The sequence below is a fragment of the Streptomyces sp. Xyl84 genome, from assembly GCF_059731885.1.
Map to the genome: position 1 here is coordinate 2172467 of NZ_AP029182.1, position 114640 is coordinate 2287106.

The following is a 114640-nucleotide window of genomic DNA, read 5'->3' on the forward strand; positions in this document are numbered from 1 at the left end:
AGAGCTTCTCGATGGCGGAGCCGCGGTACTCCAGGATGTAGCCCTGGCCGCCGCCGGTGCCGATCTTCGCGATGATCGCCAGGATCAGGTCCTTGGCGGTGACGCCCTCGGGCAGTTCGCCGTCGACGGTGATCGCCATGGTCTTCGGTCGGGCCAGCGGCAGCGTCTGGGTGGCCAGCACGTGCTCCACCTGGGACGTTCCGATGCCGAACGCCAGCGCGCCGAACGCGCCGTGCGTGGAGGTGTGCGAGTCGCCGCAGACGACGGTGGTGCCGGGCTGGGTCAGGCCCAGCTGGGGGCCGACCACGTGCACGACGCCCTGCTCGACGTCGCCCAGCGGGTGCAGGCGGACACCGAAGTCGGCGCAGTTCTTGCGCAGGGTCTCCAGCTGGGCGCGGGAGACCGGGTCCGCGATGGGCTTGTCGATGTCGAGGGTGGGGGTGTTGTGGTCCTCGGTGGCGATGGTCAGGTCGAGCCGGCGCACACCGCGCCCGCTCTTGCGGAGGCCGTCGAAGGCCTGGGGGCTGGTCACCTCGTGCAGCAGGTGCAGATCGATGAAGAGGAGGTCGGGCTCGCCCTCGGCGCGCCGGACGACGTGGTCGTCCCAGACCTTCTCCGCGAGTGTCCTACCCATCGCTTTCCCTCCGGCCGGACGCACGGGGCGCCGGCCCAACTAGATCTTGGGGTGGCGGCACCCGCGTCCCCCCTCAAGGGCAGCCGCCGCCGGGCCCGCCGGTCCACGGGCCGCTGTGTCTTCCAGGGTGGCGCGTTCCACGGAAAATTGAACTTGCGTTTCACAGAGTGAGACGCGAGTATCGTTTCATGGACAACAGTAGCGGCGTCGGCGTCCTGGACAAGGCAGCCCTTGTCCTGAGCGCCCTGGAGTCCGGTCCGGCCACCCTCGCGGGTCTGGTCGCGGCGACCGGACTGGCACGACCCACGGCCCACCGGCTGGCCGTGGCCCTGGAGCACCACCGCATGGTCGCGCGCGACATGCAGGGCCGTTTCATTCTCGGCCCCCGCCTCGCGGAACTGGCCGCCGCGGCCGGTGAGGACCGTCTCCTCGCCACGGCCGGTCCGGTGCTCACCCACCTCCGTGACGTCACGGGCGAGAGCGCGCAGCTCTACCGCCGCCAGGGCGACATGCGCATCTGCGTGGCGGCGGCGGAGCGGCTGTCCGGCCTGCGGGACACGGTCCCGGTCGGTTCGACGCTGACCATGAAGGCGGGTTCGTCAGCCCAGGTGCTGATGGCCTGGGAGGAGCCGGAGCGGCTGCACCGCGGTCTGCAGGGAGCCCGCTTCACGGCGACGGCCCTGTCGGGCGTGCGGCGCCGGGGCTGGGCCCAGTCGATCGGCGAGCGCGAGCCGGGCGTCGCGTCCGTCTCCGCGCCGGTGCGCGGCCCGTCGAACCGCGTGGTGGCCGCCGTGTCCGTCTCCGGCCCCATCGAGCGCCTGTCGCGCCACCCCGGCCGGATGCACGCCCAGGCCGTCATCGACGCCGCCGCCCGCCTCTCCGAGGCGCTGCGCCGCTCCGGCTGACCCTGTCCTCCCCGCGTCCGCGCGCAAGGACCGGCCCCAACGCCGCGGCAGGCCCTTCTGCGGACGCCGTACACCCCCTGTCCCCTGCACCCCGCACGCCCGCCCCGCACGCCGTCCGCCGCGACGGACGGGGCGGGCGTGACTGCTGCGACCGCCGCGCCCTCCTGCCGGCTGTCCCCACCCTCCTCCGCCCGCTCTCGGGCGATCCAACCAGCGCCTCGGCACGGCCGTGTCGGCCCTGCCGTACCGCCCGGCGCCCGACGAGAGCGGCCCGGCCACCGGGGCGGAACCGCGGGCGAACTCCTGCGGCGGATGGGCTGGTCGTCGTACGGCGGGACGGACGGAGTCGCGCCGCCGGTTCGACGGCAGGTGATCCGGGTCCGGACACACCGAAGGGCCCTCCCGAGGGAGGGCCCTTCTTGTGTGTTGTACCCCCGACCGGATTCGAACCGGCGCTACCGCCTTGAGAGGGCGGCGTGCTAGGCCGCTACACAACGGGGGCGTGGACGCTGCGTTTCCGCAGGTCCGAGCTGGTCTACCTGGACTCGAACCAAGACTAACTGAACCAGAATCAGTCGTGCTGCCAATTACACCATAGACCAATGATGGTTTAGACCAGTCAGTACCCCCGACCGGATTCGAACCGGCGCTACCGCCTTGAGAGGGCGGCGTGCTAGGCCGCTACACAACGGGGGCCCTAGCGATCCCCACCCGGCCGCGGCCGGATGTTCTCACCGTGAGTCCGGCGGGAGCTACCCTGACCGTCCTCTCGGGATGGATCTGTACCCCCGACCGGATTCGAACCGGCGCTACTGCCTTGAGAGGGCAGCGTGCTAGGCCGCTACACAACGGGGGCTTTGCGGATGAGATCCGCTGGTGCAGACTGAAGCGTCTGCGAGCTGGCCTACCTGGACTCGAACCAAGACTAACTGAACCAGAATCAGTCGTGCTGCCAATTACACCATAGGCCACTGGAACGCAAGCCCCTAGGGGGTTCTTGTTCTAGTACTGCGTCCTCGGGTTTCCGGCCTTCCGGCCCGCTCCCCGCGGCGCAGGAAGAACATTACCTGAAGGTGGACGGGGCTCCAAAACGAGTATCGGCGCCGAGCAGCGCGGGCAGTTCGGAGAGGGACGCGATGCGGCGCGGTCCTGCGGGCGGGTCGAGCGTCACGCGGGCCCCGCCGCGGTCGATCCACACCGACAGCAACCCGGCCTCCGCGGCGCCGCGTCCGTCGATCTCCGGGTGGTCACCGACGTACGCCACCTCGTGCGGAGGCAGGCGCAGGGCGTCGCAGGCCGCGAGGAAGGCGCCGGCCTCCGGCTTGGAGACACCCAGCTCGGCGGCGCACAGGACGGCCTCGAAACGGTCGCGCACGCCGAGGACGCGCAGTTTGCGGTCCTGGACGACGAGGCTGGAGTTGGACAGCACCGCGTGCCGGTGGCTCGCGGCCAGGGCGTCGAGGACGGGCAGCACGTCCGGGAAGAGCGTCCAGGCGGCCTCGTAGTGCGCCAGGTAGCGGTCGAACCAGGCGTCGGCCTCGGCGTCGGTGAGGTCCAGGTCCAGGAAGACGCGGGTGCGGTCGCGCCGCTGTGTGACGAAGTCGACCTCGCCGGCCGCGAAGCGGGCCCACTGCCGGTCGGTGATCTCCCGCCAGCGCACCAGGGCCTCCTCCGCGGAGCCGTACCCGGCGAGCAGTCCCTCGGCCGCCAGGTGGGCGTGCATGCCCGCGCGGTCCGCGCTCGTGTAGTCGAAGAGGGTGTCGTCCACGTCCCAGACCACCGCGCGAATGCTCATGATCCGACGGTAACGCCGGGGGGCCGCCCGCGTCCGCCGGAACAGGGAAGGCCGGCGCGCCCGCGTCCGCCGGGACGGCGGAGGGGCGGCACCCGGAGTCCGGGTGCCGCCCCTCCTTCCTGGCCCGCTAGGCCGCCAGCCTCGTCAGGGCCGCGTCGATCCTGGCCAGGGTCTTCTCCCGGCCCAGGACCTCCAGGGACTCGAAGAGCGGCAGGCCGACCGTGCGGCCGGTGACGGCGACACGGACCGGGGCCTGCGCCTTGCCGAGCTTGAGGCCGTGCGCCTCGCCGGCGGCCAGGACGGCCTCCTTCAGGGAGTCCGGGGACGTCCAGTCGGCCGCCTGGAGCTTCTCGCGGGCCGTGCGCAGGAGCGCGTCGCTGCCCTCCTTCATCGCCTTCGTCCAGCTCGCCTCGTCGAAGACGGGCTCGGGCAGGAAGAGGAAGTCGACGTTGTCGGTGATCTCGGAGAGCACCTTCAGGCGGGTCTGCGCGTGCGGGGCGATGGCCTGCCACTTGGCCTGGTCGAAGTCCTCGGGCGCCCAGGGGGCGAAGGGGGCCCTCAGCCAGGGCGCGCAGCGCTCGGTGAAGTCCTTCACGTCGAGCAGGCGGATGTGGTCGGCGTTGATCGCCTCGCACTTCTTGAGGTCGAAGCGGGCCGGGTTGGGGTTGACGTCCTTGATGTCGAAGGCCGCGACCATCTCCTCGACCGAGAAGACGTCCTGGTCGGCGGAGAGCGACCAGCCCAGCAGGGAGAGGTAGTTGAGCAGGCCCTCGGGCAGGAAGCCGCGCTCGCGGTAGAGGTTGAGCGAGGACTGCGGGTCGCGCTTGGAGAGCTTCTTGTTGCCCTCGCCCATGACGTAGGGCAGGTGGCCGAAGGCGGGGATCTCCTTGGCGACGCCCAGCTCGATCAGCGCCTTGTACAGGGCGATCTGGCGCGGGGTGGAGGAGAGCAGGTCCTCGCCGCGCAGGACGTGGGTGATCTCCATGAGGGCGTCGTCGACCGGGTTGACGAGCGTGTACAGCGGGGCGCCGTTGGCGCGGACGATGCCGTAGTCCGGGACGTTCTCGGGGAGGTAGGTGATCTCTCCGCGCACCAGGTCGTCGAAGGTGATCGTCTCGTCGGGCATGCGGAAGCGGACGATCGGGGCGCGGCCCTCGGCCTCGTACTGCCTGACCTGCTCGGCGCTCAGCTCACGGCAGTGGCCGTCGTAGCCGGAGGGCTTGCCGGCGGCGCGGGCGGCCTCGCGGCGGCTGTCCAGCTCCTCCTGGGAGCAGTAGCAGCGGTAGGCGTGGCCGGCGTCCAGGAGCTTCTGGGCGACGTCCTTGTAGAGGTCCATGCGCTGCGACTGGCGGTACGGCGCGTGCGGGCCGCCGACCTCGGGGCCCTCGTCCCAGTCGAAGCCCAGCCAGCGCATCGAGTCCAGCAGCTGCTGGTACGACTCCTCGGAGTCGCGGGCCGCGTCGGTGTCCTCGATGCGGAAGACCAGGGTGCCCTGGTGGTGGCGCGCGAAGGCCCAGTTGAACAGGGCGGTGCGGACCAGGCCCACGTGGGGGTTACCGGTGGGCGAGGGGCAGAAACGGACGCGGGGGGGTACCCCCTGCTCGAGCGGAGCCGAGAGCTTGGGGGAGGGTGCGCTAGCCACGCTTGACAACCTTGTTGGTGAGAGTGCCGATGCCTTCGATGGTGACGGCGACCTCGTCGCCGACGCTGAGGGGGCCGACCCCTGCCGGGGTGCCCGTGAGGATCACGTCGCCGGGGAGCAGCGTCATGGCCTCGGAGATGTTGACGATCAGATCCTCGATGGGGTGGATCATCTCGCTGGTGCGGCCCAGTTGCCGCTGCTCGCCGTTGACGGTGAGCTGGATGGTCAGGTCGGCCGCGGCGGCGAGGTCGAGGTCCGTCTCCACCCAGGGGCCGAGCGGGCAGGAGCTGTCGAAGCCCTTGGCCCGGGCCCACTGCTTCTCGCGCCGCTGGACGTCGCGGGCGGTGATGTCGTTGGCGCAGGTGTAGCCGAGGATCACGTCCTTGACGCGGTCGCGCGGGACCTCGCGGCACATGCGGCCGATGACGACGGCCAGCTCGGCCTCGTGGTGCAGTTCCTCGGTGAAGGAGGGGTACTGGACGGGGTCGCCGGGGCCGATCACCGAGGTGGAGGGCTTGAAGAAGGCGAACGGGGCGTCGGGCACCTCGTTGCCGAGTTCGCGGGCGTGCTCGGCGTAGTTGCGGCCGAAGGCGACGACCTTGTTGGGCAGCACCGGCGGCAGCAGCCGCACCTTGCTCAGCGGCACCTTGGTGCCGGAGAGCTCGAAGTCCGCGAACGGGATGCCCTTGATGATGTCGAGGACGAGCTGGTCCGGCTGGTCGCCCTCGACCGCGCCGAAGGCGACGTTCCCGTCGATGGAGAACCTGGCGATGCGCACGGGTTGCTTGGCCCCTTGACTGAGCTGGCTGGAGTCTGACGCTCCAGGCTAACGCGGCGGGCGGCCCGCGCCTCGCGCATCGCGGTGCGGCACGGCAGGTGCGCACATGACGAAGGGGCACCCCTTCGTGAGGGGGCGCCCCTGTCCCGCGGTGGCTCTCCGGCGGCGGCGCCGCTTCGCCCGGCGGCCGCCCCGGGGGCGGTCCGCCCGGCGGCCGTGACCACGGCCGGCCGTTCCGCTGCCGTGACCGGCTATTCCGCGGCCGTGGCCGCGACCGGGATCTCCATGAGGACGGTGCGCCGGGGGTTGGCGGTCTGGGCGGGCAGGGAGACGGGGTGTTCCGGCAGCTGGGGCGTCTCCAGCGCTTCGGCGTCCTCCAGGTGCGCCAGCGTGGTGCGCCGGGGGTTGGCTATGGTGCGGAACATCATCGTCGTCTTCACGGTGGTAGCAGACCTTGTCGTGTACAGGCGCCTGGAGGGCCTCGGGACCCCCGCGCGGGCGCGGGTGGGCAGTTGCACGCCTTATGTAAAGCGTCAGGCTAAACGTGCAATTCCCGGCCGAAGGCGTGAAGAGACCGTGATCTCCATGTGAGTTTGCTCACGGCACCCTCGACAATCCGGACAATTCCTGGTCGAGGTTCGCCCCGGTAAAACGGACATTAACCACCTGAAGCCGTCATTCCGCTCCCGATCATGGCGACTGGGACACCTGTGACGGCTCATCGGCTCGTAGAGATATGTCCGGTATGGGGGAGGTCACTTTCCACATCTCGTAACCCGCTCCTCACGCGCTGTCACAGAGGTCACAGGCTGGCCCACATGCCTTGTTGGAGATCCTGCACTGTGCTGGAATGCCACGGACCGCCGCGGGATCGAGCCGGCGCGCAGGGGGCGCAACGCAGCGCCGAGTGGGCGGCGAGATAGGGGGAACCAGCGCCGGTCACTCACGACCACCGGGGAGCGTTTTCAGGGCGCTTCCCACGACGCCGACACCGCCTTTCCGCTCACGTGGAAAGGCGCCTGGTCCAGAGGTTGCGACGCTAGTGCAGGGACGTTTCAAGAGGGATGGCAGCGCTTCGGCGGAGCCGGAGCCGCACGGCGGGACTGGCCCCAAGGCCGTCAGTTCCTCGCCCCAGCACGCCCAGAACCAGGGCCCCGCCCCGTCCGGCGACGGCGCCGCGCGCTCCGGCGGTGCAGCACCCTCGGCCTCGGCGAAGCCGGAAGCAGCCCCGGCGGCCAAGCCCGCCAAGAGCCCGGCCCCCGTCGGCCCCGGCTCCCGCGTGGCCCTGCGCAACTGGCGCATCTCCACCCGCCTGGTGTCGCTGCTCGCGCTCCCCGTGATCGCGGCCACCACCCTCGGTGCGCTGCGCATCAACCAGAACCTGGACGACATCCAGCAGCTCGACAACATGAAGCTGCTGACGGACATGACCAAGCAGGCCACCGAGCTGGCCGCCGCGCTCCAGGAGGAGCGCGACCAGTCCGCCGGTCCGCTGTCGCACCCCTCCAGCGCGAGCGCGATCACCGTCAAGGGCTTCCGGGACAAGACCGACCGGGCCACGGAGAACTTCCTCGCCGCCTCCGAGGAGATCGACAGCGCCAGCAAGGGCGGCAACCTCCAGGGTGTCCGCGAGACGCTCGTCGGCCTCGCCAGCGAGCTGAACCACCTCGGCAGCATCCGCAAGACGGCGTACGCGCACGAGAAGAACTCGACCCAGACCGTCGAGGCCTACCACCGGCTCATCACCGAGCTGCTCAGCCTCTCCCAGGACATGGCCGAGGCGACCAGCAACCCGGAGATGATCCAGCGCACCCGCGCGCTGTCCGCGTTCTCCTCCGCCAAGGAGTACGCCTCCATCCAGCGTGCCGTCATCGCCGCCGCGCTGCCCGCCAACAACACCTCCGCGGCCAACCTCTCCGAGAACGACCGGCTGTACGCGCAGTCGGCGCTCGACAGCCAGACCTCCGAGATCAACAGCTTCCGCAACATCTACGGCGACGGTGCGGAAGAGCTGATCAAGCCCATGGAGGAGGGCAACCCGACCATCCAGTCGGCGGACACCTACGCCAAGCGCGCCCTGGACAGCAGCACCGGTCTTGACCAGCAGACCAAGCGCTCCTACCGCGACTGGGTGGACGACAGCTCGACGAAGATCGAGCAGATGAAGAAGATCGAGCACACGCTGCTCGAGGAGATGGAACAGAAGGCCCGTGAGCTGCGCAGCGCCACCGAGCGCGACGCCATCATCTCCGGTGCGCTGATCCTCCTCGTCCTCGGTGTGTCGCTGGTCGGCGCCTTCGTCGTGGCCCGCTCCATGATCCGCTCGCTGCGCCGGCTCCAGGACACCGCGACCAAGGTCGCCCAGGACCGTCTGCCCGAGCTGGTCAAGCAGCTGTCCGAGTCCGACCCGCAGGACGTCGACACGTCCGTGGAGTCGGTCGGTGTGCACTCCCGGGACGAGATCGGCCAGGTGGCCGCGGCCTTCGACGAGGTGCACCGCGAGGCGGTCCGCCTCGCCGCCGAGCAGGCCCTGCTGCGGGGCAACGTCAATGCGATGTTCACCAACCTCTCGCGCCGCTCCCAGGGTCTGATCCAGCGCCAGCTCTCGCTCATCTCCGAGCTGGAGTCCCGCGAGGCCGACCCGGACCAGCTGTCCTCGCTGTTCAAGCTCGACCACCTCGCCACCCGTATGCGCCGTAACGGCGAGAACCTCCTCGTCCTCGCGGGCGAGGAGCCGGGCCGGCGCTGGACCCGTCCGGTCCCGCTGGTCGACGTGCTGCGCGCCGCCGCCTCCGAGGTGGAGCAGTACGAGCGCATCGAGCTGGCCTCCGTACCGACCACCGAGGTCGCCGGCCGCGTCGTCAACGACCTCGTGCACCTGCTCGCCGAGCTGCTGGAGAACGCGACCTCGTTCTCCTCGCCGCAGACCAAGGTCAAAGTCACCGGTCACGCGCTGCCCGACGGCCGCGTCCTGATCGAGATCCACGACACCGGCATCGGCCTCTCCCCCGAGGATCTCGCCGCGATCAACGAGCGGCTCGCCTCGCCGCCCACCGTGGACGTCTCCGTCTCCCGCCGCATGGGCCTCTTCGTGGTCGGCCGGCTCTCCCAGCGGCACGGCATCCGCATCCAGCTGCGTCCGTCGGACTCCGGCGGTACGACGGCGCTGGTCATGCTGCCGGTGGACGTCGCCCAGGGCGGCAAGAAGCCGGCCCCCGGCAAGCCCGGCGGCCCGTCCGCGGGCGGCCCGGCGGCAGCGGCCGCCGCGGCGGGCGCGGCGGCGGCGCGGCGCCAGAACGGCCAGCAGGGCGGTCCGGCGGGCGGCGCGGGCCGGCTCGGCCCCGGTGCCCAGCGCGGCCAGGTCGGTGCCGGCCAGGGTCCGCGGGCCGCGCTGCCCGGTACGGGCGGCCGTCAGGGCGGCCCCGCCGGTCCGGGCGGAGCGCGCGGGCCGCAGGGTCCTGGCCTGCCGCAGCAAGGCCGGCCCCAGCAGGGCCGTCCGGAACCGGCGGGTGCCGGGTCCGGCTTCGGCGGCCGCGCGCCGGGCGGGCCGCAGGGTCTGCAGGCGGGCCCCGGTGCCCCCCAGGGCTTCGGTGACGGACGGCAGGCCTTCGGTGAGGGTCAGCAACCGGGCGGCGGCCGTGCGGGCGCCGGCGGCCCCCAGGGCTTCGGCGACGGACGGCAGGGCGAGGGGCGTCCCGGTTCCGGCGACGGCCGGCGCACCGGTGAGCAGCAGGGCTTCGCCGACGGCGGCCGGACGGACGTCTTCGGCGGCGGACGCGGCGGGCTGCCCCCGCGGCGGGCCGAGGGCGGCGAGCAGGGCAGGCAGCCGCAGCTGCCGTCGCGCGGTGGTCCGCGCGCGGAGCTGCCGGGCGGCAACCCGCAGCCGAGAACGCCGAGTTGGGGCAACGAGAACGCGGCAGGACCGGCCGCCCTCGACGCCCCCCGCGGCCACGACGAGGCGGAGCAGGCGCAGACCTCGCGCATGCCGCGCATCGAGGACCACCAGGGTCCGGGCGCCACGGCCGAGATGCCGGTGCTCCCCGGGCCGGAGAGCCGTCAGGCCCCCGGCGCGGCGGCGGACCCGGCGGGCTTCGCCCGGCCCGGTTTCGACGCGCGGCGTCCGCAGGCGAACGACCCGCAGTCCACCGGGCAGTTCCCGGCACCGGCGGGGGACGCCGGGCAGAACACGGGTTCGTTCGTCCGCTCGGACATCTTCGGCCAGGCGGCGCCGGCCCCGCAGAACCCGGGGCAGCACAACGCGCCGGGTGCGGCACCGGGCAACCCGTCGGACACGGGCCAGTTCGCCGCCCCGCAGGGTTACGACAACGGCTCCACGGGCCAGTTCCCCGCCGTGCAGGGCTACGACAACGGCTCCACCGGGCAGTTCCCGGCGGCACAGGGCTACGACAACGGTTCCACGGGCCAGTTCGCCGCCCCGCAGGGCTACGACGCCGGCTCCACGGGCCAGTTCCCCGCCGTGCAGGGCTACGACAACGGCTCCACCGGGCAGTTCCCGGCGGCACAGGGCTACGACAACGGCTCCACGGGCCAGTTCCCGCAGGCGGGTCAGGACGGTGCGGGCCGGCCGTCGCTGCCGGGCCGTCAGGACCCGTCGGCCACGGGCCAGTTCGAGCGTCCCCAGCCGTCCGGCCCGGCCGACTTCGGCGCTCCGCGTCCGCAGGCCCCGCAGCAGCGGCCCGACGAGCAGCGCGGTCAGGGCGACGGGTGGGCGCTGCCGCCGGCCGCGGGCCCGGGCGACGGCCGCACGCCGCTGTACGACACCCTGGAGACCAACTGGTTCCGCGGTGAACAGCAGCAGGCGGGCGCCCAGCCCCCGCAGCCGCAGGCCCCGCAGGCGCCCGCGGCCCCCCAGGAGCCTTCCGCCCCCCAGCGTCCCGCAACCTCCGCCTGGCGCAGCTCGCCGAACGACGAACTCGTCCGGCAGGCAGAACGCGTACGGCAGCCGGCCGCGGGCGGCGTCACCACCTCCGGCCTGCCGCGCCGGGTGCCCAGGGCGAACCTCGTCCCGGGCACGGCTCAGCAGCAACAGCACCAGAACGGTCCGCAGGTCTCGCGTTCGCCCGACGAGGTACGCGGCCGGCTGACCAATCTCCGTCGGGGCATCGCACAGGGTCGTCAGGCCGGTACCGGCCAGACGGGCAGCTTCCCGAGCCCCACTCACCAGCAGGAGCGTTAGTTGAGCCCGATGAGCCAGGCGGCACAGAACCTCAACTGGTTGATCACCAACTTCGTGGACAACACCCCGGGGGTGTCCCACACCGTCGTGGTGTCCGCGGACGGACTCCTTCTGGCGATGTCCGAAGGCTTCCCGCGCGACCGTGCCGACCAGCTCGCCGCCGTCGCGTCCGGCCTCACCTCGCTGACCGCCGGGGCATCCCGGATCTTCGAGGGTGGCAACGTGGCGCAGACGGTCGTGGAGATGGAGCGCGGCTTTCTGTTCCTGATGTCCATCTCGGACGGGTCGTCCCTCGCGGTACTGGCCCACCCGGAGTGCGACATCGGCCTCGTCGGCTACGAGATGGCGCTGCTCGTCGACCGCGCGGGGGCAGTCCTCACGCCTGACCTGCGCGCCGAACTACAGGGCAGTCTGCTCCACTGACCGGCCCCGGCACCACCCGCGTCACCAAATCACCGTCCGGCCGCCACAATCCCCCCACCGGCCCCGTCCGACGGCTTGCCCGACCGACTTGCTGTCCCGCCCGGAGGATTCATGACCCCGCCCACCGCCCATCATGATCCGTACGCCGAGCCGTACGGGGACGAGGGCGACCAGCCGCTGGTTCGTCCGTACGCGATGACCGGCGGCCGGACCCGGCCGCGCTACCAGCTCGCCATCGAGGCGCTGATCAGCACCACGGCCGACCCGGCAGCGCTGATGGGACTGCTCCCGGAGCACCAGCGGATCTGCCATCTGTGCCGCGAGGTGAAATCCGTCGCCGAGGTGTCGGCGCTCCTGGCGATGCCGCTGGGTGTGGCGCGGATCCTCGTCGCGGACCTGGCCGAGGCCGGTCTGGTGGCCATCCACCAGCCGGGCGGCGACGAGAACAACGGCGGCGCACCGGATGTGACGCTGCTCGAAAGGGTGCTCAGTGGACTTCGCAAGCTCTGACGGGGGCCGGGCCACCACCTCCGCGAAGATCGTGGTGGCGGGTGGTTTCGGCGTCGGCAAGACGACCTTCGTCGGTGCCGTCTCGGAGATCAACCCGCTGCGCACCGAGGCCGTGATGACGTCCGCCTCGGCGGGCATCGACGACCTCACGCACACCGGGGACAAGACCACCACGACGGTGGCCATGGACTTCGGCCGCATCACGCTCGACCAGGACCTGATCCTGTACCTGTTCGGCACCCCCGGCCAGGACCGGTTCTGGTTCATGTGGGACGACCTGGTGCGGGGTGCGATCGGCGCGGTGGTGCTCGTGGACACCCGGCGCCTGGCCGACTGCTTCCCCGCGGTCGACTACTTCGAGAACAGCGGGCTGCCGTTCGTCATCGCCCTCAACGGCTTCGACGGCCAGCAGCCGTACACGCCGGACGAGGTCCGCGAGGCGCTGCAGATCGGGCCCGACGCACCGATCATCACGACCGACGCCCGGCACCGCACGGACGCCAAGTCGGCGCTGATCACGCTGGTCGAGCACGCGCTCATGGCCAGGCTGAGGTAACACCGGGACACATTTCGCATAGCGCCCAAGTCGGCAGGGCTGTACGGCAGTTGCCGTAGACGCACCGGAGCCGGCTGTGTCCTTGGACACGGCCGGCCCCGGTGTTCATAACGTTTCGGCAGAGGAATCGGGTGGCACCGCCACGCGTCGCACACATGTGGTCTCGCTGCGCACATGAGCATCCCGCCATTTGACGCGGCTCGCTCTTTATGACCGTTTTATCTGGGACTTACATCACTTCGAATCGGTGGTTTCCACTGTTTGGAAGAGCGCATGTCGGCGTGCTGGAATGCCTGAACTGCCCCATGGTCGAAGACGTACTCATCGGTACCCCGGTTCCCTCCGGTCCTGATGTCCGTCCGCGCCGGACGGGGCTCTGAGACACTGCGGCACAACAGTTGGGTGCCGGCCGCCGAGAGGTTGTTGGTCGAGTGAGGCGAAGCAAGAACGGCCCCGAGCCGTCGGCACGGGGCAACTTCACCCCGCCGCAGCGCGGCGCGGCGCCGGCACACGTGCCCGGTTCGGAGCCGGCCGCCACTCCCACGCCGAGCGGCGGGCGCCTCTCCCCGCGCAACTGGCGGGTGCCCACCCGGCTGAACGCGATCCTGCTCATACCCGTGCTGGTCGGCCTCGTCATGGGCGGCTTCCAGGTCAAGAGCTCCATCGACACCTGGCAGGACGCGCAGGACGCCGAGAACACCGCACGCCTGGTGCGGGCCTCGCTGACCTACGCCAACGCGCTCTACAACGAGCGCGACACCAGCGCCGCTCCCCTGCTCCAGGGCAAGGGTCCGAACGACTCGGCCGTCGCCCAGGCCCGGCACCTCACCGACCAGGCCGCCGACGCCTTCGACAAGGCCGCCGAGAACATGCCGCACAAGGCCGGCCTGGAGCGCCGGCTGAAGCTGTTCCGGGAGACCGAGCCGCAGCTGCGGTCGCTGCGCGCCGCCGCGTACACCTCCAAGCTGAACGGCGTGCAGACCGAGGAGGGCTACGTCCAGGTCGCGCACCCGCTGATGGAGTTCGCCAACGAGCTGGGCCTGGGCACCGGCAACATCACCTCCTACGGCCGCACGGTCTACGCCATCTCCCTGACCAAGGCGGCCCTGTCGCTGGAACGCTCGATCGGCATGCACCTGCTGATCAAGCCGGGCCCGGACGACGGCAACCTGGCCAGCCAGCGCATCGCCCTGTCCTCCTACGCCTACCTGGAGAACATCGCCGTCGAGGAGTACCTCGGCGGCGGCACCCAGGCCGACGCGGACAAGCTGGACGCGCAGAAGAAGGACATCCAGACCAGGGCCGCCGAGATGGCGCAGGACGCCAAGGGCAAGGACGCCGGCTACGTGCCCCCGCCGTCCGACCCGCAGAAGATGGTCACGGCGCTCGCCACGCTGAAGGACACCGGTCCCGCCACCCGCCAGGCACTGGCCGCCAAGGGCGTCACCGCGCAGAACTGGTGGGCCGTCAACACCCTCAAGTTCGACGCCTACCGCAAGATCGAGTCGGACATGGCCGACACCGCGGTGAACGAGGCCGCCGGTATCGCCGACGACGCCAGACAGTCGACGTTCGTCACCGGTGCCGTCGTCGTCGTCGCCCTGCTCGCCGCCTTCCTCCTGGCCGGCCTGGTGGCCCGCCAGATGAGCCGCTCCATGCGCCGGCTGCGCAACGCCGCCTTCGGCATCGCCGAGCAGCGCCTGCCGATGCTGGTCGACCAGCTCTCCCGCACCGACCCCGGCCGGGTCGACACCCGGGTCGCGCCGATCCCGATCACCTCGACCGACGAGATCGGCGAAGTCGCCCGCGCCTTCGACCAGGTGCACCGCGAGGCCGTCCGGCTCGCCGCCGAGCAGGCCCTGCTGCGGGGCAACATCAACGCCATCTTCACCAACCTCTCGCGCCGCAACCAGTCGCTGATCGAGGGCCAGCTGACCCTGATCACCGACCTGGAGAACAACGAGGCCGACCCGGACCAGCTGGAGAACCTCTTCCGCCTGGACCACCTGGCCACCCGTATGCGCCGCAACGGCGAGAACCTCCTGGTCCTCGCGGGCGAGGAGCCCGGCCGCCGCTGGGACCAGCCGGTCCCGCTGGTCGACGTGCTACGCGCCGCCTCCTCCGAGGTGGAGCAGTACGAGCGCATCGAGCTGGCCGGTGTCCCGGAGGCCGAGATCCACGGCCGGGCCGTCACCGACCTCGTGCACCTGCTGGCCGAGCTGCTGGAGAACGCCACCACGTTCTCCTCGCCGCAGACCAAGGTCCGCGTCACCGCGACCCGGCTGCCGGACGGCCGGGTCATGGTCGAGATCCACGACAAGGGCATCGGCCTGACCGCCGAGGACTTCGCGGACATCAACCACAAGCTGGCCAACCCGCCCACCGTGGACGTCGCGATCTCCCAGCGCATGGGCCTGTTCGTGGTCGGCCGCCTCGCCGACCGGCACGACATCCGGGTCCAGCTGCGCCCCTCCGGCGAGCAGGCCGGAACCACCTCGCTGGTCATGCTGCCCGACGCCATCACGCACGGCGGCGGCGGCGAACAGGGCGTGGACGGCGGCGAGTTCACCGTGCCGCAGATCATCCCCGAGCAGCAGTTCCAGGGCGAGGACTTCGGCCGGAGCCAGCTTCCGCCGATGCGCACGGCCGCGGAACTCGGCTTCGACGACAGCCGCTACGGCGAGGTGCCCGACGACATCCGGGACCTGGACCCGGTCGGCCGCTCCCTCAAGCGCGAGGAGCGCCGGGCGACCCTGGAGGGCCAGACGCCGGACCAGGCGGCCGCGCACGGGGCACCCGCCCACGCCGACGACGCCGCCGGCCTGCAGCAGGCGTACGACACCGGACAGCAGCAGCCGTACGGCGCCGGACAGCAGCAGCCGTACGACACGGGGCAGCAGCAGGCGTACGACACCGGCGGGACGGCCTTCCCGCCGCAGCAGCCCGGTTACGACCAGCGCACGGTCTACCAGGAGCAGCAGCAGACGGCGTACGAGCCGCAGGGGCAGCCGTCGTACGAGCAGACGTACTACGCGCCGGACGGCGGTGTGCCGCGAAACGGCGGATACGCGACGGACGCCGGCTACCCGGATCCGGCCGCCTATGCGGAGCCGGGGCAGCAGGAGCAGACGGGCGGCGCCGCCGACGCGTACACCGGTTTCCAGGCCCGGCCCTACCAGGACGACTGGCCGCAGCAGGACGGTTATCCGGACAACTACGCGGACCAGTACGCTCCGCAAGCGGAACCGGCGCAGGCCGCTGACGCGCGGGACGCGGAAGCCGTAGGCTTCGACGGACCGGACCCGGCCTCCCCGGCCGGTCACGGGCTGACCGACGCCGGACTGCCGCGCCGCGGCTCCTCGGCCGGCGGTGCGAACGGCACGGGGTCCGCGCCCCGTCAGACGCCGGACCCGGCCGCCGGCGGCAGCGGCGGCAGCGGCTGGCGTTCGGCCAACGACGAGCGCTGGCAGCAGGCCTCGCAGCTCAAGAAGCCCAAGGCGGGCGGGGTCACCTCCTCCGGCCTGCCGCGTCGGGTACCCAAGGCCAACCTGGTCGAGGGCACCGCGGAATCGACCCCGCAGGGCGGCCCACAGGTCTCCCGCGCCCCCGAGGACGTCCGGGGCAGGTTGAGCAACCTGCGCCAGGGCGTACAGCGGGGACGCAGCGCAGGAAGTGAAAAGAACGGCCAGGCCACAAGGAATGAACACAGTGGTCCTGACAGCACCTACAACCAGGAGCGTTAGTGTGAGCCCGATGAGCCAGGCGGCACAGAACCTGAACTGGTTGATCACCAACTTCGTGGACAACACCCCCGGGGTGTCCCACACCGTGGTGGTCTCCGCCGACGGACTCCTTCTGGCGATGTCCGAAGGCTTCCCCCGCGACCGTGCCGACCAGCTCGCGGCCGTCGCCTCCGGTCTGACCTCGCTGACCGCGGGTGCCTCGCGCATCTTCGAGGGCGGCAGCGTGAACCAGACGGTTGTGGAGATGGAGCGGGGATTCCTCTTCATCATGTCCATCTCCGACGGTTCGTCCCTCGCCGTACTTGCCCACCCGGAAGCGGACATCGGTCTCATCGGGTACGAAATGGCCCTTCTGGTGGACCGCGCGGGCACGGTCCTGACCCCGGACCTGCGCGCCGAGCTCCAGGGAAGCCTTCTCAACTGAAAGACAGACGGTGCGTCGCGGTGTCCCGGGGCCGTAAGGTTTCGGGACGCGGCTTCCACTCAATTGGGTGCCAGGCGCAGTCGGAGGAGGAGTAAGAGTGGCAACACACCCAGGCGGTTCGTCCTCGGGCAACTGGTCGTACGGCCCCGCGCAGGGCCACGGCGACGGCCAGCCGAACCCGTACGCCTACCCCTCCCCCTACCACCAGCAGCCGTACGCCCCGCAGGGCCCCGGCCCTTCGCCGTACGACCAGCCGCCGGCGCCGCGCATCCAGCCGGTGCAGCCGCAGCGACGCACCCCTGAGCCGGCGCCCGCGGCGTCGAACAACCCACTGGTCCGCCCGTACGCCATGACGGGCGGCCGCACCAGGCCCCGATACCAGCTCGCCATCGAGGCCCTGGTGCACACCACCGCGCAACCGCACCAGATGCAGGGCCAGTTGCCCGAACATCAGCGGATCTGCCATCTGTGCCGCGAGATCAAGTCGGTGGCCGAGATCTCGGCCCTGCTGACGATTCCTCTCGGCGTGGCCAGGATCCTCGTCGCCGACTTGGCGGAGGCGGGCCTGGTCGCCATCCATCAGCCCGGCGGCGACGAGAACGCCGGCGGCCAGCCAGACGTGACACTGCTCGAAAGGGTGCTCAGTGGACTTCGCAAGCTCTAGCGGAGGGCCGGTTTCTCAGAGTCGCTCCACCACCTCCGCGAAGATCGTGGTGGCGGGCGGCTTCGGCGTGGGCAAGACCACGTTCGTCGGCGCCGTCTCGGAGATCAACCCGCTGCGCACAGAGGCCGTCATGACGTCAGCGTCGGCGGGCATCGACGACCTCACCCACACCGGGGACAAGACCACCACGACGGTGGCCATGGACTTCGGCCGCATCACCCTCGACCAGGACCTCATCCTCTACCTGTTCGGCACCCCCGGCCAGGACCGCTTCTGGTTCATGTGGGACGACCTGGTCCGCGGTGCGATCGGCGCCGTCGTGCTGGTCGACACGCGGAGGCTCGCCGACTGCTTCCCCGCCGTCGACTACTTCGAGAACAGCGGGCTGCCGTTCGTCATCGCCCTCAACGGCTTCGACGGCAACCAGCCCTACGGTCCCGACGAGGTCCGCGAGGCCCTGCAGATCGGCCCGGACACCCCGATCATCACCACCGACGCCCGCCACCGCGCCGACGCCAAGTCGACGCTGATCACGCTGGTCGAGCACGCGCTCATGGCCCGGCTCCGGTAGCGGCCGCACCGCGCAGGACGACGACGAAGGGCCCCTCTCCCAAGGAGAGGGGCCCTTCGTCGCGGTGCGGGTCAGTGCCAGCTGTGCGGGGCGCGGAAGCCGTTCTCGCGCTCCAGGCGGCGCCAGCCGGCCCGGGGGCGGCCGCGGTGGGCCGGGGCGGTCTCGGCGGGGCGGGCCGCCGCGCGGGCCAGGAGTATGGCCGTCAGGGCGGCGACTTCCTCGGGCTCGGCGTGGCCCTTCTCGACGCGGATGTCAGGCATGTCCATGGTGTCAGTCTCCGTGGCTGAGGGGTCCGCGGAATGACCGCGGCACGTCCGCCGGGTGACGGCGGCCGTCGCGGTCACTGCGGCGGGTTGCCGTGCTTGCGGGAGGGCAGGTCGGCGTGCTTGGTGTGCAGCATCGCCAGCGAGCGGATGAGGACCTCCCGGGTCTCGGACGGGTCGATGACGTCGTCCACGAGACCGCGCTCGGCGGCGTAATAGGGGTGCATCAGCTCGGCCTTGTACTCCTTGACCATCTTCTGCCGCATGGCCTCGGGGTCGGGAGCGTCGGCGATCTGACGGCGGAAGATGACGTTGGCCGCGCCCTCCGCGCCCATCACCGCGATCTCGTTGGTCGGCCAGGCGTACGTGAGGTCCGCGCCGATCGACTGGGAGTCCATCACGATGTACGCACCTCCGTACGCCTTGCGCAGGATCAGCGAGATCCGCGGCACGGTGGCGTTGCAGTACGCGTACAGCAGCTTCGCGCCGTGCCGGATGATCCCGCCGTGCTCCTGGTCGACACCGGGCAGGAACCCCGGTACGTCCAGCAGAGTGACGATCGGGATGTTAAAAGCGTCACACATCTGGACAAAGCGCGCAGCTTTTTCGCTCGCCTCGATGTCGAGGACACCGGCGAGGACCTGCGGCTGGTTGGCGATGATGCCGACGACCTGGCCGTCCATCCGGGCCAGCGCGCAGACGATGTTGCGCGCCCAGCGCTCGTGGACCTCCAGGTACTCGCCGTCGTCGACGATCTCCTCGATCACCTTGGCCATGTCGTACGGCCGGTTGCCGTCGGCCGGGACCAGGTCGAGGAGCACGTCGGAGCGGCGGTCGGCGGGGTCGGAGCACTCCACGCGGGGCGGGTTCTCGCGGTTGTTCTGCGGGAGCAGGGAGAGGAGGTAGCGGACCTCGGCGATGCAGGTCTCCTCGTCGTCGTAGGCGAAGTGGCACACGCCCGACGTCTCGGCGTGCACGTCCGCGCCGCCCAGCCCGTTCTGCGTGATCTCCTCGCCCGTGACGGCCTTGACCACGTCCGGACCGGTGATGAACATCTGCGAGGTCTCACGGACCATGAACACGAAGTCCGTCAGCGCCGGGCTGTAGGCCGCACCGCCCGCGCACGGGCCGAGCATCACGCTGATCTGCGGGATGACGCCCGACGCCTTCGTGTTGCGCTGGAAGATGCCGCCGTACCCGGCCAGCGCCGAGACGCCTTCCTGGATCCGGGCGCCCGCACCGTCGTTCAGCGACACCAGCGGCGCACCCGCCGCGATCGCCATGTCCATGATCTTGTGGATCTTCGTCGCGTGGGCCTCGCCCAGCGCGCCGCCGAAGATCCGGAAGTCGTGGGCGTACACGAAGACCGTACGGCCCTCCACCGTGCCCCACCCGGTGACCACACCGTCGGTGTACGGCTTCTTGGACTCCAGGCCGAAGCCGGACGCCCGGTGCCGGCGCAGCTGCTCGACCTCCTGGAAGGACCCCGCGTCCAGGAGCAGCTCGATCCGCTCCCGCGCCGTCAGCTTGCCCTTCGCGTGCTGCGCCGCGGTCGCCTTCTCGCTCGGCCCCGCCACCGCCTGCGCACGGATCCCGTGCAGCTCGGCGACCCGGCCGCGCGCGTCAGCCGGCTCGCCGGTGGGCTCACCCGTCGTCTCTTCCAAAACGGTCATGTAGCGACCTTACGAAGGACACCAAGGAAAGCGAGCCGTCGACTCCGTACAGTCTCCGGCCCGTTTTCCTGGTACCACTGAACAGAACCTCGGCCCCGTGCAGCCTTTCCGACTGCTCAGAGGGGATCGGCGTTGTAGAGGTCACACAAAGTCAGGGTGCGAGAGCCACCTCACATTCATGGGTGGCACATGCCTTCCCCGGAGTGACACGCAGACCCAGATGGGCGCCTCGCCCGACCACCTCGACCGTGTCGTCGGCCCGCAGCACGCGGTCCACCGGACGGCCCCGGGTGTCCCAGACGATCTCCAGCGGCTCGCCGGTGCGCGGCGGCTCGCTCACGCAGAGCGTAGCGGTACGGCCCTGACGGCGGACCAGCACGCTCGCGCCGGCCGACGCGGTGAGGGGTCCTGCCGTACCGGCCCGCCAGAAGGTGGCGGCGAGCAGGCCGAGCGAGGGCACGGAGACCGCCTGGCGGCCGGCGTCGTTGGCGAGGACCGTCGTCCAGTGCCGGTCGGCGGCGCGCGCGGCGACGGCCCGGCGGGAGGCGCCGGGCATGAGGACGTACGCGCAGGAGGCGTCGGCCGGGTCGGTGCCGTGGTCGATCCAGAGGGTCTGCCAGCGCCGGGTGCGGCGCTCGGGCGAGCTGGTGGTGTTGATGTCGGACCAGGCGCCCGTGCGGTCCTCGCGCAGCGCCTTCAGCTCCGGGCGGCCGGGCCGGGGGCCGTGGCCGGTGGCGGGGAACACCCAGCCGCCGTGCCCCTCCAGATGGGCCCAGCCGTCCCCGCGGACGAAGGCCTGGGTGCCGCCCTCCCCCAGGTTGCGGTTGTCGACGACGGTCTCGACCGGCACGCCGTCAGCGCAGGTGATCCCGGCGGTCAGGCAGATGACGGCGTCGTCGGCGCAGAACCAGGACTTGCGTGCTTCCAGTGTGGAGCCGAGCCCTTTGACGTGCTGTCCGATCGCCGCGTACGTGCCGTCCGTGGTGCCGCCGACCCACCGGACGCCGGGGCGGGAGGCGCCCCACTCGCCGCCCGCGCGGTCGGCGAGGCGTCGGGTGGAGACGGTGGTGCCGGGCAGCCGGTACCAGTCGACGGTCGGCCAGAACCAGTCCGTGTACTGGTCGGTGGGCTCGCCCGCCGCCCACCACAGGAGCATGCCGGCGCCGGTGTGCCAGCCGCGCGGGTTCTCGCCGTTGCCGCACTCGTAGTAGGTGATGCGGTCGCTGGCCATGGAGAGGCCGGCGGTGAAGCGGGGCCGGCGGTGGACGGCACGGTCCATGGCCGGGAACAGGCGGTGGCCCGGCGGTTCGGGCGCGGCGGCGACGGGCGAGCCGGCGACCGCGTGCAGCCGGGCGAGATCGGCCACGTCGAACTGGGGGGCGGTGAGGAGGGGGGTGACGGTGTCCCGTTCGATCCAGCCCTTCACGCGCGCGTGCCAGCGCTCGCGTTCGGCCGGGCTCGCGCCCTCGGCGAGCAGGGCGATGGCGGCGATCAGTCCCTGCCCGTGGAAGTGGTCGCTGCGCAGGACGTGCCGGTCGTCGCCGGTGAGGTACCCCCGGCTGATCGCACGGCCGTTGACGCTGTCCATCACGAGTCCGTCGTGGATCAGCGGGGCGTAGGCGCGCTCGACGCTGTCGAGGATGTTCTGCCGGTTCGGGTCGGTGACCTCCCAGGGCGACCCGGCCAGCAGCGCGAAGAGCCGGCCCAGCCCGTCGAGCATGACCTGGCCGTACGTTCCCGAGTAGGCGACGTCGGTGTGCTGGACGAACGACCCGTCGGCGTAGAGCCCGTCGCCGGTGGTGACGTACGGGAAGACGGGTGAGAGGGCGTCGCGGGCCAGGGCGGTCTTCTCCGGGGCCCGGCCGAGGATGCCGCGCAGGGCGACGCTGCGGCACAGGTCGACGCGGTTGGCGCCGGTGGAGGTGCCGGAGTAGTCGCGCAGCACCGCGTCCGGGACGAAGTGGTCGACGGCGGCGCAGGCGGCGGCGAGCTGTGCGCCGGTGAGGTGGTCGTGGAGGGCGGCCGTGATGTCCATGAGCAGGCGCGGGCTGCCGATCTGCCACTCCCACCAGTTGCCGTAGGGGGTGGTGGCGGGGCGGTAGACGGTGGCGGAGAGGTGGTCGAGGCCGCGCAGCACGTCCGCGAGGAGGGCGGGGTCGCCGGTGGAGCCGGTGCCGGGCTGGACGTATGCCCGGGCCATGGTCCACAGCCTGCCGTAGGCGGCCGTGATGCCGGAGGGCGGGTCGAAGGGGAGGCCGGGCCACAGGGAGGCGGGGGCGGGGGCCATGGTGACCTGAAAGCCGCGGGCCAGCCGGCCGGTCTCGGCGAGCCGGGAGGCGTAGGGCTCGGCGGCGGGGTCGTAGCCGGTGCCGAGGGCGATGGCGAGCCAGCGGGCGCGCAGGGCGTCGAAGGGGTCGTCGGAGGCGCCGGTTGCGCCGGGGGCGCCCGGTGTGCCGAGCGCCGCCGCGGGGGCGGTGCCGCCGGCCGCGAGGAGTGCGGCGGTGAGCAGGACCGTGCGGCGGGTGGGTCGTACGAAGGCTCCGGGGGCGGGGGTCCCTTGCTGATGCTTCGTCATGGGGACTGGTTAGTCGCGGGCCGGGCGTCCGTCAACGGTGCCGGGCCCCGCGGGCGGTGGCGGTGCGGTGCCGCCGCCGTCCGCGGGACGGACACGGCCTGCCGGGTCAGCAGCCGCCGCAGTTGTAGTAGAGGACGTCCCAGTGGTTGCCCTCGTCGGCGTAGATGTTGCCGGAGCCGGACTTGTACTGCGGGGCTCCGTCGCCGCGCAGGCCGATGTAGGTGAAGACGTTCTTGATGTAGCTGGTGACGCAGGTGTTCTTGCCGTAGTCGAGCTTGTACCCGTTCCAGTGGGAGTAGGTGCCCGAGGCGTGGCCGGTCTCGGTGCCGCCCGTGATGTTCAGGGCGCAGCCGCTGGCGCTCTTGAGGGTCTGGGCGCCCTGGGCGGTGGGGAGGTTGAGCTGGTCGAAGGACGTACAGGTCGGGTTGTTGCGGTCCGAGCAGTTGCCGGAGGAGGACCAGGTGATGCCCGACTGGCGGAACATCCCGGTCGCGGTGGCGTGGCTGATCTTGGTGACGGCGAAGGCGTCGGTCGCGGTGCCGACGACGGCGACGCCGGGGGCGACGACGAGGGCGAGAGCGGTGACGACGGCGCGGGCCTTGGTGGCCTTCATGGGGATCCCTTCCTGCGGTGGGCCGGGCTTGCTGTGCGACGGCTGTGCAGGTGGTGCACGCAGATGGTGCCCGAGGTCTACGCGCGTTCGCCAGAGGGCGGCCGGCGTGACCGCGCGTGAGCCGGAAAACACGCGGCGGATGATGTTGAAAGTTGAACGGAATGGGGTTACTGTCGTCCCTGTTGGTTCTAGTTGAACATTCAACGTCCTCGGCGTTCCCCCTTGACGCCGAGCGGACACCGTCCCCAAGGAGCACGCCATGGGCATCTTCGGCCGCAAGAACGACACCGAGACCACCGCCGCCGTCCCGGCCCCCGCCACGGCGCCCGAGACGGCCGCGCTGACCGGCGAGTACACGATCGACCCCGCGCACACCACGCTCGGATTCGTCGCGCGGCACGCCATGGTCACCAACGTCAAGGGCGCCTTCACGGACTTCACGGGCACCCTGCACCTGGACGGCACCGACCCGTCCAGGTCCACGGCCACGCTCGACATCACGATGGACAGCATCGACACCGGCAACGCGGACCGCGACGGGCACCTCAAGAGCGCCGACTTCTTCCGGACCGACGAGTTCCCGACGATGACCTTCCGCTCCACCGCGGCCGAGTCCCTGGGCGGCGACGACTACCGCATCACCGGCGACCTGTCCATCCTCGGCGTCACCAAGCCGATCAGCATCGACCTGGAGTTCAACGGCGCCGCCAAGGACCCCTTCGGCAACGAGCGCGTCGGCTTCGAGGGCAAGGCCGAGATCCTGCGCTCCGAGTGGGGCCTGACCTGGAACGCGGCGCTGGAGACGGGTGGCGTCCTGGTCTCCGACAAGATCAAGCTCAACTTCGACATCTCGGCCATCAAGCAGGGCTGAGCACTTCCCGGGAACCATTTCGCGGGGAACCGCGGAGGGTCCCGGGCAGGTGACGGAAACTGACGGGAACTTTCCGGCGGGGAACTGTTATTCGGTTCCCCTCCCCCGGTCTCCCAGGCATCGGACATCATCGACCGACGCCGAGGGACAGGGAATTTCTCGTATGAGCACACCGCACCCGGTGGACCCGGCCGCCCTGGTGGCCCTGGTGACCGCCGCCCGCGAGGGCGACCCGGCGGCCCAGGACACCCTGGTCGGCGCGTATCTGCCACTGGTCTACAACGTCGTGGGCCGGGCGCTGAACGGCTCCGTGGACGTCGACGACGTCGTGCAGGACACCATGCTGCGGGCCCTGGACGGGCTGGACTCACTGCGGGACCCCGCGAGCTTCCGCTCCTGGCTGGTGGCGATCGCGATGAACCGGGTCCGGGCGCACTGGCAGGACCGGCAGGCCGCCCCGCACGCCGTGGAGGACGCCAGCGAGGTCGCCGACCCGGGCGGGGACTTCGTCGACCTGACCATGGTCCGGCTGCAACTGTCCGGCCAGCGGCAGGAGACGGCGCGGGCCACCCGCTGGCTGGAGCCCGACGACCGGGCGCTGCTGTCGCTGTGGTGGCTGGAGTGCGCCGGGGAGCTGACCCGCGCGGAGGTCGCCGCGGCACTGCGGCTGTCCCCGCAGCACACGGCGGTGCGCGTCCAGCGGATGAAGGCGCAGCTGGAGGCCGCCCGGGTGGTCGTACGGGCACTCGACTCCCGGCCGCGCTGCGCGGAGCTGAACGGGGTCCTGGCGGCGGGCTGGGACGGCCGGCCGTCCGCTCTGTGGCGCAAGCGGACAGCCCGGCACGCGCGTGCGTGCGTGCACTGCGCGGGGCTGTGGAGCGGCCTGATGCCCGCCGAAGGACTGCTGGCCGGGCTGGCGCTCGTCCCGGTGCCGGTGGCGCTGCTGCCGCATCTGCGCCCCGGCTTCGACGGGACGCCGGCCGGCTCCGCGCCCGGCCCGGCAGCGGCCGCCGCTCCCGCCCGCTCCGGCGGCCGGGCCGCCGCCCGTGACGCGGCCCGCCGCCGCCGTCGCGTCCGGCGCCGCACCGCGGGCGCCGTGGTCGTGGCCGTCTGCGCGGCGGGCACGGGCCTGTGGTACTTCGGCGGCGGGCCGGGCACCGGCCCGGGTGAGGCCGAGACGGCGGCCCGGACCCCCGTCACGCCCGTCACGGACCTCGCCGCGCCCGCCACCAGCCGCGCCCCGGCCGCGTCTCCCTCGGCCACGCCGTCCGCCTCCCCCTCCGCCTCCGCCTCGCCGTCGAAGAGCCGGAGCGCGTCGACGCGCCCCCGCACGCACCGGAGCACGCCGCCCGCGGCGCCCACGCGGCAGCCCCGGCCGACGCGCACCGCCCCCGCCACCCGCCCGGCGCCGCCCGCCCCGGCGGGCACGGTGGCCCAGGTCGTCGCCCTGGTCAACAAGGAGCGCGCGAACGCGGGTTGCGGTCCCCTCACCGAGGACCCGCAGCTCGACGCCGCCGCCCAGGGCCTGTCCGACGACATGGCCGCCCGCGACTTCTTCGACCACACCGACCCCGACGGCAGGGACCCGGGCCGGCGCATCACCGCCGCGGGCTACCGCTGGTCCGCCTACGGCGAGAACATCGCCCGCGGCCAGCAGACCCCGGCGTCGGTGATGGACTCCTGGATGCACAGCCCCGGCCACCGCGCCAACATCCTCAACTGCTCCTTCAAGAACATCGGCGTCGGCGTCCACAGGGGCTCCGGCGGACCGTGGTGGACGCAGGACTTCGGCGCGAGGATGTAGGCGGTCAGGCGGGGCGCCGGTCCCCGAACTCGCACCACACGGTCTTGCCGGGCACCCGCCCCTCCACGCCCCACTTGTCGGCGAGCGCGGCCACCAGCAGCAGTCCCCTGCCGTGCTCCGACTCCGCCGACGCCTCCGGCTCCCGCACCTCACCGCCCCCGCTGTCGTGCACCTCGACCCGCGGGACGCCGCCCGCGTGCAGCGTGAGGAGCACGGCGAAACCGCGTCCCGGCGGTAGACCGTGCAGCAGCGCGTTGGTGGCAGGCCAGTTCGCTCACGCAGAGCAGTACGTCGCCGCCGCGTTCGGTCAGCGCCCGGCCGGCCGGCGCGGCGCGTACGAACTCGCGTGCGGTCCGCACCGACCTGCGGTCCTTCCGGAGGAAGGCCGCGGGCGTGGGGGGGGGTGTTGGACTTCCACGTTCACGAAGCGAGCGTCACTGTGCATCACTACAGTGGACCGACGAGTGAGGTCGTACTCCTCATGGCTACGACTCCACTCGCCAAAGCCGCCCCCGCCGGCCCCGCCCTCACCGTCTCCCCCGCAGCCTGGAGTGAGTTCCTTGACCGAGTCGCCGACTGACTGGGTTCGCCTCGCCTCCTACCCGAACCTGCCGGGGCGGCCCGGCGCGGGGCCCTTCCTGCTCGGTTGACTGCGGGAGCGCGGCATCGACTGGATGCCGTTCGAGGAGCACGAGATCAGGATCGACCTCATGTGCCGCAGGGACGAGGACGGGCACTGGCACGGCACGGTCGCGGTGAACGTGGAGGCCCGCGCCCTGCGGCGGCTCGGCCTCCATCCCGATCAGCCGTCCTCCGTGGTGGACGGACCGTCCCCGCCCCGCTGGTGGCATGCCGCCGGTGCGCGGTACGCCGCGCGGGGATCCGTACGGCGGCGTCACGACGAGCGGTGAGAGCGGTGAGAGCGGGCTCAGAACCCGCCCCCGAAGTCGCCGCCCCCTCCGCCGCCGCCTCCGCCGAAGTCCCCGCCGCCGCCGAAGCCGCCGCCGTCGCCGAAACCGCCGCCGAAGTCGCCGGGGTCGAAGTCGGCGCCCGAGACGTCGCCGCCGTCGTAGCCGCCGAAGCCGTTGTCGCCGTAGCCGCCGAAGTCGCCGTAGCCGGTGCCGTAGTCCGCGGCGTAGGCCGGGCCGGCCATCATGCTGCCCAGGAGCGTGCCGACGAGGAGGCCGGGGAGGATGCCGCCGCCGAAGTAGCCGCCGGCCCAGGGGCCGTAGGCGGGGCCCGCGTCCCAGTAGGGGCGGCGGCCCTGCGCGGTGTCGACCTCGCGGACCACCGGGTCGCGGCCGTCGGCCAGCCGGGTGGCGTCGGCGGCGCAGACCGGGACCCGGCGGGGCGCGCCGCCCGGCGGGGTCCAGTCGGCGTCGGTGACCGAGGGGCCGTGGCGGGGGTCGAAGAAGCAGGGCGGCCGGCGCTCGGGCAGCGGGCGGCCCTCGCGGCGGGCGGCGAGGAGGGCGAGGGAGAAGCGGCCGTCCTCCAGGGCCTGCGTGACCGCGCGGACGTCCTCGGGCCGCCGGGCGGCGGCCATGGACTGTTTGGCCTGTTCGTAGGCGTCCAGCGCGCGTTCGTAGTCCGCGCGCATGGCGTCGTCGGCGCCGGGTTCGGCCGGGTGGAAGTCCAGGCGGTCCAGCTCCTCGCCGAAGGCGGTGATGTCCTCGTCGACGACGACCCGCAGCTTCTCCAGCCCGGCCCGCTGCTCCGCCTCCCGGCGCCGGGAGGAGCGCCGGACCAGGGCGTACGCGCCGACGCCGGCCGCCACCAGGACGGCGGCCCCGGTGATCAGGGCGGTGCCGGACATACCGGTGGAGCGGCCCGAGGTGCCCCAGCTGGAGGGCGCCGAGCCGTGCATGTTCGCCAGGGCCCGGTCGGTGAAGTCCTTGAGCTGGGTGGCGGTGTTCTCGCCCTGGACGCTGGTGACCAGGTTCTGCACGGCGGTGCGCGGCAGCACCCGGGCGTCGGCGCGGGCGTCGAAGCGGTCGCCGAGGCGGACGGCGTAGGCGCCGGTGACGCCGGTGGCCGTGCGCAGGTCGGTGAAGAGGTTCTGGGTGGGGTAGCCGGCCGGGAGGACGGCGATGAACAGGGGTTTGTCGGCGTCCTTGATCGTGCGCGCCAGAGCGTCGGCGTCGGCGGGCGGCAGCTGGGCGGACGCGGCCGGGTCGACGTAGACGGGGCTCTTGCGCAGGGCCTGGGCGATCGTCGAGACGCCGGTCGCCGCCTCGGCGCGCGGGACGCCGGCCAGCAGGAGGGACAGGGCGGCCAGGACGGCCACGGTCAGTGCTGCCAGCAGTCTGACGGGGGCCCGGGACGGGGCGACGGCCTTCATGTCTCGAAGCTACCTGAAATGAGACAAGCGGGTGTTCCTGCCGGTGGGCGGGATGCCCTCCCGGTAGGGGCCTTCCGGTGGGGGCCTTCCGGTGGGGGTGCCCTTGTGGTCGGGGCACCCCCACCGTGCTCCCGGCCCCTACGCCGCCCGGTAGGCCGCCGTCAGCCGTTCCACCGCCGCGCCGTAGCGGCCGGTGAGCAGCAGGTGGTCGGCGTCGGCGAAGGGCTTCGCCACCGCCGCGCTCATGCCGTGCCCGGCCGCCTTCTGCTGGACGATCAGCCGCGCCCGGGTGACGAGGGCGCGGCCCGCCTGCCCGGCGTGGGCGTGTTCGGCCGCCGTCGCGGCCAGGCCGAGCGCCCGCAGGGCCGCCGTGCCGCCCGCGGGCACGGGCGTCAGCGTGGTCAGGCCCCAGCCGTAGGGGAACTGCGGGTCGTAGGAGGCGTCACCGACGTTGATCGGCACCTGTCCCTCCGTCTTCGGCCAGGTCACCGGGAGCTGCCCGGTGAAGGCACGCCTGCCGTAGAGCACGTCCGCGACGCCGTCGCCCTCGGTGCCGGGCAGCCAGGAGGCGACGAGCGCGTCGATCGCGCCGAGCCGGTCACCGATCAGCTCGGGCCGGCCCGAGACGATCAGCACCGCGCACCTCATCGCGGCGCACACCTTGTCCACCGCCGCCTTGTCGGCGGCCGAGAGCTGGAGGTCGTGGCCGTTGCCGACGTCCCCGACGCCCTCGGCGTACGGGGTCTCGCCGACGACGACCACACCCACGTCGTAGCCGCTCGTCGGGGCGGAGGCGTCCTTGGAGTAGGTGACGTCCCCGCCGGCGTTGCGCATGCCCTGGAGGATGGTCGTGCCCTGGGTGTGGGTGCCGGAGGCGCCCTGCCAGGTGATGGTCCAGCCGCCGGTCTGGTTGCCGAGGTCGTCGGCGTCGGACCCGGCGACGTAGACCTTCTGGTCCTTCCTGAGCGGGAGGACGCCGCCGCTGTTCTTCAGCAGGACCTGGGACTCGGCCGCCGCCTGCCGGGCCACCGCCCGGTGCGCCGCGGAGCCGATCCGGGCGGCGCCCGAGGTGTCGGCGTAGGGGTGCTCGAACAGGCCCAGCCGGAACTTCTGCGTGAGGATGCGGGAGACCGCGTCGTCGACGCGCCGCTCGCTGATCCGGCCCGCCCTCACCTCGTCGGCCAGGGTGGTGCTGAACTCCTTGTAGGTGTAGGGGACCATCATCATGTCGAGGCCCGCGTCGACCGAGGCCCGCACGTGGGAGGCGTAGTCGCCGGGGAGCTGGTCGATGGCGTTCCAGTCGCTGATGACGAAGCCGTCGAAGCCCATCCGGCCCTTGAGCACGCCGTTGATCATGTCGGCGCGGGCGTGCATCTTCACCGGGCCCTGTCCGTCGCCGATGATGTCGAGCGAGGAGTAGGAGGGCATGACGGTGCCGATGCCCCGGTCCACGGCCCTCGCGTAGGGCGCGAGGTGGACGGCCTCCAGCTCCTGGCGGGTGACCTTGGTGACGCCCTGGTCGACGGTGTACGTCCCGGTGGTCGAGGAGCCGTACTCGGTGCCGCCGTCGCCGAGGAAGTGCTTGGCGGTGGCCAGCACCTTGTCGGCGCGGTCCAGGTCGCGGCCGTCGGCCCGGCCCTGGAGGCCCTGGACGACCGTCTCCATGGACTCCACCAGGGCCGGGTCCTCGCCGAAGGACTCGTAGGAGCGGCCCCAGCGCTCGTCGCGCGTGACGCACACGCAGGGCGCGAAGTCCCACTGCACGCCGGTGGCGCGCACCTCGGCCGCCGTGACCGCGCCGGTCTTCTCGGCGAGCGCCGGATCGCGGGTGGCGCCGATGCCGATGTTGTGCGGCATGATCGTGGCCCCGGCCAGGTTGTTGTGGCCGTGCACCGCGTCCACGCCGTAGACCAGCGGGATCTGGAAGCGGGTGGCCTGCGCGCGCAGTTGGAAGCCGTCGATCATCTTCGCCCAGGCCTCGGGCGTGTTGGGTTCGGGGACCGAGCCGCCGCCGGAGAGCAGCGAGCCGAGGGCGTAGGAGGCGACGTCGCCGGGCGCGGACATCGCGCCGCGCTCGGCCTGGGTCATCTGTCCGGCCTTCTCGGCCAGGGACATCCTGGAGACCAGGTCGGCGACCCGCTTCTTCACCGGCAGGCGGCTGTCCAGGTAGGGCAGTCCGTGGGCGTCCACGACGACCTGCGGGGTCTCGGCGGGGGCCTTGGCACCGGTGACGGTGAGCTTCAGCGGGATCGTCTCGGCCGGTTCGGCCGACCGGTCCTTCAGGGTGGGGACGCGGACCGTGCGGGAGGTGCCGGAGGCGGTGCCCGCGGGGAAGGTGAGGGTGCCGGAGACGGGGGTGTAGTCCTCACCCGGCCCGGCGGTGCCGCCCGCGGTCGTGTAGGCGACGGTGACCGGTTCGTCGAGGGGGGCGGAGCCGGTGGTGGCGACGGTGACGCGGACGGCCGCGGCGGCGCCCTCCGTCACCGGGTACACGGCCGCGTCCGTGGTGACGGAGGCGCGCAGGGACTGGTCCGCCCGGCCGTACAGCTCCACGCCGTCCAGGGCGAAGCTGCCCTTGACGCCGGTGGGCAGTGTCAGGGCGTAACCCCACATCCGGGTGAGGCCCAGGACGTGGTCGATACCGCCGACGGGCTGGTAGTCCGTACGGTAGGTGAAGTCGGTGAAGGGCAGTTCGATCTGTTTCCAGCCGGTGAAGTCGTCGGTGAAGGACGTCGTCCACAGCTCGGACGCCTCGCCGTCGGCGCCGCCGTCCTTGATCTCGAAGGGGATCTTCCTGCCGGTGGCGCGGCCTTCCCACCACAGGCGGATGCCCCGGTGGGCGGACCAGTCGTGAGCGGGCCGCCCGGCGTCGAAGTCGTGGGTGAAGCCGCCGTAGCCGCTGATGTCGTAGGTGCCGGCCAGGACCTTGGCGCCCTCGGGGGCGTCGGGGCGCTCCTCCAGCCGGAGCGCGGGCGCGTCGTCGCTGTCACCGCCCCAGGTGAAGATGCCCTCGGCGGGCTGGGTGGCGAAGGGCACCTCGCCCTCGAAGCGGTCGACGGGCACGGGGGCGGGGTCGTCCGCACCGGCGGCGGCACCGGCCGCGCCGAGCGGCAGCAGTGCGGTGAGCAGGGCGGCGGAGGCGAGCAGGGCGGTTCTTCGCATGGACCTTCCCTCGGTATCCGGACTGTTCCGACACGTCACTGAACGCTCAACTCAGGGCTTAGATCACAGCGTGAGTCAAAGGGGGTCACCTCACCACGTCAAGGCTTCACGCCACAACCGGTACACAGGCAACGCCCTTACGGGGAACGACGGTTGTCCCTTCGGGTTCTGAACGCGCAACCCCTTGACGCGGGCCGCGCGCCGTCATTTACTCACCGCTCGCACGGCCCGATCCCCCACTCACGCCCCCACCCCCACCTGACGAAGGGCGGCGCACCATGGGACGACTCGCGCGCACGACCCGGCTGCTGCTGGCCGGACTGCTCACCACCGCCGGGCTGACCGCCGGCCTGACCACGCTGGGCGCCCCGCCGGCCCGGGCCGCCGGCGAACAGGTCTCCGTGTGGCTGACCACCACCGACGACTCCGGCGGCCGGCACGTGGTGCGCGGTCTGGAGCCGCAGGCCCCGTTCGCCTTCCAGTCCGGCACCGGTGGCGGCGGCGAGCACATCACCGTCGACGAGAACACCCGCTACCAGACCTTCACCGGCGCCGGAGCCTCCTTCACGGACACCGCGGCCTGGCTGATGAACAGCAGCGGGACCCTGTCCCAGGCCACTCGGGACGCCGTCCTGCGCAAGCTCTTCTCCCCCACGGACGGCATCGGGCTGTCCTTCCTGCGCAACCCGATGGGCGCCTCGGACCTGGCCCGCTTCGGATACACCTACGACGACGTCCCGGCCGGGCAGAGCGATCCGTCGCTGGCCGGGTTCTCGCTGGCGCACGACCTGGCGGACGTGGTGCCGCTGACCCGGCAGGCGCTCGGGCTCAACCCGTCGCTGACGGTGATGGCCTCGCCGTGGACCGCGCCCGCCTGGATGAAGGACAGCGGGCAGCTCAACGGCGGCTGGCTGAAGGCCGAGGACTACGGGGCGTACGCCGCGTACTTCGTGAAGTACCTCCAGGGCTACCGCGACCAGGGGGTCCCCGTCTCCTACGTGACCGCGCAGAACGAACCGACCTGCTGCGCGGGCTATCCGTCGATGAGCTGGAACGCCTCCGGGCTCGCCTACTTCACCAAGAACGAGCTGCTGCCCAGGCTCCAGGCGGCCGGGCTGTCCACCAAGGTCCTGGCGCACGACTGGAACTGGGACAGCTACGACGCCTACGCCGCGCAGACGGTGGACGACGCGGCGATCCGCTCGCACCCGAACTTCGGCGGCATCGCCTGGCACGGCTACGGCGGCGACGTCACCGAGCAGACCGCCGTGCACGACCGGTACCCGCAGCTCGACGCCTTCGCCACCGAGCACTCGGGCGGCACCTGGATCGCCGACCAGCAGCACGAGGACATGCTGAACATCGTGGACTACACCCGCAACTGGGCGAAGTCGGTGACCAAGTGGTCCCTCGCCGTGGACCAGAACGGCGGCCCGCACAACGGCGGGTGCGGCACGTGCACCGGGCTGATCACCGTGCACCGTGGGGACGCGCGGTCCGGGCAGGTCGACTACACCGTCGAGTACTACGACATGGGGCACCTGACGAAGTTCGTGCGGCCCGGCGCGCGGCGCATCGCCTCCACCGCGTCCTCGTCCGTGCCCAACGTGGCCTGGCGCAACCCGGACGGCGGCAAGACGCTGATCGCCTACAACGGCTCCACGAGCGCGCGGACGGTGACCCTCGACTGGGGCGGGCAGCACGCCACCTACACCCTGCCGGGCCGGACCTCGGCGACCTTCACCTGGTCCGGGACGCAGGCGGGCGGCGGCGACCGGACCGGAGCGTTCACCGGACTCGCGGGCAAGTGCCTGGACGTGGCGGGCGGTTCGGCGGCCGACGGGACGGCCGTGCAGCTCTACTCCTGCAACGGCTCGGCCGCCCAGCAGTGGACGGTGGGGGCGGACGGCTCGGTCCGGGCGCTCGGCAAGTGCCTGGACGTGACCTCCGGTTCGACGGCGAACGGCGCGAAGGTCCAGCTCTACACCTGCAACGGCACCGGCGCGCAGCAGTGGTCCTACGACGCCTCGGCCGGTGACGTGGTGAACACCGCCGCCGGCAAGTGCCTGGACGTCACCGACAACTCCGCCGCCGACGGCGCCCGCGCACAGATCTGGTCGTGCACGGGGGCGGCGAACCAGAAGTGGCACCTGGGGTGACGTATCGTCGGGCCACCGTCGTGTCCGACCTGTCACCGGGAGCCCGGCATGAGCACAGCCCGCGATCTGCTCTTCGTCACCCTGGACGTGCCCGGTGACCATCCGGTCGAACAGGGGGACCTCTCGCTCGCCCTGGCCGGCGCCGAGCTCGTCGACCTGCTGGCGAGCGGGGCGGTCCTGCTGGTCGAGGACCGGCTGCGGCCGGGCCCGCGCACCCTGGCGGGCGACCCGCTCCTGGACGAGGCGGCGGCCGCTGTGGCGGGCCAGGAGCCGTACGAGAGCGTGGAGGACTGGCTGTGGCGGCGCGGGCGCGGGCTGGCCGCGCACTACACCGCCGCACTGGAGGCGGAGGGGCAGCTCGGCACCGTCCGGCGCCACCGCTGGCTGCCCAGCCGCCCGGTGGACCGGGTGGTGCCGGCCACCGGGGCACCGGACCGGCGGTCCTCCGCCGACCGCTGGGCCGCCCGCGAACCGGTCCTCGCCGCCCTGGCCGCCGCGCTGGGCGTGGCCCCGGACCCGGCCGACGCCGAGCGGGCCGCCGAGCCCGGGGACGAGAGCGCGGTGACCGTGCTGGCCGCCGTCGGCGACGCCGTCACCGAACTGGAGGGCGTACGCCAGCGGCGGCGCGTGGAGAACGCCGCCTTCGACAACATCTGGCGGGGGCCCTGACCGGCCGGGGCGGGGCTTTCGCGCCCCGCCCCGGTCCGCACGGGCGGCCCTACTCCGCCGGGTCCACCCCGGCGCGCAGCAGGCCGTAGGTGTAGGCGTCCTCCAGGGCCTGCCAGGAGGCGGCGATGACGTTGTCGGCGACGCCGACCGTGGCCCACTCGCCCTTGCCGTCCGAGGTGGAGATGAGGACCCGGGTGGTGGAGGAGGTGCCGTGCCTGCCCTCCAGGATGCGGACCTTGTAGTCGACCAGCTCCAGGGAGCCCAGCTGAGGGTAGATCTTCTCCAGGGCGACGCGCAGGGCGCGGTCGAGGGCGTTGACCGGTCCGTTGCCCTCGGCGGTGGCGACGATGCGCTCCTTCTTGGCCCACAGCTTGACGGTGGCCTCGTTGGCGTGGGTGCCGTCGGGGCGGTCCTCGACGATGGCGCGCCAGGACTCCACGTCGAAGTACTTCAGCGGCCGGCCCTCGGCCTCCGCGCGGAGCAGGAGTTCGAAGCTGGCGTCGGCGGCCTCGTAGGTGTAGCCCTTGAGTTCGCGCTCCTTGACGCGCTCGACGACCCGGCCGACCAGCTCGCGGTCGCCGCCGAGGTCGATGCCGAGTTCCCTGCCCTTCAGCTCGATGGAGGCGCGGCCGGCCATGTCGGAGACCAGCATCCGCATGGTGTTGCCGACCTGCTCGGGGTCGATGTGCTGGTACAGGTCGGGGTCGACCTTGATGGCGGAGGCGTGCAGGCCCGCCTTGTGGGCGAAGGCGGAAAGGCCGACGTAGGGCTGGTGGGTGGAGGGCGTGAGGTTGACGACCTCGGCGATGGCGTGCGAGATCCGGGTCATCTCGCGCAGCCGGCCCTCGGGGAGCACCTGCTTGCCGTACTTGAGTTCCAGCGCGGCGACGACCGGGAAGAGGTTGGCGTTGCCGACGCGTTCGCCGTACCCGTTGGCCGTGCACTGCACGTGGGTGGCGCCGGCGTCGACGGCGGCCAGGGTGTTGGCGACCGCGCAGCCGGTGTCGTCCTGGGCGTGGATGCCGAGCCGGGCGCCGGTGTCGGCCAGCACGGTGGCGACGACCGCGTGGACCTGGGCGGGGAGCATGCCGCCGTTGGTGTCGCAGAGGATGACGACGTCGGCGCCGGCCTCGGAGGCGGCCCGGACGACGGACTTGGCGTACTCGGGATCGGCGCGGTAGCCGTCGAAGAAGTGCTCGCAGTCGACGAAGACGCGGCGGCCCTGCGAGCGCAGGTGGGAGACGGTGTCGCGGACCATCTCCAGGTTCTCCTCCAGGGTGGTGCGCAGCGCCAGCTCCACGTGCCGGTCGTGGGACTTGGCGACCAGCGTGATCACCTCGGCGCCGGAGTCCAGGAGTGCCTTGACCTGGGGGTCGTCCGCGGCCTTGGCGCCGGCCCGGCGGGTGGCGCCGAAGGCGACCAGCTGGGCGTGACGGAAGGCGATCTCGTCCTTGGCGCGGGCGAAGAACTCGGTGTCCCGCGGGTTGGCGCCGGGCCAGCCGCCCTCGATGAACCCCACGCCGAAGTCGTCCAGGTGGCGGGCGATGGCCAGCTTGTCGGCGACGGTGAGGTTGATGCCCTCCCGCTGGGCGCCGTCGCGCAGGGTGGTGTCGAAGACGTGGAACGAATCGTCCAGCCGGCTGGTTTCGGACATGTCTCAAGGCTCCTGATGTGGGATCTCGGTCGTACCGGAATAACCGGCTCCACCGTCCCCCCAATCCTCCCGCGCGCCCCGTCCCCGGCTGAAGGTGGGCCGGGAAAACGAAAGACCCCTCGCGGGTGCGAGAGGTCTGCGCGCGGGTCGAGGACGACGGTGGCCGCCCGTACCTGGTCGTACGTGACGGTCACTGCGGACCGGCGCGCCTGCTGCCAATAATCATGGCGAACGAGAGCACGGGAGCAGTCTGGCACAGTCCTGCCCCCGTCCTCACCGATGTCTCAGGATGCGGGCGTCAGCGTGGACGCCCCGGCGTTCTTCACCCGGGTCAGGTCCAGGTCGCGGGTCTCGCGCATGGTGAGGTACACCACCAGGGACACGGCCGCGCACGCCGCCACGTACCAGAAGAACCCGGACTCGGCCCCGGCCTTCTTGAACCACAGGGCGACGTACTCGGCGGTGCCCCCGAACAGCGCGTTGGCCAGGGCGTACGGCAGGGCCACGCCGAGCGCGCGCACGCCGGTGGGGAACAGCTCGGCCTTCACGCAGGCGTTGATCGAGGTGTAGCCGGTGACCACGACCAGCGCGAGCAGGGACAGCCCGAGCGCCGGCCAGAAGCTGCCCGCGTGCCGCAGCAGCGTCATGATCGGCACGGTCAGGAAGGTCGAGCCGACCGCGAAGGTGATCAGCAGCGGGCGGCGGCCGATCCGGTCGGACAGGCGTCCGGCGAGCGGCTGGAGGCAGGCGAAGACGATCAGCGCGGTGAAGGAGACCAGGGTCGCGGTCCGCTTGGGCAGGCCCGCGGAGTTGGACAGGTACTTGGTGAGGTAGGTGGTGTACGTGTAGTACGCCACCGTGCCGCCCATGGTCAGCGCCATCACCAGCAGCGCCTCCCGCTTGTGCGCCCACAGCGCGCGCAGCGTGCCGCGCTCCTCGCCGCTGTCGTCGGCCTCGTACACCTCGGTCTCCAGCATGCTGCGCCGCAGGTAGAAGATGACGGCGGCGCCGAGCGCGCCCACCACGAACGGGATGCGCCAGCCGTAGCTGTGCAGCGCGTCGTCGGACATGGTCCGCTGGAGCAGGATCTGCAGGCCGAGGCCCACGATCTGGCCCGCGGTCATCGACACGTACTGGAAGCTGGAGGCGAAGCCGCGCCGGCGCGGGTCCGAGGCCTCGGTGAGGTAGGTGGCGCTCGCCGCGTACTCGCCGCCGACCGACAGCCCCTGGAGCAGCCGGGCCAGGAGCAGCACCAGCGCGCCCCCGTACCCGGCGACCCCGTAGGTCGGTGCGACGGCGATGAGGACGGCGGAGGCGGACATCAGGGTGACGGTGAGGGTCAGCGCCGCCTTGCGGCCCCGGCGGTCGCCGACCCGGCCGAGCAGCCAGCCGCCCACCGGCCGCATGAAGAACCCGACCGCGAAGATGCCCGCGGTGTTCATCATCTGGGCGGTCGGGTTCCCGTGCGGGAAGAACGCCCCCGCGAAGTAGGTGGCGAAACTGGCGTAGACGAACCAGTCGTACCACTCCACCATGTTGCCGGCCGAACCGACCCAGATCTTCTTCCACTGCTCTCGTCCCATGAGCCCTCATTGCCCCGCCGGGACACGGCCGACGCATCGGGCGGAGGCGACCGGCGCACGGGGACGGCGAGCGGCAGGGGCAGCGGCGGGAGCCGCAGGGGGTGGTGGTGCAAGCGCGCCCAGCGGCTCGGCGACGCGGTGCGAACGGGCCTGGGCCCTGTCGTCGAATTCCCGCCTGCCTCGCGACGCCATGCACGCACTCTCGCCGCACCGGGCCCAGACCCGAGTACGTCCAGTACGACGGTCAGGGCCCGGCACGCCAAGAGCACGCACCTGACGCCGCGAGGCCCGCCCTCCGGGCGGACGACGGGAATGTGACGACAGGACCTAGCGGTTCAGCGACGCGTCCAGGAATTCGCGCACGTGGCCGAGCACCCGTTCCCGGTCGGTGCCGCGCAGGCCGATCGCCACGTGGATGGCGAAGCCGTCGAGGAGGGCGCGCAGCCGGGTGGCGAAGCGGTCGGCGTCGACGGGGCGGAACTCGCCGCGCGAGACGCCCTCGGCCACGAGCGCGGCCAGGTCGCGGTGCCAGGCGCCCTCGATGGCGGCCTGCCGGTCGCGGGCGTCGTCGCCGGCGGTCAGCGAGCGGTTCCAGACCTCCAGCCACAGCGTCCAGTGCGGGTCGCGGTGGCCGTCGGGGACGTACAGGGCGACATAGGCGTCCAGGCGTTCGCGGGCGGGGGCGGCACGGGCCAGCAGGCGCCCGCGTTCGGCGCCGAGCCGGCTCTCGCTCCACTCCAGGGTGCGCAGCAGCAGCTCGTCCTTGGAGCCGAAGTAGTAGAGCAGATGGCCGCTGCTCATGCCGACCTCGCGGCCGAGCGCCGCCATGGTGAGTTTCTCCAGACCGCGCTCGGCGATCATCTCCATGGCGGCGGCGAGGACCTCCTCGCGGGGCGGCGCGTTCCTGCGGGCCCGTGCCGCACCGGCCATCTGCTGCTCCTGTACCTGTCAGACCTTCGGCTGCTGCTGGGTGATGCAGTGGATACCGCCGCCACCGGAGAAGATCGTACGGGCGTCGACGAGGGTCACCGTCCGCTCGGGGAAGAGGCGGCGGAAGATGTCGGCGGCCGTCTCGTCGCGCGGGTCGCCGAAGCCGCACAGCACGACACCGTCGTTGCAGAGGTAGTGGTTGATGTAGGAGTAGTCGGCCCAGCGGCCGTCGGCCTCCAGGACGGTGGGCGCGGGCACCTCGACGACCTCCAGGGGACGGCCGTGCGCGTCGGTGGCCGACCGGAGAAGGCCGATGACCTCCTGGGTGACCTCGTGGTCGGGGTGGGCCGGGTCGGGCTGGTGGTGGGCGACGACGACGCCCGGGCGGGCGAAGGCGGCGACGATGTCGACGTGGCCGAGGGTGCCGTAGCCGTGCGGAGGGTAGTCGCCGGTGAGGCCGCGCGGCAGCCAGATCGCCTTGCGGGTGCCGAGGTGGGCGTGGATCTCCGCCTCGGCCTGCTCCTTCGTCCAGTGCGGGTTGCGCTCCGGGCCGAGCTGGACGGTCTCGGTCAGCAGGACGGTGCCCTCGCCGTCCACGTGGATCGCACCGCCCTCGTTCACCAGCTTCGAGGCGTACGTCTTCGCGCCCGCCAGTTCCGAGACGTACGCGCCGATCTTCGCGTCGTGCTCCCAGCGGGCCCAGTCCTGGGCGCCCCAGCCGTTGAACGTCCAGTCCACGGCGGCGAGTGCGCCCTTGCCGTCGGTGAGGAAGGTGGGGCCGATGTCGCGCATCCAGGCGTCGTCGAGGTCACGCTCGACGGTGTCGATCCCGTCGCCGAGCAGGGTGCGGGCGTCGGCGGACTGGCCGGGGCCGCACACCACGGTGACCGGTTCGAAGCGGCGGACCGCCCGGGCGACCGACGCCCAGGCGGCGCGGGAGGCGGCCAGCTCCTCGGGGGTGTCGAAGGTCGGGTTGGCGCCCGGCCAGGCCATCCAGGTGCGCTCGTGCGGCGCCCACTCGGCGGGCATGCGGAAGCCGTCGGCGGCGGGGGTGGTCATCTCGCGGATCCTTAGAGGAAGTACAGGCGGTTGAGGGAGACGGAGTCGGCGGGCTCGGAGCGCAGCGGGTCGCCGTCGAGGGTGACCAGGCCGGTGCGCTGGTCTACGTCGACCGCTCCGGTGCGGGAGTTGAGCCGCAGGTCGGCGGGGCCGATGCCGCGGGTGCCGCGGACGGCGACCCGGCGCCTGCGGGTGGGCATCGTGTCGTCGCCCCGGTCGAGCGCGGCCTGCGCGACGAACGCCACCGAGATGTCGGCCGGGGTGGCGCCGTGCGCGCCGAACTGCGGCCCCAGGACGAGGGGTTCGCAGGTGTCGGTGGCGGCGTTGGGGTCGCCGGTCACGCCGTACGCCGGGAAGCCGGACTTGAGCACGAGCTGCGGTTTGGCGCCGAAGTACTCCGGGCGCCACAGCACGATGTCGGCCAGCTTGCCCTCCTCGATCGAGCCGACCTCGTGCGAAAGGCCGTGCGCGATGGCGGGGTTGACGGTCAGCTTGGCGATGTAGCGCAGCACGCGGGCGTTGTCGTCGCCGGGGCCGTCCCCCTCGGCCGGGCCCAGCTCGGCCTTCATCTTCCCGGCCATCGCGAACGTGCGGCGTACGGTCTCGCCCGCGCGGCCCATGCCCTGCGCGTCGGAGGAGGTGATGCCGATCGCGCCCAGATCGTGCAGCACGTCCTCGGCGCCCATGGTGCCGGCGCGGATGCGGTCGCGGGCCATGGCGGCGTCGCCGGGCAGGTCGGTCTTCAGGTCGTGGACGGAGACGATCATGCCGTAGTGCTCGGCGACCGCGTCCCGGCCGAAGGGCAGGGTGGGGTTGGTGGAGGAGCCGATGACGTTGGGGACGCCGGCCATCTTCAGCACGTTGGGGACGTGTCCGCCGCCGCAGCCCTCGATGTGGAAGGCGTGGATGGTGCGGCCCTCCAGGACGCGGAGGGTGTCCTCCACCGACAGGCACTCGTTGAGGCCGTCGCTGTGCAGGGCGACCTGGACGTCGTGCTCCTCGGCGACGCGCAGCGCGGTGTCCAGGGCGCGGGTGTGGGCGCCCATGTCCTCGTGCACCTTGAACCCGCAGGCGCCGCCCTCGGCCAGCGCCTCGACCAGCGGCGCCTGGTGGGAGGACGAACCCCGGCCCAGGAAGCCGATGTTGACCGGCCAGGCGTCGAAGGCGTTGAAGGCGCGCCTGAGCGCCCACGGCGAGTTGACGCCGACGCCCCACACCGGCCCGAACTCCTGGCCGATGATCGTGGTCACGCCGGAGGCGAGCGAGGCCTCCATGATGCGCGGCGACAGCAGGTGGACATGGGTGTCGACGGCTCCGGCGGTGGCGATCAGGCCCTCGCCGGACACGATGGTGGTCCCGGTGCCGACGACGACGTCGACGCCGTCGAGGGTGTCGGGGTTCCCGGCCCGCCCGACCGCGCTGATGCGGCCCTCGCGGATGCCGATGGACACCTTGCGGATGCCCTGCACCGCGTCGATCACGACGACGTTGCTGATCACGACGTCGCAGGTCTCGCGGACGGCGGCGGCCTTGAGGTGCAGGCCGTCGCGGGCGGTCTTGCCGAATCCGGCGAGGAACTCGTCGCCGTACTTCTGCGCGTCGGACTCCACGCGGACGACGAGACCGGAGTCGCCGAGGCGGATGCGGTCGCCGGCGCGCGGGCCGTGGGTGGCGGCGTAGGCGTGCGGGTCGACGTGGATCGCCCGGCTCACCTCGCGTCCCTTCGAGCGGCTCATCGGACGTCTCCTTCCGGTGTGTCCACGGCGGTGACCCCGAGGTAGCCGCAGGCGGCGGCCCTGCGCAGCGCCTCCTCCTTCGCGCCCGGCGCGTCCAGCGGCCCGTCGACGAGCCCGGCGAAGCCGATCGCGATCCGTTCGCCGCCGATCGGCACGAGACCGACCTCGGCGCTCTCCCCCGGTCCGAACCGCACCGACGAGCCGGCGGGCACCGCCAGGTGCGTGCCGTAGGCGGCGGCCCGGTCGAAGTCGAGACGCGGGTTGGCCTCGAAGAAGTGGAAGTGGGAGGTGACGGAGACGGGGACGGCCGCCGTGTTGGTGACCGTGAGCCGCAGGGCGGGCTCGGGGTCGGCGTGCCGCGGTCCGGGCAGCAGCGCGCCCGGGCCCCCCTCGCCCAGGGAGCCGCCGGCGAGGGGGTCGGTGACGATCGCGAGCCGTGACCCGTCGTCGAAGACGGCCTCCACGTGGACCTCGGTGACCACGTCGGCGACGCCCGGCAGGACGTCGTCCGGGCCGAGCACCGTGCGGGCGCGCTCGATCGCCTCGGCGAGCCGGGCCCCGTCCCGGGCGGCCTCGCACACCGTGTCGGCGATCAGCGCGGTGGCCTCCGGCACGTTGAGCCGCAGGCCGCGGGCCCTGCGGGCGCGGGCCAGCTCGGCGGCGCTGAAGAGCAGCAGCCGGTCACGCTCGGTGGGGGTCAGTCTCACGCGGCGGCACCTCCTTGGCTTCCAGAGTTTAGAACGACACTCTAAATAGCAAGGGCAAGGGAGCGGAAGGCATGTGAGGTGCGCGACCGCGTCACATTTGGAGCAACGCTCAAACCGCGGCGCGAGAACGCGCGAGGAGCACAGCAGGAACGCGGGAGGAACGCGGGAGGGGCCCGTCGGGAACGCACAAAGGCCGCCGCGGACGCGGTGTCCGCGGCGGCCTTCGGTGGGCGCGGGTGCGACGGGGCCCGTCCGGCGACGGATCATGCCCGGGCGCGGGGCCGGTCGGGCGCCGTGAGTTCCCTGCGCCCCGACCGGCCGGGCAAGTCCTGGGGCGTGTTTCGAAAGCGGCGCTGTCCGCCCGAAGGGCGGGCCCCGCGGCGTCCGGTGCGTGTGATCGCAAGGCGGAGGGCCGTCCTCGTACCGGGCGTACGTGGACGATCCCGGCAACGCGGCGAGCGCGCGTGCCGGGCGTCGCGGGGCGGGCGGGACTTTCGAAGCACGCCCTAGCCGAGCCGGTGCATCCAGCCGTGCTTGTCCTCGGTGACGCCCCGCTGGATGTCGAGCAGGGCCTGGCGCAGCCGCATGGTGACCTCGCCGGGCTCGCCGCCCGACTGCTGCCACTGGGCGTTCGCGCGCTTGACCGTGCCCACGGGGGTGATCACGGCGGCCGTGCCGCAGGCGAAGACCTCGGTCAGCGTGCCGTTCTCGGAGTCGCGCTGCCACTGGTCGACGGAGACCCGGGCCTCCTCGGCCTGGTAGCCGAGGTCACGGGCGACGGTGAGGAGCGAGTCGCGGGTGACGCCCTCCAGGATCGAGCCGCTGAGGGTGGGCGTGACGATCTTGTCGCCGTACACGAAGTACAGGTTCATGCCGCCCAGTTCCTCGACCCACTTGTGCTCGACGGCGTCGAGGTAGCAGACCTGGTCGCAGCCCTCGGCGGCGGCCTCGGCCTGGGCGAGCAGGGAGGCCGCGTAGTTGCCGCCGGTCTTGGCGTCGCCCATGCCGCCGGGGACGGCACGGACGCGGTCCTCGGAGGCCCAGATGGAGACGGGCTTGACCCCGCCGGGGAAGTACGCCCCCGCCGGGGAGGCGATCACGAGGAACAGGTACTCGTTGGCCGGCTTGACGCCGAGACCGACCTCGGTGGCGATCATGAACGGGCGCAGGTACAGGGACTCCTCGCCGCCGTGCGCCGGCACCCAGTCCTTGTCCTGCCGGACCAGGACGTCGCAGGCCTCGATGAAGGTCTCGACGGGCAGCTCGGGCATGGCGAGCCGGCGCGCGGAGGCCTGGAAGCGCCGGGCGTTCTTCTCCGGGCGGAAGGTGGCGACCGAGCCGTCGGGCTGGCGGTAGGCCTTCAGGCCCTCGAAGATCTCCTGGGCGTAGTGCAGGACGGTCGTGGCCGGGTCCATGGGGATCGGCGCGTACGGAACGAGCTGGCCGTCGTGCCAGCCCCGGCCCTCGGTCCACCTGATCGTCACCATGTGGTCGGTGAAGTGGCGGCCGAACCCCGGGTTGGCCAGGAGCGCGTCGCGCTCGGCGGCGGAGAGCGGGTTGGCCGAGGGCTTGAGCTCGATCGTGGGCGTCGTCATGAGTGAGTGTCCTTCACCGGGTTGTCGTGACGGGCCGCGCTCACGCCCGCACGGCCCGTGGCCGGTGCTAGGACGTCCGAGCATTCCCTCATGTCGCGGCTCCGCGTTCGATTATCGCGCGGGGTCCGCGGCAGGAGGAAACGGGGTGAATGCGGCCCGGGTCCTTCTGGTGGCGCTCCTTCTCCCGCGGAGATCCACCGGAAGGGCCCCAGGGTTCGATGGTGGCACCCGGCGGCGGACAGGGGGAAGCCGCCGGGCGCGGTGTGCGACCCGACGGCTTCGAAGAGATCCGAGTGGCCTGGGGGTCAGCCGGCTACTCGTACGGCGAGCGCGTCGCCGATCTCGGCGGTGGTGCGCTCGGGCAGCGCGCCGCGCTCCGCGAGGTCGGCGGAGACGGCGTCCTCGATCCGGGTCGCCTCGGCGTCGTGGCCGAGGTGGCGCAGGAGCAGGGCGACGGAGAGCACCGTGGCGGTGGGGTCGGCCTTGCCCTGGCCCGCGATGTCCGGGGCCGAGCCGTGCACCGGCTCGAACATGGACGGGAACTCGCGGCTCGGGTTGATGTTGCCCGAGGCCGCGACGCCGATGCCGCCGGAGACGGCCGCGGCGAGGTCGGTGATGATGTCGCCGAAGAGGTTGTCGGTGACGATGACGTCGAACCGCTCGGGCTGGGTGACCAGGTAGATGGTCGCCGCGTCGACGTGGATGTACTCGGTGGTGACCTCGGGGTACTCCTCGGCCACCTGGTTGAAGACGTTCGTCCACAGGTGACCGGCGAAGGTCAGCACGTTGTTCTTGTGGACGAGCGTGAGCTTCTTGCGGGGGCGGGCCTGGGCGCGGGCGAAGGCGTCACGGACGACGCGCTCGACACCGTAGGCCGTGTTGACGGAGACCTCGGTGGCGACCTCGTGCGCGGTGCCCTTGCGGATCGTGCCGCCGTTGCCGGTGTACGGGCCTTCGGTGCCCTCGCGGACGACGACGAAGTCGATCCGCGGCTCGCCCGCGAGCGGGGTGGAGACACCCGGGAGCAGCTTGCTCGGGCGCAGGTTGACGTGGTGGTCGAAGGCGAAGCGGAGCTTGAGCAGGAAGCCGCGCTCCAGGACACCGGAGGGCACCGACGGGTCACCGATCGCGCCCAGCAGGATCGCGTCGTGGCCCTTGAGGGCGTCGAGGTCGGCGTCGGTGAGGGTCTCACCGGTGGCGTGGTAGCGCCGGGCGCCGAAGTCGTACTCCTTGGTCTCCAGCTTCACATCCTGCGGGAGGGCGGCGGCCAGGACCTTCAGCCCCTCGGCCACCACTTCCTGGCCGATGCCGTCACCGGGGATCACTGCGAGATCGATGCTGCGAGACATGTCGGCACCCTACCCCTCGTCCCGAGAGATGACATGGAGTGTCCGGTATCTGGACACGGGTGGGTGGCTCAGTGGCCGGTCTCGCCACCGTTGTCCCGGCGGTCCAGAGCGCGCTGGAGGGCCGCGGCGGCGTTCTTGCGGTCGGACTCGGTCGCACGGGAGGCGTGGCGGACCCGGCGGCGGACGGTCGTCTCGGCCATGATGATCGACTCCTTCGTGACACACGGCGGCGGCGCACGGAAGCGGCGCACCGGCAGAGGGATACGAGAGGCCGGAGTGGGCGGGGAGCGGTGCCGCAGGGGTGTCCTGCCAGGGGCCCGGCTCACGGCCGCCATTCGCTGGATCAGCGAGACGTTCGGCTCCTACAAAACTAGGCCAGGACCGCGCCGCTGTCTGCACAATTACTCGGACTTCCTACTATCTGAGACGGCGGCCTCGGCCGTACGGCTGACGCGGGCCTGCCGTACGCCCGTGACCTGCGGAAATCCCCGCCGGGTCGGGTACGGCGCCGTCAGGTGACGTCGCCGTCCCGCCAGTCGAAGACCAGTTCGGTGCCGGGGTCGGCCGCGGCGGCGCGGGGCCACACGTAGGTGGACCCCTCCTCCCCGGGCAGCCGGACCACGCCGTCCGGTCCCAGCGCGCACACGGGTCCGGGCCAGGCCCGCCAGCCCCGGGCCGCGTAGAGCCGGGCGCCGGCCTCGCTCGCCGAGAGGGCGCCGAAGTCGTAGGCGCGGGCGAGGACCTGCTCCAGGGCGTCCATCACGAGCGTCCCGAGGCCGGTGCGCCGGACGTCCCCGCGGACGGCGACGGCCTCCACGTACCCGGTGCGCAGCCAGCGTCCGCGCAGCCGGACCCGCCGCATGACGACCGAGCCGTGCGCGGCGAGGCCGTGCTCGTCGTGCACCAGGGCGTGCAGGCCGCCCAGGGAGTGGTCCCAGTCGTGGTCGCTGAAGTCGCCGTCGAAGGCGTCGTCCAGGAGGGTGCGGACGGCGCGGAGTTCGGCCGGGGTGAGCCCGGCGGTGTGGACGGTGCGGATCGCGGCTGCCATCGGGCCAGTATCCCGGGCCCCGACGGGCGGCGAGCCGGCATTCCGTTCCCCGGCGGGAGGCGACCGGGGCCCGGATCGCCCACACGGCTGATCGTCCGCCCGGCAGGCGGCATCGGGGCGCGGCGGGGGAACGGTGAGGTCATGAACGACACGGCCAAGGCACTGCTGGAGGGCGGCCCGCAGGACCTGCCCGAGAGGATCGTCCCGATCGCCGCACCCGGGGAGGACGTGAAGATCGAGCTGCGCAACGGCTACGAGCACTTCCGGCCGACCTCGCGCCACGCGGACACGCCGGAGGGCAGGCTCCCGGTGTACGAGTGGTGGGAGCGGACGGAGCTGCCCGGCTAACTAATGCGGTGACCGTAAAGGTTCACCGGCTCGCGACGCCCGGCACAGCACCAGCGGGAGACGCCCGGCCGGCGGACCGGGCCGTCCGGCGCGGCGGCGGGCATGCGAACGGGCCGGGTCCTCGGCGGACCCGGCCCGTTGCGCGCGGGCGTCAGCCCATGTGCGGGTAGGTGTAGTCGGTCGGCGCCACCAGGGCCTCCTTGATGGCGCGGGTCAGCGTCCAGCGCATCAGGTTCTGCGGGGCGCCGGCCTTGTCGTTGGTGCCGGAGGCACGGCCGCCGCCGAAGGGCTGCTGGCCGACCACGGCGCCGGTCGACTTGTCGTTGATGTAGAAGTTGCCGGCCGCGTAGCGGAGCTTCTCCATGGTGTACGCCGCCGCCGCGCGGTCGCCCGCGATGACCGAGCCGGTGAGCGCGTAGTCGGAGACCGACTCCATCTGGGTCAGCATCTCGTCGTACTTGTCGTCCTCGTAGACGTGCACGGCGAGGATCGGGCCGAAGTACTCGGTGGTGAACACCTCGTTCTCCGGGTCGGTGCACTCGATGACGGTCGGACGCACGAAGTAGCCGACCGAGTCGTCGTAGGAGCCGCCCGCCACGATCGTGCAGCTCGGGTCCGCCTCGGCCCGGTCGATGGCGGCCTTGTTCTTGGCGAAGGACCGCTCGTCGATGACCGCGCCGATGAAGTTCGACAGGTCGGTGACGTCACCCATGGTGATGCCGTCGACCTCCGCCGCGAACTCCTCCTTGAAGCCGTCGTTCCAGATCGACGCCGGGATGTACGCGCGGGAGGTGGCCGAGCACTTCTGGCCCTGGTACTCGAAGGCACCGCGGGTCAGGGCGGTCTTCAGCACCGCGCGGTCGGCGCTCGGGTGGGCGACGACGAAGTCCTTGCCGCCGGTCTCGCCGACCAGGCGCGGGTAGGAGCGGTACTTCTCGATGTTGTTGCCGACCGTCTTCCACAGGTGCTGGAAGGTCTTGGTCGAGCCGGTGAAGTGGATGCCGGCCAGGTCGCGGTGGTTCAGGGCCACCTCGGAGACCTCCAGGCCGTCACCGGTGAGGAGGTTGATGACGCCCTTGGGCAGGCCCGCCTCCTCCAGCAGCTTCATGAGCAGGACGGCGGCGTGCGTCTGGGTCGGGGACGGCTTCCAGATCACCACGTTGCCCATGAGGGCCGGCGCGGTGGGCAGGTTGGCCGCGATCGCCGAGAAGTTGAACGGCGTGATCGCGTAGACGAAGCCCTCCAGCGGGCGGTGGTCCAGGCGGTTCCACACGCCCGGCGCGTTGGCCGGGGGCTGCTCGGCCAGGATCTGGCGGGCGTAGTGGACGTTGAAGCGCCAGAAGTCGACCAGCTCGCAGGGGCTGTCGATCTCGGCCTGCTGCGCGGTCTTGGACTGACCGAGCATGGTGGAGGCGGCGATGGTCTCGCGCCAGGGGCCGGCCAGCAGCTCGGCGGCGCGCAGGATGATCGCCGCGCGGTCGTCGAAGGACATCGCGCGCCAGGCGGGGGCGGCGGCCAGGGCCGCGTCGATCGCGTCCTGGGCGTCCTGCCGGGTGGCGTTGCGGTACGTGCCGAGGACGGCCTTGTGGTTGTGCGGCTGCACGACCTCGAAGGCGTCGCCGCCGCCCATCCGCTTCTCGCCGCCGATGGTGCACGGCAGGTCGACCGGGTTCTCGGCCAGCTCCTTGAGCCTGGCCTCCAGACGGGCCCGCTCGGGCGAACCGGGGGCGTAGCCGTGCACCGGCTCGTTGACGGGGGTGGGGACCTGGGTCACAGCGTCCATGGGTTCCGTAACTCCTTGACTTGAGCGGTGTTTCGAGCTGTGGAGCGGGCTCGCTCAGCCCTTGCTGACCATCGAGCGGACGAAGAAGCGCAGGTTGGCCGGCTTCTCGGCGAGACGGCGCATGAAGTAGCCGTACCAGTCGGTGCCGTAGGCGGTGTAGACGCGCATGCGGTGGCCCTCGGCGGCCAGCCGCAGGTGCTCGTCGCTGCGGATGCCGTACAGCATCTGGAACTCGTACTCGTCGAGCTTGCGGCCGGCCGTGCGGGCCAGCTCCTGCGCGATGGAGATGAGGCGCGGGTCGTGGGACCCGATCATCGGGTAGCCCTCGCCCTCCATCAGGGTGCGCAGGATCCGCACGTACGCCTTGTCGATCTCGTGCTTGTCCTGGTAGGCGACTTCGGCGGGCTCCTTGTAGGCGCCCTTCACCAACCGTACGCGAGAGCCGCTCGCGGCGAGGCGGCGCGCGTCGGCCTCGGTGCGGAAGAGGTACGCCTGGATGACGCAGCCGGTCTGCGGGAAGTCCTTCCGCAGCTCCTCGTGGATGGCGAACATCGAGTCGAGGGTGGTGTGGTCCTCGGCGTCCAGGGTGACCGTGGTGCCGATGGCGGCGGCGGCCTCGACGACCGGGCGGACGTTGGCGAGGGCCAGCTCGTGGCCACGGGGCAGCGCCTGGCCGAACATCGAGAGCTTGACGGACATCTCGACCCGCGGGCCGAGGTCCAGGTCCTTGATGTGGTCGATCAGCGCCAGGTAGGCGTCGCGGGCCGCGGTGGCCTGCTCGGGGGTGGTGATGTCCTCGCCGACCACGTCCATGGTCAGCTCCAGGCCCTTGCCGGTCAGGTCCGCGATGATGGGGACGATGTCGTCCACGGTCTCGCCCGGGATGAAGCGGTCCACGACCTGCTTGGTCACCGGGGCCGCCGAGATCAGGCGTCGCATCCGGTCGCTGCGCGACGCGGCAAGAATCACGGGACCCAGCACGGGGCACCTCCACAACAGTGAGCACAAGGCCGCCACCCGACCGATCGGGAACGGCACGGAGAACCACCGTGAAAATTAGGGATCCGTGCGATCGTCTGCCATCGACAGCTGTCACGCATCCGTGGACCCGATCTCAGACAGATGTATGAAGGCTCCGCGGAAATGCGGGAGAATGCCCGGGTGACGGCGGATTACAAGGGCGACTACCAGGAGCTGGTCGACGAGATCTCGGAGCTGCTGGGCGCTCCGGCCACCCTGGAGAACCGGAACTTCGAGCTGATCGCCTTCGGCGCCTACGACAGCGAGGGCGACCTGGACCCCTCGGCGCTGGACCCGGTGCGCACCCGCTCGATCCTCACCCGCCGCTCCACGGCCGCGGTCCGCCGCTGGTTCGAGGGGTTCGGCATCACCCGGGCCACCGGACCGGTCCGGATCCCGCCCACCCCCGAGGCCGGCGTCTACCGGGGACGGATCTGCCTGCCGGTACGCCACCGGGGAGTGGTCCTCGGCTACGTCTGGCTGCTGGTCGACGAACCGGGTCCCGACGAACCCCGGCTGGCGGCTGCCATGCGGGTGACCGCGCGGATCGGCGCGCTCCTCGCGGACGAGGCGCAGCACGGCGCCGACCTCACCCGCGAGCTGCGCGCGGTGCTGACCGCCGAGCGGGGCTGGCCGCAGGACATGGCGGTGGCCGAGCTGCGCACGGCGCTGGGGGCGCGCGCGCAGGGGCCGCACACGATGGTGTGCGTGGCCCCCTGGCCCTCGGCCGACCCGGACGACGCGCCGTCGGTGCGGACCCTGCCGGGCGCGACGGCGTTGTGCACCGTGCCGTGGGGGACGGCGGAGCAGTGCCTGGCGCTGCTGGTGCGGCTGCGCTCGGCGGACACGCTGACCCCGGCGGTGTCGGCGGCGACCCGGCTGCTGGAGCGCGCGGCGGCGGGGCACACCACGGCGGGCGCGGCGCGCCGCGGAGGGGCCGGGGTGGCCGCCGGTGTGGCAGCCGGGCGGTCGGGGCCGGGCGAACTGGGGACGGCCTGGACCCAGGCCGTCGCGGCGGCCCGCGCCGCACTCGCCGAGCCCCGGCTCGGCCCGGTCGCGCAGTGGGCCCGCCTCGGCCCGTACCGTCTGCTGACCTCGCTGTCCCCCGAGGCGCGGCACGACGCGGCCGTGGGCCCGCTCCTCGCCCCCGCCCACCAGGAACTGGCGCGCACCGCCGAGGTCTACCTGGACTGCGCGGGCCAGGCCGGCCGGACCGCCGCCGAACTGGGCGTGCACCGCCAGACCCTGTACTACCGGCTGTCCCGGGTGGAGCAGCTGACCGGCCTGGACCTGGACGACGGCGAGGACCGGCTGCTGCTGCACATGGCGCTGAAGGCGGCGCGGCTCTAGGTCCTGTCGTCAGATTCCCGTCGTCCGCCCGGAGGGCGGGCCTCGCGGTGTCAGGTGCGTGCTCTCGGCGTGCCGGGCCCTGACCCTCGTACTGGACGTACTCGGGTCTGGGCCCGGTGCGGCGAGAGTGCGTGCATGGCGTCGCGAGGCAGGCGGGAATGTGACGACAGGGCCTACTAGCCCGCCGCCTGCCCGGTCAGGCGCTCGGCGCGGCGCCCGCGACGACCCGGCGCAGGCCCTCGGTGAGCTGGTCGGCGCGGGTCGCGGTGCCGGGGTCGAAGAGCCACTGCACCATGAGGCCCTGGAGCAGGGTCTGGTAGAGGCGGCCCTCGGTGTCGACGGTCTCCTTGTCGAGGTCGGCCTCCGGGATGTCGTTGAAGAGCGGGAGCATTCCGGAGCGGCCCTCCTCCTGGGCCTGCGCGAGCAGCTTGCGCACCTCGGGCAGGCGGTCCCCCTGGAGGACCAGTTCCAGGCTCAGCAGCCAGATCGGGCGGGACTCGGGCACCGAGCGGATGACGCTTTCCCAGACCTCCTGGAAGCGCTCCAGCGACCCGGGGGGCGTCCGGGCCGCCCCGCCCTGCGGCCACGCGGGCCCGAAGCTGTCCCCCATGTCCTCGATCAGGGAGACGTAGGCCTTCACCAGCAGCGCGTCCTTGGAGCCGTAGTGGTAGCCGATGGAGGCCAGGTTGGTCCCGGACTCCTTGACGATGTCGCGCGCGGTCGTGCGCACGAACCCCTTCTCCAGCAGGCAGCGCTTGGCGCCGTCTAGCAGATCTTCGCGGTGTCCCATGTCCTCCAGCCTACCCACGGATCCATACGAGCGTCCCATACGAGCGTCTTACACGGACGATCTATACAGGCGTACTAGACAACCGTTTAAGACGCTTGTACATTCATGGCCATGACGAACTCGACGAGCACCACCACGACGGCGGCCGGTCTCGCCGGCCGCCGCGAATGGACCGCCCTCGGCGTGCTGATGCTGCCGCTGCTGCTGGTCTCGATGGACGTCTCGGTCCTCTACTTCGCCATCCCGGCGATCAGCGCGGACCTGGAGCCCACCGGCACCCAGCAGCTGTGGATCTTCGACATCTACGCGTTCGTCCTGGCCGGTCTGCTGATGACGATGGGCTCCCTGGGCGACCGCATCGGCCGCCGCCGGCTGCTCCTGATCGGGGCCACCGCCTTCGGCGCCGCCTCCCTGGTGGCGGCGTACGCGAACAGCGCCGAGACGCTGATCGCCGCCCGCGCGGTGCTCGGCATCGGCGGCGCGACCCTGATGCCCTCGACCATGGCGCTGGTGCGCACGATGTTCACCGACCCCGGCCAGCGGGCCAGGGCGATCGGCATCTGGTCCGGTGTGATGACCGCCGGCATCGCGCTCGGCTCGGTGCTCAGCGGCCTCCTGGTGCAGTACTTCTGGTGGGGCTCGGTCTTCCTGGTCAACCTGCCCGCGATGGCCCTGCTGCTGGTGCTCGGCCCGGTCCTGCTGCCCGAGTCGAAGAACCCCGCCCCCGGCCGCTTCGACCTGGCCGGCGTGCCACTGTCGATGGCCGCGGTGCTCCCCGTGGTCTACGGCCTCAAGGAGATCCCCTCCGAGGGCGTGCACCCGCTCTACGTCGCCTCGATCGTCACCGGTCTGCTCTTCGCCGCCGTCTTCGTCCGGCGCCAGCGCACCGCGGCCTCCCCGATGATCCCGCCGGCCCTCTTCCGCGGCCGGGGCTTCGCCCCCGCGGTGGTCCTGAACCTCGTCTCCTCGTTCGCCATGATGGGCTCGGCCTTCTACACCACCCAGTACCTGCAGTCGGTGCTCGGCAAGAGCGCGATGGAGGCGGCCCTGTGGGCGCTGCTGCCCTCGCTGCCGATCGGCATGGCGGCACCGGTCGCCACCCAGCTCGTGCAGAAGGGCGTCAACCGGGCCTACGTCGTCACGACCGGCTTCGCGATCGGCGCGGCGGGCTACGGGATGCTGGTCCTGGCCGGGACGGACTCCCTGTGGCTGGTCCTGGCGGCCTGTGCCGTCCTCTCCTCCGGCATCGTGATGGTCATCTCCCAGATGACCGACCTGGCGCTGGGCGCGGCCCCGGCGGAGCAGGCGGGCGCGGCCTCCTCCCTGCTGGAGACCGGCTCGGAGTTCGGCGGCGCGCTCGGCATGGCGGTGCTCGGCTCCGTCGGCACCGCGGTCTACCGTCACCGGATCCCCTCCGGCGCCCCCGCCGAGGCCCGCGAGACCCTGGGCGGCGCCCTCGCGGTCGCCGGCCGGCTGCCGGACCGGGCCGGGCAGGCCCTGGCAACGGCGGCCCGGGAGGCGTTCACCAGCGGGATGCAGGGCGCGGCCCTCGCGGGCGCGGCGCTGCTGGTGCTGGCCGGTGCCGCGGCGGCGGCCACCCTGCGCCGGGTGAACGTCCGCGAAGAGACCCGGCCGGCCACGGAGGCCGAGGAGATCACGCAGGCCGGGCGGGCCGGGACGGTGAAGGCGCCGGCCTGATCCCCCCAGCGCATGCGAAAGGCGCCGGGTGAGCCGGGAACCTCCGGCTCACCCGGCGCCTTCGGCTGCCGGAAGGGTGCGACGACCTCAGACGAGGTTCACCGAGCGGGCGGACGTCGCCCCGATCTCGGCGGCGACCTCCGCGAGCACCCCCGCGGGCACCGTGTCGTCCACGGTCAGCACGGCCAGTGCCTCGCCGCCCACCGTCGCACGGGCGACCTGCATGCCGGCGATGTTGATACCGGCCTCGCCGATGACCCGGCCCACCGTGCCGACGACACCGGGACGGTCCTCGTAGCGCAGGACGACCATGTGCTCGGCGAGCGCCAGGTCGACGTCGTACTCGCCGACGGCGACGATCTTCTGCACGTGCTTCGGGCCGGCCAGGGTGCCGGAGACCGACACCTCCTGGCCGTCGGCGAGGGTGCCGCGCACGGTGACCACGTTGCGGTGGTCCGCGGACTCGCTGCTGGTGGTCAGCCGCACCTCCACGCCGCGCTCCTGGGCGAACAGCGGAGCGTTGACGTAGGAGACGGTCTCGTCGACGACGTCCTCGAAGACGCCCTTGAGCGCGGACAGCTCCAGCACCTTCACGTCGTGCTGGGTGATCTCGCCGTACACCTCGACGTCGAGGCGGACGGCGACCTCGCCGGCCAGCGCGGTGAAGATCCGGCCGAGGCGCTCGGCGAGCGGCAGGCCCGGCTTGACGTCCTCGGCGATGACACCGCCCTGGACGTTGACCGCGTCCGGGACCAGTTCACCGGCGAGGGCGAGGCGCACCGACTTGGCGACGGCGATGCCCGCCTTCTCCTGCGCCTCGTCCGTGGAGGCGCCCAGGTGCGGGGTGCACACGACCTGGTCGAACTCGAACAGCGGGGAGTCGGTGCACGGCTCCTTGGCGTACACGTCCAGGCCGGCGCCCGCGACGCGGCCCTCCTTGAGCGCCGAGTACAGCGCCTCCTCGTCGACGATGCCACCGCGCGCGGCGTTGACGATGCGCACGCTCGGCTTGACCTTGTGCAGCGCGTCCTCGCCGATCAGACCGAGGGTCTCGGGGGTCTTGGGGAGGTGGACGGTGATGAAGTCGGACACCTCCAGCAGCTCGTCCAGGGTCAGCACCTTGACGCCCATCTGCGCGGCGCGCACGGGCTGCACGTAGGGGTCGTAGGCGACGACCTTCATGCCGAAGGCGGACATGCGCTGGGCGACCAGGGCGCCGATGCGGCCGAGACCGACGACACCGAGGGTCTTCTCGGCCAGCTCGACACCGGTGTACTTGCTGCGCTTCCACTCGCCGTTCTTCAGCGCGGCGTTGGCCTGCGGGATGTTGCGGGCGGTGGCGAGGAGGAGACCGCAGGCCAGTTCGGCGGCGGTCACGATGTTGGAGGTCGGGGCGTTGACGACCATCACGCCGGCCTTGGTGGCGGCGGAGACGTCGACGTTGTCCAGGCCGACACCGGCGCGGGCGACGACCTTCAGCTTCTTCGCGGCGGCGATCGCCTCGGCGTCGACCTTGGTGGCCGAGCGGATCAGGATCGCGTCGACGTCGGCGATGGCGGGCAGCAGTTCCGCCCGGTCGGCGCCGTTGCAGTGCCGGATCTCGAAGTCCGGACCGAGTGCGTCGACGGTCGCGGGCGACAGCTCTTCAGCGATGAGTACGACAGGTTTCGAGCTCACGTGAGTCCTCACAAGTCCAATGCGTGCGGACGGCCGTCCCGACGGCCGCAGGCGGTGGAGTGGGCGGGGTGCTAGCCGCGTGGAAGACGCACGACGCTGTGGGCCTGACGCGTTGTTGTGCAGCAGTGTAGTGGCGTCGCGTGCGTCGTATTACGCCGCTGCGGAAGGATCACCCGTCCGTGGCTGGACGGGGTGGACAACGCCGCGAGTCGACCGCGACTCCGACGTTACTCCCGGTTCGTCAGAAGGGGCCGGAGCACAGGCTCCGGCCCCCGGGGGCTGGCGTCGCTCTCCCGTCAGCCCCTCGGCCCGAAGGAGGCTCAGGCCTCCTCGTCGACCCAGCTCATGAGCTTGCGCAGCTCCTTGCCGGTGGTCTCCAGCAGGTGCTCGGAGTCCTGCTTCTTGTACTCGTTGTACTTCTTCAGACCGCCGTGGTACTCGTCCATCCAGTTCTTGGCGAACGAACCGTCCTGGATCTCGGCCAGGACCTTCTTCATCTCGGCCTTGGTGGCGTCGGTGATGATCCGCGGGCCGGTGACGTAGTCGCCCCACTCGGCGGTCTCGGAGATCGACCAGCGCATCTTCTCCAGGCCGCCCTCGTACATGAGGTCGACGATCAGCTTCAGCTCGTGCAGGCACTCGAAGTAGGCGATCTCCGGCTGGTAGCCCGCCTCGACCAGCGTCTCGAAACCGGCCTTCACCAGGGCGGCGGTGCCACCGCACAGGACGGCCTGCTCACCGAACAGGTCGGTCTCGGTCTCCTCGGTGAAGGTGGTCTTGATGACACCGGCCCGGGTGCCGCCGATGCCCTTGGCGTACGACAGCGCCAGCGCGAACGCGTTGCCGGAGGCGTCCTGCTCGACGGCCACGATGCACGGGACGCCGCGGCCCTCCTCGTACTGACGGCGCACCAGGTGGCCCGGGCCCTTGGGGGCGACCATGCAGACGTCCACGCCGGCCGGGGGCTTGATGAAGCCGTAGCGGATGTTCAGGCCGTGACCGAAGAACAGCGCGTCGCCGTCCTTCAGGTTGTCCTTGATGTGCTTCTCGTAGACCTCGGCCTGGATCGGGTCCGGCACCAGGATCATGATGACGTCGGCCTCGGCGGCGGCCTCGGACGGGCTCACCACGCGCAGGCCCTGCTCCTCGGCCTTGGCCTTGGACTTGGATCCCTCGTGCAGACCGACACGCACGTCGACACCCGAGTCGCGCAGCGACAGGGCGTGGGCGTGACCCTGGCTGCCGTAGCCGATGACCGCGACCTTGCGGCCCTGGATGATGGACAGGTCGGCGTCGGCGTCGTAGAACAGCTCGGCCACTGGGTTCTCTCCTTGGTGTGCAGGTTGTGCGTCCCACCGTATGCCGGTGGGCGGACGGGAAGTTTCGGGGTCTCGGCATACGGGCGGACGGTGTCACCCGAGCGCCCGTACGCGTCGCTCGGTGTCGTTACGCCGACCGGTCGAGGGCGCGCAGCGACCGGTCCGTGATCGAACGGGCACCGCGGCCGATCGCGATGGTGCCGGACTGCACCAGCTCCTTGATGCCGTACTGCTCCAGCATCTTGAGCATCGCGGTCAGCTTGTCGCTGGAGCCGGTGGCCTCGATGGTGACGGCCTCCGGGGAGACGTCGACCGTCTTGGCGCGGAAGAGCTGGACGATCTCGGTGATCTGGGAGCGCGTCTCGTTGTCGGCGCGCACCTTCACCAGGACCAGTTCGCGCTGCACGGCCGAACCGGGTTCCAGTTCGACGATCTTCAGCACGTTGACGAGCTTGTTGAGCTGCTTGGTCACCTGTTCCAGCGGCAGGTCCTCGACACCGACCACGATGGTGATGCGGGAGATGTCGGGGTGCTCGGTGACGCCGACCGCGAGCGAGTCGATGTTGAAGCCGCGGCGGGAGAAGAGGGCGGCGATCCGGGCGAGGATGCCGGGGGTGTTCTCGACCAGGACCGAGAGCGTGTGCTTGGTGGACATGACGGTCGTACCTTCCTGAAGTCCTCGGACGGCTCTCAGTCGTCGGCGCCGTCGCCGAAGTCGGGACGGACGTCCCGCGCGGCCATGATCTCGTCGTTGGAGGTGCCGGCGGCGACCATCGGCCAGACCATCGCGTCCTCGTGGACGATGAAGTCGATGACGACCGGGCGGTCGTTGACCGCGTTCGCCTCCTCGATGACCTTGTCCAGGTCCTCCGGGCGCTCGCAGCGGATCGCGTGGCAGCCCATGGCCTCCGACAGCTTCACGAAGTCGGGGACGCGGGTGCCGCGGGCGTCGGGGTTGACGTCGTCCGGGCCGGAGTGCAGGACCGTGTTGGAGTAGCGCTGGTTGTAGAACAGGGTCTGCCACTGGCGGACCATCCCGAGGGCGCCGTTGTTGATGACGGCGACCTTGATCGGGATGTTGTTCAGGGCGCAGGTGGTCAGTTCCTGGTTGGTCATCTGGAAGCAGCCGTCGCCGTCGATCGCCCAGACGGTCCGCTCCGGCATGCCGGCCTTGGCGCCCATGGCGGCCGGGACGGCGTAGCCCATGGTTCCGGCGCCGCCGGAGTTCAGCCAGGTGGCGGGCTGCTCGTACCGGACGAAGTGCGCGGCCCACATCTGGTGCTGGCCGACGCCCGCCGCGAAGATCGTGCCCTCGGGGGCGAGCTGTCCGATCCGCTCGATGACGTGCTGCGGGGACAGCGAGCCGTCCCCGGGCTCGTCGTAGCCGAGCGGGTAGGTGTCGCGCCAGCGGCTGAGGTCCTTCCACCAGGCGCTGTAGTCGCCCCTGTGGCCCTCGGCGTGCTCCTTCTGGACGGCCTGGACCAGGTCGGCGATGACCTCGCGGGCGTCACCGACGATCGGCACGTCGGCCTCGCGGTTCTTGCCGATCTCGGCGGGGTCGATGTCGGCGTGAACGATCTTGGCGTACGGGGCGAAGCTGTCCAGCTTGCCGGTGACGCGGTCGTCGAAGCGGGCTCCGAGGGCGACGATCAGGTCGGCCTTCTGCAGCGCGGTGACGGCGGTGACCGCACCGTGCATGCCCGGCATTCCCACGTGCAGCGGGTGGCTGTCGGGGAACGCGCCGAGCGCCATCAGGGTGGTGGTGACGGGCGCTCCGGTGAGTTCGGCCAGCACCTTCAGCTCGGCGGTGGCCTTGGCCTTCAGGACGCCGCCGCCGACGTAGAGGACCGGGCGCTTGGCGGCGGTGATGAGCTTGGCGGCCTCGCGGATCTGCTTGGCGTGCGGCTTGGTGACGGGCCGGTAGCCGGGCAGGTCCATGACGGGCGGCCAGGAGAAGGTGGTCTTCTTCTGGAGGATGTCCTTGGGGATGTCGACCAGGACCGGGCCGGGGCGGCCGGTGGAGGCGATGTGGAACGCCTCCGCGATCACCCGCGGGATGTCCTCGCCCTTGGTGACCAGGAAGCTGTGCTTGGTGATCGGCATGGTGATGCCGACGATGTCCGCCTCCTGGAAGGCGTCCGTGCCGATCGCGGAGGACACCACCTGCCCGGTGATCGCGACCAGCGGCACGGAGTCCATGTTGGCGTCGGCGATCGGGGTGACCAGGTTGGTGGCGCCCGGGCCCGAGGTGGCCATGCAGACGCCCACCTTGCCGGTGGCCTGCGCGTAGCCGGTGGCGGCGTGGCCGGCGCCCTGCTCGTGCCTGACCAGGACGTGCCGCACCCGGGTGGAGTCCATCAGCGGGTCGTACGCCGGCAGGATCGTGCCGCCCGGAATGCCGAATACCGTGTCCGCGCCGACCTCCTCGAGGGAGCGGATGAGGGACTGCGCACCCGTGACGTGCTCGGGAGCGGACTGCTGTCCTCCGGAACGGGGCCGCGGCTGCGGATGGTGGGCCCCGGTGGCCTGCTCGGTCATCGGCATTCTCTTCTCGATGCTGAGGTTCTGCGAGGGTTTCGGGTGTCGGCTTTCGCCAGGTTCGCACGGTGCGGGACCGCGGTACGGCAGGTGCCCGTGCAACAAAAAACCCCTCGTGCCGTGAGGCAAGCGAGGGGAGCGCGCCGGTGAGGGTCGCTGGGGATTCCGGATCGTCCTCCGGTGGGCCCCAGCTCAGCCGACGCGCTGTCCAAGTACGAGAATTCGGGTGCGCATGGCACTGACCCTCCCCCCGGCGCACATCCACTGTCAAGTGGGTGGGACGGGAGTCTCATTATGTGGGCGCAGTCCCGTTCCTCCGCCGAAGACGGCCGGCACCTGCCCGGTGTACACGCCGGCGCCGCCGCCCCCGGCGAACGCGGGCTCGGCCGGGCCGTGCGGCACCGGGTAGTGGCCGGAGGCGAGCGCCCGGCGCAGCCGGTACTCGTCGAGCGGACCGGAGAACGCCATGCCCTGGCCGTGCGTGCAGCCCATGGCGCGCAGGGCCTCGGCCTGTTCGGGCAGGTCCACGCCGTCGGCCACCGACTGCAGCCCGAGGTCGCCCGCGATCCGCAGCAGTCCACTGGTGATCTTGTGCAGGCGGGCGGATTCCACGACGCCCTCGACCAGGGAGCGGTCGAGTCTGAGCACGTCGACGGGGAGCCTGCGGAGCGCCGTGAGGGCTCCGTGGCCGCTGCCGAAGCCGTCCAGGGCGATCCGTACGCCGAGCCTGCTGAGGGCGGACAGGCGGCGCTCCAGCTCGTCCGGCGAGACCCGCGGGTCGGTGTCGGCCAGCTCGATCACCAGGGACCCGGAGGGCAGCCCGTGCCGGGTCAGCAGGGCCTCCACGGTGCCCGGCGGCATCGAGCGGTCCACCAGGCGGCGCGCACCCAGGCGGACCACGACGGACACGCTCAGCCCGGTCCGGGCCCGCTCGGCGGCCTGCTCGACGGCCTCCTCCAGCATCCAGCGGCCCAGTTCGGCCGTCTTGTCGCTGTCCTCCGAGACCCGCAGGAACTCGGCGGGCGTGAACAGCACGCCCTGCGAGGAGCGCCAGCGGGCCTGGGCGGCGACCGACGTGATCCGGCCGGTCGCCAGGCACACCACCGGCTGGTGCAGCAGCGTGAACTCGCCGTCGTGCAGGGCGGACCGGAGCCGGGTCGCCAGCTCCGCCTTGCGGACGACGTCCTGCTGCATCTGCGGCTTGTACAGCTCGACGCGGCCCTTCCCGGCCGCCTTGGCGCGGTACATGGCGAGGTCGGCGTTGCGCAGCAGCTCCCCCGCGCCCAGGCCCGGTTCGGCGAAGGCGACGCCGATGGACGCGGCGACCCGGACATCGTTGCCGTCGATGAGGTAGGGCTGCGAGAGGGTCACCCTGAGCCGGTCGGCCAGCTCCAGGATGTGTCCCTCGCGGGCGGTGCGGTCGCGGGTGCCGTCCCCGACGATGAGCGCGGCGAACTCGTCGCCGCCGAGCCGGGAGGCGGTGTCCCCGTACCGGACGGCGTCCTGGAGTCTGCGGGCGGCCTGGACGAGCAGCTCGTCCCCGGCCTGGTGGCCGATGGTGTCGTTGACGGCCTTGAAGCCGTCCAGGTCGATGAAGAGGACCGCGGTGCCGCGGTCGGTGGAGCGGCGGCCGGACAGCGCCTGCTGCACGCGCTTGGTGAACAGCGCGCGGTTGGGCAGGTCGGTGAGCGGGTCGTGCTCGGCGTTGTGCTGGAGCTGCGCCTGCAGGCGGACGCGTTCGGTGACGTCCCGGCTGTTGAAGATGAGGCCGCCGTGGTGGCGGTTGATGGTCGACTCCACGTTGAGCCAGCCTCCCCCGCCCCCGGCTTCGCTCGAGCGGGAGGTGCTCCCGCCCCCGGACCGGAAGCGGCACTCGATGCGCGTGGTGGGTTCCTCCAGCGGGCTGGCGGCGAGGAACCGGCGCACCTCGTGCACCACGCAGCCCAGGTCCTCCGGGTGGATGAGACCGGCCAGTTCTGTGCCGACCAGTTCCTCGGCGGGCCGGCCGTAGACCCCGGCGGCGGCGGGCGAGACGTAGCGCAGGATGCCGTTGGGCGCGGCGATCATGATGACGTCGCTGGAGCCCTGCACCAGGGAGCGGAAGTGGTTCTCCTTCTGGGCGAGTTCCTGGGTGAGGGCGATGTTGTCGAGCAGCATGATGCCCTGGCGCACGACGAGGGCGAGCACCACGGCACCGGCGGTGATCAGCACCACCCGGTCGACGCTGTGGCCGTTGAGCACGTTGTACAGGACTCCCAGCGTGCACACGGCGGCGGCGAGGTAGGGCGTGAGGGCGGCGAGGGAACCGGCGATGGGCCGGGCGGCCGGATACCGGTCGTGGTCCGCCTCCGGTGCGGCGGGCGGAGGGGCGTACGCGCCGCGCGGGGCCCGGCGCTGGCCGGGCACGCGCTCGTGCGGCACGCGCGCGTGCCCGTCGGGCTCGGGGGCGTCGCCCGCGGGGGCGTGGCCGTCGGCCTCGGGAGGGTGCCCGTCGGCCACGCGCGCGCGGGTGTGCGGGTGGGCGTGGGCGCTGAGCGGGTGCGCGCCGGCCGCTTCGGCGGCCGTGGCGCGGCGGGCGGTGCCGTCGTGACCTGAGTCGTGACGGGCGGTGCCGTCGTGGCCCGGATCGCGGCGGGCGGTGCCGTCGTGGCGGGTGCCGTCGCGGGCCGGCCGGTCGTGGTCGGTTCCGTGACGGGCGGGGCCGTCCTGGGCCGTTCGGCGGCTGTCGTGTGCCGTTCCGCGGCCGTCGTGGTGGTGTGTGTCCCGGGTGGGGCGGCCGGGTCCGGGCGCGGGGGCGCAGGAGGAGCCGACCCAGGGGGCGTACGCCAGGAGCAGCGACCCGGCGAACCAGCCCGCGTCCAGGAGCTGCCCCGAGCGGTAGCTGTGGTGCATCAGCGGCGAGGTGAACAGGGCGTCGCTCAGCACGGTGAGGGCGAGCCCGCCGATCGCGGTGTTCACCGCGGTGCGGTTGAGCGGGGAACGCCGGAAGTGCAGCGCGAGCACCATGCTGACCAGGGCGATGTCCAGCAGCGGGTACGCCAGCGAGAGCGCGGTGTGCGCGACGCTCGGCCCGTCGAACCTGGCCGCCTGTGCCAGGGCCAGGCTCCAGGAGAGCGTGAGCAGCGAGCCGCCGATCAGCCAGGCGTCCAGTGCCAGGCAGACCCAGCCGGCCTTCGTCACCGGACGCTTGGCGAGCACCAGCAGTCCGACGATCGCCGGCGGCGCGAAGCACAGGAAGAACAGGTCCGCGTAGCTGGGGCTGGGCACGGGGTCGCCGAGGACGACCTCGTACCAGCCCCATACGCCGTTGCCCAGGGCGGCCATGGCCGAGGAGAGGGCGAAGAGCAGCCACGCGGACCGGAAGCGGACCCGGTGTCTGCGGGCGTACAGGGCGCACGACACGGCGGCCGTGCCCGCCGCGGCGGCCAGTCCGAAGTCACCCATGATCAGGGCGAGTTCCCGCGAACCCCAGTCGCACGCCGACCCGACGGCGTATCCCGCGCACACCAGGGCGAGCAGGAGCTGGGAGGCCAGTCTGCCGAACCCGCCCTCCGGGGCGGGCGGCCGCTCGGGGCGCCCTCCCGGCGGGGGCGGGGTGGGGCGCGCCTCGTCGAGCGCGGTCACGGTGACGGTGGGCGGGCTCACCTGGACCTCCCGGTCCGGGCCGCCACGTCCCTCGTGCTCCGGTGCGTGTGCGTCACGTGGCCGCCGGGCCCCCGGTGGCGGCACCGGTGACAGCCGCGGCGGTCGCGGTGGCCGGGCCGGTCGCCGTACCGGCCACCGCCGCGAGCGGCCGTGTGCCAGGGCCTCCGGCGGCCTTGCCGCGTCGGATCGTTCGTCCATAGGCCGTGCATCGCCCGTCGCCCCCCTCGCAGTCCGAAATGTCCATCCCCGGCGCCGAACGGTGCGCGGCGCAGCCCCTGCCGGGGACGATACACCAGTCTCGTCACTCAGGGACATAGCTGCTCTACGCTCCGTGACGACCAGCGCATATGCTGATACGCACCGCGTCCGGGGGGTCGCGGACGGTGCGCGGGCCGGGGGCTATCCGCGGGCCGCGCCCGTCGTCAGGACCACGTTCGCGAGCGGCTCGTGGTTCACAAACCGGTGCAACTGGCCCGTCAGCAGGCGCTCGGCGCGCGGCCGGAACGCCGACGTGGGGCCGCCGACGTGGGGAGTGATCAGCACGCCGGGCGCGTGCCACAGCGGATGGTCCTCGGGCAGCGGCTCGGGATCGGTGACGTCGAGGGCGGCGGTGAGCCGTCCGCTCTCCAGCTCGGCCAGCAGCGCCTTGGTGTCCACCACCCCTCCGCGCGCGACGTTCACCAGGAGCGCGCCGTCCTTCATCCGGGCGAGGAAGCCCTCGTCGACCAGGCCGCGCGTGGCCTGTGTCAGGGGCGTGGACAGGATGACGACGTCGGCGTCGGGGAGCAGGGCCGGCAGCTCGGTGAGGGGGTGCACCGGACCGCGCGCCGTGGTGCGCGCGGAGCGCGCCACGCGCGCCACCCGCGCGACCTCGAAGGGCACGAGCCGGTCCTCGATGGCGGACCCGATGGCTCCGTACCCCACGATGAGGACGTTCTTGTCGGCGAGCGCGGGGTGGAAACCGCCGTTCCACCGCCGGCGGTCCTGGTCCCGTACGAAGCCGGGGACGCCGCGCAGGGAGGCGAGGACGAGCGTCAGGGTCAGCTCGGCCGTGCTCGCCTCGTGCACCCCGCGCGCGTTGCACAGCGCCACACCGGGCGGGAGGTGCTTCAGGCCGGGCTCCACGTTGTCGGTGCCGGCGGACAGCGTCTGCACGACCTGCACCGAGCGCATGCGCTCCAGCGGGCGTACGACGAGGCCGGCGGGCCTCATGTAGGGCACGACGTAGAAGGCGCAGTCGGCCGGATCGCCGGGAAAGGCCTGCTCACCGTCGTCACCTCCGTCCCAGAACAGGTAGTTCGGCCCCGCGGGGAGCCCCTCGATCTCCTCCGGCGGGATGGGCAGCCACACGTCAGCACTCATGGCCAGGAGGCTATGCCAGGCGCGTGCGGACGCAGAGGTTAGGTTGGTGAACCGAGGAGAGGGAGGGTTACGGCGAGGTGGAGCGCAGGACGATCGGCGCGGCGGCACTCGCGGTGGGGGCCGTAGGGCTTGGCTGCATGCCGATGAGCTGGGCCTACAGCGCGTCCCGGCGGCGCGGTGAGGAGTCGTTGCGCGCCGTGCACCGGGCGCTGGACCTGGGCTCGACGCTGCTGGACACCGCCGACATGTACGGCCCGTTCACCAACGAACTGCTGCTGGGGCGGGTACTGAAGGAGCGGCGTCACGACGCCTTCGTCTCCACCAAGGTCGGCCTGCTGGCGGGCGACCAGCACATCGTGGCCAACGGCCGTCCCGGGTACGTGCGGCGGGCCTGTGACGCGTCGCTGCGGCGGCTGCAGACGGACGTGATCGACCTCTACCAGCTGCACCGGGCCGACCCCGAGGTGCCGGTGGAGGAGACCTGGGGGGCGATGGCGGACCTGGTGCGGGCCGGGAAGGTGCGAGCGCTCGGCCTGTGCGCCGTGGGGGTGCGCGGCGGACGCCGGTCCCGGGGGCCGCTGTACGACGGAACGATCCGGCAACTGGAGCGGGTGCAGCAGGTCTTCCCGGTGAGCGCCGTGCAGGCCGAACTGTCGGTGTGGTCGCCGCAGGCCCTGGAGTCCCTGCTGCCGTGGTGCACGGCCCGGGGTGTGGGCCTGCTGGCCGCGATGCCGCTGGGCAACGGCTTCCTGACCGGCACGCTGACCCCCGGCGAGGGGTTCGAACCGGACGACCTGCGGGCCCGCCATCCCCGCTTCACCGCCGAGATGATGGCCGCCAACCAGCCGATCGTCGCCGGTCTGCGGCGGGTCGCGGCCCGGCACGGCGACGGCGTCACACCGGCCCAGGTCGCCCTGGCCTGGGTGCTCGCCCAGGGGCCGCACGTCATACCGGTGCCGGGCACCAAGCGGGAACGCTGGGTCACCGAGAACGCGGCCGCCGCCTGGCTGCGGCTGACGGCGCCCGACCTGACGGAGCTGGGACGGCTTCCGGCGGCGCGGGGGTCGTGGGACTGACCGCGGGACGGTGAGCGGGGGCGGGGCGGGAGCGGTACGGCGTCGGCTGGTCCGGCCGGGGGGACGGGCCCGCGACGGGCCCGGGTCGCCGCGGGGGGCGCCGGGGACGGTGGCGGGCGCGGGTCGCGGACGGCGGTGGCGGGCGCGGGTCGCGGACGGCGGTGGCGGGCGCGGGTCGGATCCGGGTCCGCGTGGGGTGCGGGCGACCGGGAACCAGGGAGACGCGGGCGGGTGTATGAGAAAGAGCGACCGCCGCGTCGAAAGGACATGATCGTGCAGGCTCAGGCTCGGGCTGTGACCGGCATGCTGGCCGCCGCCGCACTGCTGCTGACCGCCGGGTGCTCCTCCGGGGGACCGCCGCCCGGCGGCCGGAGCGCCCCGCCCGGTCCGGCGGTGGCGTCCTCCTCCCCCGCACGGCCCGCCGGGGAGAGCACGCCACCGGCCGAGGGCTCCGTGAAGGTGCTGCGCACGGTCGCCGAGGGCCTCGACTCGCCCTGGGGCCTGGCCCCGCTCCCGGGCGGTGGACTCCTCGTCTCCTCCCGTGACCGGGCGACGCTCACCCGCGTGGACGAGAGGACGGGCCGCAAGACGGAGCTGGGCACGGTCTCCGGAGTGGCGCCGCAGGGCGAGGGCGGCCTCCTCGGCATCGCCCTCTCCCCGCACTACGCCTCCGACCACATGGTCTACGCCTACTTCACCTCGGCCTCGGACAACCGCATCGTCCGGATGCTGTACGACGAGAAGAAACCCCCCGGAGAACAACTGGGCGCGCCCGACACGGTCTTCAAGGGCATCCCCAAGGGCCTCGTCCACAACGGGGGCCGGATCGCCTTCGGCCCCGACGGCATGCTGTACGCGGGAACGGGCGAGAGCGGCGAGCGCGGCCTGGCCCAGGACAGGAAGTCCCTGGGCGGCAAGATCCTGCGCCTGACCCCGGAGGGCGAACCGGCGCCGGGCAATCCCTTCCCCGGCTCCCCGGTGTACTCCTACGGCCACCGCAACGTGCAGGGCCTCGCCTGGGACGGCAAGCAGCGGCTGTTCGCCTCGGAGTTCGGCCAGGACACCTGGGACGAGCTGAACGCGATCGCCCCCGGCGGCAACTACGGCTGGCCCGGCGCGGAGGGCAGGTCCGGTGACGCGCGGTACCGCGACCCCGTCGCCCAGTGGCACACCGGCCAGGCCTCCCCCAGCGGCATCGCCTACGCCGACGGCTCGGTGTGGACGGCGGGTCTGAGGGGCGAGCGCCTGTGGCGGATCCCCCTGAAGGGGACGGTGGCGTCGGCCCCGCCCCAGGCCTTCCTCACCGGCGAGTTCGGCCGCCTGCGCACGGTCGCCCCGGCGGGCGGCCACAGGCTCTGGCTGATCACGAGCAACACCGACGGCCGGGGCTCGCCGAAGAAGGGCGACGACCGGATCCTGGAGCTGGAGGTGAGGTGAGCGGCGGCGCTCACTCCCCGCCGGGCCCGGCCCCGGCCCGGGGGCCGGCGTCCGCCCCGGACGCCTTCTCGCGCCCGGGCGGCCGTACGACGACCTTTCCCGAGGCCAGATCGATCGGCCCCCGCCCGGGATCGCCGTCCCCGACGTCCTCACGGGTCAGTTCCAGCCGCTTCTGCTCGTCACGGGTGTGCTTGCGCCCTGGTGCGAACAGTTCCTCGAAGACGTTGAACACGGCCCCTCCCTCCCGGTCCCGCTTCCACCGTACGACTCAGCCGGCCGCCGGGGCGGCGAGCGTGTCGCCGGGGAACAGTTCCAGCCGGTGCGCCACCGCCGCCGCCTCGCCCCGGCCGGAGACACCGAGCTTGGCGAGGATGTTGGAGACGTGGACGCTGGCCGTCTTGGGCGAGATGAACAGCTCCTCGGCTATCTGGCGGTTGGTGCGGCCGAGGGAGACCAGACGCAGCACGTCGCGTTCCCGGCTGGTGAGGCCGAGGGACTCGGCGGGGTCCTCGGGGGCCGTGCACGGCCGGGCCGGCGGGGCCAGGGAGAGACGGGCACGCTGGGCGAGCAGGGCGACGGAGTCGGCGAGCGGGCGGGCGCGGAGGTGGCCGGCGACCGCGTGGGCCAGCCGGAGCAGTTCCGTGGCGCCCTCCCGCCGGTCCTCGCCTGCCAGGAGCAGGGCCTCGGCCAGTCGCAGCCGGACACGGGCGAGGTCGTAGGGGCGCTCCAGGGTCTCGAAGGCGGCGGCGATCCCGGCCCAGTCCTCGGGACGTACCTGCCCCTCGGCGCGCAGCAGTTCGGCGCGTACCCAGCGTTCGTACGCCTCCCAGACGGGCACGTTGACCGTCAGGGACTTGGCGGCCGCGCGGATGCGTGCGAGGGCGTCGGGGCGGCCCGGGTCGGCGGCGGGCAGTCCGGCCGTGCGGGCCTCGACGGTGGCGGCGGTGAGGAGCAGGGGCCAGCCGTAGCGCTGGGTGCCGGGCGGGAAGCCGTCCGCCAGGGCGCGGTCGAGTTCGGCGCGGGCGTCCAGCAGGCGGCCCTCCCCCGCCGCGACGCCGATCGCGATGCGGACCAGGGGCAGGGTGTGCTGCGGCGCGCAGTCGTGCGTGCCGAAGTAGGAGCGCCCGTCGGCGAGTTGTGCGGCGGCCTCGGCCAGTTCGCCGCGGGCGAGCGCGAGTTCGGCGCGGATGCGGGCGTGGAAGGCGCGCGGCTTGGCGCTCTGCCCGACGCGCCGCGACCGGGAGGCGGCCTCGGCCGCCTCCTCCCAGCGGCCCAGGGTGAACAGGGACTCGGCGAGGTTGCCCCAGACCCAGGCCTCCTGGTCGAGCAGGCCGTAGCGCTGGGTGTAGGCGATGCCCTTCTCCAGCAGCGGGACGGCATCGCGTGAGCGGCCCACCGACTCCAGTTCGGAGGGGAGGTTGACGTAGGAGCGGCCGGCGACGGCGGCGATGCCGTCCTCCACCGTGCGCCGGTTGACCTCGTGCATCTCGGCGAGTCCCGCCTCGACGTCGCCCGCCTGGACCATGAGACCGCCGAGGGTCAGCCGGGCGGTCATCTCGATCTCGCAGGCGCCCACCATGCGCGCGTACTCCACGGCCCGCTCGGCGGCCGAGAACGCCTCGGGGCCGGGCTCGTGGACCATCGACCAGTTGGCGACGTTGGCGAGCACCTCGGCGTGCACCTCGGACGGCGGCAGGCCGCGCACCAGGTCCTGGGCGCGGGCCAGTTCCCGCCGGCCGTTGCCCTGGGCCTTCGCCTGGACCAGGCGGGAGCGCTGGACCCAGAACCAGGCGGCCCGCAGGGGGTCGTGCTCCTCGTCCAGCAGGCGCAGCGCCCGCTTGATGATCTTCATGGCGCGGTCCCGCTCCCCGCAGAAGCGGCCCGCCACGGTGGCCTCGGCCATGAGGTCGAGGTAGCGCAGCGGGGTGGTGGCGGGATCGCTGCCGCACGGCGGACGGACCTCGGTGTAGTCCACGGGGCGCAGCCGCCCCCGTACGTCCTCGGGGGCGGCGTCCCACAGCTCCATCGCCCGTTCCAGCAGGCCGAGTTGTTCGCTGTAGGCGTGCCGGGCGCGAGCGGTGACGGAGGCGTCCAGGACGGCCGGCAGGGCCTTGGCCGGGTCGTGGGCGTGGTACCAGTAGCTGGCCAGCCGCATGACGCGCTGGTCGGCGGCGACGAGGGAGGGATCGTCCTCCAGCGCCTCGGCGTAGCGGCGGTTGAGGCGGGAGCGTTCACCGGGCAGCAGGTCGTCGCCGACGGCCTCGCGGACCAGGGCGTGCCGGAAGCGGTAGCCGTCGCCGGTGGGGGCGGCGGTGAGGATGTTGGCGTTCACGGCGGCCCGCAGGGCCTCGATGAGGTCGTCCTCGCCGAGCCGGGCGACCGCCGCGAGCAGCCGGTACTCGACGGTGGATCCGCCCTCCGCGGCGATCCGGACGACCCTCTGGGCGGCCTCCGGCAGGGCTTCGACACGGACCAGGAGCACATCGCGCAGGGAGTCGCTGAGGTCGTCGGCGCAGCCCTCGTGGGCGCAGACGGCGAGTTCCTCGACGAAGAAGGCGTTGCCGTCGGAGCGTTCGAAGATGCGGTCGACCTGGGCGGGGTCCGGTTCGGTGGCGAGGATGCCGGCGATCTGGCGGCACACCTCGGGCCGGGTGAAGCGGTCCAGTTCGAGGCGGCAGACGGTGCGCAGCCGGTCGAGTTCGGCGAGCAGGGGGCGCAGCGGGTGGCGGCGGTGGATGTCGTCGGAGCGGTAGGTGGCCAGGACGACCAGCCGTCCGGTGCGCAGCGTGCGGAAGAGGTAGGTGAGCAGGTGCCGGGTGGAGGCGTCCGCCCAGTGCAGGTCCTCCAGGACAAGGACCACCGTGTGTTCGGCGCCGATGTGCTCCAGCAGGCGGGCGGTGAGTTCGAAGAGGCGGGCCATGCCCTCCTCGTCGTGCCGGCCGGTGCCGCGCGGTGCGGGGTGCTCGCCGAGTTCGGGCAGCAGCCGGGCCAGTTCCTCCTGCTGGCCGCGGGTCGCCGCCTCGAACGCCTCGGGCAGTTCACGGCGCAGGGCGCGCAGCGCGGTGGAGAACGGGGCGAAGGGCAGTCCGTCGGCGCCCATCTCCACACAGCCGCCGACCGCGACGACCGCGCCCCGGCGGGTGGCGGCGGCCGCGAACTCCTCGGTCAGCCGCGTCTTGCCGACGCCGGCTTCGCCCCCGATCAGCAGGGTCCGCGGCTCGCCCGCGTTCGCGCTGGTGAGTGCGTCGTGCAGCGTGTCCAGCTCGTTCGAGCGGCCCACGAACACCGGACTGACAGACCTGGTCTCCACGGGCCCGAGCATCGCACGGAGGTACGACAGTGCGGGACGGGTTTTCGTGTCGTCGCCCGGCGGGAGGCGCCGGCCCTGTTCCCCGGGGCCGGACGCCTTCCGCGGCCCTGCCCTCACGCGGCCCTGGTGAACCGGTGCCGGCGGGGGCCGTCGCTATGCGCCTCGGCCTCCGGTGCCTCCTGGGGAGCTGTGCGGCGGGCGGCGCGGCGGTGACGGAGCACCGACGCCGCCAGGCGCTCCTGCTCGGCCTGGCGGCGCAGTTCGCTGGAGCGCAGCTCGTGGAACTCGTACGTGAACATGGTGTCTCCCCCTGGTGAGGTGGTGTCCGGCCACGCTTCTCGCGGTGCCGGACACCACCTTCGCCGCCCAGGGGGGCGGCCCGCATCGGGCGAGTTCCGCATCTTCGGCGCGCCCGGGGCCTTAGAGCTGCGGAGTTATCGGAGCCGTCTCTAAGGTCCTTACGGCGTTCGTGAGACCCGCGGGCCAGGGGCACGGTCGCCGGACTCAGGCGGACGGGAGCCCGAGCAGGACGTCGGTGTACTTCAGGACGGCCAGCAGCAGACCGACGGCACCGAGGGCGACGCCCGCCCAGGCGACCGACCTGGTCCAGGGTGCCTGCGACCTGCCCGGGGCGCCGAACGCGGGCCGGGCCAGCACCGCGGCACCGACGATCAGGGCGAGCAGCGCGAACAGGCCGCCCCACAGGGCGGTGGTGTGCCAGGTGTCGCCGTAGACCTCCTTGATCTGCGTGGCGACGCTCGCGGAGGTGGAGGTCCGCAACTGGCCGGTCAACTGCTCGCGGGCACCGGCGACGGTGCCGAGCCAGCTGCCGCTGAGCGACACGAGGCCCAGGGCGGCGGACACGACGGCGCCGGCGCCCTGTCCCACGCCCGAGGGGGCCGCCTTCCCCGCCTCGGCGGCCTGGGCACCGGCTTCCTCGGCACCGGCCTCGGCTTCCTCGGCACCGGCCCCGGGATCGGCGTGACCGGCCTCGCCGGTCGCGGTACGGGACTCGGCAGCGCTCTCACCGGCTTCCCAGGGCTCACCGGCTTCCCGGTCCCGGTCGTCCCCGGCCGCCCCGGCGGCAGCCGTCACCCCGCTCTCCGCCTGGCCGGCGTCGCTGCCGTCGTTCGCCTCGTTCGCCCCGTTGGCCTCGTTCGCCTCGTTGGCCTCGTTCGTCCGGTCCGGCGCGGTCGCCCGGCCGGCGGCCGCCGGCTGCTCCGTCTGCTGCTGCGCCCGGTTCCGCACCTCCGTCTCGCGCTTCGCCTCCGTCTCGTCCGTCGCCTCGGTGCCGGTGGTGGCTCGGGCCTCGTCTGCGGTCCTGGTTCCCATGCGGGCACCGTACGGACGCTCTCTGAGAGGGCCCTTAACGGTCGCCGTCGCCGGTACGCGCGCGGGCCGCCCGCCACTCGGGGGCGAGGACGGCCCAGATCTCCGTGTCCTGGCGTACGCCCCGGTAGGGGTAGTGCTCGCGGAGCACGCCCTCGCGGGTCAGGCCCAGGCGCCGCGCGACGTTGATGCTCGCCTCGTTGGCCGACGACACGTGCCACTCCGCCCGGTGCATGCCGCGCTCGTCGAACGCCCAGTCGAGCAGGACGCGGGCCCCACGGGTGACCAGCCCCCGGCCGGTGCCGTCCGGTTCCAGCCAGCAGCCGATCTCGCACGTGCCGGTCGCCGCGTCGAAGGCGGGGAACAGCAGCCCGCCGACCAGGACCCCCTCCAGCCACAGTCCGTGCAGGAAGCCGCGGTCGGCGGCGCGCTTGTCGGCGTACGACTGGAGGACGGCGCGGGCGGAGTCCACGTCGGTGGCGTGCGCCGCGAACGGGACGTGCCGGTTGATGAACGCGCGCCCGCGGTCGAGGTGGGCGAGGAAGTCCTGGGCGTGCCAGGGTTCCAGCGGCCGCAGTTCGGCGCCGTCACCCAGGGATATCGCGTACATCCGTTTCCTGCTCCTTCGCGAGTTCCGCCATGACGTCGCCGAGCCTCTCATGGGCGGCGCGGCACTCGGGCGGCTCGATGCTGATGCGCGGCAGGACCCGGTCCAGGCGGCGCGGCAGCCACCAGTTGGCGCGGCCGAGCAGGTGCATGAGCGCGGGCACGAGCAGGGTGCGCAGGACGAACGCGTCCAGGGCGACGGCGGCGGCGAGCGCGATGCCGAACATGGCGATCACCCGGTCGCCGCCGAGCACGAAGGCGAGGAAGACGGAGATCATGATGACCGCTGCGGAGTTGATCACCCGGCTCGTCTCGGCCAGGCCGACCCGGACGGCGCGCCGGTTGTCGCCGGTCTCCAGCCACTCCTCGTACATCCGGCTGACCAGGAAGACCTGGTAGTCCATGGAGAGCCCGAAGAGGACCGAGACCATGATCACGGGCAGGAAGGGTTCGATGGGCCCGGCGCGGCCGAGGCCGAGGAACTCGCTGCCCCAGCCCCACTGGAAGATCGTGACGACGACGCCGAAGGAGGCGGCGACGGCCGCGACGTTCATGACGGCGGCCTTGAGGGGGATGCCCACCGAGCGGAAGGCGAGCAGCAGCAGGACGCAGCCGAGACCGACGACGACACCGACGAACAGCGGCAGCCGGGCGACGATGACGCCGGCGAAGTCGTCGTACCCGGCGGTCACGCCGCCGACGTGCACGTCGAGCGCGGTGCCGGTCTCGGCGCGCGGCAGCACCTTCTCGCGCAGCCGGTCGACGAGGTCGCTGGTGCGCTGCGACTGGGGCGCGGAGTCGGGCAGGACGTTCAGGTAGGCGGTGGTGCCGCCGGTGTTGTAGGTCACCGGGGTGACCGCGGCGACGCCGTCGGTGGCGCGCAGGGTGGTGCCGAGGTTGTCCAGGGCGAGCCGGTCCCCGGCCCCCTCGACGCGGGTCACCAGGGTGAGCGGTCCGTTGACGCCGGGCCCGAAGCCGTCGGCGAGGAGGTCGTAGGCCCGCCGGGTGGTCGACGAGGCGGGGTCGTTGCCCTGGTCGGAGGTGCCCAGGTGGAGGAAGAGCGTGGGCAGCGCGAGCACGGTGACGACGGCGAGGGCGAGAGAGCCGAGGAGCTTGGGGTGGCGTTCCACGAAGGCCGACCAGCGGGCGGCGAACCCGGTGGGCACCTCCGGCTCGGGGCCGTGCTCGGCCAGGCGCCGCCGCTCGCGGCGGCTGAGGGCGCGCGGGCCGATCCAGGACAGCAGGGCGGGCAGCAGGGTCACCGAGGCGGCGACCGTGAGGACGACGGTGGACGCGGCGGCGACCGCGACGCCGTTGAGGAAGCCGAGGCGCAGGATCAGCATGCCCAGCAGGGCGATGCAGACGGTCGCGCCCGCGAAGACCACGGCGCGTCCGGTGGTGGCGACGGCGTTCGTGGCCGCCTCGGTGACCGAGAGGCCGCGTTTGAGGCCTCTGCGGTGGCGGGTGACGATGAACAGCGCGTAGTCGATGCCCACGCCGAGCCCGATGAGCATGCCCAGCATGGGGGCGAAGTCGGCGACCGTCATGGCGTGGCCGAGCAGCCCTATGGCCGCGTGGGCGGTGCCGACGCTCACCAGCGCCGTGGCGATGGGCAGCAGGGACGCGGCGAGCGAACCGAACGCCACCAGGAGCACCACGGCGGCCACGGCGACGCCCAGGATCTCGGCGAGGTGCCCGCCGGAGGACTGGGTGGCTCCGACGGCGCTGCCGCCCAGTTCCACCTGGAGCCCCTCGGTCTGGGCCTCCTTGGCGGCCCGGACGACGGCCTGCGCCTGGGTCTTGGTGATGTCCTGCGCGGGCCGGGCGAAGGTGACCGTCGCGTACGCGGTGTGGCCGTCACGGCTGATCCGGTCCGTGACCTGGGCGGCCTGGCCCTTGTAGGGGCTGGTCACGGAGGCCACCGAGGGCAGGGACTCGATGCGGTCCAGGGCGCGGGTCATGGTCTGCTCGACGTCGGCGGCCCGGACGCTCCCGGGCTCGGTGTGCCAGACGACGGTGTCGCTGTCCCCTCCGAGGCCCGGGAAGCCCTGCTGCAGCAACTGGGTGGCACGGCCCGACTCGGTACCGGGGACCTCGTAGTCGTTGGAGTACGCGGGCCCGGCGACGGCGGCGGCGACCGTGACCCCGCCGAGGGCGAGGAGCCAGAGCAGAACGGTGACGAGGCGGTGCCGGACACACCAGCGCGCGAGGGCTGCCACGAAACGTGCTCCCAGTGTCTTTTTGTGGATCTTTGACCGGGAACAGTCGTCCGTGAACGGAACAGCCCGCAAAGAACGCATGAGCAAGGTGAAAACACTCTTGCAGGCGAATGTGATCGTTTACCGCATTCGTGGCCTTACTCACACCATTGCGACCCGATTCACCGGGGAGCCACGGGCTCGCGGGAGCGCCGGGGGCGAGGGGCCGTCAGGCGGGCTCGTCGCCGAGGGCCATCACCATCACCCCGGCGATGAGGAGCCACAGTGCCCGCCGGGTACGGCCCCGGTGTCCCAGGGCGGCCGCGCAGGCGCACAGGACGGCTCCGACGGCGTAGGCGGCCGGGATGCGGGCCGGGGCGGACCCGGCGAGCCGCAGCAGGGACGCGCCGAGTCCGGCGAGGGTCAGCAGCGCGCCGGTGCCGGCGGCCACCCAGCGGGCCCGGCGGGCGACCGAGACGCCCTCGGGCGGTTCGTCGCCGGGTCCGTGCGGCGGGGCCGCGGCCGGCAGGGCGACGTCCGCCGCGGGTGCGCCGGCGGGACCGCACGGCCCGGCGTGTGCCGCAGGGGACGCCCCGCCCTTCGGCAGGGCCCGCGCGGGCGTCCCCGCGCTCCGTACGGGTGTCCCTGAGATCCGTGCGGGCGCCACGGAGGACCGTGCGGGCGTCCGGGGTGTCCGGGCCGGAGCCCCGGGATCGGCTTCCCGTGCCGACGCCCCTGGGTCAGTTGTCCGTGCCGGCGTGCCGGGATCGGCTGTCCGTGCCGGCGTCCCTGGGTCGGCTGTCCGGGCGGGCGTCCCGGGATCGGATATCCGTGCCGGCGTCTCGGAATCGGCGCGTCCACTCATGGCGGGCGAGCGTAGCGGCTGCGTGCGGCGGGCCTGACGCGGGGTCGGCGGCGGTGGCGGCGACGGGAGGCCATGGCGTCGAGGGCCGGCGCGACCGCCTACGGGACCGCCCGCAGGACGACCGGAGGGACGCCCCCTGGAGGCATCTGTCTCCCAGAACCCGACGGCCCGGGAAACACCTGGGGGGATGCATCGCGTCCGGTGCATCCCCCCAGGGTCACTGCGTCACCGCCTCCGGCGGGCGGGTCAGCCCTCGCTGACGCCGAGCTTCTCGAGGATCAGCTCCTTGACGCGGGCCGCGTCCGCCTGGCCGCGGGTGGCCTTCATGACGGCGCCGACCAGCGCGCCGGCCGCGGCCACCTTGCCGCCGCGGATCTTGTCCGCGACGCCCGGGTTCCCGGCGATGGCCTCCTCGACGGCGGCGGTCAGCGCGCCCTCGTCGGAGACGACCTTCAGGCCGCGCTTGTCGACGACCTCGTCCGGGGTGCCCTCGCCGGCGAGGACGCCCTCGATGACCTGGCGGGCCAGCTTGTCGTTCAGCTCTCCCGCGGCGACCAGCTCGGTGACGCGGGCGACCTGCTGCGGGGTGATGGCCAGCTCGTCCAGGCTCTTGCCGGACTCGTTGGCGCTGCGCGCCAGCTCGCCCATCCACCACTTGCGGGCGGAGGCCGCGTCGGCCCCGGCGTCGATGGTGGCGACGATCGGGTCCAGCGCGCCGGCGTTGAGGATGGCCTGCATGTCGGTGGCCGAGATGCCCCACTCCGCGAGCAGCCGGGTGCGGCGGGCCAGCGGCAGCTCGGGCAGCGCGGCGCGGATCTGCTCGACCCACTCGCGCGAGGGGGCCACCGGCACCAGGTCGGGCTCGGGGAAGTACCGGTAGTCCTCGGCCTCCTCCTTGATCCGGCCGGAGGTCGTGGACCCGGTGTCCTCGTGGAAGTGGCGGGTCTCCTGGACGATCGTGCCGCCCGAGGAGAGCACGGCCGCGTGCCGCTGGATCTCGAACCGGGCGGCGCGCTCGACGGAACGCAGCGAGTTGACGTTCTTCGTCTCGCTGCGCGTGCCGAACTTGTCGGCGCCCTTCGGCATCAGCGACAGGTTCACGTCGCAGCGCATCTGGCCCATCTCCATGCGGGCCTCGGAGACGCCGAGCGCCCGGATCAGCTCGCGCAGCTCACGGACGTAGGCCTTGGCGACCTCCGGGGCGCGCTCGCCGGCCCCGACGATCGGCTTGGTGACGATCTCGATGAGCGGGATGCCGGCGCGGTTGTAGTCGAGCAGGGAGTGGGACGCGCCGTGGATACGGCCGGTGGCGCCGCCGACGTGCGTCGACTTGCCGGTGTCCTCCTCCATGTGGGCGCGCTCGATCTCCACGCGGAAGGTCTCGCCGTCCTCCAGCTGCACGTCGAGGTAGCCGTCGAAGGCGATCGGCTCGTCGTACTGGGAGGTCTGGAAGTTCTTCGGCATGTCCGGATAGAAGTAGTTCTTCCGGGCGAAGCGGCACCACTCGGCGATCGAGCAGTTCAGCGCGAGGCCGATCTTGACGGCGGACTCCACGCCGGTCGCGTTGACGACCGGGAGGGCGCCGGGCAGGCCGAGGCAGACGGGGCAGGTCTGGGTGTTCGGGTCGGCACCGAGCGCGGTCGAACAGCCGCAGAACATCTTGGTGCGGGTGCCGAGTTCGACATGGACCTCGAGGCCCATGACGGGGTCGTACGACGCCAGCGCGTCCTCGTACGACACCAGGTCGGTCGTGGTGGTCACGGTGAAAACTTCCCTCTCAGCCCAGCAGGACGTCGTCGTCGCCCAGCCGCTTCAGCTCGCGGTAGAGGATGGCGAGGCCGGTGACGATGGCGGCGGCCGACACGGCGGCGTCGATCAGGCGCAGCGTGTCGCTCTCCGTGCGGGCCTTCTTGGCCTGCTTGATGACGCTGACGGCGCCGAACGCGGTCGTCGCCATGGACAGGTACGTACCGGACTTGGACTTCTTGAAGCCCTTGGCCTTGGACAGTGCGTTGCTCACAGCGACGGAGCCTCCTCAAGCAGCGGGTGTCCCCACTTTTCCACGAACGCGGCCTCGACGGCGGCACCCACCTTGTACAGGCGGTCGTCCTTCATCACCGGGGCGATGATCTGCAGGCCCACCGGGAGGTTGTCCTCCGGGGCGAGACCGCAGGGCAGGGACATGGCCGCGTTGCCCGCCAGGTTGGTGGGGATGGTGCACAGGTCGGCCAGGTACATCGCCATCGGGTCGTCGGCGCGCTCACCGATCGCGAAGGCGGTGGTCGGGGTCGTCGGGGAGACGATCACGTCGACCTGCTCGAACGCCTTGTCGAAGTCCTGCTTGATCAGCGTACGGACCTTCTGGGCGCTGCCGTAGTACGCGTCGTAGTAGCCGGAGCTGAGCGCGTACGTGCCGAGCATGATGCGGCGCTTGACCTCGGGGCCGAAGCCCGCCTCACGGGTGAGGGAGGTGACTTCCTCGGCGGAGTGCGCGCCGTCGTCGCCGGTGCGCAGGCCGTAGCGCAGGCCGTCGAAGCGGGCGAGGTTGCTCGAACACTCGGACGGCGCGATCAGGTAGTACGCCGACAGGGCCAGGTCGAAGGACGGGCAGTCCAGCTCGACGATCTCGGCGCCCAGCTCCCTGAGCACCTCGACGGACTCGTCGAAGCGCTGGATGACACCGGCCTGGTAGCCCTCGCCGCGGAACTGCTTGACGACGCCGACGCGCATGCCGGCCACGCTGCCGTTGCGGGCGGCCTCGACGACCGGCGGGACCGGCTCGTCGACGGAGGTGGAGTCCAGCGGGTCGTGCCCGGCGATCACCTCGTGCAGCAGCGCCGCGTCCAGGACCGTACGGGCACAGGGGCCGCCCTGGTCGAGGGAGGAGGAGAACGCCACCATGCCGTAGCGGGAGACCGCGCCGTAGGTCGGCTTGACGCCGACCGTGCCGGTGACGGCGGCCGGCTGGCGGATGGAGCCGCCGGTGTCGGTGCCGATGGCCAGCGGCGCCTGGAAGGAGGCGAGCGCGGCGGAGGAACCGCCGCCGGAACCGCCGGGGATCTTGGTGAGGTCCCAGGGGTTGCCGGTCGGGCCGTAGGCGCTGTTCTCCGTGGAGGACCCCATGGCGAACTCGTCCATGTTGGTCTTGCCGAGGATGACGACGTCCGCGTCCTTGAGCCGCTTGGTGAGCGTCGCGTCGTACGGCGGGATCCAGCCTTCGAGGATCTTGGAGCCGACGGTGGTCGGCACGCCCTCGGTGGTGAAGATGTCCTTCAGCGCGAGCGGTACGCCGGCCAGCGGGCCGAGCTTCTCGCCGCGCGCCCGCTTCTCGTCCACGGCGCGGGCCTGGGCGAGCGCGCCCTCGCGGTCGACGTGCAGAAAGGCGTGCACCTTCTCGTCGACGGCCTCGATCCGGGCGAGGTGGGCCTCGGTGACCTCGACGGCCGTCAGCTCACCGGAGGCGATCTTCCCGGCCGTCTCGGCGGCGGTGAGTTTGATGATGTCCGTCATTGCTTACTCCTCCCCCAGGATCTGCGGCACCTTGAAACGCTGCTGCTCCTGGGCCGGGGCGCCGGACAGCGCCTGCTCGGGGGTGAGCGACGGACGGACCTCGTCCGCGCGCATGACGTTCGTCAGCGGCAGCGGGTGGGAGGTCGGCGGTACGTCTTGGTCGGCGACCTCACTGACGCGGGCCACCGCGCCGATGATGTCGTCCAGCTGTCCCGCGAAGTGGTCGAGCTCTTCGGGCTTCAGCTCCAGACGCGCCAGCCGGGCGAGGTGGGCGACCTCCTCGCGCGTGATGCCAGGCATGCAGCGTTCCTCTGGGGTGAGTGTGTGGTTGGGCAAATCGGCTTGGGAAAGTCGGTTTGGCCCAATCCTATGGGGCCGGACCCCGTGGCCGTTAAACGGTTTCCCCCGGGGCCTGTGCCCGGCGCCGCGCGTCCCACGCGGCGCTGCCCAGGAAGTGGTTGTCGTAGAGGTCCTGGACCTCCAGCAGACTCTCCGGGGCGACCTCGCCGAGGGCGATGCGCCGCAGGTGGCGGAAGTACTCGAAACGCTCGACGCCGGGCGCCAGGACGATGAGCAGGTCGGCGTCGGCTCCGGGCACGGCGGCGAAGGCGTGCGGCTTGCCGGGCGGGACGACGACGAGGTCGCCGGGGCCGGCGGTGAGGACCTCGTCGCCGGAGAGGATGTCGGCGGCGCCGTCGAGCAGGAAGAACATCTCGGCGGAGTTGTCGTGCCAGTGCGGCTTGGCACCGTCGGCGCCCGCCACGAGGGTGACGCGCTGGGTGGACAGGGCACCGCCGGTCGCACTGCTGTCGGCCAGCAGCCGCACGGTGGCGGGCGCGCGGCCGACCACTTCGGCCTCGGCCTCGCGGACGATCACGGACTCGTCGAACTTCGGTACGAACAGGGACATGATGCGTCTCCCTCGGTGGGTTCGGCCGTTCGGGGCGGACGCCGGCCGGCGAAGGCGGTCCGGCGCGGTCCGGCGCGGACGTCAGACGGCGAAGAGCAGTCCGGCACTGATCAGGACAACGACGGCCGTGGCGCAGTGGATTCCGAAGGCGACGGCCTTCGGACCGCCGTGGCGCAGGACTATCAGGGTGTCGCCGAGCGGCACCAGGGCCACGCACAGCATGAACCAGGCCTCGGCGCGGGTGCCCGCGAAGGCCAGCAGCGCGAGGCCGACCAGGCCGAAGGTGCCGTCGCGCAGGCCCTTGACCGTCAGGTAGGCGCCGGCGTCGCCGGCCGGATCGGCGGGGACTCCGTAAGCGGCGGCGGAGGGGGTGGCCCGGAACAGGAAGCGGTACCCGAGGAAGACGCAGAACAGGTCGAGCACGACGGCCAGTGTGTACGCGGTGACGGTCACGTCTCTTCTCCCACCTCGAATGAGCTAGCTGCGCTAGCGATGAGAGCGAGCTAACAGAGCATCGACAGGTTGGCTAGCACCGCTAGAATGAAAGGCATGACGATCCAGACGCGCCGGGAGCGCGAACGAGTGGAACGCGAGCGGCTGATCGTGACGGCCGCCCGGGAACTGGCCGAGGCGGAAGGCTGGGACGCGGTCACCACCCGGCGGCTGGCCGCCGAGATCGAGTACAGCCAGCCGGTCCTGTACAGCCACTTCAAGGGCAAGGACGCGATCATGGCGGCGGTCGCGGTCGAGGGCTGTGCGGAGATGGCCGCCGCCCTGCGGGCGGCGCGCACGGCGGCCGGGGGCACGCGCGAGGCGCTGACGGCGGTCAGCGAGACCTACACCGCCTTCGGGCGGCGGCGGCCCGCGCTCTACGACGCGATGTTCACGCACCTGGTGGACCTGCCGTTCGCCACGCCCGAGGCCCCCGCGGCCCTGCGCGAGGCCTTCGGCGAGCTGCTGGCAGCCGTCGAGCCGGTCGCGGCGCCGGGCGAGGACCCGGGGCACCTCACGGAGACGTTCTGGGCCGGTCTGCACGGGCTGGTGACCCTGATGCGCAGCGGACGGCTGCCGGAGCACACCCACGAACGCCGGCTGGCCCTGCTGATCGCCCACTTCGTGCCGCCCGGCACGCAGTGAGCCGCGCTGGGCCCGTCCACGCGACCTGGCGCCGCCTCGATTGGCCGGAACCGGCCTGAACCGAACTGCCCCGGCCTGGCCTGAATTGATGCGACCTGGCCAGAACCGGAGGGCGGCGAACTGACGAGATGTGACCTGATCCGACCTGAGCGCACCGCCCGGAACGCCTGAGCGCACCGCCCGGGACGGGAGGCAGCGCGCACCTTCAGCAGCAGTGCGGGCCTCTCAGCAGCGACGCGAGCCCCCGACGGCAACGCGCACCTTCAGCGGCACCGCGGGCCCTCAGCGGCAGCGCGGGCCCCGACGGCGCCGGACAGCGGCGCGCACCCTTCAGCCGCGGCGGGCAGGCGGGCCGGTACCTCGCGCGCCGCGCCGGCCCGGGGCCTGCTCGCCGTCCGCCCGGAGCCTCACTCGTCGCCGGCCGCGGCGGGCAGCGCCGCGGCGGGCCGCACCCAGCCGCGCGACCCGCGCGCCCGCAGCCACGCCGTCGTCTCGTCGGGCGGCATGGCGGCGGCGACCAGCCAGCCTTGTACGGCGTCGCAGCCCAGGTCGCGCAGCCGCTCCCAGGTCTCGTCGTCCTCGACGCCCTCCGCGACGACGAGCAGGCCCAGGGAGTGCGCGAGGTCGACGGTGCAGCGCACGATCTCCGCGTCCTCGGTGTCCACCGCGAGGCGGGCCACGAACGAACGGTCGATCTTCAGCTCGCTCACCGGCAGCCGCCGCAGGTGCACCAGCGAGGAGTAGCCGGTGCCGAAGTCGTCCAGCGACATCTTCACACCGTGCGCGGTCAGGCCGGCCAGCGTGTCGGCGGCCCGCTGCGGGTCCTCCAGGAGGACGTGCTCGGTGATCTCCAGCTGGAGGGCGCCCGCCGGGACGCCGTGCCGGGCCAGGCGGGCGGCCACCGAGCCGGCGAAGCCGGGGGTGTGCACGTCGCGCGGGGAGACGTTGACGGCGACCGGGACGAACAGGCCCTGGGCGCGCCACGCGGCGACCTGTCCGAGGGCGGTCTCCAGTACGTACTCCGTCAGGTGGGGCATCAGTCCGGAGGACTCGGCTATCGCTATGAACTCGTCCGGCGGGACCTTGCCGCGCTCGGGGTGCACCCAGCGCACCAGCGCCTCCAGGCCGGCGACCTGGCCGTCGAAGCGGACCTTGGGCTGGTAGTGCAGCCGGACCTCGTGGGCGTCCAGGGCCCGGCGCAGATCGCCGAGCAGCCCGAGCCGGTCGGGGGTGTTGGAGTCCCGCTTGGACTCGTAGGCCTCCACGCCCGTCCGGTCCCGCTTGGCCTGGTACATCGCCACGTCCGCCCGGCGCAGCATGCCTTCGGCGTCCAGGGCGTGGTCGGGAAAGACGGCGACCCCGGCGCTGGCCTCCAGGACGAGGGTGAGTCCGTCGAGGTCGAGCGGGGAGCTGAGGGTGGTGACCAGGCCGCGCGCGATGCGCGTCGCGGACGTCGTGGAGTCGGCGACGGGCAGTAAGACGGCGAACTCGTCGCCGCCGAGCCGGGCCGCCTCCGCGCCGCGCGGCAGGGCCTGCCGCAGCCGGTCGGCGATCTGGAGCAGCAGCCGGTCCCCGGCGAGGTGACCGAGGGTGTCGTTGACCGAGCGGAAACGGTCGAGGTCGATCAGCATCAGGGCGGCGCGGGCGCCGATGCGTTCGGCGTCGTCCAGGGCGGTCCAGATGCGCTCCAGGAGCCACTGCCGGTTGGGCAGCCCGGTCAGCGGGTCGCGCAGTTGTTCCTCGGCGCGGGCGCGGGCGATCCACAGCGTGGAGTCGAGGGCGATGAGCGGGATGGCGAACAGCGGCAGCAGCACCGGTGCGGCGACGGCGACGACGCAGACCAGCGGGGCGATCCCGAGCAGCGCCACCGCGACCAGGCCCTGCCGGACCAGCGCGGTGCGGGCGACGGTGGGCAGCGGGTCGGTGCGCGGGGAGTGCAGGTACCACAGCAGGACGCGGGTGACCGCGAGGTAGACGGCGGCGACCAGCACCACCTGGGGGGCGGTGTACGCGGTCCAGGTGCCCGGGTCCCAGGGCCGCTCCACGGTCGGTACCCGGCCGAAGGCGCCGAGGACCAGGGCGGCGGCGCCGATGCCGAGGATGTCGACCGCGCCGTGCAGCACGCCCGGGCGCCAGCGGTGCCGCCTGGCAATGCCGACCAGGACGACGACGGTGAGGCTGACCAGGCCGGCCGGGACCCAGCCGTAGAGCAGGAGCACGGCCAGGGTGAGGGCGGCGCCGGAGCCGGTGCCGCCCCACCAGCGGGCCCGGCCGAGCATGACCAGGTGGCCGACGATGACGCCGGTGAGCACGGCCAGCGACCAGCCGGCCGTACCGGAGGGGAAGAGGGCGTGCCCGGCGGAGAAGGCGCCGTAGAGACCGGCGCCGAGGGCGAGGGCGGCCACCGCGACGACCACCGTGGGCAGGGCCGGCCGGGCCGGGGGCCGCTCGGCCCCGGCGCCCGGCAGCGCGGAGACGCCCCGGCCGGGCGGGCCCGCGGGGACGTGGTCCTCCGCCACCGGGTACGACCGGGCGGCGCGGGCCGCGAGTCCCGCGCGCCCGGTGTGCCTGTCCGCGGCCGGACGCTCTGCCGCCCGCTCCCGGCCCCCTCGCCATGCGCCGGTCATCCGGCGCAGCCGTGAGTGCGGGGCGGCGCTCTCGGTCGGTTCCATTCCCGTCCCTCTCACTGCCGGCGGTGCCCACGCCACGCGGCCCGGTGCCCGACGTCCCCTGGGCACGGCCGCGCTGGAAAATCCTTCCACGTACTCGGCAGGAGCACGGGGACGCCCCGACCTACCCCAGCCGGGCACGGCGGGCGCACCCCTCAACAGTAGGCCGCGGAAGGCTTCCCCGGGCAGCGGTCGCCGACGGTTGCCCGAATGCGCCCCGGCCACCCGTATGCATCTGGTATGCGCCGAACGGGGGGCCTTCAACCGCTACTCGCCGGTCGGCAGGGCGACTTCGGCCGCCGCGTCCGGTCCCTGTTCCAGCAGTACCCCGAAACCCTCCTCGTTCAGGACCGGGACCTTCAGCTGCATCGCCTTGTCGTACTTCGAACCGGGGTTGTCCCCCACCACCACGAAGGCGGTCTTCTTGGAGACCGAACCGGTCACCTTCGCACCCCGGGTCTGCAGCGCCTCCTTGGCGCCGTCCCGGGTGAAGTGCTCCAGGGTGCCGGTGACCACGACCGTCAGGCCCTCCAGCGGACGCGGCCCCTGCTCCTCTCCCGAGGACCTGTCCTCCAACGGGACTCCGGCGGCCTTCCACTTGCGCACGATCTCGCGGTGCCACTCCTCGGCGAACCACTCCTTGACCGCGGCGGCGATGATCGGGCCGACCCCGTCGGTGCCGGCCAGTTCCTCCTCGGTGGCCTGGTCGATGCGGTCGACGGAACGGAACTCGCGCGCCAGTGCCTGGGCCGCGACCGGGCCGACGTGCCGGATGGAAAGCCCGTTCAGGAAACGGGCCAGCGGACGGTCCTTGGCCGCCTCGATGTTCCGCAGCAGCGCGAGGGTGTTCTTCTTCGGCTCGCCCTTCTGGTTGGCGAAGACCGTGACGACCTTCTCCTCGCCCGTCTTCGGGTCGCGCTTGGGCAGCCCGCTGTCCGGGTCGAGGACGTAGGCCTTGATGGGCAGCAGTTTCTCCACCGTCAGGTCGAACAGGTCGCCCTCGTCGGCCAGCGGCGGATCGGCCGGTTCCAGCGGGCGGGTGAGCGCGGCGGCGGCCACCGCGCCGAAGTGCTCGATGTCCAGGCACTCACGGCCCGCGAGGTAGGAGACCCGTTCGCGCAACTGGGCCGGGCAGGTGCGGGCGTTGGGGCAGCGGAGGTCGATGTCGCCCTCCTTCATGGCCCGCAGCGGCGTCCCGCACTCGGGGCACTCGGCGGGCATCACGAACTCCCGCTCGCTGCCGTCGCGCAGGTCGACGACCGGACCGAGGATCTCCGGGATGACGTCACCGGCCTTGCGCAGCACCACCGTGTCCCCGATGAGGACGCCCTTGGCCTTGACCACCTCCTGGTTGTGCAGGGTGGCGAACTCGACCTCGGAGCCGGCCACGGTGACCGGCTCCACCTGGGCGTACGGCGTGACCCGGCCGGTGCGGCCGACGCCCACCTTGATGTCGATGAGCCTGGTGTTGACCTCTTCGGGCGCGTACTTGTACGCGATCGCCCAGCGGGGCGCGCGGGCCGTGGAGCCGAGCCGGCCCTGGAGGCGGATCTCGTCGAGCTTGATGACGGCGCCGTCGATCTCGTGCGCCACGGAGTGCCGGTTCTCGCCGTAGTGGGCGATGAACTCCCGTACGCCCGCGAGGCCGTCGACCACCCTGTTGTGCGGGGAGGTGGGCAGGCCCCAGGTGTGCAGCAGCTCGTAGGCCTGGGAGAGGCGGGTGAGGCCCTCGTACCCCCGGAGGGCGCCGATGCCGTGGACCACCATGTGCAGCGGGCGGGTGGCGGTGACGCGCGGGTCCTTCTGGCGCAGCGAACCGGCCGCCGCGTTGCGCGGGTTGGCGAAGGGCTTGTCGCCGGCCGCGACCAGCCGGGCGTTCAGCTCCTCGAACTTGTCCATCGGGAAGTAGACCTCGCCGCGGATCTCCACGAGGTCGGGCACCTCGTCGCCGTGCAGCCGGTCGGGGATCTCGGCGATCGTGCGGACGTTGGGGGTGATGTCCTCGCCGGTGCGGCCGTCGCCGCGGGTGGCGGCGCGGGTGAGCCGGCCGTGCTCGTAGGTGAGGTTGACGGCGAGGCCGTCGACCTTCAGCTCGCACAGGAAGTGGTACTCCTGCTCGCCCAGTTCCCTGGCGATGCGGTCGGCCCAGGCGGCGAGGTCGTCGTCGTTGAACGTGTTGTCCAGGGAGAGCATCCGCTCGCGGTGCTCGACCGCGGTGAACTCCGTGGCGTACGAGCCGGCGACCTTCTGGGTCGGCGAGTCGGGCGTGCGCAGCTCCGGGTGCTTGTCCTCCAGTGCCTCCAGGGAGCGCAGCAGCCGGTCGAAGTCGGCGTCGCTGATGACAGGGGCATCCTTGACGTAGTACCGGAAGCGGTGCTCCTCGACCTGCTCCGCGAGCCGGGCGTGCTCCTCCCGCGCCTCGGCGGGCACCGCTGTTTCCGCTTGCTGCTTGTCGCCGGCCACCGTGTTGTCCTCCCGTTACTCTGGGTTGTCCGCGAGGGATCTCGCCGCCCGTACGCAGTGGGCGAGGGCCTGGCGTGCGTACGCGGGGGAAGCGCCCGCGAGTCCGCACGCCGGGGTGAGGGTGACCGACCGGGCGAGCAGCCCCGGTCGCAGCCCCAGCCTGCGCCACAGCGTTCTGACACCCATGACGCTACCGGCAGGGTCTGACAACGGGCCGTCCGTGGTGGGGACGACACCGGCGAAGAGGTGGGTGCCGCCTTCCACCGCCTCCCCGATCGCCTCGTCGTCACGCTCGGTGAGGAGCGAGAGGTCGAAGGAGACGCCGGCGGCGCCCGCCCGGCGCAGCAGCGCGAACGGCACGTCGGGCGCGCAGGAGTGGACGACGACGGGCCCGCCGGGGTGGACGGCGAGGACGTCCCGCAGGGTGGCCTCCACGGCCTGCCGGTCGACGGCACGGTGGGTGCGGTAGCCGCTGGCGGTCCGCACCTGCCCGCGCAGCACGGCGGTGAGGGACGGTTCGTCGAGCTGGAGGACGAGGCGGGCGCCGGGCACCCGCCTCCGGACCTCCGCGAGGTGCAGCCGCAGCCCCTCGGCGAGCGAGCCGGCGAGGTCCCGGCAGGCGCCGGCGTCGGACAGGGCGGCCTCGCCGTTCCTCAGCTCCAGGTTCGCGGCGAGCGTCCACGGCCCCACCGCCTGGACCTTCAGGGCGCCCTCGTGGCCCTGGGTGAACTCCTCCAGGGCGTCGAGGTCCTCGCCCAGCCAGGACCGCGCCCGTCTGGTGTCCCGTCCCGGCCGGTCGCCCAGGCGCCACCCGCTGGGCTCCACGCGCGCGTACATCTCGACGAGCATGCCCGCGGTACGCCCGATCATGTCGGCGCCCGGCCCGCGCGCGGGCAGTTCGGGCAGGTGGGGGAAGTCCTCGAAGGTCCCGGTGACGGTCTTGACGGCCTCGCGGGCGTCCCCGCCGGGCATCGACCCGAGCCCGGTGGCGCCACCGAAGCTGAACTGGCTGTTTTCGCTCACCGCAGCAGCGTACGGAACGGCCGGCCAGGGTCAGCGCCCCGGGCGCACCGTCAGGTCGTTCACCTCCGCGTCGCGGGGCAGGTCGAGGGCCATCAGGACGGTGGTCGCCACGGACTCGGGGTCGATCCACTTCCCGGGGTCGTACTCCTTGCCCTCCTGCCGGTGCACCTTGGCCTGCATGGGGCTCGCGGTGCGGCCCGGGTAGACGGAGGTGACGCGGACACCGTTCGGGTGCTCCTCCTGGCGCAGGGCGTCGGCGAGGGCCTTCAGGCCGTGCTTGGAGGCGGCGTAGGCCGACCAGTCGGCGTGCGCGCTCAGGCCCGCGCCCGAGTTGACGAAGACCACGTGGCCGCGTGCGGCGCGCAGCTGGGGCAGGAAGTGGCGGGTCAGCTCGGCGGGGGCGACCAGGTTGACGTTCAGCTGGTGGTGCCAGGACTTCGGCGTCAGCTCACCGACGGGGCCGAGGTCGACCACGCCCGCGACGTGCAGCAGGGAGTCGACCCGGTCGGGGAGCGTCTGGTGCGAGAACGCCCAGCTGAGCCGGTCCGGGTCGGCCAGGTCGCCGACCAGGGTGCGGGCGCCGGGGAACCCGGCGGCCAGTTCCTTGGCCCGGCCCGCGTCGCGCGCGTGCAGCACGAGGTCGTCCCCGCGCGCGTGCAGACGGCGGGCGACGGCCGCGCCGATGCCGGAACCGGCCCCGGTGATCACATGTGTAGCCATGCCCGCCATGCTCGCACCCGCCGGTCAGCGGGCGCCCGGCGACTCCTCCAGGTACGCGAGCGCGTCCGCGGGCTCCTCGGCGAAGAACACCAGCTCGGCCAGCGGCCGGGGCAGGAACCCCTCCTCCTCCATCCGGCGGAACTGCTCGCGCAGGCCGTCGTAGAAGCCCGCCGTGTTGAGCAGCACCACCGGCTTGTCCGTCCGGCCGTGCTTCTTCAGCTCCAGGATCTCGGTGGCCTCGTCGAGGGTGCCGGTGCCGCCCACCAGGATCACCACCGCGTCGGCCTTCTCCAGGAGCAGCTTCTTGCGTTCGGCGAGGTCGCCCGCGATCACCATCTCGTCGGCGCCGGGCCGGGCCTTGGCCGACAGGAAGTCGACCGACACGCCGATCAGCCGGCCGCCCGTCTCGTGCACGCCGTCCGCGACCACCTTCATCAGGCCGGTGTCCGAGCCGCCCCACACCAGGCTGTGCCCGCCCTTGCCGAGCAGCCGGGCGAAGTCCCGCGCGGGACGCGTGTAGCGGTCGTCGAGGTCGGCGGCGGAGAGGAAGACGCAGATGTTCATGCGCCCCACGGTACGCGGCCGGAGGGTTCTTCCCGCGCGCGGGAAGAAGCCCGCGCGCGCGAGCGCTGTCCCCGGTATGACCCAAGGACACACGATCACCGTCGAACAGGGCGACGAGCACGTGCGCGTGGTGCGCGGCGGCCAGGTCCTGGCCGAGAGCCACCGCCCCCTGGTGCTGCGCGAGACCGGCTGTCCCCCGCGCTACTACCTGCCCGCCGAGGACGTGCGCCTCGACCTGCTGACCCCCTCCGGCACGCACACCCACTGCCCCTTCAAGGGCGACGCCTCCTACTGGTCGCTGCCCGACGCCGCGGACCTCGCCTGGGCCTACCCGGACCCGAAGCCCGAGGTCGCGCGGATCAAGGACCACCTGTGCTTCTACGACGCCGAGGTGCTGTAGCCCGCTGAGCCGCCGACGCGGCGGTCTTGTGGCAGTCTTCGAAGCCATGGACAAGAAGACCCTCTCGCGTGACGGCACCCCGATCGCCTACCAGCGCACCGGCACGGGTCCGGTGGTCGTCCTGGTCAGCGGGGCGATGTCGACGGGTGCCACGGTCGCGCCGCTGGCGGCGGCGCTGTCGCGGCGGTTCTGTGCGGTCGTGTACGACCGGCGGGGCCGCGGCGAGAGCGGGGACACCGCGCCGTACGCGGTGGAGCGCGAGGTGGAGGACCTCGCGGCCGTGATCGACGCGGTGGGCGGCGACGCGGCGCTCTACGGCATCTCCTCGGGCGGTGCGCTGGCCCTGCGGGCGGCGGCGGCCGGGCTGCCGGTGCGGCGGGTCGCGGTGTACGAGCCGCCGTTCGACGTCCGGGAGGACCGTGCCGCGGACCACGCCCGGTACACCGAGGAGCTGGAGCGGGCGCTCGCGCAGGGCCGCCGCGGCGACGCGGTGGAGCTGTTCCTGCGCGTCACCGGACTGGCGGAGCAGATGATCGTGAACGCCCGCCAGTCCCCCATGTGGCCGGGCCTGGAGGCCGTCGCCCCCACCCTCGCCTACGACGACGCGGTCATGGGCGACGGCACGGTCCCGGGCGGCCTGCTGGCGGGCGTCACCGTGCCGCTCCTGGCCGTCGCGGGCGACGCGGGCCCGGTGTGGATGCGCGAGGCGGCCCGCCAGGTGGCCCTGGCCGCCCCCCAGGGCACGTACCGCGTCCTGGCGGGCCAGACCCACGCGGTGGAGCCGGAGGTGCTGGCGCCGGTGCTCGCGGAGTTCTACGGGGCGTAGGGGCTTTCGTCTTCCGTCCGGATCAGTGCCGGAGTCCGCGAGCCCGGCCTGAGCCGGACGGGAGGTTCCAGGGGCGCTCCGCGCTCACGCGGCGCCCGCCGTGGCCCGCCGGGTCGTCGCGATCGTCGCCGAGCCCACCACGCGCGTGCCGTCGTACAGCACGATCGCCTGTCCGGGGGCGACCCCGCGCACCGGCTCGGTGAACGTCACCTCCAGGGTGCCGTCGACCAGTTCGGCGCGCACCTCGCTCTCGCCGCCGTGGGCGCGGAGCTGGGCGGTGTAGGTGCCGGGGCCGGTGGGCGCGGTGCCGCACCAGCGGGGCCTGATCGCGGTGAGGGCGTCGACGTCGAGGGCGGCGGCCGGGCCGACCGTCACCGTGTTGGTCACCGGGGAGATGTCCAGGACGTAGCGCGGCTTGCCGTCGGGCGCCGGGGTGCCGATCCGCAGGCCCTTGCGCTGGCCGACGGTGAAGCCGTAGGCGCCCTCGTGGGTGCCGACGACCGCGCCGGACTCGTCGACGATGTCGCCCTCCGCCTTGCCCAGGCGGCGGGCCAGGAAGCCCTGGGTGTCGCCGTCCGCGATGAAGCAGATGTCGTGCGAGTCGGGCTTCTTGGCGACGGCCAGGCCCCGGCGCTCGGCCTCGGCGCGGATCTCGTCCTTGGTGGTGACGGTGTCGCCGAGCGGGAACAGCGCGTGCGCGAGCTGCCTCTCGTCGAGGACGCCCAGGACGTAGGACTGGTCCTTGGCCATGTCGGAGGCGCGGTGCAGCTCGCGGGTGCCGTCCTCGTGCTCGATCACCTTCGCGTAGTGGCCGGTGCACACCGCGTCGAAGCCGAGGGCGAGCGCCTTGTCCAGCAGCGCCGCGAACTTGATCTTCTCGTTGCAGCGCAGGCACGGGTTGGGGGTGCGGCCCGCCTCGTACTCGGCGACGAAGTCCTCGACGACGTCCTCGCGGAAGCGGTCGGCGAGGTCCCACACGTAGAAGGGGATGCCGATGACGTCCGCGGCGCGGCGGGCGTCGCGCGAGTCCTCGATGGTGCAGCAGCCCCGCGCGCCCGTGCGGAAGGACTGCGGGTTGGCGGAGAGCGCGAGGTGGACGCCGGTGACGTCGTGACCGGCTTCCGCGGCGCGGGCCGCGGCGACGGCGGAGTCCACCCCGCCGGACATGGCGGCGAGGACGCGGAGGGGGCGGGAGCGCTGCGAGGTGTCAGTCATAGCCCCTCCAGGGTACGGGGGTGCGGGAACCGGGTCCGCCGGATATGCGTTGGAGACCGTATGGGGGCGAAGAAGGCGGGGCCGGCCGGCGGGGCCGGTGGCTCGGGACGGTGGCCGGCGCGGCGGGCGGTGCTCGTGGGCGGGGCGGTGGCCGTCGCGGGCGGTGCGGTGCTGTGGCACGGCGGCCTGCGATCGCCGGGCGACCGCAGACCCCGGGTGGCCGGTGCGGTGGACTTCGCCGGGGCCCGCTGGGTGGCGGCCTCCCCGGCGAACTACCGGCGCGCGGACCGGCCCGACGACTACGCGGTGGACCGGGTGGTCGTCCATGTCACGCAGGGCAGCTACGCGAGCGCCGTGAAGGTGTTCCAGGACCCCGGGCACCAGGCCGCGGCGCACTACATCGTCGGCGCGGACGGCCGCGTGACGCAGATGATCCGCGAGCTGGACGTGGCCTTCCACGCGGGCAACCGCGAGTACAACGAGCGCAGTGTCGGCATAGAGCACGAGGGCTTCGTGGACAAGGCCTCCTCCTTCACCGACGCGATGTACGCCGCCTCGGCCCGGCTGACGGCCGGGATCTGCGGGCGGTACGGCATACCCGTCGACCGGGAGCACATCATCGGGCACGTGGAGGTGCCGGGCACCGACCACACGGACCCGGGGCCGTACTGGGACTGGGACCGTTACCTGCGGCTGGTGCGCCGCGCGCGGACCGCGCCGGCACCGAGCGCCTCACCCACCGCGCCGGCCTCACGGGCGGCGCGCGCCTGAGCCCGGCGCGCCCCGGCTTCCCGCGCCGCGCGTGCCGGGCCACCGCGCGGTGTCAGCTGAGCCCCGCCGCCCGTGCCCGCTCCACCGCCGGGCCGATGGCCTTGGCGACGGCGTCGACGTCGGCCTGCGTGGAGGTGTGGCCCAGGGAGAAGCGGAGGGTGCCGCGGGCCAGGTCGGGGTCGGTGCCGGTGGCGAGGAGGACGTGGCTGGGCTGGGCGACGCCCGCGGTGCAGGCCGAGCCGGTGGAGCACTCGATGCCCTGGGCGTCCAGCAGGAGCAGCAGCGAGTCGCCCTCGCAGCCGGGGAAGGTGAAGTGGGCGTTGGCCGGAAGGCGCCCGGCGGGCGCGGGGTCGCCGCCCAGGATCACGTCGGGGACCGCCGTGCGGACGGCGGTGATCAGCGCGTCGCGCAGCGCGCCGATCTCGCGGGCGAACCACTCGCGCCGCTCGGCGGCGAGCCGGCCGGCCACGGCGAAGGAGGCGATGGCGGGCACGTCCAGGGTGCCGGAGCGGACATGGCGTTCCTGGCCGCCGCCGTGCAGCACGGGTACGGGCGTGTGCTCGCGGCCGAGGAGGAGCGCGCCGATGCCGTAGGGGCCGCCGATCTTGTGTCCGGAGACGGTCATCGCGGCGAGGCCCGAGGCGGCGAAGTCGACGGGGACCTGGCCGAAGGCCTGGACCGCATCCGCGTGCAGCGGGACGCCGAACTCGGCGGCGACGGCGGCCAGTTCGGCCACCGGCAGCACCGTGCCGATCTCGTTGTTGGCCCACATCACCGTGGCGAGGGCGACGTCGCCGGGGTCGCGGGCGATGGCCTCGCGCAGGGCGTCGGGGTGGACGCGGCCGTGGGAGTCGACGGGCAGGTACTCGACGGTGGCGCCCTCGTGCTCGCCGAGCCAGTGCACGGCGTCGAGGACGGCGTGGTGCTCGACGGGGCTGGCCAGGATCCGGGTGCGGGCCGGGTCGGCGGCGCGGCGGGACCAGAACAGGCCCTTGACGGCGAGGTTGTCGGCCTCGGTGCCGCCGGAGGTGAAGACGACCTCGCTGGGGCGGGCGCCGAGTGCTTCGGCGAGGGCTTCGCGGGACTCCTCGACGGTGCGGCGGGCCCGGCGGCCGGATGCGTGGAGGGAGGAGGCGTTGCCGGTGACGCCCAGCGCGGCGGTCAGCGCCTCTGCCGCCTCCGGGAGCATGGGGGTGGTCGCGGCGTGGTCGAGGTAAGCCATGGTGAGGCTGATTCTACGGGTCGCCCGCCGGGGACCCCCGGCCAAGGTCGCGCCGGATCGCGGGGAACCCGCGGCACCCGGCCGGACCGGGCCCCGCGTCCGCGGCAGGGTCCGCGCGAGGTGCCCTGGGCCCTGTCGTCACATTCCCGCCTGCCTCGCGACGCCATGCACGCACTCTCGCCGCACCGGGCCCGGACCCGAGTACGTCCAGTACGAGGGTCAGGGCCCGGCACGCCGAGAGCACGCACCTGACGCCGCGAGGCCCGCCCTCCGGGCGGACGACGGGAATGTGACGACAGGGCCTAGAAGCTCCAGGACACCGTGTGGTCCACCTGCGTCAGGGCCACGAGGACGACGAGGTCGGCGATGCCCAGGGTGAGGCCGAGCAGGGCGCGGCCGCGCCGTCCGGTGCCGCGCCACAGGGCCACCGCCGCCAGGACGACGGCGATGGGGCCGAGGACGACGTTGAGGACCAGCAGGCCGAGCAGGCCGAGGATGAAGGACGCGACGGCCATGCCGTCGGCGTCACGCGTGACGGTGCGGCGCGTGGCCGGTGCGGTGAGCTGCATGACGGGTGGCTCCTGTGGTCGTACGGGACGGTCGGAGGGGGGCCGGGCGGGTCGGGCGGCGGTGCGGGGCCGGACGGACGGCGTGTCCGGCCGGCCCGACCGCACGTCGGGCCCGTGGGTCCGGGCGGCCCCACGAGGGCGCCGGGCGGCCCCGGCGGCGTCAGTGGGAGGTGCCGCGGCGGCGGGCGTGGCGCTCGCGGAGTGCGAAGACGGCGAGCCAGGCGGCGATCACGGCGGCCGCCACGGCGGTGAGGCCGAGCGGCACGTGGGCGACGGCGCCCAGGATCACACCGAGCAGCATCAGTGCGGCGACGAGGAACAGCATGGGAACGAGATCCCCCTTCGGCGCCGGCCGGTGTCCTTCCGGCGGGCGCTTGCGGTAACAGTTGTTCACTGACTACCCAGTCTAGCGTCGCCCATCGCTTGGAAATTCCGGAGAACAGTTGTTAACTGTATGGCATGAGTCACACGCCCGGCGTCCGGCAGGCCCAGAAGCAGAAGACCCGCCAGGCCCTGCTGGACGCGGCGCTGGCGCTGCTGGAGGAGCAGAGCCTGAGCAGCCTGGGGCTGCGCGAGGTCACACGCGCCGTCGGGGTGGCCCCGACCGCCTTCTACCGGCACTTCCGCTCCACCGCCGACCTCGGGGTGGCCCTGGTGGAGGAGGCGCTGGGCAGCCTGCACCCGATGATCAGGACCACCGTGACCGCCGCGGACGACAGCGAGGAACGCATCGCGCGCGCCGTCGGCCTGATCGCCCGTCATGTGGCCGAGTACCCGGCCCACGTCCGGTTCATCGCCCGGGAGCGGCACGGCGGGGTGCAGCCGGTGCGCGAGGCCATACGCGGGCAACTGGCGCGGTTCGCGCACGAGGTGAAGGCGGAACTGGCCAAGGACGCCCTGGCCGAGGGGTGGAGCGACGACGACCTGCTGATGCTCGCGCATCTGTACGTCGACCAGATGCTGATCACCGCCTCGCTCTTCCTGGAGGCGCCGGACTCCCCCGGGGAACGCGACCGGGTCACCCGGCTCGCGACCCGGCAGTTGCGCCTGATCAGCATCGGCCGCCGGCACTGGCGGGAGTGAGGCTCACGCCCCCTGCCCCGCGCCGCGCTCGTACAGCCCGGTGACCGAGGCGGCCGCGGCGAGCAGCTCCGCGCGCGCCTCGGGCGGCGCCACCACCTCCACCTGGTCGCAGAAGCCCAGCAGTTGCCGCACCGCCCGCACCGAGGCGTACGACAGCCGAGCGGTGACCCACTCGCCCTCCCCGCCCTCGTCGGGGTGCTCGGCCAGTGACGGGCCGTACAGGCGCAGGAACATGTCCAGGCGCTCGCGGCGCACCCGTACGGTGACGTCCAGGCCGCCGGGCCGCTCCTCCACCCGGCGGCGCAGCACCTCCCAGGCGTCGGCGAGTGCGACGCCCGGCCTGCGCCGCACCGGCTCGTCCAGGAGCCGGGCCGAGCGCACCCGGTCGGCCCGGAACAGCCGCGGCTCCCCGCGCCGGTCGGCGACCAGGTACCAGACGCCCGCCTTGGCGACCAGCCCGTAGGGGTCCACGGTGTACGTCCGCGGCTTCGCGTCGCCGCCGTGCCGGTAGCGCAGCCGCAGGCGGCGGTCGGTGAACACCGCGTCCTGGAGGACGCCCAGGTCGACCGCCCGGTGCGGACCGCTCCTCCAGCGGGTGGCGTCGACCAGGATCCGGCGGCTGACCTCCTCGGCGGCGGGCCGGTGCGGGGCCGGGAGCGCCGCCATCACCTTGCGCAGCGCCGAGCCGAGCGCCGAGTCCAGTCCGAGGGCCGCGTGCGCGCCCTGCGCGGCCAGCACGAACAGCGCGCGGGACTCGTCGGCGGTCAGGCCCGTGACGTCGGTACGGAAACCGGCGAGCAGTTCGATGCCGCCGTACCGGCCCCGTTCGGCGTAGACCGGGACACCGGCGGCCGAGAGCGACTCGACGTCGCGGTAGATGGTGCGCACCGACACCTCCAGCCGGCCGGCGAGTTCGTGCGCGGGCACCCGGCCCCGGGTCTGCAGGAGCAACAGGATCGACAGCAGGCGGTCGGACTTCACGGCCCCAGGGTCACGCCTCCGGGCCGGTACGGCAAATGCTGACGGAAGCTGTCAGGTTATCGGCCGATTCTCGGTCCAGCACCGGGCAGCGGGCCCGGTCACCGAACCGGAAGAGGCAGTGCATGAACTCCCCCGACTCCCGTCCCGCCGACCCCCGCCCCCTCTACGCCCGCGCCACCGAGCAGGCCGCCGCGCTGATCGCGGCCGTCGGGCCCGAGCAGCTGACCGCTCCGACGCCCTGCACCGAGTTCGACGTGCGGGCGCTGCTGGGCCATGTGGTCGGCAGCAGCCGGCGGATCGCCGTCATCGGCGCGGGCGGCGACGGGCTCGCCGTGGACACGAGCACCGACGGCGTCCCGGACGACGGCTGGTCCGCCGTCTACGAGGAGGTCCGCACCCGCGTCCTCGAGGCGTGGGCGAGCGACGAGCGGATGGCGGCGACGGTACGGGCACCGTGGGGCGTGGTGCCCGGCCGCGCCGCGCTCACCGGTTATGTGATGGAGCTGGTGACCCACACCTGGGACCTGAACGAGGCCCTCGGCCGGCCGATGGCGCTCGACGCGGAGCTGGCCGAGTTCTCGCTCGCCAACGCCCGCCGGGTGCTGGCCGAGCCGGAGCGGGACGCTCAGGTCCCCTTCGGCTCGGCCCAGCCGGTCCCCGAGGGAGCCGGCGTGTACGAGCAGCTGGCGGCCTGGCTGGGCCGGCGTCCGCTCAGCCGAGCCTGACCCGCGCGAGCTGCCGGGACTGCGCCACCAGCCGGCCGGCGCCGTCCCACACCTCGGCGTCCTCCTCCAGGAAGCCGCCGGCCAGGTTGCGGGTGGTGATCGAGACCCGCAGCGGGCCCGGGGCGGGGCGGCAGCGGACGTGCACGGTCAGCTCGACGGTCGGGACCCAGCCCTTGAGACCGAGTTCGAACGCGGTCGGCGGCAGCGCGTCCACCGCGAGCAGCAGCGAGAGCGGGTCGGCGTCGCGGCCGTCGGCCAGCCCGAACCAGGCGCGCATCTCGCCCTTGCCGGACGGCGCGCCGAGCGCCCAGCCGAGGGTGGCCGGGTCCAGCTTGAGCATCAGGCGGTCGGCGATGGCGGAGCTGCCCTCGACCGGGGCCGGCCCGTCCTCGGCGCCGAAGCACTGCTCCAGCGGCGGGAGCGCGGGCGGCTCGGCGGTGGTGCGGACGTCGTCGGGGAGCGCGTCCAGGTCGCCGTAGGAGGCGAGGACCCGGATGCGTTCCACCTCGGTGCCGTCCTCCTCCTGCTGGAAGAGGGAGGCCTGGCCGGTGGAGAGGGTGCGGCCGGTACGGACCACCTCGGTGCGCACGACGGCCGGGCCGGGCCGCGATGCGGTCAGGTAGTGTGCCGAGATCGTGAACGGATCGGGGTGCGGCAGGGCGTCCGCGAGCGCGCGGCCGAGGACGGCCAGCAGATAGCCGCCGTTGACGGCGTTGATGATGGTCCAGCCGGCCGAGAGGTCGGTGTCGTAGACGCCGGGGGCGCGCCGCGTGACGGCGGTGTCCCGGTCGAACTCGCTGTCGCCGATCGCGGCCCGTACGGCCGGGGCGGAGGCTGCTTCTGGCATACGGGAACCGTACAACAGCAAACTACTAAGCGGTAGCTTTCTCTGATGACACCTGCGTGACGGATGTCCCGCGCTGCGTGAACGTCCGGCAATTTCTCGGTAAGTGTCCGCACTCGTCCGTAAACCCCCGGCCCCGGTTTTCCCTCTACGGGGACATGAGCCTCACCGGGACTCCGTTCCTGTACACCACCATCGCGCTGGCCGTGGTGGCCCTCGTCCTGCCGTTCGCCCTGTGGACGCGGACCGGGGGCCCCAAGGTGCTGCGCACCGCCCTGCGGGCCCTGATGCTGCTGTTCGCCCAGGCCACGGCCATCACCCTGGTCTTCGTCCTGGTGAACAACGCCAACAACCTGTACGACAACTGGGGCGACCTGCTCGGCACGGGCAACCACGTCCAGCAGGCCGCCGACCTGGGCGCCGACGGCACCGGCGGCATCGCCTACCGCAGGCTGCCCAAGGTCGAGCAGAAGTTCACGCAGGCCGACGGGCCCGGCATGCGGGCGGCGGGCGGGGTCCGCGTCACCCAGCTGAAGGGCCGGGTCTCCGGGGTGAGCGCCGAGGTCTACGTCTGGCTGCCGCCGCAGTACGACGAGCCCGCCTACCGCGGCAGGAAGTTCCCCGTGGTGGAGCTGCTGTCCGGCTACCCCGGCTCGGCGAAGGCCTGGTTCGGTTCGATGAAGGTGCACGAGCAGCTCGAGGGGCTGATGCGCAGCGGCCGGGTCGCCCCGTTCATCCTGGTCTCCCCGCGCACCAACCTGATCGCCAAGGCGGACACGGGCTGCGCCAACATCCCGGGCACCGTGAACGCGGACAGCTGGCTGAGCATCGACGTACCGAAGATGATCAACGACAACTTCCGCGCCCAGGCCGCACCCGACGGCTGGGCCGCCGCGGGCTACTCGGCCGGCGCGCACTGCGCCGCCAAGCTCGCCGTCGCCCACCCCGACCGCTACCGGGCCGCGGTGAGCCTGTCCGGCTACAACGACCCGATCGGCGAGAGCGCGTCCCTGGCCGCGCAGAACCCCGCCCTGCGCCGGGCGAACAACCCCTACGTGCTGCTGAAGAAGTACCGCAGGCCGCCGCGCGTCGCGCTCTACCTCTCCGGCGAGCCCGGTGACGGCTACCAGGCCGGCGTGGCGCTTGAGCAGGTCGCGAAGCCGCCGACGACCGTGCGCGTGGTCTTCCTGCCGCGCAGCGCGGGCGGGCACAGCATGGCGCTGTGGCGGCCCCAGGTGCCCGCGGCGTTCCGCTGGCTGACCCTCCAGATGAGCCACCAGGGCGGCCACACCGCCTCGCCGCCTACTCCTCACGGACGGTCGAACGCCGGTTCCACGCCCGCGGAGCTCGCCAGTGGTACCGCATCGCAAGCAGGCGGAGCACGAAAGCGGTGAGCACCGCGAGCGCGGTGGTGAGCGGGGTCAGCGCGTCGTAGCGGATGCACAGCACCACCATGGTGGCGCCGACCATCGCCGGGACCGCGTACAGGTCGCGGTCCCAGCGCAGCAGCGAGGGCACCTCGTTGGCGAGCACGTCCCGCAGCACACCGCCGCCCACGGCGGTGGCCAGCCCCAGGGTCGCCGACGAGGTGAGGCTGAGCCCGTAGTCGTACGCCTTGGTCGTGCCCGAGACGCAGAACAGGCCGAGCCCGGCCGCGTCGAAGACGTAGACGGCCCGCTGGATGCGCTCCACGTGCGGGTGCAGGAAGAAGACCACCAGGGTGGCGATCAGCGGGGTGAGGAAGTACCCCAGGTCGGTGAAGGCGGCCGGCGGCACGGCCCCGATGACGATGTCGCGGAACAGCCCTCCGCCCAGCGCGGTGACCTCGGCGAGCACGGCGATACCGAAGACGTCGAAGTTCTTGCGGACGGCCAGCAGCGCGCCGGAGATGGCGAACACGAAGATGCCGACGACGTCGACCGTGTGCTGGACGGAGGGGCTGAACAGTTGCTGGGACACGCCACATTCTTACTCAGGGGGCGGCGCCGTCCCGCGGTGCCGGGCGCCGCGCCTACAGGGCGGGCTTGCCCGGGGTGTAGAGCCACTTCTGGAAGAGGTCGCCGAGCCGCTGCCCGGACACCTTCTCCGCGAGCCGGACGAAGTCGGCCGTCTCGGCGTTGCCGTAGCGGTGCAGCGCCGTCCAGGCGGGCAGCAGCCGGAAGAACGCCTTGTCGCCGATGCGTTCGCGCAGCGCCTGCAGGGTCATGGCGCCCCGGTCGTAGACCGCGCCGTCGAACATGGTGTCGCGCTGCGGGTCGGCCGGCCTGACCTGCCAGAAGGAGTCGCCGGCGGCGAGGGAGTCGTACTCGGCGCGGAAGGAGTCGTGCGCCGAGCGGGTGCCCTTGTGCTCGGCCCACAGCCACTGGGCGTAGGTCGCGAAGCCCTCGTTGAGCCAGATGTCCTTCCAGTGCTTCACCGACACCGAGTCGCCGAACCACTGGTGGGCCAGTTCGTGCACGATGGTCGACTCGCTGCGCACGGCCGAGTAGGCGGGCTTGCTCTGCACCTCCAGGGAGAACCCGGCCTGCGGCATGTCGTCGACGATCGCGCCGGTCTCCTCGAACGGGTACGGCCCGAAGACCTGCGACCAGTAGTCGGTGGCGGCGGCGGTCACCGCGTACACGTCGACCTTGTTGCTGTCCTTCAGCTTGGGGTCGATGGCCACGTACATCGGGATGCCGCCCGGGGTCCGGCCGGTGCGCACGTCGAACTTCCCGATGGTGGCGGTCGCCAGGTAGCTCGCCATGGGCCGGCTCTCGCGCCAGTGCGTGTACGTCGAGCCGCCCCGGTCGTACGTCGAGACGAGCCGGCCGTTGGAGACACCGGTGAGGCCCTTGGGCGCCTTGATACGGATGTCGTAGGTGGCCTTGTCGGAGGGGTGGTCGCTGGAGGGGAACCAGGTCGAGGCGGCGTTGGGCTCGCAGGCCACGAAGACGCCGTCGTCGGTCTTCATCCAGCCGTACTTCGAACCGAACACGATGGGGCCGCCGAGCGGCTCGGGTATGCCGCCGTAGGTGACGGTGACCGTGAACGTGCTGTTCTTGCGCAGCACGCCGCGCGGGGTGATGCGCAACTCGTCGCCGTCGCGCGTGAACTGCGCGCCTCTGCCGTTCACCTCGACCCGGGTGACCTCCAGTTTCTGCAGGTCCAGGTCGAAGGAGGAGAGGTTCTCGGTGGCGCGGGCGGTGAGGGTGGTGCGCCCGTCGAGGCGGTCGGTGTCCGGGTTGTACGCGATGTCGAGGGCGTAGTGGCGGGCGTCGAAGCCGCCGTTGCCCAGGAGGGGGAAGTAGGAGTCGCCGATGCCCGGGGCGCCGTGCGTGGGGGCCGAGGAGGCGGCGATCGCGAGGAAGGAGGCCGCCGCGGTCGCGACGGCCCCCAGACGTGCCGAACGGGAGAGTGCCATGAGTCCGTCCCTTCGCGCGTGGATCAGTGGATCACACGGACAGGGAAGACTCTGCGCTCTCCCGTTCGATCATGTGCATGACTTTACCAAGTCGTCATGCGTCAGTCGCCCGTTGACTCCTGACGCTCGGTACGCTCGCCGTCCGTGCCCGTGACCGCGTCCGTGCCGGTCTCCTCCGAGGCCGCCGGCCCGGCGGCCTTCGCCGGCTTCGCGGACTTGGCGGGCGTGGACTTCGCGGTCTTCGCGGGCGCGGACTTCGAAGTCTTCGCCGCCGCGGACTTGGCCGTCTTCGCCGTCTTCGCCGCCGTGGACCTGGCGGTCTTCGCGGGCGCGGACTTCGCGGTCTTCGCCGACTTGGCGGGCGTCGACCTGGTGGTCTTCGCCGCCGTGGCGGGTTCCGCTGCGGCCTCCGCGGGCTCGGCGGACCCGGCGGACTCCGCGGACCCGGCCGGGGATTCGGCGGTGCCCTCGGCCGGCTCGGCGGTACCCGCGGCCTCCGCCGTCTCGGTGCCCTCGGCGGCCCCCGAGTCCTCCGTGCCCTCGGTGGCCTCCGCCGCCCCCGAGTTCTCCGTGCCCTCCGCGGCCTCACGGGCCTCCGGGTTCTCGGCGGTCTCCGTGCTCTGCGCCGTCTCCGCGACCTCCGCCGCCACCGCCGCGGACGTCCGGGCCGACTCGGCCAGGGCCTCCTCGGACACCAGCTCGGCCGCCTCCTTCGCGGCCGTCAGCAGCACCGTGTCCTGCGGCGCCTGGTCCGCGAAGTTCTCCGGGTGGTGGCAGGCCACCCGCTGCCCGGGCTTCAGCTCCTTCAGCTGCGGCTCGGTCGTCCGGCAGATCTCCGTCGCCTTCCAGCACCGGGTGTGGAAGCGGCAGCCGCTCGGCGGGGAGATCGGCGAGGGCACGTCACCCTGGAGCAGGATGCGCTCGCTCTTGGCGTTCTTGCGCCGCGGGTCCGGGATCGGCACCGCGGACATGAGCGCCTTGGTGTACGGGTGCATCGGCGCCTTGTACAGCGAGTCCCGGTCGGCCAGCTCGACGATCTTGCCGAGGTACATGACCGCGATCCGGTCCGAGACGTGCCGGACGACCGACAGGTCGTGCGCGATGATCACGTACGTCAGGCCCAGCTCCTGCTGGAGGTCGTCCAGCAGGTTGACGACCTGCGCCTGGATCGACACGTCGAGCGCGGAGACCGGCTCGTCCGCCACCACCAGCTTCGGCTTGAGCGCGAGCGCGCGGGCGATGCCGATGCGCTGGCGCTGACCGCCGGAGAACTCGTGCGGGTAGCGGTTGTAGTGCTCGGGGCTGAGCCCGACCACCGACAGCAGCCGCTGCACCTCCTTCTTGATCCCGCCCTCGGGCTCGACGCCCTGGAGCCGGAAGGGGGCGCCGACGATGGTGCCGATGGTGTGCCGCGGGTTCAGCGACGAGTACGGGTCCTGGAAGATCATCTGGACGTCGCGGCGCATCGGGCGCATCCCGCCGACACCGAGGTGCGTGATGTCCTTGCCCTCGAACTCGATCCGGCCCGCGGTGGGTTCGAGCAGCCGGGTGATCAGCCGGCCCATCGTCGACTTGCCGCAGCCGGACTCGCCCACGACACCGAGGGTCTCACCGGAGCGCACCTCGAAGTCGAGGCCGTCCACGGCGCGCACCGCACCGACCTGGCGCTGCAACAGCCCCTTCTTGATGGGGAAGTGCTTCTGCAGCCCGCTCACCTTGAGCAGGATCTCGCCGGGCGCGGCCTCCTCGGTGAGGGTGGCCGTGCCGGTCGCCTCGTCCTTCGCCCCGGCCTTGTCGCCGTCGCTCTGCGCAGGGATGCCCACTGCCTTGTCCTTGGCGTTGTCGCTCACAGCTTCGGCGCAATCTCTTCGGTCCAGATCCGCTCCCGCTGCTCCTGCGACATGTGGCAGGCGGCCCAGTGCCCGCTGCCCACCTCGGACAGTTCGGGGCGCACCGTGCGGGTGAGGTCGTCCTTGGGGACGTCGGCGTACGGGCAGCGCGGGTTGAAGGCGCAGCCGGACGGGATGTTGATCAGGGAGGGCGGCGATCCCTTGACGGGGATGAGCCGCTCCTGCTGCTCGCGGTCCAGGCGCGGCATCGAGCCGAGCAGACCCCAGGTGTAGGGGTGGCGGGGCTCGTAGAACACCTTCTCGGCCGGGCCGCGCTCCACGCACCGGCCGCCGTACATCACCAGGATGTCGTCGGCGAGTTCGGCGACGACGCCCAGGTCGTGGGTGATGACGATGACCGCGGAGCCGAACTCCTTCTGCAGATCCCGGATGAGGTCGAGGATCTGCGCCTGGACGGTGACGTCCAGGGCGGTGGTCGGCTCGTCCGCGATGAGCAGTTCGGGGTTGTTCACCAGCGACATCGCGATCATCGCGCGCTGGCGCATCCCGCCGGAGAACTCGTGCGGGTAGTTGTCGACGCGCTTGTCGGGCTGCGGGATGCCCACCCGGTCGAGCATCTCGACCGCGCGCTTGCGCGCGGTCTTCTTGTCGACGTCGTGGTGGATGCGGTAGGCCTCCACGATCTGCTGGCCGATCGTGAAGTAGGGGTGCAGCGCGGACAGCGGGTCCTGGAAGATCATCGCCATCTCGCGGCCGCGCAGCTTGCGCACGTGGTCGGGGTCGGCGGAGAGCAGCTCGGTGCCGTCCAGCCAGATCTCGCCGGAGATCTGCGCCTTGCGCTTGCCGTACTGGCCGGCAGTGTGCAGGCCCATGATGCCCAGCGAGGTCACCGACTTGCCGGAGCCGGACTCGCCCACGATGCCGAGGGTCCTGCCCTTCTCCAGCTTGAAGCTGAGCCCGTCGACGGACTTGACCAGGCCGTCGTCGGTGGGGAAGTGCACCTTCAGGTCGCGTACTTCCAGGAAGGCGCTCGGGGCGGCCGAGGCGGCGGTGGGCTCGCCCACCGCGGCTCCCGTCCTGCTGAGGTCGGTCATGCGAGCCTCACTCGGGGGTCGATCACGGCGTACAGAACGTCCACCACGAGGTTGGCGACGAGCACCGCGAGGGAGGTGATCAGGGTGACGCCCAGGATGATGGGCAGGTCCTGGTTCTTGATGCCGTTGAGCACCGCCTGGCCGAGGCCCGGCAGGCTGAACGTCGTCTCGGTCAGGATCGCGCCGCCGATCAGGGCGCCGAGGTCCATGCCGAGCATGGTCAGGATCGGGGTCAGCGTCGAGCGCATGGCGTGCTTGCCGATGACGGTCTGCTCGCGCAGGCCCTTGGCGCGGGCGGTGCGGATGTAGTCCTCGCCGAGGACCTCCAGCATCGTGGCCCGGGTGATGCGCGCGTACATGGCCGCGTAGAGGAAGGCCAGGGTGATCCAGGGCAGGATCATGCCGCCGAGCCAGCCGGTGAAGCTGTCGCCGATGGGCACGTACTGGCCGTCGATCCAGCCCAGTCCGTAGCTGAAGACGGCCAGGGAGAGCAGACCGGTGAAGTAGATGGGCAGCGAGACGCCGCTCAGGGCGACGACCATCGCGCCGCGGTCCCAGATGCTGCCCCGCTTGAGCGCGGAGAGCACACCGGCGGCGACACCGAAGACCAGCCACAGCACCGCGGCGCCGAGCGCGAGTCCCAGGGTCACCGGGAAGCGGTCGGTGAGCACCGGCCAGATGGCCTGCTCGCTCTTGAAGGAGTAGCCGAAGCAGGGCGCGGCGCAGTGGGTGACGTCGCCGCCGCCCACGTAGGTGCGGCCCGCGAAGATCCCCTGGAAGAAGTGCCAGACCTGCGTGTAGACCGGGGCGCCCAGGTCGAGCTTCTGCCGGACCCCCTCGACGGCGGCCGGGTCGGCCTGTTTGCCCACGAAGCTCAGGGCGATGTCGACGCCCGCCCACTTGGGGACGAGGAAGAAGATGCTGAAGACCACCACGATGATGACCACCAGCATCACTGCGGCGGCGAACAGCCGCCTGATGAGGTAAGCGAGCACAGCTTACGGCCCGCCGCGGACCGCGGGCCCCGGAGGTCGTCCGGTGGCCCGCGGTCACGCCGCGCCGGCCTTCACCTGCCTTTCGTGCCGTTCGGCGGGTGTGCCGGGTTTACTTCGCGGTCAGGCCGAGGTTGACGAAGTCGTAGTACCCGCTGTACGCGTTCGTCGTGTACACGTTCGCCAGTCGCGAGGAGCGCCAGTTCAGGAGCTTCTCGAAGACGAAGGGCAGGTAGTAGCCGCCCTCCATGACCTTGTGGTTGATCTGGGTGGCGAGCTGCGCCTTCTTCGCGTCGTCCAGCGTGGTGCCGTACTGGTCGAAGAGGCCGTCGATCGTCTTGTCGTTGATCAGGGCGTAGTTGTTGTTGCCGCTCTGGAGGATGTCGCGGCTGTCCCACAGCGGCACGCCGTAGCCCTGGACGGTCGGGAAGTCCGGACCCCAGCCCATGATGATGATGCCGAACTTCTTCTTCTCGACGTTCGAGGGGCTGCCGATGATGCCGGTGGTCTGCGAACCGTCGTACTGGTAGATGTCGGCGGTGATGCCGACCTTCTTCAGCGACGCCTGCAGGGACTGGGCGGTGGCCACCTCGACCGGCTTGTTGTTGCGGACCGCGATGGTGGTCTTGAAGCCGTTCGGCTGGCCGCAGGCCTTCAGCTCTTCCTTGGCCTTGGCGGCGTCGCCGTTCTTGCCGGCCCCGGCGAGCTGGTAGGGGTCGTACTTCTGGCCCTCGCCACCGGCGACGGACGGCGGGAGCATGTTGGTGCCGATGTCACCGCCGGCCACCGGGCCGCCTCGGGCGGTCTGGAGCGACTCGTGGTCGGCGCCGTAGATCACGGCCTTGCGGCAGTGCTCGTTGTCGAACGGCTTGACGCTCTGCGGGAAGACCGCGTAGCGGATGAAGCCGGAGACCGGGTTGTCCAGGTTGCCCTTGTGCTGCTTCAGGGCGATCTGGCGGCCCTGCGGCGACAGACCGGTCTGGCTGAGGTCCAGGTCGTAGTCGCCGCTGATCAGGCGCTGGTCCAGATCGTTGGCGTTGGTGAAGAACTTGATCGAGACCTTGTCCGGGTACGCCTTGCGGACCGGGTCCGAGGACGCCTTCCAGTTGGTGTTGCGCACCAGCTTGAGGCTCTTGCCCGGGTCGTAGGACTCGAACTTGTACGGGCCGGAGGAGAACGGGTGCAGGCCGTACTTCGACTTGGTGTCCTTGTCCTGGCGGACCGGGGAGGCCGAGGTCAGCGCCAGCATCTGGAGGAAGTCGGAGTTCGCCGTGGGCAGGTGGAAGACGATGGTCTTGTCGTCCGGCGTGTCGATCGCCTTCAGGCCCAGGTGGTCGGGGGACTTGTCCTTGTACGGGCCCGGGTAGGTGCCCTTGGGGTCGAGCGTGTTCTTCAGGTAGACCGGGCCGCCGGACAGGACGTCCTGCGCCCAGACGCGCTCGATGCCGTACTTGACGTCCTTGGAGGTGATCGGCTTGCCGTCCTCCCAGGTGATCCCGTCGCGCAGGGTGAACGTGTACGTCTTGCCGCCGTCGGAGAGCTTGCCCATGTCCGCCGCCAGGTCCGGCGTGAGCTTGGCGCCCGCGGCGCCCGGCGCGGTCGAGTAGGTGAGCAGCTGACGGCTGTAGTAGCGCGAGAAGTCCCACATGAAGCCGTAGTAACCGCGTGTGGTGTCCCACGAGTCGGCGTCCTGGGTGCCGGCGAACTTCAGCTCGCCGCCCTTCTTGACCTTCGACGCGTTGACGACCTTGTTGTTCGCCGCGTCGAAGCCGGCCGCGCCGCTCTTCGAGTCGCCGCCGCCTCCGCCGCCGCACGCCGCCGTGGTCAGCAGCCCTGCGACCACGGCCGCAGCGGCCAGTGCCTGCTTGCGCCGCCCTTTGGTGCGTTGGGTAGTCACGATCTCGGTTCCTCCGGAATTGATGAGAGACCCCGTGCATGCGCCACGGGTCGCTTGGATACGGCGGTTCAGCGGGAACCCTTGGGGTCCAGCGCGTCGCGCACGCCGTCGCCGAAGAGGTTGAAGGCAAGAACGGTGATGAAGATCGCCACGCCCGGGATCACCATGTACATGGGGTCCGAGTCGTAGTAGTCGATCGCGCTCGACAGCATCTGTCCCCAGGACGCCGTCGGGGGCTTGACACCCACGCCCAGGAAGCTGAGGGCCGCCTCGGTGAGGATGTTCGTCGGGATCATCATCGTCGTGTACACGATGATGGGCGCGACCAGGTTGGGCAGCAGTTCCTTGAACAGGATGTAGAACCGCCCGGCGCCCAGCGACCGTGCCGCCTCGACGTACTCGCGTTCCCGCAGCGAGAGCGTCTGGCCGCGCACCACGCGGCCGATGTAGGGCCAGCCGAAGAAGCCGATGACCAGGACCATCACGAACACGCGCACGCTGGAGCCGGTCAGCCCCAGCATGTCGTTGGGCATGACGGAGACCAGCGCGATGATGAAGAGCAGCTGCGGGAAGGCGAGCAGGCCGTCCATGACCCGGCTGATCACCGCGTCGACCCAGCCGCCGAAGAAGCCCGCGAGGATACCGAGGATCGTGCCGAGCACGACGGCGACCAGGGCGGACAGGAAGCCGACCAGCAGCGAGATCTGCGCGCCGTAGAGGATGCGGGCGAAGATGTCGCGGCCGTTGACGGGCTCGACGCCGAGGAGGTGGTCGCCGCTGATGCCGCCCAGGGACCCCGTGGGGGTGCCGAACAGCGGGTCGATCAGGTTCTCGTGGTAGGCGTCCGGGTCCTGCCCGATCAGGTTCGCGAGAACGGGCGCGAGCAGCGCGACGGCGATGAGGAGGAGCACGACCACACCGCCCGTCAGGGCGAGCTTGTCCCGCTTGAGGCGCTCCCAGGCGATCCGCCCCAGGGAACGGCCCTGGACGGCCTTGGCGCCCGTGGTGGCCACGGCCGCTTCCTCGGCCGCCCTCGGGGCCGCTTCGGCGGTCGGCTCGTGCAATGGTGCCGTCATTAGGCAGGGACCCCTCTCAACCGGCGGTAGCCGGCCCGCACTTGCCGCTGTGGCGGCATCGTCAGTCCGTCGTACACAGGGGCGAACGCCCCCTTGTTGCGGGAGTCTTCAATGCCCGGGCGATCTGCTGCCAGACTTGACGGTGAAAGGATGCGCAAACGTGATGCGGGTAGGGGGATTCCGTTATCCGGACGTTGGGTAACGGGGGGCGGACGCGGGCCAGTTGGTGCTTTCTTCCGCAGAACCGGACCTTCCGCCCTCATCTACGCGCGCAGAAGGCCGCCGGCCCCTCGACCGCCGTCGGGCGGACCGTCTGGTTCCGGATCAGTGTCCCTCGCGGGACGGGCCGTGGTGGCGCCGATCAGTGTCCGCCGGCCGGCGGGTAGCCGTAGGCGCCCGCCGCCGGGGAGCCGGCTCCGGCGTGGGCCTCGCGGTCGTAGAACGGACGGGTGCGGGCGCGCAGCCACATCACCACGGGGTCGAACTCGTCCGACATCACCACGGTCGAGACGGGCAGCCCGTCCGGGACGGCCGCCATCGACTGCTGCATCATCGCCCGCACCGCGTCGACGGCGGCCGGCGAGGTGTCGTACACGTCCAGGCCGATGGCGAGGTACGGCGCCCCGACGGCGGGCTGCACCCAGGCGCGGCGCAGCGAGCGCAGCGCGGGGGTGCGGTGGGCGGCCTGGGTGAGCAGGGCGTAGAACTGCGGCAGTTCGAGGGCCGGTTCGGACAGTGTGAGCGGCCCCGCGGGCTGGCGGTCCAGGCCGGCGGCGATACGGCGCAGATCCAGCCAGGGGATGCCGACGCCGCCGCCCGGGGCGTGCGGATTCAGCCAGAGGCCGTAGTGGTCGGGGTAGAGGGTGCGGGCGACGTCGAGGCCGTCGACCACCTCGTAGGAGCGCATCCAGCCGCTGGCCGACAGCTCCTGGGCGGAGGTGACGCACGGGGCGTAGCCGTGGCCGCCGACCTCCATGTGGCCGTACTGGGCGTCGGGGGAACCGGCCTGGCCGTGCCAGAGCAGCATCCAGACCTGGCCGGAGGAGGGGGTCGCGAGGGTGCGCAGCAGCGCCTCGTAGGCGTCGTACCGCCCGGGTGTCACCTGGCGGAGCATCTGCTCCACGTGCCCGGCCGTGGTGCCGCTGGCGCTCACCTTCTACCGCCCCTTCGTAGTGCCCTCGACCGAGCTGCGGACCTGGGTCCTGCCGTCCCCCTCCCGTCGTCCGCCCGGAGCGCGGGGCAGACGGGAACGCGACGGCACTAGCTTACGGCCGCCCGTCCGGCCCGGTGCGTGTCGTGGTCCCGGGCAGCGGGTGCGCTGCCGCCCGGCGTGAGCGGTGCGGTCGTGCCGCGCCGCCCCCGCGGCGGGCTTCAGTGGCCCGACTCGTAGAACGGCCGGACCCTTTCGCGCATCCATTCGGCCACCGGGTCGTCCGTGATGTCCAGGAGGACGAGGTTGACCGGCCAGGGGGCGGGCGCCGCGGCCAGGGCGCGGCCCAGCGCGTCCAGGGGGCGGGCGCGCAGGTCGCCGTCCCACTGGGACAGTTCGACCCCGACGAACATGACCGGGTCGGCCGTCTCGACGACGGCCAGGCAGCGGCGGGCGCTGCGGACCAGGCCCGTGGCGGCGAACTCGGCACCGGCGGCGGACAGGAAGTCCACCGGGTCGTCCTGCCAGTCGGGTTCGTACAGGCGGACCCGGCCGCCGCCGGCGGGGCCGTCCAGTTCGGTGCGCCCGGCCCGGCACAGTTCGGCCACGGCCTGCGGGGGCAGCGGGAGGCCCGCCACGCCGTCCGGGTTCAGCGCGATGCCGGCCTGGGCGGGCAGGCCCCGGGCGAACTCGACGGCGGGCGCGACGGTGAAGGCCATGTGGGGGCCGGCGACCTGGCGCAGCTGTTCCTCGGAGCTGAAGACCGGCACGTAGGCCTGGCCGTCGATCTCCAGGGTGGGCAGGTCGAGCGGGCCGCTGTGCGGGCCGCCGCCGTTGGGCAGCGGCACCCAGAGGTGGCTGCGGCCCAGCACCTCGATGATCCGGCCGCCGGCCGTCGGGATGCCGAGGGCGGCGGAGAGCACCTCCTCCAGTTCGTTGCCTGGCCAACCGCCGTGCGGGTGGTGCGCCTGTGCCGGGAAGTCCCCCGGAAAGTCCGCGGAGAAGTCCGCCGGGAAGTCCATCTGCCTACCGCCTGCTGGGAACCACTGCTGTGTGACCGAAAGGCTAACGGGTGCCGGGGCCGCTCCCGCGGGTGAACCCGATCCGCCGCAGGCCGGCCGCGGCCTCGCGGTCCAGCAGGACCGCCGCGTCGCACCCCTTGGGCAGCTCGCCGCGCTCCACCGCCCCGATCAGGCGGGCGGCGGCCCTGCGGTGGCGCAGGAAGGCGTAGCGGGAGACGCCACGGCCGCGCTCGCGCTGGCCCGAGAGCGCGGCGGCGGGCGGCACGTCCAGCAGGAGCAGGTGGAGCGCGCCGCCGCGCCGGTGGGCGGTGCGGGCCAGCCAGGCGCGGACCCAGGCCTGGGTGCCGCAGTCGTGGACCACCACGCCCTCGCCGGTGCGCAGGGCGCGGCGCAGCGCGGCGTAGTGGGCGAGGCGGACCAGGGGGCGGTAGAGGGCGTAGGGCAGGCGGCGGGCCAGGCGGGTGTCCCAGCGGTCGCGGGTGTCCTGGGAGTCGATCCGCGCGCCGTGCACCGCGCGGCGCATCAGCGTGGACTTGCCGCCGCCGGGCAGGCCGGCGACCACGACGAGGTCCCGGGGGCCGAAGAGCAGGGCGTGCGGGGTGCGCCCGGGCCGCCCGCGCAGGTCGCGGACGACGGGCGCGGGGCGCCCGCCGCGGCGGGCGCGGGCGGTGGTGCCCGGCTGTGCGGGCAGGGCCGGGACCTGTGTCGTCGTCGCGTACGCCGGCGCACTCCTGTTCACCGTCATCGTCCTCCCCGGGGTGGTGACGGTTCACCTCCCCCTTGAGTGTAAAGAGAAGGTAATACGCGGCGCCTGCCGTTTCCGTGCGCGTTCTGCCACAGACCGGTTACAGATCCGGCCTGCCGCGCCGGGCGCCGGGCATGCGATGATGTGCGCGCCAACTGCATACCGGCCGCTTGAATCCGCGCGGGAGAGTCCTCAGCAGCACGCCTGCCTGGGGCGCCGAAGGAGCAAGTCCCTCCCTTGAATCTCTCAGGCCCCGTACCGCGCGGGCGAGGCACATCTGAAAAGCGGGCCGCTGCCGCAGTGGCTCCACCCAAGGTGCAAGCCGTGCCCGTCCGTCCGACGGCGGTCATGGCGAACCTCTCAGGTTCCGATGACAGATGGGGAGGACACCCGACCTGTCCTCGCCGTCCCCGCGTCCGGCTCAGCCCGTGCGCGGTGGGGGGACCCCCATCGCCTTGGAGACCGACCGATGAGCAGTTCCGCTCCGCTCCGTCGTACCGCGCTGGACGCGGTGCACCGTTCGCTGGGTGCGACGATGACCGACTTCGCCGGCTGGGACATGCCGCTGCGCTACGGCTCCGAGCGCGACGAGCACCTCGCCGTGCGTACGCGGGCCGGTCTCTTCGACCTGTCCCACATGGGCGAGATCACCGTGACCGGCCCGCAGGCCGCCGCCCTGCTGAACCACGCGCTGGTCGGCAACATCGCCTCCGTCGGCGTCGGCCGGGCCCGCTACACCATGATCTGCCGTGCGGACGGCGGCATCCTGGACGACCTGATCGTCTACCGGCTGGCCGACACCGAGTACATGGTCGTGGCCAACGCGTCCAACGCCCAGGTGGTGCTGGACGCGCTCACCGAGCGGGCGGCCGGCTTCGAGGCCGAGGTCCGCGACGACCGTGACGCGTACGCCCTGCTCGCCGTGCAGGGCCCCGAGTCCCCCGGCATCCTCGCCTCGCTCACCGACGCCGATCTGGACGGCCTGAAGTACTACGCCGGCCTGCCCGGCACGGTCGCCGGGGTCCCCGCGCTGATCGCGCGCACCGGCTACACCGGCGAGGACGGCTTCGAACTGTTCGTGAAGCCGGAGCACGCCGTGGAGCTGTGGCAGGCGCTGACGAAGGCCGGGGAGGGCGCGGGCCTGGTCGCCTGCGGCCTGTCCTGCCGCGACACGCTGCGCCTGGAAGCCGGCATGCCGCTGTACGGGCACGAGCTGACCGAGGCGCTGACCCCGTTCGACGCGGGGCTCGGCCGGGTCGTGAAGTTCGAGAAGGAGGGCGACTTCGTCGGCCGCGAGGCGCTGCTGGCCGCCGCCGGGCGCGCGGAGCACAACCCGCCGCGCGTCCTGGTCGGCCTGGTCGCCGAGGGCCGCCGTGTCCCTCGCGCGGGCTACGCCGTCGTCGCCGGCGGCGAGGTGATCGGCGAGGTCACCTCCGGCGCCCCCTCCCCCACCCTGGGCAAGCCGATCGCCATGGCGTACGTCGACGCCGCGCACGCCGCGCCGGGCACGGCCGGTGTCGGCGTGGACATCCGGGGCAGCCACGAACCCTACGAGGTCGTGGCGCTGCCCTTCTACAAGCGGCGGAAGTGACACCGTCGTCACCGGTCAGGGGTGACGCGGGGCCCGCCGCCCCGGTCACGCACGCCCCGCGCAGTCCCTCATTCACCAGCACTCCCCCGCGTACAGGAGAATTCAGGCCATGAACAACCCCCAGCAGCTGCGCTACAGCAAGGAGCACGAGTGGCTGTCGCCCGCCGAGGACGGCGTCGCGACGGTCGGCATCACGGAGTTCGCGGCCAACGCGCTCGGTGACGTCGTCTACGCCGACCTCCCGGCGGTGGGCTCCACGGTGACCGCGGGCGAGACCTGCGGCGAGCTGGAGTCGACCAAGTCGGTCTCCGACCTGTACTCCCCGGTCAGCGGTGAGATCACCGAGATCAACCAGGACGTGGTGGACGACCCGTCCCTGGTGAACTCCGCGCCCTTCGAGGGCGGCTGGCTGTTCAAGGTGCGTCTGACGGAGGAGCCGGCCGACCTGCTCTCCGCCGACGAGTACACCGCCCAGAACGGCTGAGGAGCGGACGGACCCCGATGAGTGTTCTCGACACCCCCCTGCACGAACTCGACCCGGACGTCGCCGCCGCGGTCGACGCCGAGCTGCACCGCCAGCAGTCCACGCTGGAGATGATCGCCTCGGAGAACTTCGCCCCGCTGGCGGTCATGGAGGCCCAGGGCTCGGTCCTCACCAACAAGTACGCCGAGGGCTACCCCGGCCGCCGCTACTACGGCGGCTGCGAGCACGTCGACGTGGTCGAGCAGATCGCGATCGACCGGATCAAGGCGCTGTTCGGCGCCGAGCACGCCAACGTGCAGCCGCACTCCGGCGCCCAGGCCAACGCCGCCGCCATGTTCGCCCTGCTCCAGCCGGGCGACACGATCATGGGCCTGAACCTCGCGCACGGCGGGCACCTCACCCACGGCATGAAGATCAACTTCTCCGGCAGGCTCTACGACGTCGTCGCCTACCACGTGGGCGAGGACGGCCTGGTCGACATGGCCGAGGTCGAGCGGCTGGCCAAGGAGAAGAAGCCGAAGCTGATCGTGGCCGGCTGGTCGGCGTACCCGCGGCAGCTCGACTTCGCCGCGTTCCGCCGGATCGCGGACGAGGTCGGCGCGTACCTCATGGTCGACATGGCGCACTTCGCCGGTCTGGTCGCCGCGGGCCTGCACCCCAACCCGGTGCCGCACGCCCACGTGGTCACCACCACCACCCACAAGACGCTGGGCGGCCCGCGCGGCGGTGTGATCCTGTCCACGGCCGAACTCGCCAAGAAGATCAACTCGGCGGTCTTCCCCGGTCAGCAGGGCGGTCCGCTGGAGCATGTGATCGCCGCCAAGGCGGTGGCCTTCAAGGTGGCCGCCTCCGACGACTTCAAGGAGCGCCAGCGGCGTACCCTGGAGGGCGCCCGCATCCTGGCCGAGCGCCTGGTGCGGGACGACGCCAGGGCGGCCGGTGTGGACGTGCTGTCGGGCGGCACGGACGTGCACCTGGTCCTGGTGGACCTGCGGAACTCGGAGCTGGACGGCCGGCAGGCCGAGGACCGCCTCCACGAGGTCGGGATCACGGTCAACCGCAACGCGGTCCCGAACGACCCCCGCCCCCCGATGGTCACCTCCGGGCTGCGCATCGGCACCCCGGCGCTGGCGACGCGCGGCTTCACGGCCGAGGACTTCACCGAGGTCGCGGACGTGATCGCCGAGGCGCTGAAGCCGTCCTACGACGCCGAGGCGCTCAAGGCCCGGGTGAAGGCCCTGGCCGACAAGCACCCGCTGTACGCGGGGCTGAACAAGTAAGTCATCCGGAACACCGCGCGGGCGCCGGTGACCCCGGCGCCCGCACGCTGCCCCGCCCCTTTCCCGTCCCTCGCACCCCCCCGCATTGAGGAGTCCCCGTGGCCATCTCGGTCTTCGACCTGTTCTCGATCGGCATCGGCCCCTCCAGCTCCCACACGGTCGGCCCGATGCGGGCGGCGCGCATGTTCGCCCGCCGGCTGCGCAGCGAGGGGGTGCTGGAGCGGACCGTGTCGCTGCGCTCGGAGCTGTACGGCTCCCTCGGCGCGACCGGCCACGGCCACGGCACGCCGAAGGCGGTGCTGCTCGGCCTGGAGGGCGACTCGCCGCGCACGGTGGACGTGGAGACCGCGGACGGGCGGGTGGAGCGGATCAAGGCCGCCGGCCGTCTGAACCTGCTGGGCGAGCACGAGATCGCGTTCTCCTTCGACGACGACATGGTGCTGCACCGCCGCAAGGCCCTGCCCTACCACGCCAACGGCATGGCGCTGTGGGCGTACGACGCCTCGGGCGCCGAGCTGCTCACCAAGACGTACTACTCGGTGGGCGGCGGCTTCGTCGTGGACGAGGACGCGGTGGGCGCGGACCGCATCAAGCTGGACGACACGGTGCTGAAGTACCCCTTCCGCACGGGCGACGAGCTGCTGCGCCTGACCCGGGAGACCGGCCTGTCGATCTCCGCGCTGATGCTGGAGAACGAGCGCGCCTGGCGCACCGAGGAGGAGATCCACGACGGCCTGCTGGAGATCTGGCGCGTGATGCAGGCGTGCGTGAAGCGCGGGATGAGCCGCGAGGGCATCCTGCCCGGTGGTCTGAAGGTGCGCCGCCGCGCCGCGATCACCGCGCGCCAGCTGCGGGCCGAGGGCGACGCCGCCGCCCGCGCCATGGAGTGGATCACCCTGTACGCGATGGCGGTGAACGAGGAGAACGCGGCCGGCGGCCGGGTGGTGACCGCCCCCACCAACGGCGCGGCCGGCATCATCCCCGCCGTCCTGCACTACTACCTCAACTTCGTGCCCGGCGCCGACGAGGAGGGCGTGGTCCGCTTCCTGCTGGCCGCCGGTGCGATCGGCATGCTGTTCAAGGAGAACGCCTCCATCTCCGGCGCCGAGGTCGGCTGCCAGGGCGAGGTCGGCTCGGCCTGCTCGATGGCGGCGGGCGCGCTCGCCGAGGTGATGGGCGGCACTCCCGAACAGGTCGAGAACGCCGCCGAGATCGGCATGGAGCACAACCTCGGCCTGACCTGCGACCCGGTGGGCGGCCTGGTGCAGATCCCGTGCATCGAGCGCAACGGCATGGCCGCCGTCAAGGCGGTCACCGCCGCCCGCATGGCACTGCGCGGCGACGGCTCCCACAAGGTGTCCCTGGACAAGGTCATCAAGACGATGAAGGACACCGGCGCGGACATGTCGGTGAAGTACAAGGAGACGGCGCGCGGCGGGCTCGCGGTGAACATCATCGAGTGCTGAGCGCCCCGGCGCCCCCGCCGCGCGCCCGTGCCGCGGCCGGGCTGATGTGCGAACGCGCCGGAGGGATCGGACGTGGCGAAGTGGGGCAGAACTCAACCGACGACTCCTCCCCCCACGGTCCTTCAGGGAGTTTGCATGCTGCACGGCATCGACGTGAGCGCGTACCAGTCCTCCACCTACGGCACGGACGGCCTCTCCTTCGTCTTCATCAAGGCGACGGAGGGCCGTTCGTACGTCAACTCCAGGCTCGGCGCCCAGGCCAAGCACGGCCGTGACGCCCATCTGGTCGTCGGCTTCTACCACTTCCTGTGGCCCGGCAACATCACGGCCCAGGCCGAGTACTTCGTCTCCCACACCCCGGAGAAGCGGGGCGACATCCTCGCCGTCGACTGGGAGTCCACCGGCGAGGGCACCCACGCCTCCAACGCGGAGAAGGACGCCTTCATCCGCAAGGTGAAGCACCTGCGCCCGCACAACCGGGTGCTGCTCTACACCAACCGCCACTTCTGGCTGAGCGTCGACACCACCTCCTACGCCGGGGACGGCCTGTGGATCGCCGACTACGTCGCCGCCGGACACCCCCGCATCAAGGCCAAGTGGCGGTTCCACCAGTACACCGACGATCCCCACGACAAGAACGTGGCGAACTTCTCCAGTGCGGCGGCGCTGCGGGAGTGGGCCACGGTGTGACCGCCCGCCCGGGGGCGGCCGTCAGGCCCGGAAGTCCGCCGGGCGCTCGGGGGACGCCTCCGCCAGGGCCTTGGTGACGGCGTCGACGCCCTCCTGCAGCCCGTAGACCGGGGTGCCGGGCTGCTGGCGCCAGGAGTCGTCGACGGTGCCGGAGTCCACCGTGTCGAAGCCCAGTTCCTCGATCAGCGCCCGCACCTTCGCCTTGGCCGCCGGGTCGTCGCCGGCGACCGGCAGCGCGAGGCGGCCGGGGTCACCGGCCGGGCGGGGCCGGTCCAGGAGGTCCTGCG

The 114640-nt window shown here is 72.4% G+C and carries 95 protein-coding genes, 5 tRNA genes, 2 pseudogenes and 2 riboswitches (2 of these 104 cut by a window edge); of the genes and pseudogenes, 31 read left to right on the forward strand and 71 right to left on the reverse strand.

All coding sequences use genetic code 11. The features are described 5' to 3' along the window. Positions 1-634 carry the 5' end (the start) of a 3-isopropylmalate dehydratase large subunit gene (gene leuC / locus AC6I72_RS09200; protein ID WP_498000355.1) on the reverse strand. Its footprint begins 797 nt before the window's first position, so only the first 634 of its 1431 coding nucleotides appear in the window; the start codon lies at positions 632-634; its stop codon lies off the left edge, out of view. Positions 635-822: 188 nt separating this feature from the next. Between leuC and ndgR the strand changes: the two genes are divergently transcribed. Then, complete coding sequence (gene ndgR, locus AC6I72_RS09205; protein ID WP_366725635.1) at positions 823-1539, forward strand: IclR family transcriptional regulator NdgR; 717 nt, start codon at positions 823-825, stop codon at positions 1537-1539. A gap of 429 nt (positions 1540-1968) precedes the next feature. On the opposite strand, the gene AC6I72_RS09210 is transcribed toward ndgR, so the two are convergent. The 9 genes from AC6I72_RS09210 to AC6I72_RS09250 all read right to left on the reverse strand — a co-directional run bounded on the left by AC6I72_RS09210 (position 1969) and on the right by AC6I72_RS09250 (position 6194). Next, positions 1969-2041 (reverse strand) — tRNA-Glu (locus tag AC6I72_RS09210). Between the two features lie 28 nt (positions 2042-2069). Continuing rightward, positions 2070-2141: transfer RNA gene (locus AC6I72_RS09215), tRNA-Gln, on the reverse strand. A gap of 21 nt (positions 2142-2162) precedes the next feature. After that, positions 2163-2235: transfer RNA gene (locus AC6I72_RS09220), tRNA-Glu, on the reverse strand. Positions 2236-2322: 87 nt separating this feature from the next. After that, positions 2323-2395 (reverse strand) — tRNA-Glu (locus tag AC6I72_RS09225). Between the two features lie 43 nt (positions 2396-2438). Then, positions 2439-2510, reverse strand: a tRNA-Gln gene (locus AC6I72_RS09230). A 92-nt stretch (positions 2511-2602) separates the two neighbouring features. Further along, positions 2603-3334, reverse strand: a complete 732-nt coding sequence (locus tag AC6I72_RS09235) for an HAD family hydrolase (protein ID WP_498000356.1) — start codon at positions 3332-3334, stop codon at positions 2603-2605. Positions 3335-3461: 127 nt separating this feature from the next. After that, positions 3462-4976, reverse strand: coding sequence for a glutamate--tRNA ligase (gltX, locus tag AC6I72_RS09240; protein ID WP_498000357.1), 1515 nt, complete (start codon positions 4974-4976; stop codon positions 3462-3464). Further along, on the reverse strand, positions 4969-5754 hold the full coding sequence (locus tag AC6I72_RS09245; protein WP_498000358.1) for a fumarylacetoacetate hydrolase family protein: 786 nt from the start codon (positions 5752-5754) through the stop codon (positions 4969-4971). The genes gltX and AC6I72_RS09245 overlap by 8 nt, the downstream gene beginning before the upstream one ends. A gap of 251 nt (positions 5755-6005) precedes the next feature. After that, the gene (locus tag AC6I72_RS09250) at positions 6006-6194 is read right to left on the reverse strand and encodes a hypothetical protein (RefSeq protein WP_498000359.1); all 189 of its coding nucleotides are present in this window, start codon (positions 6192-6194) and stop codon (positions 6006-6008) included. A gap of 602 nt (positions 6195-6796) precedes the next feature. Between AC6I72_RS09250 and AC6I72_RS09255 the strand changes: the two genes are divergently transcribed. The 8 genes from AC6I72_RS09255 to AC6I72_RS09290 all read left to right on the forward strand — a co-directional run bounded on the left by AC6I72_RS09255 (position 6797) and on the right by AC6I72_RS09290 (position 17842). Then, the gene (locus tag AC6I72_RS09255) at positions 6797-10951 is read left to right on the forward strand and encodes a sensor histidine kinase (RefSeq protein ID WP_498000360.1); all 4155 of its coding nucleotides are present in this window, start codon (positions 6797-6799) and stop codon (positions 10949-10951) included. A 9-nt stretch (positions 10952-10960) separates the two neighbouring features. After that, entirely contained in the window at positions 10961-11374 is a 414-nt protein-coding gene (locus AC6I72_RS09260) for a roadblock/LC7 domain-containing protein (protein ID WP_030382516.1), read from the forward strand. 111 nt (positions 11375-11485) lie between these two features. Continuing rightward, on the forward strand, positions 11486-11884 hold the full coding sequence (locus tag AC6I72_RS09265; RefSeq protein WP_009190816.1) for a DUF742 domain-containing protein: 399 nt from the start codon (positions 11486-11488) through the stop codon (positions 11882-11884). Further along, on the forward strand, positions 11865-12440 hold the full coding sequence (locus AC6I72_RS09270; protein ID WP_037858010.1) for a GTP-binding protein: 576 nt from the start codon (positions 11865-11867) through the stop codon (positions 12438-12440). The genes AC6I72_RS09265 and AC6I72_RS09270 overlap by 20 nt, the downstream gene beginning before the upstream one ends. 431 nt (positions 12441-12871) lie before the next feature. Continuing rightward, positions 12872-16183 (forward strand): nitrate- and nitrite sensing domain-containing protein, encoded by a 3312-nt coding sequence (locus tag AC6I72_RS09275; protein WP_498000361.1) that lies wholly within the window; start codon positions 12872-12874, stop codon positions 16181-16183. Between the two features lie 10 nt (positions 16184-16193). Beyond that, positions 16194-16607: a roadblock/LC7 domain-containing protein gene (locus tag AC6I72_RS09280; RefSeq protein ID WP_004983065.1), complete on the forward strand. Its 414-nt coding sequence runs from the start codon at positions 16194-16196 to the stop codon at positions 16605-16607. A gap of 97 nt (positions 16608-16704) precedes the next feature. Then, on the forward strand, positions 16705-17271 hold the full coding sequence (locus AC6I72_RS09285) for a DUF742 domain-containing protein (RefSeq protein ID WP_498000362.1): 567 nt from the start codon (positions 16705-16707) through the stop codon (positions 17269-17271). Then, the gene (locus AC6I72_RS09290) at positions 17252-17842 is read left to right on the forward strand and encodes a GTP-binding protein (RefSeq protein ID WP_037858015.1); all 591 of its coding nucleotides are present in this window, start codon (positions 17252-17254) and stop codon (positions 17840-17842) included. The genes AC6I72_RS09285 and AC6I72_RS09290 overlap by 20 nt, the downstream gene beginning before the upstream one ends. Before the next feature lie 71 nt (positions 17843-17913). Here the strand turns inward: AC6I72_RS09290 and AC6I72_RS09295 are convergent, their stop codons facing one another. The 4 genes from AC6I72_RS09295 to AC6I72_RS09310 form a co-directional block, all read right to left on the reverse strand. Then, entirely contained in the window at positions 17914-18108 is a 195-nt protein-coding gene (locus AC6I72_RS09295; protein WP_037858017.1) for an acyl-CoA carboxylase epsilon subunit, read from the reverse strand. Positions 18109-18182: 74 nt separating this feature from the next. After that, entirely contained in the window at positions 18183-19778 is a 1596-nt protein-coding gene (locus tag AC6I72_RS09300) for an acyl-CoA carboxylase subunit beta (RefSeq protein WP_037858019.1), read from the reverse strand. A gap of 151 nt (positions 19779-19929) precedes the next feature. Beyond that, on the reverse strand, positions 19930-22353 hold the full coding sequence (locus AC6I72_RS09305; RefSeq protein ID WP_498000363.1) for a polysaccharide lyase 8 family protein: 2424 nt from the start codon (positions 22351-22353) through the stop codon (positions 19930-19932). A 106-nt stretch (positions 22354-22459) separates the two neighbouring features. After that, a complete protein-coding gene (locus tag AC6I72_RS09310) occupies positions 22460-22966 on the reverse strand; it encodes a hypothetical protein (RefSeq protein ID WP_498000364.1) in 507 nt (168 codons plus the stop codon). Between the two features lie 259 nt (positions 22967-23225). Between AC6I72_RS09310 and AC6I72_RS09315 the strand changes: the two genes are divergently transcribed. Together AC6I72_RS09315 and AC6I72_RS09320 are read left to right on the forward strand one after the other, a co-directional pair. Beyond that, entirely contained in the window at positions 23226-23837 is a 612-nt protein-coding gene (locus AC6I72_RS09315; protein WP_498000365.1) for a YceI family protein, read from the forward strand. A 163-nt stretch (positions 23838-24000) separates the two neighbouring features. Beyond that, entirely contained in the window at positions 24001-25641 is a 1641-nt protein-coding gene (locus AC6I72_RS09320; RefSeq protein ID WP_498000366.1) for a sigma-70 family RNA polymerase sigma factor, read from the forward strand. 4 nt (positions 25642-25645) lie between these two features. On the opposite strand, the pseudogene AC6I72_RS09325 reads toward AC6I72_RS09320, so the two are convergent. Beyond that, a pseudogene (locus tag AC6I72_RS09325) lies at positions 25646-26000 on the reverse strand (ATP-binding protein). A 315-nt stretch (positions 26001-26315) separates the two neighbouring features. Between AC6I72_RS09325 and AC6I72_RS09330 the strand changes: the two are divergent. Beyond that, complete coding sequence (locus tag AC6I72_RS09330) at positions 26316-26552, forward strand: hypothetical protein (RefSeq protein ID WP_366725617.1); 237 nt, start codon at positions 26316-26318, stop codon at positions 26550-26552. Positions 26553-26569: 17 nt separating this feature from the next. Here the strand turns inward: AC6I72_RS09330 and AC6I72_RS09335 are convergent, their stop codons facing one another. Together AC6I72_RS09335 and AC6I72_RS09340 are read right to left on the reverse strand one after the other, a co-directional pair. After that, a complete protein-coding gene (locus AC6I72_RS09335; protein ID WP_498000367.1) occupies positions 26570-27979 on the reverse strand; it encodes a hypothetical protein in 1410 nt (469 codons plus the stop codon). A 138-nt stretch (positions 27980-28117) separates the two neighbouring features. After that, positions 28118-31141, reverse strand: coding sequence for a glycoside hydrolase family 3 protein (locus AC6I72_RS09340; RefSeq protein ID WP_498000368.1), 3024 nt, complete (start codon positions 31139-31141; stop codon positions 28118-28120). A gap of 278 nt (positions 31142-31419) precedes the next feature. Here AC6I72_RS09340 and AC6I72_RS09345 point away from each other — a divergent pair, with 278 nt between their 5' ends. Together AC6I72_RS09345 and AC6I72_RS09350 are read left to right on the forward strand one after the other, a co-directional pair. Continuing rightward, positions 31420-33300 carry a lectin gene (locus AC6I72_RS09345; RefSeq protein ID WP_498000369.1) on the forward strand — a complete coding sequence of 627 codons (1881 nt, stop codon included), beginning with the start codon at positions 31420-31422 and terminating at the stop codon, positions 33298-33300. A gap of 48 nt (positions 33301-33348) precedes the next feature. After that, positions 33349-33969 carry a GOLPH3/VPS74 family protein gene (locus tag AC6I72_RS09350; RefSeq protein WP_498000370.1) on the forward strand — a complete coding sequence of 207 codons (621 nt, stop codon included), beginning with the start codon at positions 33349-33351 and terminating at the stop codon, positions 33967-33969. Between the two features lie 49 nt (positions 33970-34018). Here AC6I72_RS09350 and cimA read toward each other — a convergent pair whose 3' ends face one another. From cimA to AC6I72_RS09400, 10 genes are all read right to left on the reverse strand, one after another. Beyond that, positions 34019-35623: a citramalate synthase gene (gene cimA / locus AC6I72_RS09355; RefSeq protein ID WP_498000371.1), complete on the reverse strand. Its 1605-nt coding sequence runs from the start codon at positions 35621-35623 to the stop codon at positions 34019-34021. 284 nt (positions 35624-35907) lie between these two features. After that, positions 35908-37206, reverse strand: coding sequence for an MFS transporter (locus AC6I72_RS09360; protein ID WP_498000372.1), 1299 nt, complete (start codon positions 37204-37206; stop codon positions 35908-35910). Positions 37207-37533: 327 nt separating this feature from the next. Next, complete coding sequence (locus tag AC6I72_RS09365; protein WP_037858044.1) at positions 37534-38136, reverse strand: TetR/AcrR family transcriptional regulator; 603 nt, start codon at positions 38134-38136, stop codon at positions 37534-37536. An 18-nt stretch (positions 38137-38154) separates the two neighbouring features. Next, positions 38155-39195: an agmatine deiminase family protein gene (locus tag AC6I72_RS09370; RefSeq protein WP_498000373.1), complete on the reverse strand. Its 1041-nt coding sequence runs from the start codon at positions 39193-39195 to the stop codon at positions 38155-38157. A gap of 11 nt (positions 39196-39206) precedes the next feature. Further along, a complete protein-coding gene (locus tag AC6I72_RS09375) occupies positions 39207-40931 on the reverse strand; it encodes an urease subunit alpha (RefSeq protein WP_498000374.1) in 1725 nt (574 codons plus the stop codon). Further along, positions 40928-41638, reverse strand: a complete 711-nt coding sequence (gene ureA / locus AC6I72_RS09380) for an urease subunit gamma (RefSeq protein WP_498000375.1) — start codon at positions 41636-41638, stop codon at positions 40928-40930. Before ureA ends, AC6I72_RS09375 begins: the two co-directional genes overlap by 4 nt. 506 nt (positions 41639-42144) lie before the next feature. Further along, on the reverse strand, positions 42145-43233 hold the full coding sequence (locus AC6I72_RS09385) for a branched-chain amino acid aminotransferase (protein WP_037858051.1): 1089 nt from the start codon (positions 43231-43233) through the stop codon (positions 42145-42147). Between the two features lie 305 nt (positions 43234-43538). Next, on the reverse strand, positions 43539-44582 hold the full coding sequence (locus AC6I72_RS09390) for a 3-isopropylmalate dehydrogenase (RefSeq protein ID WP_498000376.1): 1044 nt from the start codon (positions 44580-44582) through the stop codon (positions 43539-43541). Positions 44583-44650: 68 nt separating this feature from the next. After that, positions 44651-44782 (reverse strand): hypothetical protein, encoded by a 132-nt coding sequence (locus tag AC6I72_RS09395; RefSeq protein ID WP_498000377.1) that lies wholly within the window; start codon positions 44780-44782, stop codon positions 44651-44653. Positions 44783-45093: 311 nt separating this feature from the next. After that, positions 45094-45630, reverse strand: coding sequence for a GNAT family N-acetyltransferase (locus tag AC6I72_RS09400; protein ID WP_498000378.1), 537 nt, complete (start codon positions 45628-45630; stop codon positions 45094-45096). Between the two features lie 141 nt (positions 45631-45771). Between AC6I72_RS09400 and AC6I72_RS09405 the strand changes: the two genes are divergently transcribed. Beyond that, on the forward strand, positions 45772-45978 hold the full coding sequence (locus AC6I72_RS09405; RefSeq protein WP_498000379.1) for a DUF5988 family protein: 207 nt from the start codon (positions 45772-45774) through the stop codon (positions 45976-45978). 151 nt (positions 45979-46129) lie between these two features. Here AC6I72_RS09405 and pruA read toward each other — a convergent pair whose 3' ends face one another. Continuing rightward, positions 46130-47761, reverse strand: coding sequence for an L-glutamate gamma-semialdehyde dehydrogenase (gene pruA, locus AC6I72_RS09410; RefSeq protein WP_366725597.1), 1632 nt, complete (start codon positions 47759-47761; stop codon positions 46130-46132). 54 nt (positions 47762-47815) lie between these two features. Next, the gene (locus AC6I72_RS09415) at positions 47816-48742 is read right to left on the reverse strand and encodes a proline dehydrogenase family protein (protein WP_498000380.1); all 927 of its coding nucleotides are present in this window, start codon (positions 48740-48742) and stop codon (positions 47816-47818) included. Positions 48743-48904: 162 nt separating this feature from the next. On the opposite strand from AC6I72_RS09415, the gene AC6I72_RS09420 reads away from it, so the two are divergent. Beyond that, positions 48905-50131, forward strand: coding sequence for a PucR family transcriptional regulator (locus AC6I72_RS09420; protein ID WP_498000381.1), 1227 nt, complete (start codon positions 48905-48907; stop codon positions 50129-50131). A gap of 196 nt (positions 50132-50327) precedes the next feature. Here AC6I72_RS09420 and AC6I72_RS09425 read toward each other — a convergent pair whose 3' ends face one another. Then, positions 50328-50921 carry a TetR/AcrR family transcriptional regulator gene (locus AC6I72_RS09425; RefSeq protein WP_498000382.1) on the reverse strand — a complete coding sequence of 198 codons (594 nt, stop codon included), beginning with the start codon at positions 50919-50921 and terminating at the stop codon, positions 50328-50330. A gap of 111 nt (positions 50922-51032) precedes the next feature. On the opposite strand from AC6I72_RS09425, the gene AC6I72_RS09430 reads away from it, so the two are divergent. Next, the gene (locus AC6I72_RS09430; protein ID WP_498000383.1) at positions 51033-52619 is read left to right on the forward strand and encodes an MFS transporter; all 1587 of its coding nucleotides are present in this window, start codon (positions 51033-51035) and stop codon (positions 52617-52619) included. Positions 52620-52706: 87 nt separating this feature from the next. Here the strand turns inward: AC6I72_RS09430 and serA are convergent, their stop codons facing one another. The 6 genes from serA to AC6I72_RS09460 form a co-directional block, all read right to left on the reverse strand. Further along, positions 52707-54296 (reverse strand): phosphoglycerate dehydrogenase, encoded by a 1590-nt coding sequence (gene serA / locus AC6I72_RS09435; protein WP_498000384.1) that lies wholly within the window; start codon positions 54294-54296, stop codon positions 52707-52709. 320 nt (positions 54297-54616) lie between these two features. After that, the gene (gene ilvC / locus AC6I72_RS09440) at positions 54617-55615 is read right to left on the reverse strand and encodes a ketol-acid reductoisomerase (RefSeq protein WP_498000385.1); all 999 of its coding nucleotides are present in this window, start codon (positions 55613-55615) and stop codon (positions 54617-54619) included. A 127-nt stretch (positions 55616-55742) separates the two neighbouring features. Continuing rightward, a complete protein-coding gene (ilvN, locus tag AC6I72_RS09445; protein WP_018568644.1) occupies positions 55743-56270 on the reverse strand; it encodes an acetolactate synthase small subunit in 528 nt (175 codons plus the stop codon). A 35-nt stretch (positions 56271-56305) separates the two neighbouring features. After that, entirely contained in the window at positions 56306-58153 is a 1848-nt protein-coding gene (locus AC6I72_RS09450) for an acetolactate synthase large subunit (RefSeq protein WP_498000386.1), read from the reverse strand. Positions 58154-58420: 267 nt separating this feature from the next. Next, complete coding sequence (locus AC6I72_RS09455; protein WP_498000387.1) at positions 58421-61798, reverse strand: putative bifunctional diguanylate cyclase/phosphodiesterase; 3378 nt, start codon at positions 61796-61798, stop codon at positions 58421-58423. A gap of 399 nt (positions 61799-62197) precedes the next feature. Beyond that, a complete protein-coding gene (locus AC6I72_RS09460; protein WP_498000388.1) occupies positions 62198-63160 on the reverse strand; it encodes a 2-hydroxyacid dehydrogenase in 963 nt (320 codons plus the stop codon). Between the two features lie 77 nt (positions 63161-63237). Here AC6I72_RS09460 and AC6I72_RS09465 point away from each other — a divergent pair, with 77 nt between their 5' ends. Next, positions 63238-64236, forward strand: coding sequence for an aldo/keto reductase (locus AC6I72_RS09465; RefSeq protein ID WP_498000389.1), 999 nt, complete (start codon positions 63238-63240; stop codon positions 64234-64236). 303 nt (positions 64237-64539) lie between these two features. Beyond that, entirely contained in the window at positions 64540-65673 is a 1134-nt protein-coding gene (locus AC6I72_RS09470) for a PQQ-dependent sugar dehydrogenase (protein WP_498004631.1), read from the forward strand. A gap of 10 nt (positions 65674-65683) precedes the next feature. Here AC6I72_RS09470 and AC6I72_RS09475 read toward each other — a convergent pair whose 3' ends face one another. From AC6I72_RS09475 to AC6I72_RS09535, 13 genes are all read right to left on the reverse strand, one after another. After that, positions 65684-65905 (reverse strand): DUF6191 domain-containing protein, encoded by a 222-nt coding sequence (locus AC6I72_RS09475; protein ID WP_498000390.1) that lies wholly within the window; start codon positions 65903-65905, stop codon positions 65684-65686. Positions 65906-65941: 36 nt separating this feature from the next. After that, positions 65942-68995, reverse strand: coding sequence for a helix-turn-helix transcriptional regulator (locus AC6I72_RS09480; protein WP_498000391.1), 3054 nt, complete (start codon positions 68993-68995; stop codon positions 65942-65944). A gap of 101 nt (positions 68996-69096) precedes the next feature. Next, the gene (locus tag AC6I72_RS09485; protein WP_498000392.1) at positions 69097-69282 is read right to left on the reverse strand and encodes a hypothetical protein; all 186 of its coding nucleotides are present in this window, start codon (positions 69280-69282) and stop codon (positions 69097-69099) included. Positions 69283-69487: 205 nt separating this feature from the next. After that, positions 69488-70078, reverse strand: a complete 591-nt coding sequence (locus AC6I72_RS09490) for a hypothetical protein (protein ID WP_498004632.1) — start codon at positions 70076-70078, stop codon at positions 69488-69490. A 271-nt stretch (positions 70079-70349) separates the two neighbouring features. Further along, positions 70350-70922, reverse strand: coding sequence for a GNAT family N-acetyltransferase (locus AC6I72_RS09495; RefSeq protein ID WP_498000393.1), 573 nt, complete (start codon positions 70920-70922; stop codon positions 70350-70352). Further along, positions 70900-73137 carry an MMPL family transporter gene (locus AC6I72_RS09500; protein WP_498000394.1) on the reverse strand — a complete coding sequence of 746 codons (2238 nt, stop codon included), beginning with the start codon at positions 73135-73137 and terminating at the stop codon, positions 70900-70902. The genes AC6I72_RS09495 and AC6I72_RS09500 overlap by 23 nt, the downstream gene beginning before the upstream one ends. A gap of 208 nt (positions 73138-73345) precedes the next feature. Then, entirely contained in the window at positions 73346-73645 is a 300-nt protein-coding gene (locus AC6I72_RS09505; RefSeq protein WP_498004633.1) for a hypothetical protein, read from the reverse strand. Positions 73646-74227: 582 nt separating this feature from the next. Next, positions 74228-75742 (reverse strand): Asp-tRNA(Asn)/Glu-tRNA(Gln) amidotransferase subunit GatB, encoded by a 1515-nt coding sequence (gatB, locus tag AC6I72_RS09510; RefSeq protein WP_037858085.1) that lies wholly within the window; start codon positions 75740-75742, stop codon positions 74228-74230. Positions 75743-75758: 16 nt separating this feature from the next. After that, positions 75759-76001 carry a hypothetical protein gene (locus AC6I72_RS09515; RefSeq protein ID WP_037858086.1) on the reverse strand — a complete coding sequence of 81 codons (243 nt, stop codon included), beginning with the start codon at positions 75999-76001 and terminating at the stop codon, positions 75759-75761. Further along, a complete protein-coding gene (gene gatA, locus AC6I72_RS09520) occupies positions 75998-77491 on the reverse strand; it encodes an Asp-tRNA(Asn)/Glu-tRNA(Gln) amidotransferase subunit GatA (RefSeq protein ID WP_498000395.1) in 1494 nt (497 codons plus the stop codon). The genes AC6I72_RS09515 and gatA overlap by 4 nt, the downstream gene beginning before the upstream one ends. Before the next feature lie 3 nt (positions 77492-77494). After that, a complete protein-coding gene (gene gatC, locus AC6I72_RS09525; RefSeq protein WP_006130840.1) occupies positions 77495-77791 on the reverse strand; it encodes an Asp-tRNA(Asn)/Glu-tRNA(Gln) amidotransferase subunit GatC in 297 nt (98 codons plus the stop codon). A gap of 91 nt (positions 77792-77882) precedes the next feature. Beyond that, a complete protein-coding gene (locus AC6I72_RS09530; RefSeq protein WP_498000396.1) occupies positions 77883-78401 on the reverse strand; it encodes a cupin domain-containing protein in 519 nt (172 codons plus the stop codon). A gap of 81 nt (positions 78402-78482) precedes the next feature. Further along, complete coding sequence (locus AC6I72_RS09535) at positions 78483-78854, reverse strand: DUF4267 domain-containing protein (protein WP_498000397.1); 372 nt, start codon at positions 78852-78854, stop codon at positions 78483-78485. Positions 78855-78950: 96 nt separating this feature from the next. Between AC6I72_RS09535 and AC6I72_RS09540 the strand changes: the two genes are divergently transcribed. Next, the gene (locus AC6I72_RS09540) at positions 78951-79538 is read left to right on the forward strand and encodes a TetR/AcrR family transcriptional regulator (RefSeq protein WP_498000398.1); all 588 of its coding nucleotides are present in this window, start codon (positions 78951-78953) and stop codon (positions 79536-79538) included. A gap of 407 nt (positions 79539-79945) precedes the next feature. On the opposite strand, the gene AC6I72_RS09545 is transcribed toward AC6I72_RS09540, so the two are convergent. The 5 genes from AC6I72_RS09545 to AC6I72_RS09565 form a co-directional block, all read right to left on the reverse strand. Then, positions 79946-82210 (reverse strand): putative bifunctional diguanylate cyclase/phosphodiesterase, encoded by a 2265-nt coding sequence (locus tag AC6I72_RS09545; RefSeq protein ID WP_498000399.1) that lies wholly within the window; start codon positions 82208-82210, stop codon positions 79946-79948. 264 nt (positions 82211-82474) lie between these two features. Next, positions 82475-84670 carry an NAD-dependent DNA ligase LigA gene (ligA, locus tag AC6I72_RS09550; RefSeq protein ID WP_498000400.1) on the reverse strand — a complete coding sequence of 732 codons (2196 nt, stop codon included), beginning with the start codon at positions 84668-84670 and terminating at the stop codon, positions 82475-82477. 15 nt (positions 84671-84685) lie between these two features. After that, positions 84686-85693 carry a methionine synthase gene (locus tag AC6I72_RS09555; protein ID WP_498000401.1) on the reverse strand — a complete coding sequence of 336 codons (1008 nt, stop codon included), beginning with the start codon at positions 85691-85693 and terminating at the stop codon, positions 84686-84688. 30 nt (positions 85694-85723) lie between these two features. Then, positions 85724-86422, reverse strand: a complete 699-nt coding sequence (locus tag AC6I72_RS09560) for an SDR family oxidoreductase (protein WP_498000402.1) — start codon at positions 86420-86422, stop codon at positions 85724-85726. A 15-nt stretch (positions 86423-86437) separates the two neighbouring features. Then, positions 86438-86977 carry an LOG family protein gene (locus AC6I72_RS09565; protein WP_498000403.1) on the reverse strand — a complete coding sequence of 180 codons (540 nt, stop codon included), beginning with the start codon at positions 86975-86977 and terminating at the stop codon, positions 86438-86440. A gap of 76 nt (positions 86978-87053) precedes the next feature. On the opposite strand from AC6I72_RS09565, the gene AC6I72_RS09570 reads away from it, so the two are divergent. After that, positions 87054-87377, forward strand: coding sequence for a DUF427 domain-containing protein (locus tag AC6I72_RS09570; RefSeq protein ID WP_037858106.1), 324 nt, complete (start codon positions 87054-87056; stop codon positions 87375-87377). 46 nt (positions 87378-87423) lie between these two features. Further along, positions 87424-88203 carry an alpha/beta fold hydrolase gene (locus tag AC6I72_RS09575; RefSeq protein ID WP_498000404.1) on the forward strand — a complete coding sequence of 260 codons (780 nt, stop codon included), beginning with the start codon at positions 87424-87426 and terminating at the stop codon, positions 88201-88203. A gap of 84 nt (positions 88204-88287) precedes the next feature. Here AC6I72_RS09575 and mnmA read toward each other — a convergent pair whose 3' ends face one another. Then, the gene (mnmA, locus tag AC6I72_RS09580; protein WP_498000405.1) at positions 88288-89418 is read right to left on the reverse strand and encodes a tRNA 2-thiouridine(34) synthase MnmA; all 1131 of its coding nucleotides are present in this window, start codon (positions 89416-89418) and stop codon (positions 88288-88290) included. A 60-nt stretch (positions 89419-89478) separates the two neighbouring features. Between mnmA and AC6I72_RS09585 the strand changes: the two genes are divergently transcribed. Continuing rightward, a complete protein-coding gene (locus AC6I72_RS09585; RefSeq protein ID WP_498000406.1) occupies positions 89479-90189 on the forward strand; it encodes an N-acetylmuramoyl-L-alanine amidase in 711 nt (236 codons plus the stop codon). A gap of 52 nt (positions 90190-90241) precedes the next feature. Here AC6I72_RS09585 and AC6I72_RS09590 read toward each other — a convergent pair whose 3' ends face one another. The 3 genes from AC6I72_RS09590 to AC6I72_RS09600 form a co-directional block, all read right to left on the reverse strand. After that, positions 90242-91411: a cysteine desulfurase family protein gene (locus AC6I72_RS09590; protein ID WP_498000407.1), complete on the reverse strand. Its 1170-nt coding sequence runs from the start codon at positions 91409-91411 to the stop codon at positions 90242-90244. Between the two features lie 302 nt (positions 91412-91713). Then, positions 91714-91980, reverse strand: a complete 267-nt coding sequence (locus tag AC6I72_RS09595; RefSeq protein WP_498000408.1) for a DUF4190 domain-containing protein — start codon at positions 91978-91980, stop codon at positions 91714-91716. Positions 91981-92140: 160 nt separating this feature from the next. After that, positions 92141-92305: a hypothetical protein gene (locus tag AC6I72_RS09600; protein WP_498000409.1), complete on the reverse strand. Its 165-nt coding sequence runs from the start codon at positions 92303-92305 to the stop codon at positions 92141-92143. Between the two features lie 134 nt (positions 92306-92439). Here AC6I72_RS09600 and AC6I72_RS09605 point away from each other — a divergent pair, with 134 nt between their 5' ends. Next, positions 92440-93063, forward strand: coding sequence for a TetR family transcriptional regulator (locus AC6I72_RS09605; protein WP_498000410.1), 624 nt, complete (start codon positions 92440-92442; stop codon positions 93061-93063). 3 nt (positions 93064-93066) lie between these two features. Here AC6I72_RS09605 and AC6I72_RS09610 read toward each other — a convergent pair whose 3' ends face one another. Next, the gene (locus tag AC6I72_RS09610; protein ID WP_498000411.1) at positions 93067-94044 is read right to left on the reverse strand and encodes a helix-turn-helix transcriptional regulator; all 978 of its coding nucleotides are present in this window, start codon (positions 94042-94044) and stop codon (positions 93067-93069) included. A 122-nt stretch (positions 94045-94166) separates the two neighbouring features. Between AC6I72_RS09610 and AC6I72_RS09615 the strand changes: the two genes are divergently transcribed. Then, positions 94167-94769: a TIGR03086 family metal-binding protein gene (locus AC6I72_RS09615; protein WP_498000412.1), complete on the forward strand. Its 603-nt coding sequence runs from the start codon at positions 94167-94169 to the stop codon at positions 94767-94769. Here the strand turns inward: AC6I72_RS09615 and AC6I72_RS09620 are convergent. Continuing rightward, positions 94756-95616 (reverse strand): thioesterase family protein, encoded by an 861-nt coding sequence (locus tag AC6I72_RS09620; protein WP_498000413.1) that lies wholly within the window; start codon positions 95614-95616, stop codon positions 94756-94758. The two genes, AC6I72_RS09615 and AC6I72_RS09620, sit on opposite strands and share 14 nt — an antisense overlap. Before the next feature lie 155 nt (positions 95617-95771). Between AC6I72_RS09620 and AC6I72_RS09625 the strand changes: the two genes are divergently transcribed. Next, positions 95772-97007, forward strand: coding sequence for an alpha/beta hydrolase (locus AC6I72_RS09625; RefSeq protein WP_498000414.1), 1236 nt, complete (start codon positions 95772-95774; stop codon positions 97005-97007). On the opposite strand, the gene AC6I72_RS09630 is transcribed toward AC6I72_RS09625, so the two are convergent. The 10 genes from AC6I72_RS09630 to AC6I72_RS09675 form a co-directional block, all read right to left on the reverse strand. Further along, entirely contained in the window at positions 96916-97572 is a 657-nt protein-coding gene (locus tag AC6I72_RS09630; RefSeq protein WP_078884107.1) for a trimeric intracellular cation channel family protein, read from the reverse strand. The genes AC6I72_RS09625 and AC6I72_RS09630 overlap by 92 nt on opposite strands. Positions 97573-97624: 52 nt before the next feature. After that, positions 97625-99016 carry a M1 family metallopeptidase gene (locus AC6I72_RS09635; protein WP_498000415.1) on the reverse strand — a complete coding sequence of 464 codons (1392 nt, stop codon included), beginning with the start codon at positions 99014-99016 and terminating at the stop codon, positions 97625-97627. Positions 99017-99117: 101 nt separating this feature from the next. Then, on the reverse strand, positions 99118-100839 hold the full coding sequence (locus AC6I72_RS09640; RefSeq protein ID WP_498004634.1) for an ABC transporter ATP-binding protein: 1722 nt from the start codon (positions 100837-100839) through the stop codon (positions 99118-99120). A 23-nt stretch (positions 100840-100862) separates the two neighbouring features. Continuing rightward, positions 100863-101960 (reverse strand): ABC transporter ATP-binding protein, encoded by a 1098-nt coding sequence (locus AC6I72_RS09645; RefSeq protein WP_498000416.1) that lies wholly within the window; start codon positions 101958-101960, stop codon positions 100863-100865. Beyond that, the gene (locus AC6I72_RS09650; RefSeq protein ID WP_498000417.1) at positions 101957-102955 is read right to left on the reverse strand and encodes an ABC transporter permease; all 999 of its coding nucleotides are present in this window, start codon (positions 102953-102955) and stop codon (positions 101957-101959) included. Before AC6I72_RS09650 ends, AC6I72_RS09645 begins: the two co-directional genes overlap by 4 nt. Before the next feature lie 109 nt (positions 102956-103064). Continuing rightward, the gene (locus tag AC6I72_RS09655) at positions 103065-104849 is read right to left on the reverse strand and encodes an ABC transporter substrate-binding protein (RefSeq protein ID WP_498000418.1); all 1785 of its coding nucleotides are present in this window, start codon (positions 104847-104849) and stop codon (positions 103065-103067) included. Positions 104850-104917: 68 nt separating this feature from the next. Beyond that, on the reverse strand, positions 104918-105925 hold the full coding sequence (locus tag AC6I72_RS09660; protein ID WP_498000419.1) for an ABC transporter permease: 1008 nt from the start codon (positions 105923-105925) through the stop codon (positions 104918-104920). Positions 105926-106286: 361 nt separating this feature from the next. After that, positions 106287-107078, reverse strand: a complete 792-nt coding sequence (locus AC6I72_RS09665; RefSeq protein WP_498000420.1) for an enhanced serine sensitivity protein SseB C-terminal domain-containing protein — start codon at positions 107076-107078, stop codon at positions 106287-106289. A gap of 218 nt (positions 107079-107296) precedes the next feature. Beyond that, positions 107297-108097, reverse strand: a complete 801-nt coding sequence (locus AC6I72_RS09670) for an enhanced serine sensitivity protein SseB (RefSeq protein WP_498000421.1) — start codon at positions 108095-108097, stop codon at positions 107297-107299. Positions 108098-108140: 43 nt separating this feature from the next. Next, positions 108141-108842: an AAA family ATPase gene (locus tag AC6I72_RS09675; RefSeq protein ID WP_498000422.1), complete on the reverse strand. Its 702-nt coding sequence runs from the start codon at positions 108840-108842 to the stop codon at positions 108141-108143. A 171-nt stretch (positions 108843-109013) separates the two neighbouring features. Beyond that, positions 109014-109113, forward strand: a riboswitch (glycine riboswitch). Continuing rightward, positions 109114-109229: riboswitch (glycine riboswitch) on the forward strand. It abuts the riboswitch before it with no gap. A gap of 82 nt (positions 109230-109311) precedes the next feature. On the opposite strand from AC6I72_RS09675, the gene gcvT reads away from it, so the two are divergent. The 5 genes from gcvT (at position 109312) to AC6I72_RS09700 (ending at position 114353) form a co-directional block, all read left to right on the forward strand. Beyond that, entirely contained in the window at positions 109312-110433 is a 1122-nt protein-coding gene (gene gcvT, locus AC6I72_RS09680; protein ID WP_498000423.1) for a glycine cleavage system aminomethyltransferase GcvT, read from the forward strand. 109 nt (positions 110434-110542) lie between these two features. Further along, positions 110543-110917, forward strand: a complete 375-nt coding sequence (gene gcvH, locus AC6I72_RS09685; protein WP_037858140.1) for a glycine cleavage system protein GcvH — start codon at positions 110543-110545, stop codon at positions 110915-110917. Between the two features lie 17 nt (positions 110918-110934). Next, the gene (gene glyA, locus AC6I72_RS09690; RefSeq protein ID WP_498000424.1) at positions 110935-112197 is read left to right on the forward strand and encodes a serine hydroxymethyltransferase; all 1263 of its coding nucleotides are present in this window, start codon (positions 110935-110937) and stop codon (positions 112195-112197) included. Positions 112198-112295: 98 nt separating this feature from the next. Beyond that, on the forward strand, positions 112296-113663 hold the full coding sequence (locus AC6I72_RS09695) for an L-serine ammonia-lyase (protein ID WP_498000425.1): 1368 nt from the start codon (positions 112296-112298) through the stop codon (positions 113661-113663). 135 nt (positions 113664-113798) lie between these two features. Beyond that, the gene (locus AC6I72_RS09700) at positions 113799-114353 is read left to right on the forward strand and encodes a GH25 family lysozyme (protein WP_498000426.1); all 555 of its coding nucleotides are present in this window, start codon (positions 113799-113801) and stop codon (positions 114351-114353) included. A 21-nt stretch (positions 114354-114374) separates the two neighbouring features. Here AC6I72_RS09700 and AC6I72_RS09705 read toward each other — a convergent pair. Beyond that, positions 114375-114640, reverse strand: a pseudogene (locus AC6I72_RS09705) (NADPH-dependent F420 reductase) (its annotated part continues 409 nt past the right edge of the window); the annotation flags it as partial.

What these genes read in the sequence shown, in the direction of transcription:
- ndgR (WP_366725635.1), top strand. Translation starts at nt 823, where the DNA reads ATGGACAACAGTAGCGGCGTCGGCGTCCTGGACAAGGCAGCCCTTGTC.
- AC6I72_RS09235 (WP_498000356.1), bottom strand. Translation starts at nt 3,334, where the DNA reads ATGAGCATTCGCGCGGTGGTCTGGGACGTGGACGACACCCTCTTCGAC.
- AC6I72_RS09260 (WP_030382516.1), top strand. Translation starts at nt 10,961, where the DNA reads ATGAGCCAGGCGGCACAGAACCTCAACTGGTTGATCACCAACTTCGTG.
- AC6I72_RS09265 (WP_009190816.1), top strand. Translation starts at nt 11,486, where the DNA reads ATGACCCCGCCCACCGCCCATCATGATCCGTACGCCGAGCCGTACGGG.
- AC6I72_RS09280 (WP_004983065.1), top strand. Translation starts at nt 16,194, where the DNA reads ATGAGCCAGGCGGCACAGAACCTGAACTGGTTGATCACCAACTTCGTG.
- AC6I72_RS09295 (WP_037858017.1), bottom strand. Translation starts at nt 18,108, where the DNA reads ATGGACATGCCTGACATCCGCGTCGAGAAGGGCCACGCCGAGCCCGAG.
- AC6I72_RS09300 (WP_037858019.1), bottom strand. Translation starts at nt 19,778, where the DNA reads ATGACCGTTTTGGAAGAGACGACGGGTGAGCCCACCGGCGAGCCGGCT.
- AC6I72_RS09305 (WP_498000363.1), bottom strand. Translation starts at nt 22,353, where the DNA reads ATGACGAAGCATCAGCAAGGGACCCCCGCCCCCGGAGCCTTCGTACGA.
- AC6I72_RS09310 (WP_498000364.1), bottom strand. Translation starts at nt 22,966, where the DNA reads ATGAAGGCCACCAAGGCCCGCGCCGTCGTCACCGCTCTCGCCCTCGTC.
- AC6I72_RS09315 (WP_498000365.1), top strand. Translation starts at nt 23,226, where the DNA reads ATGGGCATCTTCGGCCGCAAGAACGACACCGAGACCACCGCCGCCGTC.
- AC6I72_RS09320 (WP_498000366.1), top strand. Translation starts at nt 24,001, where the DNA reads ATGAGCACACCGCACCCGGTGGACCCGGCCGCCCTGGTGGCCCTGGTG.
- AC6I72_RS09330 (WP_366725617.1), top strand. Translation starts at nt 26,316, where the DNA reads ATGCCGTTCGAGGAGCACGAGATCAGGATCGACCTCATGTGCCGCAGG.
- AC6I72_RS09335 (WP_498000367.1), bottom strand. Translation starts at nt 27,979, where the DNA reads ATGAAGGCCGTCGCCCCGTCCCGGGCCCCCGTCAGACTGCTGGCAGCA.
- AC6I72_RS09340 (WP_498000368.1), bottom strand. Translation starts at nt 31,141, where the DNA reads ATGCGAAGAACCGCCCTGCTCGCCTCCGCCGCCCTGCTCACCGCACTG.
- AC6I72_RS09345 (WP_498000369.1), top strand. Translation starts at nt 31,420, where the DNA reads ATGGGACGACTCGCGCGCACGACCCGGCTGCTGCTGGCCGGACTGCTC.
- AC6I72_RS09350 (WP_498000370.1), top strand. Translation starts at nt 33,349, where the DNA reads ATGAGCACAGCCCGCGATCTGCTCTTCGTCACCCTGGACGTGCCCGGT.
- cimA (WP_498000371.1), bottom strand. Translation starts at nt 35,623, where the DNA reads ATGTCCGAAACCAGCCGGCTGGACGATTCGTTCCACGTCTTCGACACC.
- AC6I72_RS09360 (WP_498000372.1), bottom strand. Translation starts at nt 37,206, where the DNA reads ATGGGACGAGAGCAGTGGAAGAAGATCTGGGTCGGTTCGGCCGGCAAC.
- AC6I72_RS09365 (WP_037858044.1), bottom strand. Translation starts at nt 38,136, where the DNA reads ATGGCCGGTGCGGCACGGGCCCGCAGGAACGCGCCGCCCCGCGAGGAG.
- AC6I72_RS09370 (WP_498000373.1), bottom strand. Translation starts at nt 39,195, where the DNA reads ATGACCACCCCCGCCGCCGACGGCTTCCGCATGCCCGCCGAGTGGGCG.
- AC6I72_RS09375 (WP_498000374.1), bottom strand. Translation starts at nt 40,931, where the DNA reads ATGAGCCGCTCGAAGGGACGCGAGGTGAGCCGGGCGATCCACGTCGAC.
- AC6I72_RS09385 (WP_037858051.1), bottom strand. Translation starts at nt 43,233, where the DNA reads ATGACGACGCCCACGATCGAGCTCAAGCCCTCGGCCAACCCGCTCTCC.
- AC6I72_RS09390 (WP_498000376.1), bottom strand. Translation starts at nt 44,582, where the DNA reads ATGTCTCGCAGCATCGATCTCGCAGTGATCCCCGGTGACGGCATCGGC.
- AC6I72_RS09395 (WP_498000377.1), bottom strand. Translation starts at nt 44,782, where the DNA reads ATGGCCGAGACGACCGTCCGCCGCCGGGTCCGCCACGCCTCCCGTGCG.
- AC6I72_RS09400 (WP_498000378.1), bottom strand. Translation starts at nt 45,630, where the DNA reads ATGGCAGCCGCGATCCGCACCGTCCACACCGCCGGGCTCACCCCGGCC.
- AC6I72_RS09405 (WP_498000379.1), top strand. Translation starts at nt 45,772, where the DNA reads ATGAACGACACGGCCAAGGCACTGCTGGAGGGCGGCCCGCAGGACCTG.
- pruA (WP_366725597.1), bottom strand. Translation starts at nt 47,761, where the DNA reads ATGGACGCTGTGACCCAGGTCCCCACCCCCGTCAACGAGCCGGTGCAC.
- AC6I72_RS09420 (WP_498000381.1), top strand. Translation starts at nt 48,905, where the DNA reads ATGCGGGAGAATGCCCGGGTGACGGCGGATTACAAGGGCGACTACCAG.
- AC6I72_RS09425 (WP_498000382.1), bottom strand. Translation starts at nt 50,921, where the DNA reads ATGGGACACCGCGAAGATCTGCTAGACGGCGCCAAGCGCTGCCTGCTG.
- AC6I72_RS09430 (WP_498000383.1), top strand. Translation starts at nt 51,033, where the DNA reads ATGACGAACTCGACGAGCACCACCACGACGGCGGCCGGTCTCGCCGGC.
- ilvN (WP_018568644.1), bottom strand. Translation starts at nt 56,270, where the DNA reads ATGTCCACCAAGCACACGCTCTCGGTCCTGGTCGAGAACACCCCCGGC.
- AC6I72_RS09450 (WP_498000386.1), bottom strand. Translation starts at nt 58,153, where the DNA reads ATGACCGAGCAGGCCACCGGGGCCCACCATCCGCAGCCGCGGCCCCGT.
- AC6I72_RS09460 (WP_498000388.1), bottom strand. Translation starts at nt 63,160, where the DNA reads ATGAGTGCTGACGTGTGGCTGCCCATCCCGCCGGAGGAGATCGAGGGG.
- AC6I72_RS09470 (WP_498004631.1), top strand. Translation starts at nt 64,540, where the DNA reads ATGCTGGCCGCCGCCGCACTGCTGCTGACCGCCGGGTGCTCCTCCGGG.
- AC6I72_RS09480 (WP_498000391.1), bottom strand. Translation starts at nt 68,995, where the DNA reads ATGCTCGGGCCCGTGGAGACCAGGTCTGTCAGTCCGGTGTTCGTGGGC.
- AC6I72_RS09485 (WP_498000392.1), bottom strand. Translation starts at nt 69,282, where the DNA reads ATGTTCACGTACGAGTTCCACGAGCTGCGCTCCAGCGAACTGCGCCGC.
- AC6I72_RS09495 (WP_498000393.1), bottom strand. Translation starts at nt 70,922, where the DNA reads ATGTACGCGATATCCCTGGGTGACGGCGCCGAACTGCGGCCGCTGGAA.
- gatA (WP_498000395.1), bottom strand. Translation starts at nt 77,491, where the DNA reads ATGACGGACATCATCAAACTCACCGCCGCCGAGACGGCCGGGAAGATC.
- gatC (WP_006130840.1), bottom strand. Translation starts at nt 77,791, where the DNA reads ATGCCTGGCATCACGCGCGAGGAGGTCGCCCACCTCGCCCGGCTGGCG.
- AC6I72_RS09530 (WP_498000396.1), bottom strand. Translation starts at nt 78,401, where the DNA reads ATGTCCCTGTTCGTACCGAAGTTCGACGAGTCCGTGATCGTCCGCGAG.
- AC6I72_RS09540 (WP_498000398.1), top strand. Translation starts at nt 78,951, where the DNA reads ATGACGATCCAGACGCGCCGGGAGCGCGAACGAGTGGAACGCGAGCGG.
- AC6I72_RS09545 (WP_498000399.1), bottom strand. Translation starts at nt 82,210, where the DNA reads ATGGAACCGACCGAGAGCGCCGCCCCGCACTCACGGCTGCGCCGGATG.
- AC6I72_RS09560 (WP_498000402.1), bottom strand. Translation starts at nt 86,422, where the DNA reads ATGGCGGGCATGGCTACACATGTGATCACCGGGGCCGGTTCCGGCATC.
- AC6I72_RS09565 (WP_498000403.1), bottom strand. Translation starts at nt 86,977, where the DNA reads ATGAACATCTGCGTCTTCCTCTCCGCCGCCGACCTCGACGACCGCTAC.
- AC6I72_RS09570 (WP_037858106.1), top strand. Translation starts at nt 87,054, where the DNA reads ATGACCCAAGGACACACGATCACCGTCGAACAGGGCGACGAGCACGTG.
- AC6I72_RS09575 (WP_498000404.1), top strand. Translation starts at nt 87,424, where the DNA reads ATGGACAAGAAGACCCTCTCGCGTGACGGCACCCCGATCGCCTACCAG.
- mnmA (WP_498000405.1), bottom strand. Translation starts at nt 89,418, where the DNA reads ATGACTGACACCTCGCAGCGCTCCCGCCCCCTCCGCGTCCTCGCCGCC.
- AC6I72_RS09585 (WP_498000406.1), top strand. Translation starts at nt 89,479, where the DNA reads ATGGGGGCGAAGAAGGCGGGGCCGGCCGGCGGGGCCGGTGGCTCGGGA.
- AC6I72_RS09590 (WP_498000407.1), bottom strand. Translation starts at nt 91,411, where the DNA reads ATGGCTTACCTCGACCACGCCGCGACCACCCCCATGCTCCCGGAGGCG.
- AC6I72_RS09595 (WP_498000408.1), bottom strand. Translation starts at nt 91,980, where the DNA reads ATGCAGCTCACCGCACCGGCCACGCGCCGCACCGTCACGCGTGACGCC.
- AC6I72_RS09600 (WP_498000409.1), bottom strand. Translation starts at nt 92,305, where the DNA reads ATGCTGTTCCTCGTCGCCGCACTGATGCTGCTCGGTGTGATCCTGGGC.
- AC6I72_RS09605 (WP_498000410.1), top strand. Translation starts at nt 92,440, where the DNA reads ATGAGTCACACGCCCGGCGTCCGGCAGGCCCAGAAGCAGAAGACCCGC.
- AC6I72_RS09615 (WP_498000412.1), top strand. Translation starts at nt 94,167, where the DNA reads ATGAACTCCCCCGACTCCCGTCCCGCCGACCCCCGCCCCCTCTACGCC.
- AC6I72_RS09620 (WP_498000413.1), bottom strand. Translation starts at nt 95,616, where the DNA reads ATGCCAGAAGCAGCCTCCGCCCCGGCCGTACGGGCCGCGATCGGCGAC.
- AC6I72_RS09625 (WP_498000414.1), top strand. Translation starts at nt 95,772, where the DNA reads ATGAGCCTCACCGGGACTCCGTTCCTGTACACCACCATCGCGCTGGCC.
- AC6I72_RS09635 (WP_498000415.1), bottom strand. Translation starts at nt 99,016, where the DNA reads ATGGCACTCTCCCGTTCGGCACGTCTGGGGGCCGTCGCGACCGCGGCG.
- AC6I72_RS09645 (WP_498000416.1), bottom strand. Translation starts at nt 101,960, where the DNA reads ATGACCGACCTCAGCAGGACGGGAGCCGCGGTGGGCGAGCCCACCGCC.
- AC6I72_RS09660 (WP_498000419.1), bottom strand. Translation starts at nt 105,925, where the DNA reads ATGACGGCACCATTGCACGAGCCGACCGCCGAAGCGGCCCCGAGGGCG.
- AC6I72_RS09670 (WP_498000421.1), bottom strand. Translation starts at nt 108,097, where the DNA reads ATGGACTTCCCGGCGGACTTCTCCGCGGACTTTCCGGGGGACTTCCCG.
- AC6I72_RS09675 (WP_498000422.1), bottom strand. Translation starts at nt 108,842, where the DNA reads ATGACGGTGAACAGGAGTGCGCCGGCGTACGCGACGACGACACAGGTC.
- gcvT (WP_498000423.1), top strand. Translation starts at nt 109,312, where the DNA reads ATGAGCAGTTCCGCTCCGCTCCGTCGTACCGCGCTGGACGCGGTGCAC.
- gcvH (WP_037858140.1), top strand. Translation starts at nt 110,543, where the DNA reads ATGAACAACCCCCAGCAGCTGCGCTACAGCAAGGAGCACGAGTGGCTG.
- glyA (WP_498000424.1), top strand. Translation starts at nt 110,935, where the DNA reads ATGAGTGTTCTCGACACCCCCCTGCACGAACTCGACCCGGACGTCGCC.
- AC6I72_RS09700 (WP_498000426.1), top strand. Translation starts at nt 113,799, where the DNA reads ATGCTGCACGGCATCGACGTGAGCGCGTACCAGTCCTCCACCTACGGC.